The 115343-nt window shown below is 52.3% G+C and carries 112 protein-coding genes, 1 riboswitch and 1 other annotated feature (1 of these 114 only partly in view); of the genes, 23 read left to right on the forward strand and 89 right to left on the reverse strand.

All coding sequences use genetic code 11. The features are described 5' to 3' along the window. Positions 1-697: 697 nt before the first annotated feature. The 17 genes from ACFVSO_RS18945 to ACFVSO_RS19025 all read right to left on the reverse strand — a co-directional run bounded on the left by ACFVSO_RS18945 (position 698) and on the right by ACFVSO_RS19025 (position 17012). Entirely contained in the window at positions 698-1564 is an 867-nt protein-coding gene (locus ACFVSO_RS18945) for a 5'-3' exonuclease (protein ID WP_387476430.1), read from the reverse strand. 62 nt (positions 1565-1626) lie between these two features. Continuing rightward, entirely contained in the window at positions 1627-2850 is a 1224-nt protein-coding gene (locus tag ACFVSO_RS18950) for an aminotransferase class I/II-fold pyridoxal phosphate-dependent enzyme (protein WP_387476432.1), read from the reverse strand. Then, positions 2847-3218: an arsenate reductase family protein gene (locus ACFVSO_RS18955; protein ID WP_387476434.1), complete on the reverse strand. Its 372-nt coding sequence runs from the start codon at positions 3216-3218 to the stop codon at positions 2847-2849. Before ACFVSO_RS18955 ends, ACFVSO_RS18950 begins: the two co-directional genes overlap by 4 nt. Before the next feature lie 2 nt (positions 3219-3220). Further along, positions 3221-4225: an RluA family pseudouridine synthase gene (locus ACFVSO_RS18960; RefSeq protein WP_387476436.1), complete on the reverse strand. Its 1005-nt coding sequence runs from the start codon at positions 4223-4225 to the stop codon at positions 3221-3223. 7 nt (positions 4226-4232) lie between these two features. After that, positions 4233-4835: a cob(I)yrinic acid a,c-diamide adenosyltransferase gene (locus ACFVSO_RS18965; RefSeq protein ID WP_387476438.1), complete on the reverse strand. Its 603-nt coding sequence runs from the start codon at positions 4833-4835 to the stop codon at positions 4233-4235. A 110-nt stretch (positions 4836-4945) separates the two neighbouring features. Then, entirely contained in the window at positions 4946-6163 is a 1218-nt protein-coding gene (locus ACFVSO_RS18970) for an aminotransferase class I/II-fold pyridoxal phosphate-dependent enzyme (protein ID WP_387476440.1), read from the reverse strand. Between the two features lie 17 nt (positions 6164-6180). Next, the gene (locus ACFVSO_RS18975) at positions 6181-6672 is read right to left on the reverse strand and encodes an Lrp/AsnC family transcriptional regulator (RefSeq protein ID WP_387476442.1); all 492 of its coding nucleotides are present in this window, start codon (positions 6670-6672) and stop codon (positions 6181-6183) included. A 102-nt stretch (positions 6673-6774) separates the two neighbouring features. Continuing rightward, the gene (locus ACFVSO_RS18980; RefSeq protein ID WP_387476444.1) at positions 6775-7161 is read right to left on the reverse strand and encodes a spore coat protein; all 387 of its coding nucleotides are present in this window, start codon (positions 7159-7161) and stop codon (positions 6775-6777) included. A gap of 24 nt (positions 7162-7185) precedes the next feature. Further along, the gene (locus ACFVSO_RS18985; RefSeq protein ID WP_387476446.1) at positions 7186-7407 is read right to left on the reverse strand and encodes a hypothetical protein; all 222 of its coding nucleotides are present in this window, start codon (positions 7405-7407) and stop codon (positions 7186-7188) included. Between the two features lie 60 nt (positions 7408-7467). Further along, positions 7468-8643, reverse strand: a complete 1176-nt coding sequence (locus ACFVSO_RS18990; protein WP_387476448.1) for a Ger(x)C family spore germination protein — start codon at positions 8641-8643, stop codon at positions 7468-7470. Next, positions 8640-10112, reverse strand: a complete 1473-nt coding sequence (locus tag ACFVSO_RS18995; RefSeq protein WP_387476450.1) for a spore germination protein — start codon at positions 10110-10112, stop codon at positions 8640-8642. The genes ACFVSO_RS18990 and ACFVSO_RS18995 overlap by 4 nt, the downstream gene beginning before the upstream one ends. Next, on the reverse strand, positions 10109-11194 hold the full coding sequence (locus ACFVSO_RS19000; RefSeq protein WP_387476452.1) for a GerAB/ArcD/ProY family transporter: 1086 nt from the start codon (positions 11192-11194) through the stop codon (positions 10109-10111). The genes ACFVSO_RS18995 and ACFVSO_RS19000 overlap by 4 nt, the downstream gene beginning before the upstream one ends. A gap of 99 nt (positions 11195-11293) precedes the next feature. Then, complete coding sequence (gene cysK / locus ACFVSO_RS19005; protein ID WP_387476454.1) at positions 11294-12211, reverse strand: cysteine synthase A; 918 nt, start codon at positions 12209-12211, stop codon at positions 11294-11296. Between the two features lie 18 nt (positions 12212-12229). Beyond that, complete coding sequence (locus ACFVSO_RS19010; RefSeq protein WP_387476456.1) at positions 12230-13462, reverse strand: MFS transporter; 1233 nt, start codon at positions 13460-13462, stop codon at positions 12230-12232. A 101-nt stretch (positions 13463-13563) separates the two neighbouring features. Further along, positions 13564-14100: a hypothetical protein gene (locus ACFVSO_RS19015; protein ID WP_387476458.1), complete on the reverse strand. Its 537-nt coding sequence runs from the start codon at positions 14098-14100 to the stop codon at positions 13564-13566. A 113-nt stretch (positions 14101-14213) separates the two neighbouring features. Next, a complete protein-coding gene (locus tag ACFVSO_RS19020; RefSeq protein WP_119798728.1) occupies positions 14214-14636 on the reverse strand; it encodes a DUF350 domain-containing protein in 423 nt (140 codons plus the stop codon). Positions 14637-14648: 12 nt separating this feature from the next. Then, positions 14649-17012: an endonuclease MutS2 gene (locus ACFVSO_RS19025; protein WP_387476461.1), complete on the reverse strand. Its 2364-nt coding sequence runs from the start codon at positions 17010-17012 to the stop codon at positions 14649-14651. A gap of 188 nt (positions 17013-17200) precedes the next feature. Between ACFVSO_RS19025 and ACFVSO_RS19030 the strand changes: the two genes are divergently transcribed. From ACFVSO_RS19030 to ACFVSO_RS19040, 3 genes are all read left to right on the forward strand, one after another. Further along, entirely contained in the window at positions 17201-17560 is a 360-nt protein-coding gene (locus ACFVSO_RS19030) for a phage holin family protein (protein WP_387476463.1), read from the forward strand. Between the two features lie 209 nt (positions 17561-17769). Next, entirely contained in the window at positions 17770-18168 is a 399-nt protein-coding gene (locus tag ACFVSO_RS19035) for a cupredoxin domain-containing protein (protein ID WP_387476465.1), read from the forward strand. A 183-nt stretch (positions 18169-18351) separates the two neighbouring features. Further along, positions 18352-19032 (forward strand): SDR family NAD(P)-dependent oxidoreductase, encoded by a 681-nt coding sequence (locus ACFVSO_RS19040; RefSeq protein WP_387476466.1) that lies wholly within the window; start codon positions 18352-18354, stop codon positions 19030-19032. Positions 19033-19148: 116 nt separating this feature from the next. Here the strand turns inward: ACFVSO_RS19040 and zapA are convergent, their stop codons facing one another. From zapA to ACFVSO_RS19075, 7 genes are all read right to left on the reverse strand, one after another. Further along, on the reverse strand, positions 19149-22172 hold the full coding sequence (zapA, locus tag ACFVSO_RS19045) for a cell division protein ZapA (protein WP_387476468.1): 3024 nt from the start codon (positions 22170-22172) through the stop codon (positions 19149-19151). 145 nt (positions 22173-22317) lie between these two features. Next, positions 22318-24759, reverse strand: coding sequence for a phenylalanine--tRNA ligase subunit beta (gene pheT / locus ACFVSO_RS19050; RefSeq protein ID WP_387476470.1), 2442 nt, complete (start codon positions 24757-24759; stop codon positions 22318-22320). A gap of 26 nt (positions 24760-24785) precedes the next feature. Next, complete coding sequence (gene pheS / locus ACFVSO_RS19055) at positions 24786-25820, reverse strand: phenylalanine--tRNA ligase subunit alpha (protein WP_387476472.1); 1035 nt, start codon at positions 25818-25820, stop codon at positions 24786-24788. A 70-nt stretch (positions 25821-25890) separates the two neighbouring features. Further along, positions 25891-26142 (reverse strand) — a binding site (T-box leader). Between the two features lie 102 nt (positions 26143-26244). Beyond that, entirely contained in the window at positions 26245-26406 is a 162-nt protein-coding gene (locus ACFVSO_RS19060; RefSeq protein WP_387476474.1) for a hypothetical protein, read from the reverse strand. Between the two features lie 91 nt (positions 26407-26497). Further along, complete coding sequence (locus ACFVSO_RS19065; RefSeq protein ID WP_387476476.1) at positions 26498-27196, reverse strand: response regulator; 699 nt, start codon at positions 27194-27196, stop codon at positions 26498-26500. Next, positions 27193-28050 carry a sensor histidine kinase gene (locus ACFVSO_RS19070; protein WP_387476478.1) on the reverse strand — a complete coding sequence of 286 codons (858 nt, stop codon included), beginning with the start codon at positions 28048-28050 and terminating at the stop codon, positions 27193-27195. The genes ACFVSO_RS19065 and ACFVSO_RS19070 overlap by 4 nt, the downstream gene beginning before the upstream one ends. 29 nt (positions 28051-28079) lie before the next feature. Beyond that, on the reverse strand, positions 28080-29483 hold the full coding sequence (locus ACFVSO_RS19075) for a copper resistance D family protein (protein WP_387476480.1): 1404 nt from the start codon (positions 29481-29483) through the stop codon (positions 28080-28082). 161 nt (positions 29484-29644) lie between these two features. Between ACFVSO_RS19075 and ACFVSO_RS19080 the strand changes: the two genes are divergently transcribed. Further along, positions 29645-29797 carry a hypothetical protein gene (locus ACFVSO_RS19080; protein WP_387476482.1) on the forward strand — a complete coding sequence of 51 codons (153 nt, stop codon included), beginning with the start codon at positions 29645-29647 and terminating at the stop codon, positions 29795-29797. A gap of 101 nt (positions 29798-29898) precedes the next feature. On the opposite strand, the gene ACFVSO_RS19085 is transcribed toward ACFVSO_RS19080, so the two are convergent. Beyond that, positions 29899-30300, reverse strand: a complete 402-nt coding sequence (locus tag ACFVSO_RS19085; RefSeq protein ID WP_387476484.1) for a gamma-glutamylcyclotransferase family protein — start codon at positions 30298-30300, stop codon at positions 29899-29901. Positions 30301-30444: 144 nt separating this feature from the next. Here ACFVSO_RS19085 and ACFVSO_RS19090 point away from each other — a divergent pair, with 144 nt between their 5' ends. Both ACFVSO_RS19090 and ACFVSO_RS19095 read left to right on the forward strand, forming a co-directional pair. Then, positions 30445-31824 (forward strand): Glu/Leu/Phe/Val family dehydrogenase, encoded by a 1380-nt coding sequence (locus tag ACFVSO_RS19090; RefSeq protein WP_387476486.1) that lies wholly within the window; start codon positions 30445-30447, stop codon positions 31822-31824. A gap of 177 nt (positions 31825-32001) precedes the next feature. After that, on the forward strand, positions 32002-32313 hold the full coding sequence (locus ACFVSO_RS19095; protein ID WP_387476488.1) for a hypothetical protein: 312 nt from the start codon (positions 32002-32004) through the stop codon (positions 32311-32313). A gap of 108 nt (positions 32314-32421) precedes the next feature. Here ACFVSO_RS19095 and ACFVSO_RS19100 read toward each other — a convergent pair whose 3' ends face one another. Beyond that, positions 32422-33378 (reverse strand): aldolase catalytic domain-containing protein, encoded by a 957-nt coding sequence (locus tag ACFVSO_RS19100; RefSeq protein ID WP_387476490.1) that lies wholly within the window; start codon positions 33376-33378, stop codon positions 32422-32424. Positions 33379-33545: 167 nt separating this feature from the next. Beyond that, a riboswitch (cyclic di-AMP (ydaO/yuaA leader) is annotated at positions 33546-33726 on the forward strand. A gap of 4 nt (positions 33727-33730) precedes the next feature. Between ACFVSO_RS19100 and ACFVSO_RS19105 the strand changes: the two genes are divergently transcribed. Further along, positions 33731-34171 carry a 5-formyltetrahydrofolate cyclo-ligase gene (locus ACFVSO_RS19105; RefSeq protein ID WP_387476492.1) on the forward strand — a complete coding sequence of 147 codons (441 nt, stop codon included), beginning with the start codon at positions 33731-33733 and terminating at the stop codon, positions 34169-34171. 29 nt (positions 34172-34200) lie between these two features. Next, positions 34201-34482 (forward strand): hypothetical protein, encoded by a 282-nt coding sequence (locus ACFVSO_RS19110; protein ID WP_387476494.1) that lies wholly within the window; start codon positions 34201-34203, stop codon positions 34480-34482. Between the two features lie 476 nt (positions 34483-34958). Here the strand turns inward: ACFVSO_RS19110 and ACFVSO_RS19115 are convergent, their stop codons facing one another. The 3 genes from ACFVSO_RS19115 to ACFVSO_RS19125 are packed head-to-tail and all read right to left on the reverse strand — an operon-like array spanning position 34959 to position 37543. Continuing rightward, positions 34959-35741, reverse strand: coding sequence for an ABC transporter permease (locus ACFVSO_RS19115; RefSeq protein WP_387476496.1), 783 nt, complete (start codon positions 35739-35741; stop codon positions 34959-34961). 6 nt (positions 35742-35747) lie between these two features. Next, positions 35748-36551, reverse strand: a complete 804-nt coding sequence (locus tag ACFVSO_RS19120; protein WP_387476498.1) for an ABC transporter permease — start codon at positions 36549-36551, stop codon at positions 35748-35750. Continuing rightward, positions 36548-37543 (reverse strand): ABC transporter ATP-binding protein, encoded by a 996-nt coding sequence (locus ACFVSO_RS19125; protein ID WP_387476500.1) that lies wholly within the window; start codon positions 37541-37543, stop codon positions 36548-36550. The genes ACFVSO_RS19120 and ACFVSO_RS19125 overlap by 4 nt, the downstream gene beginning before the upstream one ends. A gap of 243 nt (positions 37544-37786) precedes the next feature. Here ACFVSO_RS19125 and ACFVSO_RS19130 point away from each other — a divergent pair, with 243 nt between their 5' ends. Next, positions 37787-39016 carry an aspartate aminotransferase family protein gene (locus tag ACFVSO_RS19130; protein ID WP_387476502.1) on the forward strand — a complete coding sequence of 410 codons (1230 nt, stop codon included), beginning with the start codon at positions 37787-37789 and terminating at the stop codon, positions 39014-39016. Between the two features lie 77 nt (positions 39017-39093). Continuing rightward, entirely contained in the window at positions 39094-39315 is a 222-nt protein-coding gene (locus ACFVSO_RS19135) for a hypothetical protein (protein WP_387476504.1), read from the forward strand. A gap of 152 nt (positions 39316-39467) precedes the next feature. Here ACFVSO_RS19135 and ACFVSO_RS19140 read toward each other — a convergent pair whose 3' ends face one another. The 11 genes from ACFVSO_RS19140 to leuB form a co-directional block, all read right to left on the reverse strand. Further along, entirely contained in the window at positions 39468-39932 is a 465-nt protein-coding gene (locus ACFVSO_RS19140) for a VOC family protein (protein ID WP_387476506.1), read from the reverse strand. 62 nt (positions 39933-39994) lie between these two features. Beyond that, positions 39995-41818 (reverse strand): PAS domain S-box protein, encoded by a 1824-nt coding sequence (locus ACFVSO_RS19145; protein ID WP_387476508.1) that lies wholly within the window; start codon positions 41816-41818, stop codon positions 39995-39997. 162 nt (positions 41819-41980) lie between these two features. Then, positions 41981-43231, reverse strand: coding sequence for a 2-oxoglutarate dehydrogenase complex dihydrolipoyllysine-residue succinyltransferase (odhB, locus tag ACFVSO_RS19150; RefSeq protein WP_387476510.1), 1251 nt, complete (start codon positions 43229-43231; stop codon positions 41981-41983). A gap of 6 nt (positions 43232-43237) precedes the next feature. Continuing rightward, on the reverse strand, positions 43238-46150 hold the full coding sequence (locus ACFVSO_RS19155) for a 2-oxoglutarate dehydrogenase E1 component (RefSeq protein WP_387476512.1): 2913 nt from the start codon (positions 46148-46150) through the stop codon (positions 43238-43240). A 249-nt stretch (positions 46151-46399) separates the two neighbouring features. Beyond that, positions 46400-47107 carry a DNA alkylation repair protein gene (locus ACFVSO_RS19160; RefSeq protein WP_387476514.1) on the reverse strand — a complete coding sequence of 236 codons (708 nt, stop codon included), beginning with the start codon at positions 47105-47107 and terminating at the stop codon, positions 46400-46402. 23 nt (positions 47108-47130) lie between these two features. Then, a complete protein-coding gene (locus ACFVSO_RS19165) occupies positions 47131-48651 on the reverse strand; it encodes a leucyl aminopeptidase (protein WP_387476516.1) in 1521 nt (506 codons plus the stop codon). Between the two features lie 69 nt (positions 48652-48720). Continuing rightward, positions 48721-50115, reverse strand: a complete 1395-nt coding sequence (locus ACFVSO_RS19170; RefSeq protein ID WP_387476518.1) for an ATP-binding protein — start codon at positions 50113-50115, stop codon at positions 48721-48723. A 216-nt stretch (positions 50116-50331) separates the two neighbouring features. Next, positions 50332-51861, reverse strand: a complete 1530-nt coding sequence (locus ACFVSO_RS19175) for an anti-sigma factor domain-containing protein (protein ID WP_387476520.1) — start codon at positions 51859-51861, stop codon at positions 50332-50334. Continuing rightward, complete coding sequence (sigI, locus tag ACFVSO_RS19180; RefSeq protein ID WP_387476522.1) at positions 51858-52682, reverse strand: RNA polymerase sigma factor SigI; 825 nt, start codon at positions 52680-52682, stop codon at positions 51858-51860. Before sigI ends, ACFVSO_RS19175 begins: the two co-directional genes overlap by 4 nt. Positions 52683-52810: 128 nt before the next feature. Further along, positions 52811-53227, reverse strand: coding sequence for a hypothetical protein (locus tag ACFVSO_RS19185; protein WP_387476524.1), 417 nt, complete (start codon positions 53225-53227; stop codon positions 52811-52813). A gap of 1085 nt (positions 53228-54312) precedes the next feature. Then, on the reverse strand, positions 54313-55392 hold the full coding sequence (leuB, locus tag ACFVSO_RS19190) for a 3-isopropylmalate dehydrogenase (protein ID WP_387476526.1): 1080 nt from the start codon (positions 55390-55392) through the stop codon (positions 54313-54315). A gap of 235 nt (positions 55393-55627) precedes the next feature. On the opposite strand from leuB, the gene ACFVSO_RS19195 reads away from it, so the two are divergent. After that, entirely contained in the window at positions 55628-56272 is a 645-nt protein-coding gene (locus ACFVSO_RS19195; RefSeq protein ID WP_387476528.1) for a DUF1361 domain-containing protein, read from the forward strand. After that, positions 56265-56573, forward strand: a complete 309-nt coding sequence (locus ACFVSO_RS19200; RefSeq protein WP_387476530.1) for a hypothetical protein — start codon at positions 56265-56267, stop codon at positions 56571-56573. The genes ACFVSO_RS19195 and ACFVSO_RS19200 overlap by 8 nt, the downstream gene beginning before the upstream one ends. Before the next feature lie 158 nt (positions 56574-56731). On the opposite strand, the gene ACFVSO_RS19205 is transcribed toward ACFVSO_RS19200, so the two are convergent. The 4 genes from ACFVSO_RS19205 to ilvB form a co-directional block, all read right to left on the reverse strand. Further along, positions 56732-58276, reverse strand: coding sequence for a 2-isopropylmalate synthase (locus tag ACFVSO_RS19205; protein ID WP_387476532.1), 1545 nt, complete (start codon positions 58274-58276; stop codon positions 56732-56734). A gap of 143 nt (positions 58277-58419) precedes the next feature. After that, positions 58420-59412 (reverse strand): ketol-acid reductoisomerase, encoded by a 993-nt coding sequence (gene ilvC / locus ACFVSO_RS19210; RefSeq protein WP_119798765.1) that lies wholly within the window; start codon positions 59410-59412, stop codon positions 58420-58422. 148 nt (positions 59413-59560) lie between these two features. Further along, positions 59561-60049, reverse strand: coding sequence for an acetolactate synthase small subunit (gene ilvN, locus ACFVSO_RS19215; RefSeq protein ID WP_387476534.1), 489 nt, complete (start codon positions 60047-60049; stop codon positions 59561-59563). Further along, positions 60046-61791, reverse strand: a complete 1746-nt coding sequence (gene ilvB, locus ACFVSO_RS19220; protein WP_387476536.1) for a biosynthetic-type acetolactate synthase large subunit — start codon at positions 61789-61791, stop codon at positions 60046-60048. Before ilvB ends, ilvN begins: the two co-directional genes overlap by 4 nt. A 526-nt stretch (positions 61792-62317) precedes the next feature. Between ilvB and ACFVSO_RS19225 the strand changes: the two genes are divergently transcribed. Then, complete coding sequence (locus tag ACFVSO_RS19225; protein ID WP_387476539.1) at positions 62318-62773, forward strand: GNAT family N-acetyltransferase; 456 nt, start codon at positions 62318-62320, stop codon at positions 62771-62773. Positions 62774-62786: 13 nt separating this feature from the next. Here the strand turns inward: ACFVSO_RS19225 and ACFVSO_RS19230 are convergent, their stop codons facing one another. From ACFVSO_RS19230 to ACFVSO_RS19255, 6 genes are all read right to left on the reverse strand, one after another. Further along, entirely contained in the window at positions 62787-63140 is a 354-nt protein-coding gene (locus ACFVSO_RS19230; RefSeq protein WP_387476541.1) for a hypothetical protein, read from the reverse strand. Positions 63141-63287: 147 nt separating this feature from the next. Beyond that, entirely contained in the window at positions 63288-63647 is a 360-nt protein-coding gene (rplT, locus tag ACFVSO_RS19235; RefSeq protein ID WP_387476543.1) for a 50S ribosomal protein L20, read from the reverse strand. Between the two features lie 44 nt (positions 63648-63691). Next, positions 63692-63892 (reverse strand): 50S ribosomal protein L35, encoded by a 201-nt coding sequence (rpmI, locus tag ACFVSO_RS19240; RefSeq protein ID WP_068682086.1) that lies wholly within the window; start codon positions 63890-63892, stop codon positions 63692-63694. Positions 63893-63925: 33 nt separating this feature from the next. Next, entirely contained in the window at positions 63926-64423 is a 498-nt protein-coding gene (gene infC / locus ACFVSO_RS19245; protein ID WP_387476911.1) for a translation initiation factor IF-3, read from the reverse strand. Between the two features lie 282 nt (positions 64424-64705). After that, positions 64706-65941 carry a glycosyltransferase family 2 protein gene (locus tag ACFVSO_RS19250; protein WP_387476546.1) on the reverse strand — a complete coding sequence of 412 codons (1236 nt, stop codon included), beginning with the start codon at positions 65939-65941 and terminating at the stop codon, positions 64706-64708. Between the two features lie 310 nt (positions 65942-66251). Beyond that, the gene (locus ACFVSO_RS19255; RefSeq protein ID WP_387476548.1) at positions 66252-67442 is read right to left on the reverse strand and encodes a glycosyltransferase family 4 protein; all 1191 of its coding nucleotides are present in this window, start codon (positions 67440-67442) and stop codon (positions 66252-66254) included. Between the two features lie 215 nt (positions 67443-67657). Between ACFVSO_RS19255 and ACFVSO_RS19260 the strand changes: the two genes are divergently transcribed. Then, positions 67658-68227: a phosphatase PAP2 family protein gene (locus tag ACFVSO_RS19260; protein ID WP_387476551.1), complete on the forward strand. Its 570-nt coding sequence runs from the start codon at positions 67658-67660 to the stop codon at positions 68225-68227. Between the two features lie 6 nt (positions 68228-68233). Here ACFVSO_RS19260 and trmB read toward each other — a convergent pair whose 3' ends face one another. Together trmB and ACFVSO_RS19270 are read right to left on the reverse strand one after the other, a co-directional pair. Next, entirely contained in the window at positions 68234-68995 is a 762-nt protein-coding gene (gene trmB, locus ACFVSO_RS19265) for a tRNA (guanosine(46)-N7)-methyltransferase TrmB (protein WP_387476554.1), read from the reverse strand. Positions 68996-69206: 211 nt separating this feature from the next. Further along, positions 69207-69413 (reverse strand): hypothetical protein, encoded by a 207-nt coding sequence (locus ACFVSO_RS19270; protein WP_120108160.1) that lies wholly within the window; start codon positions 69411-69413, stop codon positions 69207-69209. A 280-nt stretch (positions 69414-69693) separates the two neighbouring features. Between ACFVSO_RS19270 and mnmL the strand changes: the two genes are divergently transcribed. From mnmL to ACFVSO_RS19290, 4 genes are read left to right on the forward strand one after another with little or no spacing between them, the layout of a single operon-like run. Then, complete coding sequence (gene mnmL / locus ACFVSO_RS19275; protein WP_387476556.1) at positions 69694-70653, forward strand: tRNA modification radical SAM protein MnmL/YtqA; 960 nt, start codon at positions 69694-69696, stop codon at positions 70651-70653. A gap of 3 nt (positions 70654-70656) precedes the next feature. After that, positions 70657-71235: a tRNA 5-(aminomethyl)-2-thiouridylate-methyltransferase MnmM gene (mnmM, locus tag ACFVSO_RS19280; RefSeq protein ID WP_387476558.1), complete on the forward strand. Its 579-nt coding sequence runs from the start codon at positions 70657-70659 to the stop codon at positions 71233-71235. A 48-nt stretch (positions 71236-71283) separates the two neighbouring features. Continuing rightward, positions 71284-71679 carry a VOC family protein gene (locus tag ACFVSO_RS19285; protein ID WP_387476560.1) on the forward strand — a complete coding sequence of 132 codons (396 nt, stop codon included), beginning with the start codon at positions 71284-71286 and terminating at the stop codon, positions 71677-71679. Positions 71680-71715: 36 nt separating this feature from the next. Beyond that, the gene (locus tag ACFVSO_RS19290) at positions 71716-72693 is read left to right on the forward strand and encodes a type I phosphomannose isomerase catalytic subunit (protein ID WP_387476562.1); all 978 of its coding nucleotides are present in this window, start codon (positions 71716-71718) and stop codon (positions 72691-72693) included. A gap of 94 nt (positions 72694-72787) precedes the next feature. Here the strand turns inward: ACFVSO_RS19290 and ACFVSO_RS19295 are convergent, their stop codons facing one another. The 6 genes from ACFVSO_RS19295 to ACFVSO_RS19320 form a co-directional block, all read right to left on the reverse strand. Then, positions 72788-74614 carry a B12-binding domain-containing radical SAM protein gene (locus tag ACFVSO_RS19295; RefSeq protein WP_387476564.1) on the reverse strand — a complete coding sequence of 609 codons (1827 nt, stop codon included), beginning with the start codon at positions 74612-74614 and terminating at the stop codon, positions 72788-72790. Positions 74615-74763: 149 nt separating this feature from the next. Beyond that, positions 74764-76311 carry a trypsin-like peptidase domain-containing protein gene (locus ACFVSO_RS19300; protein WP_387476566.1) on the reverse strand — a complete coding sequence of 516 codons (1548 nt, stop codon included), beginning with the start codon at positions 76309-76311 and terminating at the stop codon, positions 74764-74766. 125 nt (positions 76312-76436) lie between these two features. Next, complete coding sequence (locus ACFVSO_RS19305) at positions 76437-76997, reverse strand: GNAT family N-acetyltransferase (protein WP_387476568.1); 561 nt, start codon at positions 76995-76997, stop codon at positions 76437-76439. An 85-nt stretch (positions 76998-77082) separates the two neighbouring features. Continuing rightward, positions 77083-77586 (reverse strand): ferritin, encoded by a 504-nt coding sequence (locus ACFVSO_RS19310; protein ID WP_387476570.1) that lies wholly within the window; start codon positions 77584-77586, stop codon positions 77083-77085. A gap of 95 nt (positions 77587-77681) precedes the next feature. After that, positions 77682-77903, reverse strand: coding sequence for a DUF1450 domain-containing protein (locus ACFVSO_RS19315; RefSeq protein ID WP_387476572.1), 222 nt, complete (start codon positions 77901-77903; stop codon positions 77682-77684). A gap of 290 nt (positions 77904-78193) precedes the next feature. Continuing rightward, positions 78194-79621, reverse strand: coding sequence for a S41 family peptidase (locus ACFVSO_RS19320; protein ID WP_387476574.1), 1428 nt, complete (start codon positions 79619-79621; stop codon positions 78194-78196). A 91-nt stretch (positions 79622-79712) separates the two neighbouring features. Here ACFVSO_RS19320 and ACFVSO_RS19325 point away from each other — a divergent pair, with 91 nt between their 5' ends. Then, positions 79713-80510 carry a Cof-type HAD-IIB family hydrolase gene (locus tag ACFVSO_RS19325; RefSeq protein ID WP_387476576.1) on the forward strand — a complete coding sequence of 266 codons (798 nt, stop codon included), beginning with the start codon at positions 79713-79715 and terminating at the stop codon, positions 80508-80510. A gap of 63 nt (positions 80511-80573) precedes the next feature. Continuing rightward, entirely contained in the window at positions 80574-80771 is a 198-nt protein-coding gene (locus tag ACFVSO_RS19330) for a cysteine-rich CWC family protein (protein ID WP_387476578.1), read from the forward strand. 158 nt (positions 80772-80929) lie between these two features. Here ACFVSO_RS19330 and fur read toward each other — a convergent pair whose 3' ends face one another. The 19 genes from fur to ACFVSO_RS19425 all read right to left on the reverse strand — a co-directional run bounded on the left by fur (position 80930) and on the right by ACFVSO_RS19425 (position 102053). Continuing rightward, positions 80930-81406 (reverse strand): ferric iron uptake transcriptional regulator, encoded by a 477-nt coding sequence (fur, locus tag ACFVSO_RS19335; protein ID WP_387476580.1) that lies wholly within the window; start codon positions 81404-81406, stop codon positions 80930-80932. A gap of 252 nt (positions 81407-81658) precedes the next feature. Then, positions 81659-82720 carry a sulfate ABC transporter substrate-binding protein gene (locus tag ACFVSO_RS19340; RefSeq protein ID WP_387476582.1) on the reverse strand — a complete coding sequence of 354 codons (1062 nt, stop codon included), beginning with the start codon at positions 82718-82720 and terminating at the stop codon, positions 81659-81661. A gap of 33 nt (positions 82721-82753) precedes the next feature. Continuing rightward, entirely contained in the window at positions 82754-83818 is a 1065-nt protein-coding gene (locus ACFVSO_RS19345; RefSeq protein ID WP_387476584.1) for a sulfate/molybdate ABC transporter ATP-binding protein, read from the reverse strand. Between the two features lie 3 nt (positions 83819-83821). Beyond that, the gene (locus tag ACFVSO_RS19350) at positions 83822-84619 is read right to left on the reverse strand and encodes a sulfate ABC transporter permease subunit (protein ID WP_387476913.1); all 798 of its coding nucleotides are present in this window, start codon (positions 84617-84619) and stop codon (positions 83822-83824) included. 2 nt (positions 84620-84621) lie between these two features. Next, entirely contained in the window at positions 84622-85428 is an 807-nt protein-coding gene (cysT, locus tag ACFVSO_RS19355; RefSeq protein WP_387476915.1) for a sulfate ABC transporter permease subunit CysT, read from the reverse strand. A gap of 247 nt (positions 85429-85675) precedes the next feature. After that, complete coding sequence (locus ACFVSO_RS19360) at positions 85676-86710, reverse strand: Gfo/Idh/MocA family protein (RefSeq protein WP_387476586.1); 1035 nt, start codon at positions 86708-86710, stop codon at positions 85676-85678. Between the two features lie 51 nt (positions 86711-86761). Next, positions 86762-87586: a carbohydrate ABC transporter permease gene (locus tag ACFVSO_RS19365; RefSeq protein ID WP_387476588.1), complete on the reverse strand. Its 825-nt coding sequence runs from the start codon at positions 87584-87586 to the stop codon at positions 86762-86764. Further along, complete coding sequence (locus tag ACFVSO_RS19370; RefSeq protein ID WP_387476590.1) at positions 87583-88467, reverse strand: carbohydrate ABC transporter permease; 885 nt, start codon at positions 88465-88467, stop codon at positions 87583-87585. The genes ACFVSO_RS19365 and ACFVSO_RS19370 overlap by 4 nt, the downstream gene beginning before the upstream one ends. Before the next feature lie 69 nt (positions 88468-88536). Next, positions 88537-89934: an extracellular solute-binding protein gene (locus ACFVSO_RS19375; RefSeq protein ID WP_387476592.1), complete on the reverse strand. Its 1398-nt coding sequence runs from the start codon at positions 89932-89934 to the stop codon at positions 88537-88539. A gap of 198 nt (positions 89935-90132) precedes the next feature. Then, positions 90133-91188, reverse strand: a complete 1056-nt coding sequence (locus ACFVSO_RS19380; protein WP_387476594.1) for a response regulator transcription factor — start codon at positions 91186-91188, stop codon at positions 90133-90135. Beyond that, positions 91169-92938 (reverse strand): sensor histidine kinase, encoded by a 1770-nt coding sequence (locus ACFVSO_RS19385; protein ID WP_387476596.1) that lies wholly within the window; start codon positions 92936-92938, stop codon positions 91169-91171. Before ACFVSO_RS19385 ends, ACFVSO_RS19380 begins: the two co-directional genes overlap by 20 nt. 159 nt (positions 92939-93097) lie before the next feature. Then, positions 93098-94072 (reverse strand): MraY family glycosyltransferase, encoded by a 975-nt coding sequence (locus ACFVSO_RS19390; RefSeq protein WP_387476917.1) that lies wholly within the window; start codon positions 94070-94072, stop codon positions 93098-93100. A gap of 442 nt (positions 94073-94514) precedes the next feature. After that, a complete protein-coding gene (locus tag ACFVSO_RS19395) occupies positions 94515-95147 on the reverse strand; it encodes a YigZ family protein (protein WP_387476598.1) in 633 nt (210 codons plus the stop codon). A 27-nt stretch (positions 95148-95174) separates the two neighbouring features. After that, complete coding sequence (locus ACFVSO_RS19400; RefSeq protein WP_387476600.1) at positions 95175-96524, reverse strand: glucose-6-phosphate isomerase; 1350 nt, start codon at positions 96522-96524, stop codon at positions 95175-95177. A gap of 147 nt (positions 96525-96671) precedes the next feature. Continuing rightward, positions 96672-97193 (reverse strand): DUF420 domain-containing protein, encoded by a 522-nt coding sequence (locus tag ACFVSO_RS19405; protein WP_387476602.1) that lies wholly within the window; start codon positions 97191-97193, stop codon positions 96672-96674. 195 nt (positions 97194-97388) lie between these two features. Then, a complete protein-coding gene (ppnP, locus tag ACFVSO_RS19410) occupies positions 97389-97706 on the reverse strand; it encodes a pyrimidine/purine nucleoside phosphorylase (RefSeq protein WP_120108218.1) in 318 nt (105 codons plus the stop codon). Positions 97707-97757: 51 nt separating this feature from the next. Then, complete coding sequence (gene tkt / locus ACFVSO_RS19415) at positions 97758-99776, reverse strand: transketolase (protein WP_387476605.1); 2019 nt, start codon at positions 99774-99776, stop codon at positions 97758-97760. A 196-nt stretch (positions 99777-99972) separates the two neighbouring features. Next, on the reverse strand, positions 99973-100875 hold the full coding sequence (purU, locus tag ACFVSO_RS19420) for a formyltetrahydrofolate deformylase (protein WP_387476607.1): 903 nt from the start codon (positions 100873-100875) through the stop codon (positions 99973-99975). Positions 100876-100922: 47 nt separating this feature from the next. Then, positions 100923-102053, reverse strand: a complete 1131-nt coding sequence (locus ACFVSO_RS19425; protein ID WP_387476609.1) for a deoxyribonuclease IV — start codon at positions 102051-102053, stop codon at positions 100923-100925. Between the two features lie 100 nt (positions 102054-102153). Between ACFVSO_RS19425 and ACFVSO_RS19430 the strand changes: the two genes are divergently transcribed. The 3 genes from ACFVSO_RS19430 to ACFVSO_RS19440 all read left to right on the forward strand — a co-directional run bounded on the left by ACFVSO_RS19430 (position 102154) and on the right by ACFVSO_RS19440 (position 104091). Next, complete coding sequence (locus tag ACFVSO_RS19430; protein WP_387476611.1) at positions 102154-102591, forward strand: DUF2621 domain-containing protein; 438 nt, start codon at positions 102154-102156, stop codon at positions 102589-102591. Positions 102592-102679: 88 nt separating this feature from the next. Beyond that, positions 102680-103162, forward strand: a complete 483-nt coding sequence (locus tag ACFVSO_RS19435) for a hypothetical protein (protein ID WP_387476613.1) — start codon at positions 102680-102682, stop codon at positions 103160-103162. 26 nt (positions 103163-103188) lie between these two features. Next, entirely contained in the window at positions 103189-104091 is a 903-nt protein-coding gene (locus tag ACFVSO_RS19440; protein ID WP_387476615.1) for a TIGR01777 family oxidoreductase, read from the forward strand. Here the strand turns inward: ACFVSO_RS19440 and ACFVSO_RS19445 are convergent, their stop codons facing one another. The 12 genes from ACFVSO_RS19445 to ACFVSO_RS19500 form a co-directional block, all read right to left on the reverse strand. Then, positions 104092-105726 carry a DUF6382 domain-containing protein gene (locus ACFVSO_RS19445; protein WP_387476617.1) on the reverse strand — a complete coding sequence of 545 codons (1635 nt, stop codon included), beginning with the start codon at positions 105724-105726 and terminating at the stop codon, positions 104092-104094. Between the two features lie 26 nt (positions 105727-105752). After that, a complete protein-coding gene (locus ACFVSO_RS19450; protein ID WP_387476619.1) occupies positions 105753-106259 on the reverse strand; it encodes an A24 family peptidase in 507 nt (168 codons plus the stop codon). 42 nt (positions 106260-106301) lie between these two features. Continuing rightward, positions 106302-107288 (reverse strand): TadE/TadG family type IV pilus assembly protein, encoded by a 987-nt coding sequence (locus ACFVSO_RS19455; RefSeq protein WP_387476621.1) that lies wholly within the window; start codon positions 107286-107288, stop codon positions 106302-106304. Then, complete coding sequence (locus ACFVSO_RS19460; RefSeq protein WP_387476623.1) at positions 107254-109473, reverse strand: hypothetical protein; 2220 nt, start codon at positions 109471-109473, stop codon at positions 107254-107256. Before ACFVSO_RS19460 ends, ACFVSO_RS19455 begins: the two co-directional genes overlap by 35 nt. Positions 109474-109492: 19 nt before the next feature. Next, complete coding sequence (locus ACFVSO_RS19465) at positions 109493-110230, reverse strand: TadE/TadG family type IV pilus assembly protein (protein ID WP_387476625.1); 738 nt, start codon at positions 110228-110230, stop codon at positions 109493-109495. Further along, the gene (locus ACFVSO_RS19470) at positions 110202-110390 is read right to left on the reverse strand and encodes a Flp1 family type IVb pilin (protein WP_387476627.1); all 189 of its coding nucleotides are present in this window, start codon (positions 110388-110390) and stop codon (positions 110202-110204) included. Before ACFVSO_RS19470 ends, ACFVSO_RS19465 begins: the two co-directional genes overlap by 29 nt. A 25-nt stretch (positions 110391-110415) precedes the next feature. Further along, a complete protein-coding gene (locus ACFVSO_RS19475) occupies positions 110416-111291 on the reverse strand; it encodes a type II secretion system protein (RefSeq protein ID WP_387476629.1) in 876 nt (291 codons plus the stop codon). A 168-nt stretch (positions 111292-111459) separates the two neighbouring features. Continuing rightward, the gene (locus ACFVSO_RS19480; RefSeq protein WP_387476631.1) at positions 111460-112314 is read right to left on the reverse strand and encodes a type II secretion system F family protein; all 855 of its coding nucleotides are present in this window, start codon (positions 112312-112314) and stop codon (positions 111460-111462) included. Then, entirely contained in the window at positions 112298-113533 is a 1236-nt protein-coding gene (locus ACFVSO_RS19485) for a TadA family conjugal transfer-associated ATPase (protein ID WP_387476633.1), read from the reverse strand. Before ACFVSO_RS19485 ends, ACFVSO_RS19480 begins: the two co-directional genes overlap by 17 nt. Continuing rightward, complete coding sequence (locus tag ACFVSO_RS19490) at positions 113520-114671, reverse strand: nucleotide-binding protein (RefSeq protein WP_387476635.1); 1152 nt, start codon at positions 114669-114671, stop codon at positions 113520-113522. The genes ACFVSO_RS19485 and ACFVSO_RS19490 overlap by 14 nt, the downstream gene beginning before the upstream one ends. A 175-nt stretch (positions 114672-114846) precedes the next feature. Further along, positions 114847-115245, reverse strand: coding sequence for a nucleoside-diphosphate kinase (ndk, locus tag ACFVSO_RS19495; protein WP_387476637.1), 399 nt, complete (start codon positions 115243-115245; stop codon positions 114847-114849). A gap of 35 nt (positions 115246-115280) precedes the next feature. Next, on the reverse strand, positions 115281-115343 hold the end of the coding sequence (locus tag ACFVSO_RS19500) for a pyruvate, water dikinase regulatory protein (RefSeq protein ID WP_387476639.1). 738 nt of this gene lie beyond the right edge of the window; only the last 63 of its 801 coding nucleotides appear in the window; its start codon lies beyond the right edge, outside the window — the gene reads right to left on this strand; it ends in the stop codon at positions 115281-115283.

Here is a 115343-nt window from a genome sequence, read left to right on the forward strand (position 1 = left end):
GAACAATGTGTATAGGTTGGAATCCGGATACAAAGGCGAACGCTTCGCTTCTCCAGAACATTTTCTTGCTCCGCTTGCTCTCAGCCATGGAGGGGTAAGGGAGGAAAACAACCCGAAAAAATCGTAACTAATCATTTTCGGCTACAAAATTTCAGATCGTGTGACTTATAGCTGAGGGCGCCCACTGCGCAAGAAAATATGCTTACGATCGCTGTTGTATCCAGATTCCTTGAACAATGTGTATAGGTTGGAATCCGGATACAAAGGCGAACGCTTCGCTTCTCCAGAACATTTTCTTGCTCCGCTTGCTCTCAGCCATGGAGGGGGTAAGGGAGGAAAACAACCCGAAAAAATCGTAACTAATCATTTTCGGCTGCAAAATTTCAGATCGTGTGACTTATAGCTGAGGGCGCCCACTGCGCAAGAAAATATGCTTACGATCGCTGTTGTATCCAGATTCCCAGAAGAACATATATCGGATGAAATCCGAATACAAAGGCGAACGCTCCGCTTCTCCAGAACATTTTCTTGCTCTGTTTACCTTAGCCACAAGGGATAATAAAAAAGAAACCGCTCCTTCTTCAAATGGAGGCACAACCTGCCATTTGGAAAAGGAACGGTTTTTGTGTACATGCGATTTGCTATGGAACAACAAGCTGGATAGCTTTCTGCCCTCCATATCATCATCGTTTTTTAACTAACTGATTAAAGCAACCAGACTCTTGAACTCCAGCTCTTCGAACTTGTTCAGCACCGTATTTCGGTCATAGCTCCAACCGCATAGGCTCATATCAGTGTCCAGCGGTGCGTTGCAATGAATCGTCGCAAGCTGGCGCGACAGATGCAACATCTCAAGATCAGCTTCAATCTTCGCCCGGACCGTCTTGGATACGGAATCCAGATTCGCGAGCAAGCCGTCAATCGATCCATGCTCCAGAATGAGCTTATGCGCCGTCTTCTCGCCGATACCGCGAACGCCAGGGTAATTGTCGCTCGTATCGCCCATTAACCCTTTCATATCAATGATTTGCTGCGGCGTTAGCTGTCTCTCCTCCAGCAATGTCGTTGGCGTATAAACCATGTAATTGCCAATGCCCTTCTTCATAATGGCAATGGATACACAGTCATCTACAAGCTGAAGCATATCGTGATCGCCCGTTACGACGATAACCTCGGCTTCATGCTTGAAACGGTTCGCCAGCGTGCCGATACAATCGTCTGCCTCGTAACCCACAATACCGACATTCGGCACATTAAAGCTCGCCACAACATCCTTCACTAAGTCGAATTGCGGAATCAAATCCTCCGGCGCGTCGGGCCGATTGGACTTGTAGCCGTCATATTGCTCCGTACGGAACGTCTTGCTCCCCATATCCCAGCAGCAGATCACATGGGTAGGATTGAATTTGTTCACCGCATCCATGAAATAACGGACGAAACCGTGTACGGCATTGACAGGCAAGCCGGAGCTTGTCCGTCTAATGCTGCCCGTAAACGATGTTGCAAAATAAGCTCTGAACAGAATCGCCATCCCGTCCACAAGCAGAAGTCTTTGTTCGCTCAAACCATTCAACCCCTAACTTCGTCATAAGCAAGCATTCGCTTCATACAAATGCTCCATTACGATCATTTTATCACAAGCTCTCCCCGGATAAATCGTCCAATTCGTGCCGCTGCTTCCAACAGCCTGCTTTCGTCCTCGACAAGCGCGATACGAACATAGCCCTCTCCCTCTGTGCCAAAAGCCTCGCCAGGCACGACGACAACACCCGTTGCCTTAAGCATTTCCTGGGAAATGGTTCTGGAGGTCCACGCCACTCCCGTGTCCCAAGCCATCTTCGGCAGCTGCGCCCATACGAACATTGTCGCTTTTGGCAGCTTCATGTCCCATCCTTCCGCACGCAGCGCGTCCAGGAACAGATCACGCCTGCGCTCGTATAGCTTGCCTACCTTCGGCTTGTCCGGCGCAGCCATCGCTTCTTGAAGCGCCACAACCGCCGCCTGCTGAACCGGATAGAAGGCACCATAATCGATATTCGCCTTCAGCTCACGCAACGCCCCCACCGCTTCCCGGTTGCCCGTAAGGAAGCCGATTCGGCAGCCCGCCATGTTGAAGCTTTTGGACATCGAATGGAATTCTACCGCTTGCTCTGATGCCCCAGGCAACTGCAGAATGCTCGGGGGTTCATTGCCATCAAAGCCCATCTCGGAATAAGCAAGGTCATGAACGACCAGCACCCCGTGCTCCTTCGCTTTCACCAGCACCTTCTCGTAGAACGCCAGATCGGCTACAGCGGACAGCGGGTTATTGGGATAATTAAGCAGGATGAATTTGGAACGCTGCCATTCTTCCACAGAGATGGCATCCAGATCGGGAAGATAACCGTTCTCCTCCCGCAGTGGCATCAGGATCGCTTCGACCCCTGCCAGCGCAAGCGAGCCTGCATAGATGGGATAACCCGGATTCGGCAGCAAGGCTGCATCACCAGGATCACAGATGGCCATCGCCAGATGGGCAAGCCCGTCCTGCGAGCCCAGCAGCGTGACCATTTCGCTTGCGGGATCTACGGTGACGCCGAAGCGATGCTTCATCCAGGCCGCTGCCGCTTCCTTGAAGGGCATGCCGTCCTTGGTTGCAGGATACGCATAGTTGCCGGCCTGAAGCGCGGCTTCCGCCAAGGCGCGTCTGACCTTCTCCGTAGGCGGCTGGTCCGGACTGCCGATGCCAAGGTCAATTATATCTTTACCCTCCCTGGCTGCTGCGGCCTTCCATGCCGCCACTTCCGAGAAGATGGACGAGCCGAGCGCCGACAGCCGCTCAGACCGCCAAGCTTTGCCTGTATCCATCATGACCGGCCCCAAACCTGTTCGTACTGGTCTTCCTTATAGCCCACCGTTACCTGCTTACCGTCCGTTACGATGGGACGCTTAATCAGCATGCCGTGCGAAGCGAGAAGCTCCAGCTTCTCATCATCCGTCATTCCCGGCAGCTTGTCCTTCAGTCCAAGCTCGCGATAAACCTCGCCGGACGTATTGAACAGCCTCTTTATGTCCATGCCGCTGATTTGCAGCAGCTCCTTCAGTTCCTTAGCCGTAGGCGTATCCTCTACGATATGACGAGTCGCGACCTCATTTCCTTTGGCCTTCAGCGATTTGATCGCCGCTTTGCATGTGCTGCATTTCGGATATTCGATAATCGTTACTTTACGTTCTGACATGATTACTCTAAGTTCTCCTTCCGATATGTACTAGTGGGACTGCTGGTTTCATCCGCTCCAAGCAGCTTCTCCAGCCTCGCCAGCTCCGCAGGCAGAGGCGCTTGCCATTCCATCGGCACTTTCTTGATCGGATGCACGAACCCCAGCATTTCCGCATGGAGGGCATGGCGTCCTGCGGCAAGCTCCCACTCTTCTATGCGGTTGTTATGCTCCGGTCCATAGAACTTGTCCCCAATAAGCGGACACCCGATATGACGCATATGTACACGAATTTGATGGGTTCGTCCCGTCTCCAGCTTCATCCTAACTGAAGCGGCCGTCGTCCCTTCCCTTCCAGGGTACGAGGCGATGACCTCATAATGCGTAATGGACGGATAACCGTCCGGCCTTACTACACGCAGATGCGGCTGCTCATCATCCCGGTCTATTGGTTCATTGATGGTACCGGTTGCAGGCACAGGCACGCCATATACATAAGCGCGGTATAGCTTCATAACAGTTCCCGCTTGCAACTGCTCCGAGAGCTGCTGATGCACATAGCTTGTTTTTGCAATGGCGACCAGCCCCGACGTCTCCTCATCCAACCGGTGAATCGGCCGGAAACGGACACGCTCTCCCCTCTCCTTCCAATGATGGACAACACCATTGGCTAGCGTGTTCGTATAATGGCCATGTGTCGGATGAACAATCATGCCCGCCGGCTTATTCACGATCAGCAAGCTATCATCTTCATAGACCACTTCTATCGGAATGGGCTGGGGCAAGATGTCCTCGGACTCTTCCTGCTCCATCCGAAGACGGATCGTATCGCCTGACTTCGCAATCGCCGTCGTATAAACCCGCTCCTCATTCAGTGTTAGCCCGTGTTCGGTCAGCTTCACCTGGGAGAGCAGCTTGCGGGAGACGCCAAGCCTCCGCTCCAGTATCGTTCGAATCTGCTTGCCGTCATCCGCATCCGTCACCTCGACGACAAGCGGGGCGTAGTAGCGCTCGTTCCCATGTTCCATTGCAGCTTCAGCCTTTCTCCTCGTTAACGCTCTTGGTCTTCGCCTTGCCCTTGCGGAATACTTCCGCACTTCTGATATACTCCGTGTCAGGCACCCCAAGCTTGTAGTTGGCGACGCGGGCTGCTGCAAAGAAATAATCGGACAGCCGGTTCAAGTAGATCAGTACATCCTGATTAATCGCATGCTCGCCCGATAGAGTAACAACCCGGCGCTCCGCTCTGCGGCATACCGTTCTGCACACATGGAGCATGGATGATAACGCGCTGCCGCCAGGCAGAATAAAGCGCGTGAGCTCAGGTGCTTCCACGATGTAACGATCAATCCACTCCTCCATCCGCAGGGCCGGCTCGCCATTCATCTTATACGGAACACCTTCTTTGGCATACGCCAAATCCGAACCGCAATCGAACAGCTCATGCTGAATATCGAGCAAATAGCCAGCCATTTCCTGGAGCGATTCATACTTCGCCGCTTCAGCTTGCGCCTGGCCTACAAAGCTGTTCAGCTCGTCAATTGTGCCGTACGCCTCTACGCGGATATCATCTTTGCCAACTCTGCCGCCAATAAGCGACGTTTGGCCTTTGTCTCCGGTCTTTGTATATAACCTCATCTGTTCCCTCCTAGTTCTTCGAACGGGCGTAAGCCCCAGTACCGCCCATTAACCTTGAAGCTCCGCTTATAGCAACAGCAGGCCGGAGAGACTCCTGACCTGCTGATCGGCTAGCCTTGCTTTAATTGATGCACGAAATTTCCGATGCGGTCTAGCGCTTCGGTCAACTGTGTAACGGATGTCGCATACGAGCATCTTAGATGCCCCTCGCCGCCTAGGCCGAATACATCACCCGGCACCGCCGCGACGCCAGCTTCTTCCAATAGCCGCTGGGCGAATGTCTCGCTCGACATTCCGGTTGATGCGATCGATGGGAAGGCATAGAAGGCGCCTTGCGGCTCATGGCATTCCAGCCCGATCTCCCGGAAGCCCTTCACGACAAGCCTGCGCCGCTGATTATAAGACTCGACCATGCGATCCTTTTCCTCCAAGCCATGCTGGAGCGCCTCAAGCGCCGCATATTGCGCCATAACCGGAGCACACATAACGGTGTATTGATGAATCTTAAGCATGGCAGCAATAATATCGGTATGCCCGCAAGCATAACCCATCCGCCAGCCCGTCATCGCGAACGCCTTGGAGAAGCCGCTAACCAGAATAGTCCGGTCCTTCATGCCCGGCATCGCCGCGAAGCTGACATGCTTGGAACCGTACGTCAGCTCAGCATAGATTTCGTCCGAGATGACGATCAGATCGTTCTCTTCCACAAGCTTCGCGATCGGCAGCCAGTCCTCATAGGTCATGATGCCGCCGGTCGGATTGCTTGGATAACATAAGATAAGTACTTTGGAGCGCGGCGTAATTACGGCTTGCAGCTGCTCCGCCCGCAGCTTGAAGTTATCAACAGCGAATGTCTCGATGCCAACCGGCACGCCGCCGCTCAGAGCCGTTATCGGTGAATAAGAAATATAACAAGGCTCGGGAATCAGAATCTCATCGCCCGGCGTAATGAGCGCGCGGAGCGCCAGATCAATCGCTTCACTGCCCCCTACCGTCACGATTACCTCACTTGCCGGATCATATTCGACCGAGAAAGAGTCATTCAAGTATTGCCCGATCGCCTCCCGAAGCGCGGGCATTCCCGCATTCGACGTATACTGGGTCTTGCCAGACTCCAGTGAATATACAGCCGCCTCCCGCACATGCCATGGCGTAACGAAGTCCGGTTCGCCAACACCAAGCGTTATGATATCCTTGCGCGTGCTGACCAAATCAAAAAACCGGCGGATTCCCGACGGTTTGATGTCTCGAACAAGAGGAGACAAATAGTCAGCCATCGATTGACGCTGCACAGGGATGGAGGTTCCTTGCGATTTCTCTCTAATCATCACCATCACCCTTTATGTTACGGCGAAACCATCAACCGATGGTCACCTTCGTTTTCCTCGAAGATGATGCCGTCCTGTTTATATTTTTTCAATATGAAAAAGGTCTTGGTCGAAAGCACCGCATCAATCGGCGACAGCTTGTTGGACACGAACGAAGCGACTTCCTTCAGCGTCTTCCCTTCAACCTCTACCAGCAAATCGTAGGCTCCTGACATCAGGTAGACCGATTTTACTTCCGGGTACAGATAGATTCGCTCGGCGATGCCTTCGAATCCGCGCCCCCGCTCAGGCGTAATTTGCACTTCGATCAAGGCCGTTACCTTCTCGTCGTCCACCTTGCTCCAGTTCACAACTGTCGCGTATTTGACGATAATATGGTCTTGCTCCATCGCGGCAATGGCTTCCTTCACTTCCGCTACCGGATGATCCAGCATGGTCGCGATCAGCTCCGCGTCCCTGCGGGCGTCTTCCTTCAGCAGTTCCAATACTTTTAACTGTAATTCGTTCATGCCAAAGCTCCTTCCAGCTCGCCTGCGGTTATAAAAAATATATTACACCTAATCCCCTTTTCCTGCAAAGAATTTGTGCAATAAAAAAGACCCCGAAGGGTCTTAGCTATAATATGGCTGTTGCTGCTGACCGGACTGCTGCTGCTGACTCGGATTGAAGAATGATCCTTGCTGCGATCCGTTAAGTGCTTGCTGAAGCTGCTGCTTTGTTTTTTGCGCCGTCTGCTTGTATTGCTGCGCCTGCTTGTCCAGCTCTTGTCTAAGCGCCGGGGATGCCGTATTGTACATATTGCTTTGCTGCATGGCTTGGAACAGCTGTCCCTGCGCCTTCAGCGTATTGTCGAGCAGCTTGGTGAACATTTGGCGAATATCCGGACAGGTAGACTCCGTAGCCGCTGTCGCGTATTCACGAACGACGCGCTTCAGATCCGACAACACCGTCGAAGCCAGATCTTCCTCCGTCAGTATGGATTGCGATTGCTGATTCATCTTATTCCCTCCAATACGATATAGTTATTGCGGCTGGGTAGGCGCCATCTGCTGATGGTGCTGAATCGCGTGCATAAGCGAATCATAATGCTGTTGATGCATCTGGATCATCTGGGAGCAGCAGTTCTTGATGGCTGGCGTTGTGGCGACCGAGACGACCGCCGCGCATTGCTTCATAAGCAGGTCCTCATTGGACATGGAATCTGCAATATACTCCAGTTCCTTCGCTGTCATAGGCTGCAGCATGGTAATCCCTCCTTTGCTCTTGAAATGCTGACTTCCGTATTATGAGCCAATTCCCTTATTTTATGTGCCGCTCGTCAATTGAAATTTGCCCGAATCCGTTAAATCTAGATTAACTTCGATTTCCGCCAGCTGATCCTTCTGCGGCGTCCAGTCCTTGCCCTTGACATGGTTCTTCCAATAACCGTGGTGATAACGGTACAAATAATGCTCCAGATGATAGATGTCCATTCCCCGCTCAAGGCCGAAGCGGTACGTGGCTTCGATCTCTTCCCTGACTCTCTTTTCGATCGAATCGACAATTTCGCGCTCGGTCATTTGTCCGTCTAATTCCACCACATGCCCCTTCAGTTGCACAGTCAAGCGAAAGATCGATTTGTCAGGAGCCGACGAATCGATGCGAAACCTATGGTCCGACTCCGTTATCGAGACTGTTGCTTCTTGCTCGCCGCCCCCCGCCTTCGCGAACACCTTGTCGAATGATTCGTCCAGCCAGCGGATGCCAGGCAGCTCCTTCTCCCGCGCATAGCCCTGATACTTGAAATTTTTGAACACGAATATGCCATCGATAAGTTGGGTATTCATTTTTTTGCTGCCGTGTTGCCAGTAAGCCTCCGTCGTATTCAGCGCAGGCAGCAGCGTTGTCATGGACGGTTCTCTAAGCTGCTGAACGGCATTCTGCATCTTAAGCGGTCTTGTGAACGTGTATTGCACGTCATGCGGTCCCGGCATGTACAGGATGCTGTTCAGCGGCGACTGGTCAAAGAAGTTCTCCGTCGTAAAAATAGATTCTAGCGGCTCTTTCGTGCCGTAGAGCAGCGATGTATAACGTGAGGCGCGCTGCCGGTTCAGCCCGTCCAGCACATCCGCAATTTTGCCAAGCGCCCGCTCATGCACCACGATTGTTTTGAGATGCTCCAGATTAAGCGTCGTATAACCGCCCCGGCTCAAATTGTAAAAGGCAAGCAGTACGGAATCTCCTTTGCCTTGACCGATCCATATCTTCTGGGATTGCGGCTGCGGCGACTCTGTCTTAGCTACAGCGCCAAAATTAATCATCTGAGTATAGATGGTGTACTGTCCGTCCTTGTAATCCACGCCCATTCCCGATATATAGCTGACATCCTGCAAATTCACCTCATCCCAGCAGCCGGTTAGCAGGATGCAGACGAGCGCAAGCGCCACTGTCGTGATCCTCCGTGTCCATGCAGACCTTCTTCTCAGCTTCCGTCCGCTCATGACCGCTTCCTCCGATTGGAATTCAGCTTCCACGGCTTCTGAACCAGCGAAGAAATGGCATCCTTGATGTGGAGCGGCGCAATCGGCTGCATATAGGGCTGTCCGAACGATTCAAGTGAGCACATATACAAAAGCAGTCCGAACATGCCTACAAAAAATCCGAACATGCCTAAAATAGAGGATAAAATGAGAATCACAACCCTGAACAGGCTGACAGAACCCGCCAGCGACTGGTTCACCAACGTGAATGTGGAGACGGCCGATACCGCCGCCACAACAAGCATGGTAGGTGAGGTCATGCCTGCTCGGATGGCCGCATCTCCGATAATAAGGCCGCCGACGACGGAGACAGTCTGACCGACCGGACGGGGCAACCTCACACCGGCTTCGCGGAATACCTCGAACAGCGTCAGCATCAGGAACATCTCCATCGTCGCGGACATCGGCAAGCCGATACGTGAAATCGTAACCGTCGCCAGCAGTGTAAAGGGCACCTGATCCGTATTATAAGACGACAATGCAACCCAGAAGCCGGGCAGGAAGAGAGACATCAGCAAGCCTAAAATCCGAAGCAGACGCTCCAGCGACACATAGTAATACGGCAGATGGGTGTCTTCTGGAGATTTGATCAGCAGCAAGAGATTTCCCGGGCCGATCAAGGCAGCCGGTGAGCCGTCGACCAGAATCGCGAATCGCCCCTTCATCAGGGATTGCACGACATAATCCGGCCTGCCTACGTAGTCAAGCAAAGGAAACAGCGCCAGCGGACGGTCGGATAACCGCTCCTCCAGCTCTCCCGCCCCGTTCACAGACGGAAGATGCAGAGACTGAACTCTCCGTCTGACCTCGTCCACAAGCCCGGGCGGCGCTTGATCCTCCATATGCATGATCGCAATCTCCGTCTGGGTATCGGTGCCGACCTTGTGGTATTCAATATGCAAGTTTGGTGTTCGGAGTCTCTTGCGCACGAGCGCAATATTGACCGACAACTGCTCGACAAAGCCATCTCTTGGCCCTTTAAGCGACAGTTCCATCGAGGATTCCTCGGGTGTTCGCGCAGGCTGGTTCGCAATGTTGCATTCGTAGAAGCCTTCCTCGTCCGAGAAGGTAACAATGACGCTTCCTGCGAACAGACGGGCGTAGATATGATCCGGGTCGTCAGGGTCAAGCGGAACGAAGATCCGGCTGGGATGGCTTTCCCCCGAGCTTTCCGGCGACACCGGCGCCTCGTGAATATGCTTCCACTTCTCCAGCGTCGGCAGCAGACCGAGATGATACATCTGGCTGTCAATTAGTCCATCACAATAATAGATATAAGCCAAATGCTCCCGGCTCCCCCCGATTTGCACCGTCTGCTCCATTACATCGTTGCACGGTTTGATCCGATCCCGAAACTTTGCCAAGGTAAGCCGTTCTTTATGCCGCCTGTTATCTCCTGTCGGTTCTTCCATCTGCATAGTGCCGCTCATTGTCTCACCCGCCTTTTCTTCAGAAAGCTGATGGCATAGATCGCGATGATTAAACTCATCGTTACAACGCCGAAATACCGGAATCCAAAACCGATCATCACCCGATACTCGATCATATGATTCGTCCAGTAAGCCGCCATGCCTCCTAGCAAGACGGCAAGAATAGAAGGAGCAATCCACTTGTGTCTCAATCGGCTAAGCGGATTAAACTCCAGGATGAGGTATATCGCCAGCGACACCCGAATGAGAGCACCGGACAGCCACTGAAAGATAGCAAAGAAATCGACATGCTCGAAATAACGGCCGATCGACACCAGCCTCCACTGCGAGAATGCAGGATAACGCATCTTCTCCGCTTCAATCGGACCAAACTCGGCTATAGCGCCAGTCAAAGGACCGATAGCCAGCAAGCCCAAGAAAAAGATGAGAACCACCAGATGCCACCGTTTATAGCTTTTCTTCAAGTGATGCTGCATGAACAAAAGCATAAACAGCTCGCTGAATGCCGTCAGGCAGTTGATGGAAGCCCTCACAACAGGCGAAAAGCCGAATTCCAGCATCGGCAGCATATAACGGTAATCCTTATGAGGCATGTTCGTGGACATGACGAAATCGCCAAGCAACACGACCAAAGGCACAAGCAGACAGCTCATGAAGGCGATTGTTCGGAGCCCCATGCAGGCAGCATACAGACAAAGGGCAAGAAACACGAATGCAACAACATACGTAGGCGTGTTAGGCAGATAAGTCGTTCCCGTCCATGACGACGTGACGATTAAGGTCTCCGAACCAACCAGGAACAGCACCAGCAGAAAATAACCGATAATGATCCATGCGATAACAGGATGCACACGGTCCTTCAGCCACTTGTCAAACCTTTGGTGATTAAGTTTTTTGAGCAGGTTGAAAAAAGGGATGGCTGTCCAGGGCAAAATGACGATAAAGGCGAAAATAACAGCCATCCAGGCGTCGCGCTTTGCATAGCTCAGCAGAATGGGGACAATCAGCACGTGGTTGACCAGGCCGACCGTTAAAATCAATATGGCGATAGACGGAATTATTCCGAAGGGTTTTACTTTCATGGCATTCACTTCCTCACAACCAAAAGGTTGCCCAGAAGCGAATGCCAAAATGCATATAGAGAGGTAAAAAATGATAACTAAGAGGATAAAAGAGAGGGATTAAAACACATCCATGCTTAAGTAACGCTCGCCTGTATCAGGCGCAATACAAACAACGCGCTTGCCCTTGCCAAGACGTTTCGCTATCTGCATGGCCGCCCATACGGAAGCACCGGAAGACGGTCCTACCAGAATGCCTTCCTTGCGGGCAAGATCGCGCATCGTGCGTAAAGCATCCTCGTCGGAAGCTTGAATAATTTCATCATAGACGGACGTGTTCAGAATGGCTGGCACGAAGCCTGGGCTCGTGCCTACCAGCTTATGCGGACCCGGCTGGCCGCCCGACAAGACAGGAGAGCCCATCGGCTCAACGACCGCTACATAAAGACCGGGGACAAGCGCCTTCAGCGTTTCTCCGGTTCCTGTTATCGTACCGCCGGTACCGGCAGTTGCGACGAAGGCATCCAGACGCCCTTCGCATTGATCCATAATCTCCAGTGCAGTTGTGGTACGGTGAATATCCGGATTAGCCCTGTTCTCGAATTGATTCGGAATGAAGCTGCCGGGAATGCCCGCACGAAGCTCTTCCGCCTTACGGATTGCGCCCGGCATCCGTTCGGCTGCCGGAGTCAGCACGACTTCCGCGCCGTATGCCTGCAGCAGCTTGATTCGCTCCGCTGACATATTGTCCGGCATAATCAGGATCATCTTATAGCCTCTTGCGGCGGCGGTCATCGCAAGTCCAATCCCCGTATTGCCGCTAGTCGGCTCGATCACCGTATCACCGGGCTTGATCAAGCCCTCCCGCTCCGCTGCCTGAATCAGCGAGAAAGCGGCTCGGTCCTTGACGCTGCCGCTTGGATTGAAGCGCTCCAGCTTCACGCACACATCTGCGCTTCCTTCTTCCGCCATCCGGTTTAATTGCACAATCGGCGTATGACCGATCAATTGAGTCACATCAGACACTGCTTTAGCCAATAGTCATCCTGCCTCCGTTCATCTTCCTATTCGATCTGCGGCCGTCCGCCGCCGAGTTACTCCCTGCTGCAAAAAAGGTCTCATCCACCACCAACCGGCAATCGGCACGAGACCAACTGCGAGCATAAGCCATGTAATCGCCCTCGGCGAATGATAGTGAGGTATAACGATCAAATATGCGGTCAATCCAAGCAATCGACCTGACGTTAGCGCCATCTCCCGCAACACGATAAATTCTTCCCGGTGAGCGGCGCTCTCTTGATTGCGGCCGATCACATCGAACACTTTGGTCGTCATCGGGATCATATAGAAGGGAAGGAAAAGCGAAGTGCCAATGCCGAACAACAACAAAGTAGAATACGACACTTCCCAAAACAACGGCAATATAACGGCGGCAATCATGACCACGCCTGCCAGCATCGACCATGTCAGCCGCAGCTTGCCCATCCACCTGCCCGCCAGGCCGAAGCTAAACAACGCGACCAACGACGTGATAAGAGAATAGAGGCCCAGTTTGCTCTCGGTACGCGTCGCGATATAGACGGTCAAACCGACAAGAAACATAAAGACGCCTTCCCTGACTCCTTGCGCCGCAATCGCCGGAAACAATCTCCGCCATGGATTTCCCTTCTCCATTAATTGCTTCAGGCCAAGCGTCCATTCATACTGGCCTTCCCCATGCCGCTTCTTAAGCCAGAAGCTGAGCACGACGCCCAGCCCGAATATAGCCAGCGACAGCATGAAAATAATGCGGTAACCCTTCTCGCCTTGCATGGACGTAATGATCAAGCCAGATACCCACGGAGCTATAATACCTGCCGCAGAACCGAGAAGGCCCGCCCAGCCGTTATACCGGTTGCGCGTGTCGGGATCTGTTACCTCGAAGTATACGACATTAAAGGCAAGCCAGAACAGGCCCATGGCAACCCCGCTCAGCACGCCAAGCGGGACAGCCCAATCCTTGGCTCCATTGCCGAGCAGCAGAACGACGCAATAAAAAATACCGGACAAGGCAATGCCCGTCCGCAGGCTGTGCATCTTGTTATGCTCCTTCACCCATTTACCCGCAAGCCAGAACGTCAAGCCTCCCAGCGCGAATTGGGCGAACGTGAACCAGCCGATAATCATATACGAGCCGCTCGACTTCCATAGATAGACGGGAACGAATGTACCGGATAATGCACTTGAAAATCCGTACAGGGCTTGTACAACAAGGAGCAGAATTGCTTGCTTCTCCAATGCTTTTGCCAAAACGACACCTCCAGAACACGATCATTTCCGTGCTTAGACATTCGTTTTGTAACATGCCCTGATGCCGGTACACCCATGCCCGTCCAATATTGGCAGCAGTTCTAGGAATGGGCCTCCAGTCGGCTCACCATCTCTTCTCGGTCACGCAGACTTAAGAAGGACGCTGTGTGATAGCATGATGGACAGACATACAGATGGATCGTATGCGGATTAGGCAATACGGAAATACCGATCGCCCCATTTTCCGAAGGCTTGTACCCCTCTCCACCTACCTTTTGCGTGCCTGTCTCGAGCATATACTCCCGGCATGCCGGACATTCCGGCACTTCAAGCTGCTCGTCGATCATACGCTGAATAACGCCTTCGGCCGCCAACATGCTGCGGTTGCCCCCGCGGAATCCATTTTCATCATTCATCCAGCTTGTATCTGGCTCGTCCTCTTCGTCCTGCCAATCCTCTTCGTCACTGTCATCCTCGCTATTCCCTTGCTCTTCGTCGCGTGCAAGTCCGACCTGCACGGAGCGGTAGGCGCTCAGTTCGTTTTCACAATGCGGGCAATGCGTCTCCGGGCCAACCTCTTCATCCCAAATAATCTCCGACAGGCACCATTGGCATACCTGACTTTCTTGTTCTTGCATAGGGGTACATCCTCTCTAAATGTTAATCCAATAAATAATACCTACAATAAAAAACAGAATAGACACGACCAGCAGCGTCACCCACAAATATTTCATGCTTAAGGCCTCCAGCTCTACACGATAATCGTCGCCCCGATGACATAAGAAAGCGATACGGAAATAATCATAGCGATAAAACCGACTGCCCGGTTGTCTTTCTGAATTTCCTCATCAATACGGAATACGGGCGTCAAAAATTCAAACAAGAAGTAGGCGACCAGCAAGATAATGAAGCCGAATGCTCCCCACAGCAAAGAATGATAAATAGAATCATTGGATTCAATCGAGAAGCGGAAGATGTTGCATATACCGAAGATTTTGCCTCCGGTCGCCATGGCCACTGCCATGTTTCCCTTCTTGATCTCTCCCCAGCACTTGTATTTGGTTACCAGCTCAAAGCAAGATAAAAATACGATAAGCGATAAAACCGTAACCGATACAAAGGCGAGCGTCGCCGCATACGGGTTGTCGAGCAGCTTATCGATCTCCGTTCCCATGAACGTTCCCCCCTAATTCAATTCAGCAACGGTTACGCCAATACCGCCTTCGCCGTAGTTGCCGTTGCGGAAGCTCTTCACATGCGAGTGCCTGCGCAAATATTGCTGGATGCCCGTTCGAAGCACGCCTGTGCCCTTCCCATGAATAATATACACTTGACCGAAGCCCGAAAGGAAGGACTCATCGAGGAATCGGTCCACTTCCATAATAGCCTCTTCCAGATTCTCGCCTCTGAGATCCAGCTCCATGCGGACATGATCGTCTCTTGTACGCGTTAGGCTAGCCGCTGCTTTCGGCTGAACCGCCTTCTCCGGCGCCTTCGTCTTCACAAGCTCCATATCGTTCAAGGCTACCTTCATTTTCATGATGCCAAGCTGAACGGTAGCGTCTGTACCATGTATATCGACCACAAGACCTTTCTGATTCAGGCTATAGACCATAACTTCATCGCCGGCTTCGATTTTTTGCGGCTTGCCCGCCGCATTGCCTTTGCGTTTCGCGCTTGGCTGCTCCGGCATCGCCTCGTCCAGCTTGCGGCGCGCTTCAATGAGCTTATGCTCCTTGACGGATGCGCCTTCCTCCATCGCCAGCTTGCGGAGCTCGGCAATGATCTCCTCTGCCTCTCGCTTCGCTTTGGCGACAGCTTCCCTCGCTTCTTCCTTGGCTTTCAGAAGCAGCTTCTCCTTCTGCTCCTCGAATCGCTGGCGCTCCTCTTCATGCTTGGCGCGCAGCTTCTCCATCTGCAAGCGCAGAGATTCCGCCGATTGACGCTCCGATTCGGCGCTAAGCCGATTCTCTTCCAGCGACGCAATCATATTTTCGACCCGCAGATCCTCTTCGCTTACCTCACCGCGCGCATGGTCGATGATGGGGCGCTGCAGCCCCAGCCTCTCCGCAATTGCGAATGCATTGCTTCGACCCGGGACGCCGACAAGCAGCCGATAAGTCGGACTAAGCGAGGCGATATCGAATTCCATACTGGCATTAATAACGCCCTTTCGGTTGTAAGCGTACGCCTTCAGCTCGCTGTAATGTGTGGTCGCCACAATACGGCTTCCCAGCGCATGAATATGCTCCAGTATAGCGATTGCAAGAGCAGAACCCTCCGCCGGATCTGTACCCGCTCCAAGCTCGTCAAGAAGCACCAGGCTCTTCGACGTCATGGCGTTCAGAATGCGAATAATATTAGTCAAATGGCTGGAGAATGTACTGAGGCTCTGCTCAATGCTCTGCTCGTCGCCGATATCGGCATAGATGGCATCGAAGACGCATAGCTGGCTGCCATCCTCCGCCGGGACGAACAGCCCCGACATCGCCATCAGGCTGAGCAAGCCGATCGTCTTCAGCGAGACGGTCTTGCCTCCTGTATTCGGCCCTGTCACGATAATAGCCGTGAACTGATTGCCCAGCTCTACATCCAGCGGAACAACCTTGTCCCGATCGATCAGCGGATGCCGGCCCCGTTTCAGCTTCAGGAAGCCACGGTCATTCATGCGCGGCTGTGTCGCCTTCATCACATGGGCGAGCCGCGCCTTCGCAAAAGCAAAGTCAAGCTGTCCCAACAGATCGAGGTTCACGAGCAAGTCCTCCACATATTCCGCGGCATGCGCCGTCAGCTTCTGGAGAATTTTTTCGATTTCGCGCTGCTCTGCCGCCTTCATCTCGCGAAGACGGTTATTCATCGCCACAATCGCTTCCGGTTCAATAAACAAAGTAGCGCCGGAACCAGACTGATCATGGACCAGTCCGCCAAAGCTGGAGCGGTACTCCTGCTTCACAGGAATGACATACCGGTCGTTGCGCAACGTAATAATGGCATCCTGCAGCATCTTCTGCACAGAAGAGGAGCGGATCATCGCCTCCAGCTTCTCGCGGATGCGGGATTCCCCCGTTCGCAGTTCCCGGCGAATCGCACCAAGCTCGGAGCTGGCGCTGTCCAGCACTTCCGCCTGCTCGTCAATGCAAGCGAATATAGCATCCTCCAACGATTTGTGCTCGCTGATTCCCTCCGACAGCGCCTTCAGCATCGGGATGGGATGCTCCTCGTCGATTATCTCGATATGCTTCTTCACCCTGCGCCCGCCGCGCGAAGTGGAAGCAATGTCCAGCAGCTCCTGCGGATTCAGTGTGCCGCCGATACGCGCTCGGTGAAGCGGAGCGCTAATGTCGGCCACGCCCCCGAAGGGAGCGCTTCCCTTCAATCGGTCTGCGGCATAGGCTTCTTCGGTCGCTTGCAGCAGCAGCTTCACGTCTTCCAGCTCTGTCACAGGCTGCAGACTCTCCGTGACTGCTTTCCCCAGCGACGTGCTGGCGTGAGCGGTCAATCTATTTATAATTTTTGGATATTCCAATGTCATCAATATTTTGGCGTCCAACTTTTAACACTCCTCTCGCCCTTATATTATAGCCGAAGCTGTATGCCGATGCACGAGGAGAGGATGGTTTAGATTAATTCGTACCATACATAATCCCGGCACCCTTGGCAACACTAAAGATTGAACCCACAAGAACCATTATCGGCTATTCCAGCTTCCCACACACATTTGATTAGGAGGAATTAGATATGACCTTTCTTGGACATGTGGTCCGTTTTATCGTCTCGGCGCTCGTCTTGATGGTGGTAGGCTTTATCGTGCCGCAATTCAGCGTCGGCGGATTCTGGAGCGCATTCTTCCTGGCTCTGGTTATCGCTGCTCTAGGTTGGATCATTGAAGGCATATTCGGCAAAAAAGTGACACCGTTCGGACGCGGCATCGTTGGCTTCATAGCTAGCGCAGCGGTCATCTGGATCGCTCAATTCATTGTCGGAGGCGTGACTGTAACTTGGCTTGGAGCGATCCTGGCGGCGCTGGTCATCGGGATTATCGACCTGTTCATTCCCGTCAGCACTCCTTATGAAGCTGGCAGACGGCGTAACGATTAATCAGTCAAACCGCTATACCATATGCAAGCCCCGCCTGTTGCGCCAAGCAGGCAGGGGCTTTTTTCATGAAACCATACTTTGTTCAACACAAGTTCATCACTTTGTCATAGTGTTGTCACGACAACGGCTTTATACGTCCAACATTTAGGTTAAAATGAAAGGGAATCTGATTAAAACAAAACCTGAAAAAGCGTTGGAAGGGGAACTTAATGATGAAAAAATGGCTTGTATTCGCATCTATGCTCGCACTCGCCCTCGTTATTGCGGCTTGCGGCGCCAACTCCGATAATAGTAAAGAAACGACGGGTTCGGCGAATAATGGCGCTGGCAACGAAGCATCAGCTTCCGATTCCGAAGTCGTGATTACGGCGAAAAACTATGAGTTCGATCAAAAGGAATATCGAATCAAAGCTGGCGAAACTGTCGATCTGACCGTCAAATCGGCTGGCGGTATACATGGCGTGAGCATTCTAAAAACCGATTACAATATCGGTAACAAAAAGACTGTAGCTGTTAAATTTGACGCTCCAGGCACCTACGATATGATCTGCAACGTTCCTTGCGGTAGCGGACATGGCCAGATGAAAGCCAAGCTTATTGTAGAATAAGATAGAATACAGGGAAGGTCCGAATTCTGTTTTTATGAACAGAATACGCGGCCTTCTTTTTATATTCAATCTCAATTACCGCCAATCCCCGCTTCCAATCATCCGTAGATGAAGGAGCCCTTCCAATGCCAAGCCTGCTCTGATAAGATAAGTTCACAACACCTCGCGAATGGAGGAATGCAAATGGGCGTATTGGATGGACGTGTCGCATTAGTCAGCGGAGCTGGAAGCGGCCTTGGCCGGGCATCCGCAATTGCTTTCGCTGACGCAGGGGCGAGAGTCGTGCTTCTGGGCAGACGAATCGATAAGCTGGAAGAAACCTCCTCGGCTCTGGCCGAGCGAACCGGAAGACCTGCGCTGGTCCTTGGCGCCGACGTAACTGACGAGCAGCAGGTGGAAAAAGCGGTTAACGCTGTCCTGCAGCATTGGGAGCGTATTGATGTTCTGCTTAATAATGCCGCAGTGCTGGAGCAAGGCTCCGTACTCGAGCTAACCTCCGAAGAATGGCAAAATCAAATCGCCACCAATTTAACCGGTCCCTTCCTGCTGACCAAGGCTGTGCTGCCTGCCATGAGGAAACAGAAATATGGTCGTATCATTAATATTACATCCAGCCTGTCTCGTAACGGCGCGGGAGGCTTCGTCGCCTACAGTGCAGCCAAAGCTGGACTGGAATCGCTGACCCGCACGGTAGCAGACGAGGAGCATGAGCATGGCATTCTCGTCAATCTCTACAACCCGGGCACGCTTCGCACGGAAATGCATGCCACAGGCAAAGACCCCGCAATCGTCACGCCGGATATCGTACGATTGGCCAGCCTGTCATTCGGCGGCCCTACCGGCACGATACATTCTTACGGATAATGGACGAAGATACAACAAGCCTCCGAGCCCTCATTAATTGAGGAACCGGAGGCTTTTAATTTCATAGGGCTGTGTGCCTTTGTCCATTAGGAATTTGATAAAGCCGGTTACGATAGCTAGCTCTGCTCGATCAGTTCGATCCATTCATTAAATTCCGTCTGCAGCTTGGAGTATTCAATCTTCAGCTTATGATGCTCATTCTTCAGCGCCTCATATTCCTTGGCAGTCTGGGATGTCTGTCTCGCCGCTTCATCACGCTCAAGCTGCAAATCGGCGATTTGATCCTCCCACTGATCCTGGCTGCTTGATGCGGAAGCCGCCTCACGAATGGCCAGCTCCATCTGCTCTCGCAAGCTCTCTTCCTTCAGCTCCAGCTCTTCTTTCAAGCGTTTGGCTTGTTTGACTTCTCGTTCGAGTTCATCCATTCGCTCCTGCTGCTCCTCCAGTTGACGGCTCAGTTGCTCCTGCTGTTCAATCGACGATTCCAGCTGGCTGGAGGCGATACGCTCGCGTGCTGCCGTAAACTCCAACTGCTGAAGCAGTTCCTGTTCTGTGGCAAGCTGGTCATCCAGCTTCACCTGCAGCTTCTGCAGGGCTGAGAGCTGATCCGCTTCCAGCTTCGCTTTAAGCGATGCCTCGTCTTGCTTGTGTTGATCAAGCTGCTTCAACAGCTCTTGCTCGGCAGCTTCCAGCCGCTCGGCCTTCACAGCTTGCTCTTGCAAAGCCGCTTCCTGCGACTGAAGCTTAGCCGACAGCTCGCTGATTGCACTCTCCCGCTCCCCGAGCTTCACAGTCAGCTCGCTTGCCTGCTTCTTCTGCTCCTCATCACGGGCAGACAGTTCTTCCGTTTGCTCCTCTTGTCGGGCAAGCTTAGCGGACAACTCGGCTTCCGCCTTCTCCTTCTCCGCGAGCTTAGCAGCCAGCTCTCTGGCTGCGCTTTCCTTCTCGGACAGCTTGGCAGACAATTCATCTTCGACCAGTTGAAGCAGCTCCAACTGCTCCTGCAGCTCGCGAATAACGGCCTGATGCTGCGTCTCCAGCTTCTCGTTCATTTCATCCTGTTCCTGCTGTTGAAGCTCAAGCTGCCTCTTCAGCTTGCCTTCCGAAGCTTCCCGCTCTTCCAGCATGGCGGCAAGCAGTTGCGTTTCATCCTGTTCCGCTTTTAGCTGCGCTGCTAGTTCATGTGCTTCCTTCTCCACCGAATCCAGCTTCGATGCCAGCTCTTGCGCTTCCTCCTGCGTCGAATCCAGCTTCGATACTAGCTCCTGCGACTCCTTCTCCGCCGAATCCAGCTTCGCTGCCAGCTCCTGCGCTTCTTTCTGCGTCGAATCCAGCTTCGATGCCAGCTCTTGCGCTTCCTTCTGCGTCGAATCCAGCTTCGATGCCAGCTCTTGCGCTTCCTGCTGAGACAGCTCCAGCTTGGACCTCAGTTCCTGCGCTTCGTTCTGCTCCAGCTCCAGCATAGCAACGAACTCCTCGGTTTCCTTCCGCTGCTGCTCCAGCTTGGATGCCAGCGTCTGTGCCTCGCCTCGTTTAGCCTCCAACTCGCTTTGAAGCTCGGCTTCGGCAGCCTGCCACTGTGTCCATTTTGCTTGCCACTCGCGCTCAGCCGCTTCGCTATCCGCAAGCCTTGCCTGCCATTCCTGCTCCGAAGCCCGATATCGCTCCAACTGCTCGGCAAGCTCCAGCTCTTTGTAACCCAATTGATCCAGTTGCTCCTGCAAAGCCCGCTCTGCTTCCTCAGCCGCCACGAGACGCTTCCGAAGGGCATCCAACTGCTGCTCGAGCTCAACTGCGCGAGCTTGATAATCATTCGCCAGCTGCTGCTTCAGCTCTTCCTGGCTTGCAGCCCACCGCTTGCGTTCTTCCGCGAATTCGCTTGCTTGGTCCGCCGCTTCGTCCAATTGCTCGGTGTATGCCTGCTGCTCCTGCTCCAGCTGAGCCATGTTGGACCGCAGTGCCTCCTCTTGCTCCATTGCTTGCGAGAGCTGCTCGTCCGCTACCGCGATTCGATTCTCGTAAGCCGCTTTCTCCGCTTCCGCGGCCTGCTGCAATTCCGCCACTTGGGCCTCCAGCCTGCCTCGCTCCTCCAGCCAGCCGTTTCTGCGGCGCTCCAATTCTTCCTTCGCAGCTTGCTCCTGCTTCGAGAGCTCTGCCTGATGGAAAGCTAGAAGTCCATCTTTCTCCGCCATATGTCCTGCTGCAAGCTTCTCCTTCTCCGTCCGCTGGGTCGCCGCGAGCTGCTGCTTGTCCTTCTCCAAGTCGTCCTGCAGCTTCCGTTTGGCAGCTTCATGCTCCGCCTCCAGCTTCGCTCTCTCGGCCTGAAGCTCTTCCAGCTGCCTCCCCTTCAAAGCCTGAAGCTCCTCTTGCAGCAGCTCCTTCTCGATCCGGTACTCTTCCAGTAGCTTGGCGTTCTCCGACTGGAGTTCCTCGCGCAGCTTCTCCTGCTCAGACTTATGCGCCGCAAGCAGCGCTTCTCGCTCCGCGTCGCCGGCTTCCAACAGCCGGTCGCGTTCGCCGGTCAGCTCTGCGACTACTCGCTCCTTTTCCTGGCCAAGCTTGGCTAGCTCTGTCTCCAGTCTGCCCTTCAGCTGTACCAGCTCGGTTTTCTTCTCCACCGCGAGCGCTTCCTTCATCCGCTCGACCTCTTCCTCATGCTCTCGCTTCAACCGTAACGCACGCTCTTCACCGGCTTTGATGGATTCTTCTGCCGACGCCTGCGCTGCCAGCTTCTGCTCCTCAGCCATGGCCAACAGCTCTTCAAGCTGCTTATCGGCATCCGCTTTCAGCTCCCGGATCTGCTCTTCATTCGCTTGCTTCGTTTTCTCCAGCGTCGCTTCCAGTTCCCCGTTGCGATGCTTCTCCCACTCCAGCTGCTGGCGAGTCTCGATCGCGCGGCTTTCCTCCTCCTGTAAGCGAGCATTGTCGCGCCGGAGCCGGAATACGTCCTCCGTCGTCTGCATTGCAACTAATACCGCGAGCTTCTGCATGTCGAGTCGAGGGTTCGTCTTCGCCAGCTTCTTCATGTTCTCATCGATTGAACTGGCTACTCTTTTCATATATTCGATATTGGAGTGACCCTTAATTTTGTATTGAATACCATATATGTCAACGGTTACAACAGTTTGTTCTCCATCCATGAAGTCGTATCCCCCTATCATCCAAATCACGTTGTTGCCACGTCGCCTGCTTCTAAAAAACGTCCGGAATTCACCTCTACCGGTATAAAAAGCCGCATCGACGTTCACTAGGAACTAATTCGATGCGGCTTTGGATGTTTCCTGCCTACTTACGCAATTCTGCTCCAAAAGATTGTTCCAAATTCTGGACGACCTGACTATGCAGCGAAGTCACCTCTTCATCTGTCAATGTGCGTTCCGCATGGCGGTAAACCAGCGACAGCGCAACGCTTTTCTTGCCTGCTCCGAGGCGCTCGCCCGTATAGACGTCGAACACGCGAACGGACTCCAGCAGCTCTCCTGCCGTGCTCCAGGCTTTCGCCGTCAAGCTGCCCGCCGCTACTTCCGTATCGACGACAACGGCGATATCCCGCTCAATCGCCGGATACTTCGGCAGCGTCTTGTATTCGATCTCGAAGCTTGCTTCCTCATAAAGCACATCAAGCCCAAGCTCGATCAAGTACGTATCCGCCAGATCCCACTCGACTTGCAGCGCGGGATGCAACTGGCCAACATAGCCGATTACGGCCGGTCCTGCTGCTGTCTCTAGCGTAATGGAAGCCGTTCTGCCCGGATGGAAGTGGGCTGGCTGCGCCGGAGCATAGCTGATCTTATCCGTTAGGCCAAGGGTTTCCACGATCGTCTCGACGATGCCCTTCGCATCATAGAAGTCATACGCGACGGCCTTGCTGTTCCATGCAGACGCCGTCCGGTTGCCCGTAAGCAGCGCAGCGAAGCGATGCTTCTCCTGCGGCAGTCTGGTCAGCTGTTCTTCATCGGTATGGAAGACGCTGCCGATCTCGAACAGCGCGGCAGACTCGTTTTTGCGATTGCGGTTGTACACGGCTGTCTCTGCCAGCTGGGTTAGCAGCGCTGTGCGAAGCACACTACGCTCCTCGCTCATAGGCATCGCCAAGCGGACGGGCTTCGCTTCCTCCGTCAGCGACGGGAACAGCTCCGTTCTTGCCGGGCTTGTGAAGGAGTAATTGATCACCTCATGCAAGCCGGAGTCCGTCAGACGCTTGCGCAGCTCGCGGCGGATCGCCTGCGGCTTCGTCAGGGAGCCTTGAATAACGTCTCCATAAATAAGCGTAGTCGGAATATTATCATAGCCATGCAGACGGGCTACTTCTTCGATTAAGTCTACATCACGCGTAATTTCGGCGCGGCGCGTAGGCACTTCAACTTGGAATTCATCCTGGGCACCCACCTCATAAGGGAATTGAAGGCGTCCGAAGATCGTGCGAACCTCCAGGCTCGACAGCTCCGTCCCCAGGTAACCGTTAATCTTTTGCAGCGATACGGATATTTTGCTAGGCGCAACAGGCTGGGAGACGGACTCCACGATCCCATCGGTCACTAAACCGTCAGCCAGCTCGGCAATGAGCGCAGCAGCACGGTTAAGCGCAGGAATAACGCGTGACGGATCCACTTCCTTCTCGAAGCGTACGCTCGATTCCGAACGAAGGCCAAGCTGGCGGGACGTCTTGCGTACAGTGCCTCCATCGAAGCGTGCGGACTCCAGAATAATATTGACCGTGCTCTCCGTTACTTCGGAATTCGCACCGCCCATCACGCCGGCAAGAGCGATCGGCTCGCTGCCGTCCGTAATGACCAGCATATGCGGCTCCAGACGGCGCTCCTGGTCATCCAACGTCAGCATCGTCTCACCTTCCTTCGCCATACGGACCACGATTCGTCCGCCTGCAACACGGTCAGCGTCGAATGCGTGCAGCGGCTGTCCGTATTCCAGCATTACGAAGTTCGTTACGTCAACGACGTTGCTGATCGGACGAATGCCTGCCGCCATCAGGCGATTTTGCAGCCATTGGGGAGACGGACCAATCTTCACGTCCTTAATATAGCGCGCGGAGTAATGAGGACATTGCTCCGTTGCAGTCACTTCAACACTTACAAGACCTTCCGTCTTCAGAGAAGCATCATGCACGGACCCGCTTGGCAGCTTCACCTCGCGCCCGGTCAGCGCGCCCACTTCATAAGCTACGCCCAGCATGCTTAGGCAATCGGAGCGGTTCGGCGTCAAATCCAGCTCAAGCACCTCATCGTCAATGCCCAGCACCGCGCTGATTGGCGTTCCAACCGCCGTAGCCGCCGGCAGCACAAGAATGCCCTCCTGCTGATCCTTCGGCAGAAGCTTGTCATTCAGACCCAGCTCCTTGGCGGAGCAGATCATGCCTTGCGACTCAACGCCGCGCAGCTTCGCACGCTTGATCTTGAAGTCGCCAGGCAGCACGGCGCCGATCACCGCTACCGGAACCTTTTGTCCCGCATCCACATTTTTGGCGCCGCATACGATTTGCAGCTCTTCGCCTGTACCGACATCCACCTTACAGACATTCAGCTTGTCGGCATCGGGATGTTTTTCTTTCGATTTGACATACCCGACTACGACGCCGGATACGCCTTTGTTGCGGGATTCCACTACGTCGATCTCAATGCCGCCGCGCGTCATACGCTCCGCGAGCTCCTCCGCTGTCAATCCGTCGAGCTCGATATATTCATTCAACCATTGATAGGATACATTCATCTTCTCTCGTCCCTTCTATTCTATCGTCACATTCTGGCGAACTGGCCCAGGAATCGCAGATCGTTGGTGTAGAAATGGCGAATATCGTCAATGCCGTATTTCAGCAGCGCGATACGCTCAATGCCCATTCCGAACGCAAAGCCTGTCACTTCCTCCGGATCATATCCGCCCTTCTCCAGAACATAAGGGTGAACCATTCCGCAGCCCAGAATCTCCAGCCAGCCCGTGCCTTTGCACATCCGGCAGCCGTGGCCGCCGCATTGCACGCAAGTCACGTCAACCTCGGCGCTAGGCTCTGTGAACGGGAAGAAGCTTGGACGCAGACGGATTTGAACCTGCGGGCCGAACATCTGCTGAACGAATTGCAGCAGCGTGCCCTTCAGATCGCTCATCCGTATGCCTTTGCCAACGACAAGACCTTCCACTTGATTGAATTGGAACGAATGCGTCGCATCGTCATCGTCTCTGCGGTATACTTTGCCGGGGCAAATCACCTTCACAGGCGTCATGCCTTCCTTCGCCTCCATCGCCCGAATCTGTACTGGGGATGTCTGCGTGCGCATCAGAATGTCATCTGTAATGTAGAAGGAATCCTGCATATCGCGGGCAGGATGGTTCTTGGGCAAATTAAGCGCTTCGAAGTTGTAATAGTCCATCTCCACTTCCGGTCCTTCCGCAACGGAATAACCAAGGCCGATGAAGATATCCTCGATCTCTTGTGCTACCTTATTCAGCGGATGCACCGAGCCTGTAGGCAGCGGCTTGCCCGGAAGCGTCACATCGATCGTCTCCGCCATCAGACGGTTGTTCGTCTCTGCTTCCTGGAATGCCGCAGCCTTCTCTTCAATGACGCTCTCGATGGCTGAGCGCACGTCATTCGCCACTTGTCCAATAACAGGGCGTTCCTCTGCGCTTAATCCGCCCATGCCGCGCAATATTTCCGTCAATGCGCCTTTTTTGCCCAAATATTTGACCCTCAGGTCATTCAGCGCCGCCGGCGTCTCCACGCCCTGCAGCTCCTGCAGCGCCTCAGCACGCAGCTCCTCCAGTCTTGCCTTCACATTCATCGCCCCCTAATAGTGTCGCCCGGCTGATAGCTGCCGGAATCCATAAAAAAAGGCCCTTCCTCCCCGAAGGGACGGAAGAACCGTGGTACCACCCTAATTCGAACGGCGCAGCCAGAACGGCGCGCTATTCCTCTAGACCCTGTAACGGCGGGACCCGTGCGTTCCTACTATGGGCGCGGCTGCTTAGACCGGTCCGGTTCAGACGCATGCTCAGGAGCGAACTTCGGCAGCCTGGATTTCGCAAGAACGCTCTCAATCTCCGGCGTTCTCTCCCTGTACGAAGGCACTGCGTACTTTTCTCCGTCATCGCTTGTTCCTATGCAAAACATTACTATTTATTATATTCAAAGTCAGGGTCTGATGCAACCGATGTTGCCAAGTATTCATGCAATTGTCCGGCGCCCTAAGAGCTGCACCCTTATTTATTGCTTTTCTTCGAGGCAATCCAAAAGGCGAATAGGACAAGCGGAATCAAAATAAACCAAGGAATGCGAATCGTGCCTCCAAAGATAAACGCAAGCACGAAGAGTATGATGATCCCGACAATGATGTACAGGCAACCCCGCCCGAACGTTTCCATGCGATCCTCTCCTTCCCCTATTTGACCGTCGTCGTCCTTCATACAGATTTTATAACCAAAACCATAACATGTAAATCCTTAAGGGAATGGACTATCCCCGAAGCAAGCCTTGCTCCATGGCATATCTGGTTAGTTGAACCCGGTTCTCCAGATGCAGCTTCTGCAAAATGTTTTTCAGATGGTTTTTGACCGTATGTTCCGATAAATTCAGTACAGCCGCTATCTCCTTGTTGGAGGCGCCTGTCGCCACCCGCTGCAGCACTTCCTGCTCCCGCCCGGATAACGGGGTAAGCGGGAATGCGCTGTTAAGTTGAGAAGCGGAAGTTTCGGTACCTGCTGTACTGCCGGAAGCGCCGGCTGAGAATTCCTGGAGAAGACGAAATGCCAGCTCCTTCGACATAGGGGCCTCATCCACCGCAATCTCGCGCAAATATTGCAGCCATGCGGAAGGGTCGAGGTTTTTGAGCAAATAGCCCTGCGCACCCCGCTTGATCGCTTCGAACAGATGGGTAATGTCATCGGATACCGTGACCATAATGATCTTCAATGAGGGCAGCAGCAGCTTGAGCCTATAGGTCGCCTCCAGCCCGCCCATGCCCGGCATCCGAATATCCATCAACACAAGATCAGGCAACAGATCGGAGGCGAGCGCAATCGCCTCTTCCCCGCTGGACGCCTCGCCCACCGCTTCGAACAGATCGTCTCCCGACAAAATTTCGCGAATGCCCTCCCTGCCATGGGGATGGTCATCCACGATCAACACTCTCACTTTTCCCAGTCGCCCGCTCATCCTTTTGCGCCTCCTCCCGTAATTGCGATTCGAATGCCGCCAAGTGCGCTCGGACCTATATCAAGCCGCCAGCCCATTGCCTTCGCCCGCTCCCGCATCATTCGGATGCCGTATTTGCCCAGCTCCTGAAGTTCCTCTTCCAACGCGCCCTTGCCGTCATCCTCAATTACGCAGCTGAACGCCGGAACAGGCACATTAAGCGCGCCATGATGCTCAGCCTGGATGCTGACAGCCGAAGCGCCCGCATGCTTCTGCACATTCATCAGCGCTTCCCGGAGAATGGCCAGCAGCTCCACCTTCTGCCTGTTCGTCAGAAGCCCGTCATAGAGCTTGGAATCCACCTTCACGGTAATGCCTTGACCTTGCTCCAGCTCTGCGGCCAACTGATGAATGCCTTGCAGCCATGTGGAGTCCGTTGGCTGCGGCATGTTTTGCAGATTGGATATCGATTGCCTGACATCCTCGTAGACGTGGCGGACCGTATGACGCACACCCTCCATTGCTTTTGAGGCATCCGCTTCCGACTGCGCGCGATCGAGCTTGTCCAGCTTCACCGACAGCATAAACAGCGACTGCGAGATTCCGTCATGCAGTTCTCTGGCGAGCTGCTCTCTTTCTTCAAATGCGGCTTTCACTACCTGCTGCCGCTTCAGCGAATCCTGCATCGCCTCCAGCTTGGCGAATAAGCGGCGGACGAGCGTCAGCGTAATCAGAAATACGAAGATAGGGGCCAGCCAGTTCCCTAATTCCATCGAAACGTACGGCAGGAGAAAAGCGTGCCGGACATATTCCCATAACCCGATGACAACGGTAGGGATCCATAGAATGAGCCATTTTAACCATCTATAGGACAATGCGGCTCCTCCTCTTCCTATGTAATGCATTAATTGCTGTCAAAGGCGAATTCCCGCTCCAGTGTCTCCCCGGAGGCTTGTGTTACCGTAATAACCGCCGTCCAAATGCCCGGACGCGGCAGCACAACATCTTCTGCCTTATACCGGAATTCATGGAATCCGGGGAATGCGATGCCTCCCTCTGAATCGGACCGCTCAAGCGCTACGTCTATGACTCGCTTGCTCTCATTACGAAGAGATAACATCACCGCTTGAGGCTCCCCCGTATCCTCCGGCAGCCATATCGTAAGCGACGCATCGTTCGGTCCCGGCGCATTCGGCGATACTTTCAGCGTGTAGTGAAGATCCTCGCCCATCTGGTGATAATTAAGCGACTTCCCGTCCGGCATCGGGCTGATGACAGTAAAGATCGCTGCAATCCCGACAATAAGGGCCATCAGCAGCCCGTCCATCTTGAGCCATATTCCGCGCGGCAGCTCTCTGCGCCTGGCGCGGTATCGCAGCACAGCCCCGACTCCGGTCACTCCAATAACCAGGCCTGTTTTGGCAAGCAGCCATAGTCCCCAATCGGTATAGATCAGGTACAGCCAGCTTGGAATGAGCGTCCATGTCATCAGTACGCCGCTCACAACCAAGATTACGATTGTCATCCATGCCACAGAGGAGAAGCGCTCTGCGAATCTTCCCGCTTCCTTCCGGTCCGCTCTCCAGAACAACAGCAGCAGCATCACGCCGCCCGCCCAAAGCGCCGCGCATACGAGATGCACGAAGTCGGACAGAACGGACATCACCATCTGCTCGGAGGCGGCTGGATGCCCGCCGAAGCTCTCTGTTAGAAGTAGCAGAACCGCCCATACGGCCTTGCCGATATCAGGAAGCTTCAGCGCCGCGAATCCAAGCGCCGCTAATGCGATTAACGCTAGCCACAGCTGGCCCGACGCCGTCTCCGTGAACACCCGCAGCCAGAGATCCCCGCCGCCGCCAAGATTTCCAACGACACGGGCTGCATGAATGAAGACGTAGAGAATAGAGGCGACAAGCAGCGTCTTGATGGCTGCTCCGCTCCACTTATCCAGCCAGCTGCGCTGCTCGGCGCCATTGCCGCCCTTGGGAATTAAGAACCTAAGCAGCATCAGTCCGGAGGTGAACAACAATGCCAGGTAATAAACGATTCTTGCCGCATACATCACGCCATCTTCTACTTTTTCTTTTAGCAATGCGCCCTCCGGGCCTGAAGCCCCCGACTGCGCATGGTCATGCGAGGCTGCCCACATGTCTTGCCCCTCCGCATATACGGACGGACTGGCATACACTAACAGGCAGGCCAACACCGCAAGCAAGAGTATGGTACCGGCTCCTCTTCTCACCGCTATTCCTGTTATGCGATTATAAAAACCTTTACGGGTATGAGATGAATTCGACGAAAACGACATGGTTCCACATCCTTCTTTCCTCTTTCGACTCCAGTTTACTAGACGCCGGGCAAAAGAACAATTGATCCAAGCCTATGCTTAAAAACGCAATAAAGCGTATAAGGACAGGCTTCTTCGCTCATTCTGTTAAAAGAAGACCTGTGAAAAGGATGTGAACATTGATGATGGACCGGCACTTTCGCTTGGCCCAATTGGACAATTTCCCTGATGCGCTTGACGCGATCAGACAATTGGAGGAGCATCTAAGCGATCAAAGCGGGGAAGATATTGCCCTCGTTGCATTTGCATCGGAAGACGAACAAGCCTCACAGTAATACGGAAAGACACGACCTTACAACCGCTTATTCCCGGCAAAAAGGCATCCCGCCTGCGACTTTCAGTTTTCGCCGGCCTGGATGCCTTTATGTTGTTCATGCTATCCGCTCTTGCGCGCGGCATAATCCGGCCAGTATCCATCCGGTATGGCAGGATAGCCCCGATCGTTATCCCATACGTATACCCATCCCGCCAGACCGCGGGATTCCAGGTCGGATACCCATATACGGTCGTATTCATTACTCTCCTCTATGCCGTAAAAGTCCTCCAGCACATCCATGGCCGCAAGACCTTGACGGTCTACCGTTATCCATTGCCCCCGTATTACAGCTTCGCTATCCTTCGCCGCGCGGTCGCGTACAGCAGCTGGATATAGGCCAAAATCGACGAGTCTCCCCGCAATAACGCCCGGCATATCGCTTTTCACGTAATTAGATACGACATGATGATTGCTTTGACCCGGCAGCAAAGAGCCGTAAATAAAAACGCGAATGACGGACATGGCGATCGCCTGCTTTCTGTACTAAAATGGATTTTTCCGCGTTAGCTTTTCTAACATTATGCCGCATTTTATTCACATGCGCAATATATGGTACAATCAGGCAGAGCACACATCATAAGCTTATTACAAGGAGGTCGTATCCCTATGGCAAGTCAGACTGGAGCCATTGTACAACTATCCCTGAACGCGTTAATGGGAGATTCTTCTTTCCTTCCCCTCGTCCAAGGACAACGCCGGGAGCAAGCCTTTCAATCGTTGGCGGCAATTCTGTCGACACCTAACAAAGTACATAAGGCTTTCCTGCGCATTGCGCTGGAAGACGGCAATGTCGTACGCATTCCCGCCTTCCGCATTCAGCACAATGACGCGCTTGGTCCTTACAAAGGCGGCATTCGGTTCCATGAATCCGTCAATGAAGACGAGGTCACCAATCTGGCGGCGCTCATGACGCTGAAAAACGCGCTGCACGAAGTTCCGTTCGGCGGCGGCAAAGGCGGCGTCGTCATCAATCCGCGCAGCTTCTCGGAGAAGGAGCTGTATCAGATCTGCAAAAAGTACGTCCAGTATTTCAGCGATATACTGGGACCCGATAAAGATATACCGGCGCCGGATATGGGCACGGGCGAGCGGGAAATGGACTGGATGATGGCGGAATACAAGAGCATTCATCCCGGCTCTCCTTACCTGGGCAGCTTTACCGGCAAAAGCCTGGTCAGCGGCGGCTCGCTTGGCCGCAGGGAAGCGACAGGCAAAGGCGTCTACTTCACCTTCCGCTATATGATGCATGACTTCATTCGTGACAATATCGGCTGGCTGGCCGGCAGCTCGAACCCTTTTGCCGCGACTGCGCTTGCTTATGCGAACAAGCCAATGTCCATTGCCGTGCAAGGATTCGGCAATGTCGGCTCCGTCACAGCGATGGAAGCCTACAAGTGCTCCGATATTCGCGGCAAGGTTGTAGCGGTCAGCGACCGCAACGTGACCTTGTATAACGAGAGCGGCCTTGATATTCCCGCGCTCGTAGAGTACGCATCAGGGAACCGGGGCGATCTGCCGTCGACGGAGGACGCGCTGAAGGAAAGCGGCATTGCAGGGGAATTGCTGGACCGCGAAGCGGTGCTGTACTTGAACGTCGATGTCCTGTTCCTGGCGGCGCTGGAGGATCAGATTCACAGCGGCAACGTGAATGAAGTAAAAGCCCGCATTATCGTAGAAGGGGCGAACGCTCCGATTACGGGAGAAGCGGACGAGACCTTAACCTCCCAAGGCATCATTATCGTGCCTGACATTCTGGCCAATGCCGGGGGCGTTATCGTCTCGTACTTCGAATGGCTGCAAGGCAGAGAGACACAATTCTATTCGGAGGCGGAAGTATACAGACAGCTGTTCGCCAAGATGCAGAAGACGATGAACAGCATTCTGCCGGCTTACTTCGGAGACCCGCTCTCCCTCCGTCAGAATTGCTTCGTCCATGCCGTGACCAAGCTGTCTTCCGTCCTATACCGGCAGGGCAAGCTGTATTAATACAGTTGCAGGCGTGTATCTTACTGTGTAGGGGCAGCCTGTTCGGCTGAAGCTGTGACAGCTTGTGAACTCGCGAGACCTCAGCTGCCCCACGCCCGCTGGAAGCTGAGCGCGGTGCGGAATACAAGAAGCCCTGTGCCAGGCGTTAAATTGAAACAACAGGAAGAGGCATGACATATGGAAACAATCGAACTAACAGCAATAACCATCGGATACGCGCAGCATTCGTCCTACAAGGTCGCCTTCGAGAAGGCGGTGCTTGTTATCGTCACCGACTACGGAGACAAGCTATGGTACATTGATGCGGATGGTGTAAAGGACAAGGCGCTTCTGGCCTGGTTCGGCCAAAATGAGGATATTCGCGTCCAGCTTACGGCCAAAGCCATAACGGGCGAAGAATATCATGGCACCGCCTACTTCCACCCCAACGAGCCAAGCTTCGCCGCGGCCATCCGCGGTGATGGCGAGCTGCTTCGTACAGAGATTTAAACGTTAGAGAATAATTCAACCCTAAAAAGGCGCTTGCCGTACGCGAATGAACGCGTAATCGGCAAGCGCCTTTTTTATCCGAACGATTAGTATTCCATCAGCTTGATGTTACTTGGAGATTTCCGGAGTTGTCAGTTGATCGTAGAAGTCAACGGCCTTATCCTTGTTCTCGGAAACGCGAAGCGCCATTGCGGATCTCGGATGCTCATCCAGAATACCTGTGATCATGTAAGGGATGATGTAGCCCCACTCTTCCTTCTCACGAAGCGGTACCATGTATTTCTCGATCATATCGAGAACAGGACGAACATTGTATTTCGTATTTTGCAATTCCGATACGAGCAGTTCTGTGTTGCAGTTGCCTGCCGCGCGTCCCATGCCGTATACGGATGCGTCAAGCAGCTCAACGCCTTTGTTCGCCGCGATCAGCGTGTTCGCGAATGCAAGCTGCAAGTTGTTATGCGCGTGAACGCCAAGACGCTTGTTCGGCAAATGCTGCTGGAATTTATCCACCAGGTAGCCTACATCATCCGGCTTCAGGCTGCCGTAGGAATCCACGATGTATACAACGTCTACAACGCTGTCGTTAATTTGCTTGAATGCTTCGACCAATTGGTTCTCCATCACGTTGGAAAGCGCCATAATGTTCAGCGTCGTCTCATATCCGCGGTCGTGGAAAATTTGCACCAGCTCAAGAGCCTTGTCTACATCTTGAATGTAGCAAGCTACGCGGATCAGGTCGAGCAGGCTCTCGCTGCGCGGCAAAATGTCATTCTCGTCAACGCGGCCGATATCAACCAGCGCAGACAGCTTGGTGTTGCCTTTGTTCGGAATGACCTTGCGAAGGAAATCGTCGTTCAGGAAGCGCCATGGGCCTGCGCTATCTGCACCTTTCAACAGCTTCGGCGAGTTTTTGTAGCCGATCTCCATGTAGTCGACACCAGCTTCGTTCAAGCTATTATAAAGGTGCTGTACAAACTCGACGCTGAAATCCCAGTTATTGACGAGTCCGCCGTCACGAATTGTACAATCGACAATTTTACAATGACTAGTTTTCGAATGCATGCTTGCTGCTCCTTTGATTTGAACATGAGTTCACTTTTTATCTACCATCATACTTGAAATATGACGGGAACGCAAAGTAATTATGTCGGTATTTGGATATTTTGGACGATTGGTTGTCCCGATAAGATATCATTTACAAATTGATATTTTAAAGTTAAAATATTATGTAAACATCAACGCTTAATTTTTCCGACCTGGAAAAAGCGGGGGAACCAACGTAAGTGCGACGTGGGCCGACAGCCGGCCGCAGCCTTGCAAGGGGTGAGTCCGGGGATTTGTACCCCCGGTAGGGTCTACTCTCTAGCCCGAATCCGACAGCTAACCTCGTAAGCGGACAAAGGAGAGGTGTCTTATGCTTTCTTTATCTTTGCAAGATTCCCCATTCCCTTCGGAACAACCCCTGCAGCTTAGCATTAGCCGCGTGGAAGTATTCGTCATACCGGCGCTCGCGATTGACTCGGCAGGGTATCGCGTTTGTCTTCGCATTAGCAGCGACCTCGGTTATGGCTGGAACGAGCAATTCGTCAGTGACAGCGAGCCAAGTCTGCAACTCGACCGTTGGGGTCCGCTATTCCGCAGCTTCATCGGCCGTTTCTCGATCGTTTCCTTGACCGAACGGCTCACCGAACGAATCGCGCAGACTCTTAATCCCGATAATCGGGCTTACCGTTTATTTTCCGCCGCAATTACACAGCTGCAGAACCCGGGCTCCGGACGCCCGATTTCATCGGCTGAGCCTGCCGAAGAATCCGTTCTTCAGCAGCGCGCCGTCGCTTATTTATCCGTAGATTAGCAGCATACGCTTGGATATGGGGATATCCTATGTCGGCCAGCCTATCAAGGCAAGCCGCAACCTGCATCAAGCCCGAAGCCTTCCAACCCGGAAAGCCCGGGCTTGTTTGCGTTTTGGGGGAGCTGTCCGGCGGCGCTCAGTCAGGCTGCAGCTTTTCGTTCTCTAAGCCGAGTTTTTCGGTCTGCAGCTCGCTCGGCATCGACGTTCTGCTCTCTAAGCCGAGTATCTCGGCTTACAGCTCGCTCGGCGGCGGCTTTCTGCTCTCTAAGCCGAGTTTTTCGGCTTGCAGCCTGATCATCATCTATAGATAAATAAAAAGATGCCTCCACCATCAATTTTCAATGGTAAAGGCACCTCGTTTTTGCATATTCGCAACCTTTCGACTTCAACACCTCCAGAATGGTTTAGCGAGTTATTGATTAGTTAAAACAAACTTCCGCTCACATTCCCACTATCAGCCTATAACAGCTAGTACGCACAATGTTCATCAGACTGGTATATATGAACTATGCATGACTAGCGGCAGCGCAATGATATTGCGGTGCTGCACAGCCGCCGCCGCGCCTGCAACCCCTTTGACCGATTCATGTGCTCATTCGTCTAAACTCCTTACTTGAATACAGAAGGCTGCACCGCCTAACGAGCTCGTTTATCTGGTACAAACACACATCGAACCGCCTAAGTAGAATAGTCCGTTTAAGGAACCATTCACCACCGATGCCCCATTGCCCCACACCCCATCCTTCCATTCAGAAGACATTGAATGTGCACACTCGCAACCAATCACTCACGACCCCGTCGACCGGTAATGCCGTACGCCGAATCGCCAGATTAGCAGGCATGGGATGAGGAATAGCAAACCGCCGAACGTGATCATCATAGGAAGAAACATACTGCCCTCCCGCTTATCGAGCAGGTACATGAGCGGCAAGTAGCTGACGCAGCCGAACGGAATAATGAACGTAAAGAAACGGGTAACCCACTTTTCATAAATATTGAGCGGATACTGCGCCATCTCGCGCCCTCCGTCTGTGAAGACATTAGCTACTTCAATCGCCTGGATCGTCCAAAAGCAGAATGTCGCAGCCAAAATAAAGATGCCTGTAAAAATAATCGTGCCATTGGCGATCATAAGCAGCAGCGTCAACAGCTTCGGAAAACTCCAAATCTGCGGCAAATGGGACACCGACCAGATCAGCACGATCACACTTTGCAGCAGCCTTCCTATTCTCGTAAACTCAAACTTCGAGCCCAATACTTGCAGCGCTGTGCTTCTGGGCCTAACCAGCAGCCGGTCGAAGTCTCCCCTGCCAACCAGCGACGAGAAGGAATCGAAACCACGCGCGAAACATTCACTCAGCGAAAACGACATATGAATGACCGAAAAGCAAAGAGCTACCTCAAAGAAACTCCACCCCTGCAGCTCTCCGAAACGCTGAAACATAAAATACAAGCCCCCGAACACCATAAAGGGGATAAAAAACTGCCCTATGCTCATCAGCAAAAATGATGTCCGATATTCCATCTGAGATTTGAGGTGAATGCTTAAATATTTGAAATACAGTCGCATGTTCGTCTACCCTCCCTGCACGACGACGGCTCGCAGCGCTTTTTTCATTAAAGCTTTTCCAGCTAAAACAAGCACCGACAGCCACGCGATTTGAATCAGGATTCCCCATGCCGCCTCCGCGACAGGAATATGTCCGGAATAGACGCGAAACGGAAAGTCGGTCGTCCAGCGGAACGGCAGCGCGTACACGATCGGCTGCAGCCACGACGGCATAAGCGGCACCGGGATAACCATGCCCGCCAAAAACTCACCCGCAACCGCAATCATCAGAATGGAGCCGACCGGCGACATCGTCCAAAACACCGATATGTAGATCAGCATCGAGATGGCCACGACAACCAGCAAGCCCAGCGTCAGCGCAACCAGAAACAGGCCAAATGAACCCCAATTCGGCGGGAGCCCCATCCGGTAAGGCTCAGGGATGACAAATACGATCGCCAGCAGCGGAAAACAACGCAGCGTAGCGCTCGCAAATCGTTGTGCCAGAAGCTTCGAATACCAATGCGGGTACAGATCCATCGGCCTGCATAGCTCATAGGCAATGTTGCCGTTCGTAATCAAATCAAACAATTCCTGATCGCGAAACCATAACATGATGAAGGACAAGAAGATTTGCTGAAGCCAAACATACGTAATCAAATCATCCAGGGAAATGGGCTGTGAGCCCGTGCTGTTGCTGTAGAATGCAGCGAAGATCATGATGAAGACAAATCCGAAGAATAGCTGGGTCGCCATACCGGCAAGCGCCGCCGAGCGGTATTGCATCCCGTTAATAAACCGAAGGCGCCAGATCGAAGTATAAGCTTTCATATCTGGTGCTCCTCATAAAGCTGAACAATAATCTCGTCGATGTCCTTAGCCGAAACAGAGAGATCGACCACCTCGACTGCCTCCGACAAGCGGGTGACCATCTCCGCAAGCGTCACCTTCTCCGAATCAAAGCTGTATACCGCTCGTTCGTCCGCCCACTCGATCAGCGTTGCCCCTTCAATCGTTACCGGTCCAGAACGTCCCCTGTAATCGACCGTCACCGTCTTGCCTGTCCCAAACCGTTCCTTCAGCTCACCAAGTGTGCCGTCATACAAAAGGGTACCTTTGCCGATCATCAGAATCCGATCCGCCAGCGCTTCGATATCGCTCATATCGTGAGTGGTCAGAATGACCGTCACACCCTGCTCCCGATTCAGCTTTTTAATAAAATTGCGTACTGCCAGCTTGCTAACCGCATCCAGCCCGATCGTAGGCTCGTCCAGGAACAGCAGCTTGGGACTGTGCAGCAACGATGCTGCAATCTCGCAGCGCATCCGCTGCCCCAGGCTCAGCTGCCTGACCGGCATCCTCAGAATCGCCTCCAGATCAAGCATCTCGGTCAGCATCGCCAGATTGTCCCGGTACATGCCGTCCGGTATCGCATAGATGTCCCTCAGCAGCTCGAACGAATCCATGACCGGCACATCCCACCATAGCTGCGACCGTTGTCCGAATACGACGCCGATATGCTTGACGTATTCCGTGCGGTCCTTCCACGGCGTATAGCCCATAATGGAGCACTGACCCTCATCCGGCACCAGAATGCCGCTCATCACTTTGATCGTGGTTGACTTGCCCGCTCCGTTCGGTCCGATATAACCTACAATTTCTCCTTCCCCGATGGAGAAGGTAATGTCCTTCAACGCCTCCACGACGGTGTGCTTGCGCGCGAACAAGGCTTTAGTCGCTTCCTTGAGCCCAGCCGTCCTTGTCGCGACTTTAAATCTCTTCTCAATGCCGTCCAGCCGAATCCATGCCTCATTCCGGTTCATGCTCTCTTAATCCTCCTGTATGTATTGCGCCGAAGCCGCTCGGACGGAGAGCCAATTCCGTTCCCTCTCCTGCCCTGCGTGAAACAGCGGGATAAAGATAGTACCCTATATTCCCATAAAAGTATAGCTTTATTTTTCAAAACAACGGGCGATCTACAAAGCATAAATCCTTCAATTGTTTATTGAATATTAATTCGTTATGATGTATATTTATACAGTATTAAGTTTGAACGGAGGGAAAGCATGTCCAATCTCATGCATGTTTCATCTTTGGAAAAAGACACTCACACCATTACCCATATACCAGCTCCCATTGACCTGGCCAAAAAGCATGTGCTGAATACAGCCATTCGTCCGGATATCGTCATGGCGCGCGGCGAAGGCATGATGCTATACGATACGGAGGGCAATAGCTATCTGGACTTTATCGGCGGCTGGGCTGTCAACAGCCTTGGCCACTCTCCTGTCGTCCTGCAACAAGCGCTTGCCGAGCAGGCATCCAAGCTGGTTCATGCCAGCCCTGCCTTTTATAATGAGCCGCAGATCCAATTCGCCGAGCAGCTTACTAGCGTCAGCGGCATGGATAAAGTGTTTTTCACCAGCACGGGTGCGGAAGCGAACGAAAGCGCGGTTAAGCTTGCCCGCAAGCATGGAGCACTGAACCTCAACGGCGCTTATGAGGTCATCACGTTAACGAACAGCTTCCACGGCCGCACGCTGGCCATGATGTCTGCAACTGGCAAAGCGCAATGGAAGCCTCTCTTCGCACCGAAAGTGGACGGATTCGTACATGTGCCTATAAATGATCTGGACGCTTGCTTCGCCGCAGTCACGAACCAGACTTGCGCCATTATGGTTGAGCTTGTGCAAGGAGAAGGCGGAGTTCATGCGGTTAGTGAAGCCTACCTGTACGGACTTCGCAAAATATGCGACATGTACGGCATTCTGCTTATTTTTGACGAAATCCAGACCGGCCTAGGCCGTACGGGCAAAATGTTCGCCTACCAGCATTATGGCATTCAACCGGATATTCTCACGCTGGGCAAAGGAATCGGCGGCGGCTTCCCATTGTCGGCCATGCTGACGAAAGAGCAATACGACTTGTTCCAGCCCGGCGATCAAGGCGGCACTTATATCGGCCAACCTCTTGCTATGGCGGCAGGGTTGGCGGTATTAGGCGAGCTGCTCCGTCTTGACCTTGCCGATCAAGCGTATAAGCAAGGCCACTACTTGATGGAAGGGCTGAAGCGCTTGTCCGCTACCATGCCGATTACGAATGTTCGGGGCTTGGGCCTTCTGCTCGCCTTTGATGTGCCGGACGCTCCTTCACTGGTTGAGAAGTGCAGAGAGAAGGGACTTCTGGTGAATGCACCTAATGCCCATACCATTCGCCTCATGCCGGCGCTCATTGTAGAGCACTCTCATATCGATGCCATGCTGGACATATTGCAAGAAGCTCTGCAAACAAGTTGATGCGAATGTTGGAAAAGCTGCCGCGCATACGCTAATGAGTATGGAACTCTGTAGGATTGCGGCAGGAGGGTTAACGGTTGAAGGGACGCTTTGGGGCTGGAAGTAAAGACGTATTTATCGTCTATGTTGTTCCTGCGTGGAAGTGGAAGGAATTCCTCGCCTTTGAATTGATCGGCGGGATCGCTTTTTATCTAATTGGCAAAATCTTAACGCATTCCGAGTGGTTTTCTGTAGCTGCCAACATGGCAGGCCCTCAAATGCTAAAAAATACGTATGCTGCTTTGCGGACATTAGCATAATGAGAGCATGAATACGGCCACTTCCGATTGAGCTGTATAGCGAACATTCGTCTGCCATGTCAGACTGAAGCCATCATAAAAAACGCCATTTCCTCGATGATCGACTCATCCTGGAATGGCGTTTCTGTATGAGCAAATTAGAAATTCAGATCTTACGAAGGGTCATTCTCCAGCAGCTCCAGCATCACCTTTAGCTGCGGGAACGTATCCATATAGGCATACCTTCCGCCTGTATATTCACCCCTCTGGACCAGCTTCATTCCCTGTCCCTCCATGAGCGTTACTTTCTCCTTCATGCCTTCGATGATCAACGCAATATGATGGACGCCTTCCCCATGCGCGTCGAGATGCTCGCGCCATGTGCTGGGATGCCGATCCGGTTCAATCAATTCCAGCTGAAGCGAGCCCATATCGAAAAAAGCCAGCTTCGCCCGCGCCTCGCTTGGTTTCCCGCTATACTCCGTCTGCGCTTTATCTACGGTATCCGTCCAAAACCATTCGGGCTTCTCCAATCCGAAGAAATCGGCATAGGCTTGCGACACAGCCTCAATATCATGAACCAGCAAGCCAATCTGCGTAATCGTGCTTGTCCCCAGCTTTCCCTTTTGCGTTGTCATCGTCGTTCACGCTCCTCCATCATTTTTTGCTCTACTATAATCATCGGTAGATGAATTCAGGATCAAAGAACAGGCAGCGAAATATCTACAGTCGTTCCTTTATTCGGCGCGCTCTGGATATGCAATGTGCCATGATGCGCTTCAATAATGCGTGTACTCACCATAAGGCCAAGACCCGTTCCCTTCTCCTTGGTCGTGACAAAGGGTTCACCCAGCCGTCTGATCAGCTCCTGCGGAATCCCCTGCCCCTCATCCTTGACCTGAATATGGATGCTTTGTCCTTTATGCGTCTCCACCGTGCGAGCTGTAATCTCCACCTTGCCGCCATTTGGCATCGATTCAACCGCATTTTTGATCACATTGACAAACACCTGCTTTAATTGATTCTCATTGCAGTTCATAAGCGGCAGCTCCCCCAGAGGTCGATAGATGATCTCTACGTTCATCAGGATAGCCTGCGTATCCAGAATCGAGACGACACTCTGTAGAATATCGTCCATATAGCCTGGCTGGAAAGGAGAAAGATGGGGCTTCGACAGCGTCATGAACTCGTTAACGATCAAATTAATACGGTCTAATTCGCCTTCCATGATCCCAAAATACGTCGTTTCATCCCGGTATTTGGACCGCAGCAACTGGGTGAAGCCCTTCAGCGCGGTTAACGGATTGCGAATTTCATGGGCTACGCCTGCTGCTAGCTGTCCGATCACCGACAGCTTCTCCGAGCGGAGCATCCGCTCCTCTGACCGCTTGCGCTCAGTCAAATCGCGAATTACGCTCAGCACAACCCTTTTGCCCATATAATTATCTATGCTAATATTGGATGCCTCAACCTCCAATACACGTCCGCTGGTCAATACGATTTTGGCTTCCGCGAACGAGGTCGGCTCATCTACGGAGATGGTCCAAGACAGCTTTTCTTTCACATTCTCACGATCATTCTCGTGAATGTATTCAAATAGATTTCGGCCTACAATACAGGAATCATCTGTAACGCCGACTAGCTCCATCGCATGGCGGTTCACATAGAGCACTCTCTCACTATGCGTAATGACGATCGGCTCCGGCATGCACATCATAATTCGCTGATACAGCTTGGCGTTTTGCAGGAGCATCTGCTCCCGCTCGTGCTTCATCGTAACATCCTGTACCGTACCGAGCAGCGCTTCCTGGCCGTCAAATGTAATCATCGAGCTGTTGCCCTCCAGGTAGATCGTGCTGCCGTCCTTATGCTTGCCTTTGATTCGAAACGGAAACTGCTTCTGTCCATGATCATGGACAGAAAAATCGCTGTTTCTGAGCGTATGTAGCTCCCCTTCGTCTACGAACTCCTCCAGCTTGCGGCCAATCATCTCCTCGGATTGGTAGCCCAGCATCTTAACCAAATACGGATTCAAATAAACAAATACGCCGTTCTGCTCAACAAACACACCGGCGACCACATGCTCCACCAGCGTCTTGTATAGATCATCCTTCTCGTGCAGCGTCTCCTCCATCCGAATCCACTCGGACATATCACGTATGATGAGCTGCACAGCCGGCTTGCCGTCGAATGTTATCGGTACAGCATGAACCTCAGTCTTGACGATTTCGCCATCTAAGCGCACAAACTTCCTGAATGCTGATCGATGAGGGCGACCTGCCTTCAGAAATTGTTCAATCCTCTCCTCTAGCTGATGCGCATAATCGGGATGAATGAACAAAAAAATCGGTTGTCCCAAAAGCTCATCAACGACGGTTGCGCCTAGCAGCCTTACAGCGGCATCATTCGCGAATACAATTCGGCAATCGGAATGGACCAGGATTCCATCCGGCAAATATTGAACGAGAGCATCATATCTTTCTTTGCTTTCACGCAGCAAATTTTCGTTGCTTCTCTTCGTCATGTCCGTAACACCCCTTGAAGGAATCATCCGATATCATCCATGGTAGTTTATGTTCCACGAACCCCCGCTTCCTTCCTGCTTCACTCTCTATAAAATGACAAAAAAAGCTATTGGTTATCGTCGTACGATAACCAATAGCTTTGTAGTAGAGATCGTTAAAGCTTAGCCTTGCAGCAGAAGCTGCTCCGGATCTTCCAGCATTTCCTTCACCGCTACAAGGAAGCGGACAGCTTCGCTGCCGTCAACGATACGGTGGTCGTAGGAAAGTGCGATATACATCATCGGACGGTTTTCCATACGCTCATTGTCGATAGCAACCGGACGAATTTGGATTTTGTGCATGCCCAGGATACCAACCTGAGGTGTGTTCAAGATTGGCGTCGACAGCAAGGAGCCGAATACGCCGCCATTCGTGATCGTAAAGCTGCCGCCTTGCAGATCGCCAATGGATAGTGTATTAGCACGTGCTTTCTTAGCCAATTCAATGATGTTTCTTTCGATCTCAGCAAAGCCCAGACGATCCGCATCGCGAACGACAGGAACGACAAGACCTTCTTTGGCCGATACGGCAATACCGATATCGTAGAATTTCTTCACAACGATATCTTCGCCGTCAATCTCCGCGTTAAGCAGCGGGAACTGCTTCAGCGCGCCGACAACCGCCTTCGTGAAGAAGGACATAAAGCCCAGGTTAACCTCGTTCTTATCGAAGAAGGATTGCTTGCGGCGCTTGCGAAGATCAAGGATCGCCGTCATATCCACTTCGTTGAATGTTGTCAGCATAGCTGCAGTGCGCTGTGCTTCCACGAGACGATTCGCAATTGTCGCGCGGCGGCGGGACATGCGCTTGCGCTCTACCGGCTTGCCGCCGGCAGTTGCTGCCGCAGCTGGCGCTGGAGCCGGAGCTGCAGGCGCAGGTGCCGCTGCAGGAGCTTGTCCGTTATGCGAGCGAACATCATCCGGATAGATACGGCCGATGCTGTCTTTGCCTTGCACTTGCGTCAGGTCGACGCCTTGTTCGCGAGCCAGCTTGCGAGCTGCAGGCGATGCATTCACCGATGCAGCTGTCGACACAGCTGTTGCTGCAGGTGCAGCTGCTGGAGCTGCGGCAGCCGCTGGAGCTGGCGCTTCTGCCGCTTTAGGAGCCACTGGTGCAGGTGTTGCAGCCGGTGCGCCCGTGGACGCGCCGATCGAACCGATCGCTTCGCCAACAAGGACAACATCGCCTTCTTGTTTCGCGATGCTCGATACAACACCGCTGCTATCCGCGCTAATTTCAATGTTGACTTTATCCGTCTCAAGTTCCAGAAGGACATCGCCTTGATTGACGTTGTCACCTTCCTTCACGAACCATTTTGTAATCGTTCCTTCGGAAATCGATTCTCCCAGTTCAGGTACAATAATATCTGCCATTTGTTGCTACCCCCTTACCAAACTCGATTCGAATGGTTGACCATTCAAAGCGGAAGAAATAATCATGTTCTGTTCTGCAACGTGGATTTCCTGATGACCGGTTGCTGTACTTGCACGATCCGGACGTCCAATATAGCGGACCTGCACCTTGCCCGGCGCCAGATCGCGCAGGCGAGGCTCCATGTAGGACCAGGAACCTTGGTTCTTAGGCTCTTCTTGAACCCATACGATCTCTTCAAGCTTGCTGAATTGACCAAAGATGCGCTCAAGCTCGGCTTGCGGCAATGGATACAGCTGTTCGACGCGTGCTACACGCAGCCAAGCATAATCGCCTTCGCTGCCGGAGGACATCGCTTCCTCCAGATCAACCATCACTTTGCCCGTTCCAAGAATCAGGCGTTTTACTTTATCTTTGGCCGCTTTTGTTTCCGTCAGGCTGAACTGCGGAAGCACCGGCTTGAAGGAGCCCTCGCTGAATTCAACGCCATGCGACGCAACGCGCGGGTTGCGCAGCAAGCTCTTCGGTGCCATCAATACGAGCGGACGCACACTGTCGCTGCCCAGCATCGCTGCTTGCTTGCGCAGCAGGTGGAAGTATTGCGCCGAAGTCGTCAGGTTCGCAACAGTCCAGTTGTTGTCAGCAGACAATTGCAGGAAGCGCTCCAGACGTGCACTGGAATGCTCAGGGCCTTGGCCTTCATAGCCATGCGGCAGCAAGATTGCAAGACCGGATTTCTGCGACCACTTCGCACGGCCGGCAGCCATGAATTGGTCGAATATGACTTGGGCAACGTTCGCGAAGTCGCCGAATTGTGCTTCCCAGATAACGAATGATTCCGGTGCAAATACATTGTAGCCATATTCAAATGCCAGTACAGCCGTCTCAGAGAGCGGGCTGTTATGAACTGCGAACGAAGCTTTCGCCTGCGGGAACATATGCAGCGGCGTGAACTTCTGAGCCGTTGCATTGTCGTTCAGCATGATGTGACGATGAGCGAACGTTCCGCGCTCGGAATCCTGACCGCTCAGACGGATTGGCGTACCATCCGCCAGAATAGTAGCGAAAGCCAATGCTTCGGCATGCGCCCAATCCAGCTTCTCGCCATCATTCAGACTGGTCGCGCGGCGTTGCAGAATACGCTGCAACTTGGAATACTCCGTGAAGCCTTCCGGACGGTTCAGCAGCTCCAGGTTGATTTCCTTAAGCGTCTCCATCGGTACAGCCGTACGGACGTCCTCCGGTACAACTACGCCGTTCTCTTGTGTAACTTGTACATGCGCCTTGCCTTCATTCGCCTTCATGGCGTCATAACCGGCTTGAAGGGCGCTTAGCGTCTTCTCGCGAAGCTGAGTCGCCAGCTCTTCGGAAATCGTTTTCTCCGACTTCAGCAATTCTGCGTACAGCGTTGCTACTGTCGGATGTTTGCGAACCTTGGAGTAAACCAGCGGTTGAGTTGCTTCCGGATCGTCCATCTCGTTATGGCCGAAACGACGGTAGCCGATCAAGTCAATAACGAAGCCTTTCTGGAAGCGCAGGCGATATTCGCATGCCAGACGCACAGCCGCAAGACATGCCTCAGGATCGTCTGCGTTCACGTGCATGATCGGCAGATCGAAGCCTTTCGCAAGGTCGCTTGCGTAATGAGTGGAACGGGAGTCCACGCTGTTCGTCGTAAAGCCCAGACGGTTGTTTGCAATAATATGAAGCGTACCGCCATTGCGGTAGCCTTGAAGATTGTTGAAGTTAAGCGTCTCGGCTACGATGCCCTCGCCGATGAACGCTGCGTCGCCGTGTACGCATACGGTTACGGCGCTATGCAAATCCTGTTCAGGGAAGCCAGGCTTGCTGCGGTCTTCCTGTGCAGCACGCGTGTAGCCCTCTACAACAGGGTTGACGAATTCCAAGTGACTCGGGTTGTTCGCAAGTGTCACTTTGGCGCGAACCGTCTCGCCTTCTGTGAAGGCGCGGTCTGCTCCCAAATGATATTTCACGTCGCCGGACCATCCGTAGTTAATGCCCATCGATCCCTCGGAAGGAACCAGTTCCTTGTTCGGGGAGTGATGGAACTCGGAGAAGATCTTCTCATACGGCTTGCCAAGCACATGCGTCAGCACGTTCAGACGGCCGCGATGCGCCATGCCGATCAGGATATGCTGAGCTCCGTCATGCGCCGTAGCGCGAACGATTTCGTCCAGCACCGGAACGAGCATGTCGACGCCCTCGATAGAGAAGCGCTTCTGGCCGACGAACGTTTTGTGGATGAAGCTCTCGAATTGCTCCACTTGCATGAGGCGCTCAAGCAGCGCTTCCTTCTCCCTTGTAGACAAAGGAGCAGGGAATGAACCGGACTCCGCTTGCTTGTGAAGCCAGGAGCGTTCAGTCTCATCGTGGATATGTGTAAATTCATACGCAGCCGAACGGGTGTAAATTTCTCTGAGCCGCACGATGGCATCCCAACCATTGCCAATGGACTCCGGCGCGTTGTCCCAGATCAGGGACGCAGGAATGGATAGCAGATCCTCTTTCGTCAATCCGAAGGTCTCAGGGTCTAGCAGCTTCGTGTCAGCCGATTGGCTAATGCCCAGCGGGTTAATATCCGCACCTAAATGGCCGTACCTGCGAATATTCAGCATTAGCTGATGCGCGGCAACGACCTTCTTGAGCATATTGCTGTCAAGCGGACCGCCTGCTAGCGGTGTCCCCGACTGTACGGTTCCAGTAGCGGAAACCGGCGCAGCCGACGAAATCGCAGCTGCTGTGGAAGGCGGCGCCCCCCATACGAGAAACATTTCGCGAACCGATGCTTCAACGGCATTCGGATCGGCCAGGAACAGTTCGTATTGCTCCTGAACATAACCAAGATTGGGACCATAGTAGCTTTTCCAAGGCGAAGAGTTGCGCTCATCATGGATGCTCATTGCAGAAAATTCCACCCTCTCTATTCATAACCATCCTATTATTTTCTATGGCGAACCATTCCATACATGGCCGCCTGACCCTTCCTTGCCGAGACATAGGAAGAGAAGCCTACCCGCTGCATCACTTGCAGTTTTGTGGCCTCTTCATATTTTAGTACAATAACCGCTTGCCTTCCATAACCATATTGGCATCGGTTTCATGCATTTAAAGCATCAATGCCCAGTCGATGCATCATAAGACGTGATTGGTTAGCAAATGCAGGTTTTTTTCTTCACGCCAATCTTGCCTCTGCTGGATGATTTAGCAATGTATTCCTCAGCCAAAGGCACTTTGCAAGCGGTATTGCCAACGTCCACATGAACCTTTCCGATGGCCCTGCCTGTGTCGATCGCCTCTTCATGAAGCTCCCAGACATAGGTGCCGACAGCGATTACGAAGCCATTCATCGTATAACGCGCTCTATTCTTCTCACTATGAATATCTCTGCGCACTCTAGCCAGCAATTCGCGGATTTCTCCGATCGGCAGCTCGCTGTCAGGCGTAATAGACACATATCCGGCATAGGTGTTCCACCCGCAAGCCGCCTTCATCTCTTCCGGCGAATCGATCCACTCCAGCGCAAGCTCCCTAGCATAGGCGCTTTCCGCTGCAACTCCGGCAACCGTATATTCCGCCAGCATGGACCAATACGCTTCGTTCGCCCATTGCTGCAGCAATTCCTTTGATACCTGCTTAGGATCAATGGACAACCCCGCGAGATACATCGCATCCGAAATGCCCGAAGCGTACAATTGCTCCGCAAGCTTCTGGTCCTTCTTCACGTACTTAACCAGCTTCTTCAAATCGCCGACCTTGACGCCGAAGAACGGCTCCATGGCGCCGTGCCTGAGAAAGGTCCCCTTCGTCTGCTCGCTGCCCAGCTTCTCCAGTTGTTGCATCAATTCATCGTACGTCATAGAACCTCCGATTCAACTATGCCTTAGGTTTGCTCTCCTGCCGTTAATTCCACAAGCGTACGCACCATAACTCCGGTGCCGCCCTTCGGTTCCCAGCCTCTAGCTGCTTCCAGCCATGCGGTGCCGCCGATGTCCAGATGCACCCAAGGCAGTCCTTCCGCGAAGTAACCGATGAACATGCCGCCTTTGCTCGCCCCGCCGTACTGGGAACCGCTATTTTTCAGGTCAGCCGCATCGCTCTTCAATCCTTTCAAAAATTCCGGATACGCAGGCAGCTGCCATACGCGCTCTCCCGCGCGCTCCGAAGCGCGAAGCACATTCGTCATTAACGCGTCATTGTTCGTTACAGCCCCTGTCGCTTCATAACCTAAAGTAACCATAACGGCTCCCGTAAGCGTCGCAACGTCCACAAGCTTCGTAGCCCCTCGGCGAATAGCCGTAGTGAGGGCGTCGGCCAGGACAAGCCTGCCCTCCGCATCCGTATTCACGACCTCCACCGTATGTCCGCTCATCATTCGAATAACATCACCCGGCTTCAAAGCGCGATCGGAAGGCATGTTTTCAGCCGTCGGAACAACCACCAGCGCATTCACTTCCGCCTTCAGCTCCGCCAAGGCGCGCAGCGCACCCAGCACTGCCGCAGCGCCTCCCATATCGGAGATCATCTCTTCCATACCCGCAGCCTTCTTCAAGGAAATGCCACCTGTATCGAACGTAATGCCTTTGCCGATCAAGCCCCATACCTCAGAGGAATCCGGCGCTCCTTTGTAGTGGATGACGATCATTCTTGGCGGATTGACGCTGCCTTGACCGACTCCCAGCAAGCCGCCCATCCCTTGCTCAGCTGCCGTCCACTCGTCGATAACCTCAATCTCCAGACCGTACTGCGAGGCAAGCTCCTCCGCATGGAACGCCAGGCGCTCCGGAGTCAAATCATTGCCCGGAAGATTGGTCAAATCGCGGGCATACGCGACGCTGCCAGCAAGAACCTGTCCTTTGTCCGCGCCTTTCTTCCATACGCCGCTGTCAGCCTGCGATCCGGCAAAGCCGTCCTCGAAGCGATACGCAATCTCTCCTAGACCAAAGCGGACCTGCTCTTCCTTCTTCAGCGGCTGTCTGTCATGCAGAGCCAGCTGAATACCTTCCGTCAACGCCTGTGCAGCGGCTTCCGCGCCGATAGCGCCTAGCTCCTGTTCCAGAGCTAAAGAGGTTAGCAGGAATTCTGCACTGGAGGCACGAACTTTCTTCAGCGCTTTGGCCGCCGCAGCGCCGGCATGACGCAAGCCGTCAGCGCCGGAGCCCGGCTCATAACCGACAAACAGAATATGCGATGACTCTACCAATCCAAGTGAAGGCATGCATTCTACTTGCTCCGGCTTCGCCTGGAACAATCCCTTTGCATAACCGCCGCGAAGCTGTCCGTCGATCTGGGGATGAACAAGCTCGGAAGTTCCTTTCAATTCATCTTCTATGATAAAACGCACGAGAGCATCAGGCGCCGCTTCGCCCGCCTGTCTGTTTCCTACTCTAATTGAAATCGCCATTGTTCCATCCCTCGTTTCTCGAATATAGCAAAAAATCGGGGTATGAAACCCCGATTCGATTCTAAACCTTTATTCCGCTAATGGCAAATATACGATAAATTCAGTTCCGCTTCCCACTTGACTGTCTACCCGGATCGTGCCGCCGTGATTGCGAATGATCCGGTAGCTGACCGACAAGCCAAGCCCGGTCCCTGCTTGTTTGGTCGTAAAGAAAGGATCGAATAGCCTGTTCATTGTAGCCTTGTCCATTCCTTTGCCGTTATCTCTGATTAATACCTTCACATATTGCCCGTCGCTGCTGAGTGAGATATCGATCTTCCCTCTACGCTCCGATTGCATTTCTTCCACAGCATCGAGCGCGTTTTTCACGATGTTCAGTACCACTTGCTTCACTTGCTTGATATCAATCGAAACGTAAGCCTCGGCATGATAGGATTCTACGGAGATTTCACAATTACGAAGTAAAGATTCGCTTTCGGTCAGCATAACAACTTCACGGATGAGATGATCAATGGATGCGGCTTGTTTCATAGGAGCGGAGGGCTTGGAGGAATTGAGAAATTCATAGATGATGTCATTGGCGCGGTCGATTTCCGTCAAAATAATGCGCGCATATTCTTCCTTTCCCACCTCTAGCAAGTAAGGCCGAAGCAACTGGATGAATCCTCTTATGCTGGTTAGCGGATTGCGGATTTCATGGGCGATGGCGGCTGCGATCTTGCCTAACATGGCAAGCTTGTCGTTCTGCAGCGCGCTTTGTTCGATTTGCTTGTATTCCGACACGTCTTTCACACTGAACAGGAAGTCCCCGTCGAGCTGGTCTCCGTAAGTGACGGTAGCAAGCAGATGCTTGCCGTCCTTATGCTGGAACTCGTAATAGCGGCTTCGCTTCAGGAACATCTCCCGGTATAGCCGAAGGATCGTCCGTTTGGAGGTAATCGCAAGCTTGGGATGCAGCAGAATCTCTCTAATGTTGCAGCCGACCAGCGTCTTTCTGGGAATGTCCAGCAGCTTGGCCATCTGGACGTTGATAAAAGACAGGATACCGTCGCTGTCAAATAGCGCAATACCACTGTCCATATGCTGCAGCACGTTTTCGTATTTATTTTTAACCCTCTCGAACGAACGGTCCGAATGGAGCATGAGCGCCCGCATGTCCATAAACTTTTGTGCCGATGACGGCTCGTGCAATTCACCGTCGGCGCTTACTTCCATCTTGAATCGGCATGCCACCATCAGCTCCATCAAAAACACAAAGGAACGATGATAGAGTTGAATGGCATCTTTGGATTCCACATTGGCTGCGAGTTCTTGTATGCATTCCTCATGTACGGCTATAATTTCTTCCTGATTGTACCCCTGAAGTTGTTTGCCCAGCTCGTATGCATGATGAAGCGATGCTTCCTTACCACCCCGGATATACTCGGCAAGCGCCGGGAAATAACGCTTTCGAATGGCTTGCATCTACTACTCCTCCCCGGCAAAGCTATGGATTTGGACGAATGAACTTACCACTAATCATAGGTTTACTTTACAAAGGCTGTCAATCGGAAATCCTGTCGAAACCAGGAGACTATATAGTCGTAAAGACTCGTTTTTTGTTAGATGCAAAACAGGCGGAGCTGCCTCCGCTTCTAACTTAGTGCTCAAGCAACAGTCTGTCCGCTTGCCAGCATTCGGCTAGTCGCGACTGCTATGCTGGCGGCCGTCACGGGAAGAAGCCTTTCGATCATCAGCCTTGTCCCGGTCACGATCCGAGTTGCCTGGGTTTCTGCCGCTCCGGTCATCATCGTCATCCTTGTCTTGCTCGTTCCGGCTCCCTTTTTTAGAGGAATCTTTATCACGCTCGTTCTGTTTATTCCCTTTTTGATCGGTTTTACTGCTGTTTTTGCCATTATTTTTAGTGCTGTTTTTGTCGCTTTCTCCCTTATTTTTGTTGCCATTTTTGCTCTCGTCAGTCCCGGTTTTGCCGGTTTTCCCGTTAATACTACTGTTTTTATTGTCCTTATCGCTCTTCTTGTCCTTGCTATTCTTATTATCATTGGAGTTATACCAGCCGTTGTGCTTGCTGTTATTCCATTGGTTATTCCAATCCTTATTCCAATTGTGATTCTTCCATTTATCATGATTTTTGCCGTTGTTCCATTTGCCTGAGGTCGGGCGATAATCGTCGTCATCGTCATCATCACGGTCATCCTCGTCCCGATCATGCCACCAGCCATGCCGATTAGGCTTGCTCGACTCGGATGGCTTGACGGATGGTTTAACGGTCGGCTTGGAAGACGGCTTAGCTGAAGGCTTAGGCGTAGCCGTCGAAGCAGGCTTCGTCGTTTTGTCAGCTCCGGAAGACCCGCCTTTCGCCTGCTGAGCCTTTTTCTCCTTGGCCAAAAGCTTCTCCAGCTTTTTCTTGGTTTCAGCTTCATCTTCCGTAGCCACGATGCTCTTCATGCCGCCGATTGGCTCCGACCAGGAATCGATAGACTCTTCCTTCAGCTTGCTAAGCTCTACCTGATACCCTTCATATTTTGCCATCAAATAGACCGCCATCTTGCCTGATGAGATGCCGTTAGCATCCGCTTCGACGCGCAGCGATTCAGGCACGGACAATGTTGTAATGGTCACCGCCTGGTTCGTACCTGTATGCTCGGCCAGCCACTTTTGCAATTTCTCATCCAGCTTGCTTGTAAGCAAAGACTCGAACTCCAAACCCGGCTGCTTCTTCCCATTCAGCAGAACGCTTGTAATCAAAATATCCTTATGCGGCGCGTCCAAATAATGCGCATTGCTGGCTTGCTCCAGAATAGCAGCCGCAACCGTCTCTACATCGACGCCCTTGTAGGCTATGCCTGCAATAATTTGTTCGCCGTCTTCATTCAATGCGCGAAGCTTGCGAACCTTCTCGCCGCCGTCAACCCCGATCTCAACGCTCGGGTTGATATCCATCGTCAAATACGCCACGACAGGATGTGTCGCGGAGAACGCGTAAGCGAGCCCTGCGATCAGCATAATGCCAAGCATCGCCGCTATAGCTGTATAGCGCATCGATATCCGGTTCCACTTCATTCGCCTAGGTTCCGATTGCTCTTCCTCAAATACAATTTCTTCGCCAATCTGAGGCGAGCCTTGCAGAGGAGCGCGGATAAACTGGCCTTCCACAGTCATGACAACAGCATGTTTGGCATGCACGCTCATTACGATCCCGCGCTTCATCTGCTCACCTCCTTGCCTGCTGCTGTGTCATTCATTCGTATGTCCAAATAGTCATTCATATAGGGATAAGATCCCGACATGATCGTGGCTATTGCAATAATATATTTACGGTTGCGCTCCAGGGTTTTGCGAGAGACACCGCTTTGCTCCATCAATTCCTTGATCGGCATACGCTGTGTCAGCCTTAGAGCAGCCATCAGCGGCCCATTCTGTGCCAACATAGCTGCGATACCAATGAGCATTTGCCGTGAATCGGCATGTTTAGGCGATATCTCTACAAGTTCAGGGAACGTAATGCCGAACTGCTCAAGCTCCTGACTAAGTTCCTCGATCTCCTCGCGCCTCTCCTTAATATTTCTATTATTCTCATGTTCGTCCAGCGCCTGCTTCGTGTCAAGCACGTTGTATACGGCTCCGTCGTCGCCTTCCGAATCATAGGTGCTGTAAGGAATAGCTTTCAAATGCCTTTGTTCTTTCCGCGCATGGTCAATAAGCCGACGTTGGATGACGGTTTTTGCAAATCCGAGGAACGATGCTCCCGCTTCGGCATCATACTGATTGATCGCTTCATTGAATGCAAGCAATGCCACGCTGAACTCATCATCTCTATTCGGATCAACATACCGTTTGCAAAATCTGCTTGTTAGCTTCGCTATATATGGATAATACTCAGCAATGAATTGATCTCTAAGCCCTTCATCACCTTGTCGGATTTTCTCTACGTACTGCTCCGGTCCCAGCTTCTGCTCGGATGTTACAGCTTGGGAGGGAACCGATTTGCGCAAAAAGCGCTTGAACAGGATCAGCAACAACCGCTCCACCTCGCTACTACATCATTTCGTGACTGCCACCGCACTTTGCGGGGGTATCATTAAAAAAAGTTAATTTTTTTCCCGTTTCAAAAAGAGAGATGCCTCCGCAAGGGAGGCATCTGAATATTTCCCGTATCCTATACCGAAGATTGGCGCTTCAGCAGACGGTTCCGTCTGTTGTTCAGCACGATCAAACGCTTCTTGAGCTCCATTTGCCATGGCTTATCGTCGATCGCTTTGGCAAAGCTGAGCAAGTCAAGCGACATATCAATCTGACTTCGTACAACATCAATTGGCTCTTCACTTTCGTGGTTCACGCAATTTTCCAGCAAAGCGCGCTCGTCACGGTCGACGTAATCGTCGTAGTCCACCTCTGCGCTGCCATCGCCATGCGCATATTCAGCCAATATATCAAACTCCTGTTGCGCCAAATAATGAACGTCGACGCGATGGCACACCGGACAAAATGTAATCGGCACATTATGAATATGCGTATGAAAATGCTTCAGTGTTCCTTTGGTTCCAATCATGCTGGCTCCGCAGCAAAAGCTCATCTCGTCACGCTCCTTACCTTATGGACAACGTATATGGATGATTGAGGGGCGACGATGCTTAGGTCGCTTAAGATATTATGTATTCGCTATACGACGTCGAAATTCCTGCATGCGGCGCTTTCATTAGGAATTCCTCATTGTGTGTGGCGTTTCAAAATCCATAGTTACAAATCGTAGCTTACAAACGCAACTGAGCAAGAGAGTACCCCTTATCTCTCATCCGCCACTGCGCGAAAGGTAACCCTTAGCTCTCAACCGCCACTGCGCAAGAAACATTCTTCCGATCGCTGTTGTATCCTGATTCCCTCAACTATACCTCGGCGGTTGGAATCCGGATACAAAGGCGAACGCTTTCGCTTCTCCAGAATATTTCTTGCTCCGTTTGCTCTTGCTTGCGTCAATTTAACCCCAGTACCAAACCACATTTCAATCCAGTCTACAGCTATCATTCGCAGCCTGAATTTCAGATCATGCTGACAGCCGCCACTGCGCAAGAAACATTCTTCCGATCGCTGTTGTATCCTGATTCCCTCAACTATACCTCAGCGGTTGGAATCCGGATACATAGGCGAACGCTTTCGCTTCTCCAGAATATTTCTTGCTCCGTTTGCTCTTGCTTGCTCCAATTTAACCCCAGTACCAAACCACATTTCATTCCAGTCTACAGCTATCATTCACAACCTGAATTTCAAATCATGCTGACAACCGCCACTGCGCAAGAAACATTCTTCCGATCGCTGTTGTATCCAAATTCCCTCAACTAACCTCGGCGGTTGGAATCCGGATACAAAGGCGAACGCTAGCGCTTCTCCAGAATATTTCTTGCTCCGCTGACGCTGTCCGTTATAAGTCTATAAACATAAACATAACTACTTAAACAAAAATACGAAAATATAAACAGCTCTATCATTCACAGCCTGCATTTGAGATCATTGCATATAACCGCCACTGCTATATCATCTACTAACGGGATTACCTAACTAATTGTTGCAACTCCTAATGAGCATTGCACAAAGCAAAACAAAAAAGCGATGCCAGGAGTCGCCTCCTTAGCACCGCAATATTTTGCTCTATCGGTGAAGCTATTACTTCGTCATTGCTGCAACGATCAGATCGCCCATTGCCGTCGTGCCAATTGCTTGGCTCTTGTCGACAGCAATGTCACCTGTACGGTGGCCAGCGTCAAGGACGTTTTTGACTGCGTCTTCAATCGATTTCGCTGCATCATGGTAGCCAAACGTCAGGCGGAACATCAATGCAACGGACAGAATCGTTGCGATCGGGTTGGAGATGCCTTGGCCTGCGATGTCAGGAGCAGAACCGTGTACCGGCTCGTACAAGCCGAAGCTGCCTTCGCCCAGGGAAGCAGAGGACAACATGCCGATGGAACCCGTCAGCATTGCCGCTTCGTCGCTCAGGATGTCGCCGAACATGTTCTCCGTTACGATAACGTCAAAGCTGGATGGACGGCGAAGCAATTGCATTGCACAGTTGTCGACCAGTACATGCTCCAGCTCAACCTCAGGATATTCAACCGCAACCCGGTTAACTACTTCACGCCACAGGCGGGATGTCTCAAGCACGTTTGCCTTGTCGACAGAAGCCAGGCGCTTGCCGCGAGTCATCGCGATATCGAACGCTTGGCGTACGATACGCTCAACTTCTTGTACGTTGTATACGCAAGTGTCAACGGCTTCTTCGCCGTTCGCGCCTTCGCGGCGGAACTTCTCGCCGAAGTAGATGCCGCCTGTCAGCTCGCGCACGACGATCAGGTCAGTGCCTTCCAGTACTTCAGGCTTAAGCGTAGACGCATCCTTCAAGCAATCGAATACCGTTGCTGGACGGATATTGGAGAATAGGCCAAGCGCCTTGCGAATGCCAAGCAGGCCAGTCTCTGGACGCAGCTCCTTGGAGTTGTTATCCCATTTCGGACCGCCTACCGCGCCAAGCAGAACCGCGTCTGCCTTCTGGCAAAGCTCAAGCGTATCCTGCGGAAGCGGAGTGCCTTTTTCATCGATCGCGATACCGCCGAACAAAGCATGCTCCGTTTCGAATTGATAGCCGAACAATTCCTCTGTTTTTTTCAAAACTTTCAACGCTTCGCCAACAACCTCAGGGCCGATGCCGTCGCCGCCTAGAACCGCAATTTTTTTAACGTCTGCCATTTTCACGAACACTCCTCTATATCATTCTCAGTCTATTATCATTTGTACCACAAAAGAGAGTATAACACAAAGATATAAAATCTATGAACTTTATAGTCATTAACTATAAGCTAATTGCCTATTGCATATTCCAGAAACAGATTACATGCAACCCCTGCGGCTTTTGGTTCGTTTAAGCTCTAAGAATATGAGAAATAAAAAGTACCATGGAAGCTATAGTAGAGGATTGAAACCAATGACTACCAAATGGAACCTGAACGACCGCAATAAAGCGAGAATCTTGTTTTTCTCGTTTCTGGCTGTGCTGCTGGCAACGGATCATGCATACTCCTTTTTGCTTTTTAATTCTTTTCTCGCGTATGCAGCGCTGGAAATCTCTTATCTACTGCCCTTATTCCGTCCCAAGAGCAAAGGCGAATGGCCTACAAGCCTGCTGGTGTACCTGCTGTTTCTGCTTATGTCGCCCAATATATTCTATATGGTCACGGACCTCATCCATCTCAATCTGTTCCCGTTCCGTTATATGGCCGGGCTGGTTGTGAGGGAATGGTGGAACTTCTTCCTGCTCGTTACAGGCGTGCTGCTAGCCATATTTTATTATGTCACGATGATTAAGGGCATTCGCAGCCTGCTCGCTGGCAACAGATGGAGCGGAGTCATCCTGCTCTTGTTCATTATCCTCCAAGCTGTAGGGATCTTTATCGGGCGATTCCTTCGTTTTCACTCGGTGCATCTGTTCACCGAACCGCTCTCGTTGCTGAGAGAATTCCTGAATGCAATCACAAGAGATGCCCTGATGTTTATCGGATGGATCACCATCCTCCAACTAATAATCATTTGGATGTTTTCATCTTCGCCAAAGGAGCAGACCCATGAGTGACTGGAGTATTTATACGATTATGACCGGTTTGTTGGTTTTAACAGCCGCATTCCAAATCTATGTATCTGTCGTTTTGTACCGGCTGGAACGTTCAGCAATATGGACACTAATCGGCTTGCTGCTCCCGTTCGGGCTCAATGTACTGCTCTATCAAGCCGTCAAATTGGAACCTGCCGCACGCTACGATCTGGGTGAGCTTCCCGCAGACCGACGCAAGCTGTGGAGAAGGACGCATCTTCTATTGCTGCTGCAATACATGATTCTATTCGGAGTGGTCGGCTGGTTCCTGTCTCCAGCCTGAGCTGGACGAACTATGCCTGGATTCAATGTAGTATCCGCTAAGGTCGATCAGAGCGACACACCCTCGCATACAAAAAAAGCACGATGGATCAATGCGCGGAACGCGGCCGATAAGGCAGCGTAACGTGCATGGTCCTTCGTGCTTTTTGCTATAACGCTTTAGATCAGGCTCATCTTGTCGCGGCGGCCCGGCGACTTGCGCTTGTCAATCAGACGATTGACCGCATCCAGGTACGCTCGTGCGCTCGCTTCCAGAATATCCGTGCTGAGACCGCGGCCTTGCGCCGTTACTTCGTCCTGCTTGAGAACGACATGAACTTCGCCAAGCGCGTCCTTGCCTTGGGAGACGGACTTGATGGAGTAGTCCTCCAGCTCGACCACTTCCTTTGTCGCTGCGTCAATTGCATTGTAGATCGCATCGACGGAGCCGTTGCCTTCAGCAGTCTCTTCACGCACTTCGCCTTCAGCCGTACGAACGCGTACAGTCGCATTCGGCGTAGATTGATTGCCGTAGTGAACCTGAATCGTCTCCAGTGTGAACACTTCCGGCGTATCGGTCAGCTTCTCTTCGAGAAGAGCGCGAATATCCTCGTCATTAACGGCCTTCTTGCGGTCAGCCAAATCCTTGAACTTGGCGAACGCCGCATTCACCGCTTCATCCGCAAGCTCGTAGCCAAGGTCGATCAGCTTCTCGCGGAATGCATGGCGGCCGGAATGCTTGCCAAGCACGAGCTTGGATTCCTTCAGACCGATTGCGTCCGGGGAGATAATCTCGTACGTCGTCTTCTCCTTCAGCATACCATCCTGATGAATACCGGACTCATGTGCGAAGGCGTTGGCGCCGACGATTGCCTTGTTGCCCGGAACAGGCATCCCTGTCAGCTTGCTGACAAGACGGCTGGTCTTCGCAATTTCCTTCAGGTTCAGCGTCGTCTGGGCTCCGAAGAAGTCTGGACGAGTCGCCAGCGCCATAGCCACTTCTTCAAGCGCTGTGTTGCCCGCGCGCTCGCCGATGCCGTTAATGGTGCCTTCGATTTGATCCGCTCCGTTCATAATCGCTGCCAGCGAATTCGCTGTCGCCATACCGAGATCGTCATGGCAATGGGCGCTTAGCTGAATTTTCTCGATATTCGGCACCTGCTCCTTGAGCGTCTTGAAGATGTTGCCGAATTCCAGAGGATTCAAATAACCGACCGTATCCGGAATGTTGACGACAGTAGCGCCAGCCTTGATCGCCATATCCGTTACCTGGCAGAGGAAATCAAGCTCCGTACGGCCCGCGTCTTCCGGGGAAAACTCGACTTTGTCAAAGTATTGCTTCGCATACCGAATAGCGCGATCCGCCGCTTCCAGCACCTGCTCCTTCTCCATCCGAAGCTTATGCTTCCGGTGGATCGGGCTTGTCGCCAGGAACAAGTGGATGCACGGATCCTGCGCGCCTTTCAGCGCTTCACGCACGGCATCGATATCCTGCTCGCGCGAGCGGGACAAACCGATAACGGTAGCGTTCTTCACCGCGCGCGCAACCGCGTTAACGGCTGCCAGGTCGCCCGGGGATGCCGCAGGAAAGCCGGCTTCCATACGATCCACACCCAGCTTCTCCAGCTGCAGTGCGATCTCCACCTTCTCCTTCGTATTCAGGTTAACGCCAGGAGATTGCTCGCCGTCACGAAGCGTTGTATCGAAAATATAAATTTTCCGCATTATGTCCTCTACCTCCGTGAACAGAATGATCCCGGTCGCACACAGAGCGGACATGCAAGGACGCAAGAAGCGGGCCTTGCATACGCTCCGGTGAACCGGGATTGATTATTCTTATTACATCAAGTATATGACTTAATGCGTAATTATTTCTTGATCCAGTGCATCAGTTCGCGAAGTTGCGCGCCTGTTTGCTCGATTGGATGAGCAGCTTCGTTGCGGCGAGTAGCCGTCAGCATAGCGCGGCCGGATTGGTTCTCCAAGATGAAGTCGCGAGCGAAACGGCCGGATTGGATATCTTCCAGAACGCGTTTCATTTCTTTTTTCGTTTCTTCAGTCACGATACGAGGACCTGTTACATAGTCGCCGTATTCAGCCGTATTGGAGATGGAGTCGCGCATTGTAGCCAGACCGCCTTCGTACATCAGGTCAACGATCAGCTTCAGCTCGTGCAAGCACTCGAAGTAAGCCATCTCAGGCGCGTAGCCAGCTTCAACCAACGTCTCGAAGCCTGCTTTAACAAGCGCGGAAGCGCCGCCGCAAAGTACTGCTTGCTCGCCGAACAGATCTGTTTCTGTCTCTTCTTTGAACGAAGTTTCGATAACGCCCGCACGCGTACAGCCGATGCCTTTTGCATAAGCCAGTCCGATTGCTTTTGCGTTGCCAGTAGCGTCTTGATGAATCGCGATCAGACCAGGAACGCCGAAGCCTTCTTGATACGTACGACGAACCATGTGGCCTGGGGACTTAGGAGCAACCAGGAATACGTCTTTGTCCGCGCTTGGCACGATTTGTCCGTAGTGGATGTTGAAGCCGTGAGAGAACATCAGAGCCGCGCCTTGCTTCAGGTTTGGTTCGATTTCTTCCTTGTATACTTTCGCTTGCGTCTCATCCGGAAGCAAGATTTGAACCACGTCAGCCACTTTAGTCGCTTCTGCAACTGTCAATACTTCAAAGCCGTCTTTCTTGGCAACGTCTGCGGATTTGCCCGGACGAAGACCGATTACAACTTTCAAGCCGCTGTCGCGAAGGTTTTGTGCTTGTGCGTGGCCTTGGCTTCCGTAACCGATAACTGCGATTGTTTTACCTTGCAGTACGCCTTGATCGGCGTCTTTTTCATAATACAATGTAACTGCCATGAGAATAATTGCCTCCTTTAATTTAACCCTTTTGAGCGGGTGTTTAAGCGGAGAGCCGAGAAACCAAGGTCTCCGTGCTTCCCCTCTTAAACTCCCGCTCAAAGCGGGATTTGACGATGATTGTTTTTGATAGAAACAAGCTAGATTATTATTGCTTCACATTACCGCGGTTAAGCGCGGTTACACCAGTGCGTGAAAGCTCGCGGATGCCATAAGGCTTCATCAGCTCGATCATGGCATCTATCTTCTCGGTGTCGCCTACGACCTGCACCATTAGCGAGTGCGTGCCGATATCGACAACTGCGGCGCGGAACGTCTCGACGACGCCCAGAATTTCCGGACGGGATGACGGCTCCGCATGCACCTTGATCAGCGCCAGCTCGCGCGCTACCATCGCATTGGCGCTCAGATCGATAACTTTGATCACATCAATCAGCTTATAGAGCTGCTTCGTAATTTGCTCAAGCGTATGATCGTCGCCAGAGGTCACAATGACCATGCGCGAGAGACCTTGCTCTTCGCTTGTGCCTACTGTGATGCTTTCAATATTGAAGCCGCGGCGTCCGAACAAGCCGGATACGCGCTGCAGAACGCCGGGCTGGTCATTGACGATAACTGCAATCGTATGCTTCTTCATTCCGCATCCCCCATGATCATTTGATCGATGGTGCTGCCTTGGGCTACCATCGGATACACGTTTTCGTCTCTGCGTACGACGAACTCGACAACCGCCGGACCCGGATGACGAAGCGCTTCCTCCCATGCCGTGCGTGCTTCTTCCTTGTTCGAAGCGCGGAAGCCTTTTACGCCGTATGCCTCAGCCAGCTTGACGAAGTCAGGGCTGCCTGCCAGATCAATATGACTGAACCGGTTCTCATGGATCAGCTCCTGCCACTGTCTTACCATGCCTAGAACCTGATTGTTCAGAATAACGACTTTAACCGGAATATTGTTGATCGCGCAGATCGCAAGCTCTTGCGCACACATCTGCATGCCGCCGTCGCCGTTGATCGATACGACTGTGCGGTCCGGATTCGCCATCTGCGCGCCGATCGCCGACGGGAAGCCGAAGCCCATCGTGCCAAGGCCGCCGGAAGTTACCCAGGAACGCGGCTTGTTGAACGGATAATATTGCGCGGCCCACATCTGATGCTGGCCTACGTCAGTCGTAACGATAGCATCACCGTTCGTCGTCTGATGAATCATCTCCACTACCCATTGCGGCTTCAATTCCGTCTCGGAATCGATGTAACGGAATGGATATTGCTTCTTCGAAACCTGAATGTCCGCTCTCCATGCGTCAGCTTTGTCAGCGCGTACGGCTAGCTTGTTGGCTTGTGCCAGTACTGTCTTGACGTCGCCTACGATCGGAATGTCCGTCGGAACATTCTTGCCGATCTCCGCCGGATCGATATCGATGTGGACGATTTTTGCATTTGGCGCGAAGCCCGAAAGCTTGCCAGTTACACGGTCATCGAAGCGAGCTCCGATATTAATGAGCAAATCCGCCGATTGAATCGACATATTCGCGGTATACGTGCCATGCATGCCCGGCATCCCGATCCATAGATCGTTGCCGCTCGGGAATCCGCCAAGACCAAGCAAGGTCGTCGTAATCGGAATTTCCGTCTTTGTTGCGAATTCCAGCAATTCCTCATGCGCCCCGGAGTAGACTACGCCGCCGCCAGCCAGAATAAGCGGTTTTTTCGCTTCCTGGATCGCTTTGATCATTTTGTCCACTTGCAACTTGTTCGGCGAGATGGTCGGATTGTAGCCGCGGATGCTGACTTCATTCACCGGCTTGAACAGCGTCTTCGCTGCCGATACATCCTTCGGAATATCAATCAATACCGGGCCTTTGCGTCCTGTGTTGGCAATATGGAATGCCTCATGGATCGTGCGCGGCAGATCTTCAACATTGCGAACAAGGTAGCTGTGCTTTGTAATCGGCATGGTAATGCCGGTAATATCCGCTTCCTGGAAGGCGTCTGTGCCGATCAAGGTCGACATGACGTTACCCGTAATGACGACAAGCGGTACAGAATCCATGTAAGCTGTTGCGATACCGGTCACGAGGTTCGTCGCCCCCGGTCCCGAAGTAGCGATACATACGCCTACTTTGCCGCTGGCCCGGGCGTAGCCGTCCGCAGCGTGGATCGCGCCTTGCTCATGTCTGGTGAGCAAGTGATTGAAGTCGGGATTTCCGTGCATGGCGTCATAGATGTAGAGAACCGCGCCGCCCGGATAACCAAATACGCAATCTACGCCTTCCAGCAGAAGACTGCGAAGCAGAATTTCCGAACCCGAAATCACTTCAGGCTTGGAGAGCTTCTCGATTAATTCCTCTTTCGACTTTAATGTTGCACCTTGCGTTGCCATCAGTCTTCCTCCTCTCAAGAAAAAACAAAAAAACCTTTCGTCCTCAGCCTCAAAGCTGAAGGGACGAAAGGTTGATCTTCCGTGGTACCACCCAAATTCGTTATATATCTCCCGATATATAACCTCCACAGGTTAGAACGCTGTGCACATATCGACGTTCTACCGTTGGCACTGTAACGCTTGCCCTGCGATACTCCCTAATACGCAACCCGGGTTGCTTTTCAGGAGGATAGCTCCGAGGTGAGCTCGTAGAAAAGGGGTTTTGGCGTCGGTTGCAGCTGATCCGATCGCTCTCTGAGCAAAAGAGCCCTTAACACTTCGTCCTCATCATTGCCGATTGATATGACTTTTCATTATTATATGCCGATTCTGACAGTTCGTCAAGAACAAGGCTCCCGTTATTTTACCGCATCCTTTAGCGACTGCACACAACCTTGCGCGAATGCTCATATACTAGTGTAGCCCTAGAGCGGCAATCCCATGCAACTGCGCCCTATAATAGCGCAGCGTAGAATGGAAGGATACCATGATTCGCGCACGCAAAGCAAGAACCGATGATGCCGAGCTTGTCCGGCTCATCCGTACAGAGCTGATTCCGATGTCCCATACCGCGAGGCCGCTGGATGCCCGTATGATACGCGAGCTGCCGAAGCGCTTCCGCAGGGGCATGACGTATGTCGCGACTAGATCCAAATTCGGGCCTCCGGTCGCCTTTGTTCATTTCTATGTGCATCAACAGCAGTTAATCGTCAACATGCTCGTTACGCATCCGGAGCATCGCGGACGGCATTATGGTACTGCCTTGATGGCGCATGCCGAGGCCTACGGCAAAGCGCGTCATTGCCATATGGCCCGACTGTTCGTCGACCGGATCAATGGCAGAGCCCATCATTTCTACAACAAGCTCGGCTATCACACCGTCCGGTATGTTCCGGAGCTTCAATGTTATGAACTGCTTAAACCGCTGGCCTCGCCATCCTAGTAATTAAACCTTATCAGTACCCGTTGAAATATCCGCCTCCGCCATAACCGCAGCCGCCGCAAGACGGCACGCCGCAGCCACAGCCGCCGTATCCTCCGCCAAAGCCGCCTCCAAATCCGAAGCCGCCGCCCCAGAACGGAAGTGTTCCGATGGCTAGCAGATCAAACAGAAGCAGCGGCCATAAGAAGAAAGCCTTTGTTCTTGCTTTCTTGCCCTTCGAACCTTTTCCTTTGCCCTTAGACATAATGAGCCGGTTGCCCCGAAGCGCGACCAGCTTGCCCGAGACAACGGAACCGTCCTTGCGCATTGCATAGATGGATTTGCCGACCAGTTTCCGCACTTGTGCCCTGGAAACATTATTACGCATGCCAAATCCCTCCTTTCCCGTTATTCTTCAATGTATTCAGAATGGCTTCGGCATGCCTGTATGTTTGTCCGCGGGCAAGCGCAAAGAGGCCTCGCCTCCGTCACGTTTGTGACGAAAGGCGAGGCCTCTTGAAACGCTCAGTATCGACTAAGCGTTGATTTTTTGTTTGGCAACGCCAGCCAGGGAGTTGAACGATGTAATATCGTTAACAGCCAGGTCAGCAAGCATCTTGCGGTTAACTTCTACGCCCGCAAGCTTCAAACCATGCATGAATTTGCTGTAGGACAGGCCGTTCACGCGAGCTGCTGCGTTGATACGAACGATCCACAGTCTGCGAATGTCGCGTTTTTTGTTACGACGGTCGCGGTAAGCGTACATAAGGGACTTGCCTACTTGCTCCTTCGCTGTTTTAAACAGACGATGTTTCGAACCGAAATAACCTTTAGCCAGCTTTAGAATTCTTTTACGACGACGAGCGCGGACAAAGCCGCCTTTAACTCTTGCCATGAGTGGAAACCTCCTGTGGGTTGAATTTGTATCTTAAACGATGATTATTTCAGGTTGGAAAGGCCTTGCTGCAAACGGCGAACGTCGCCAGCGGCCATAAGCGGTTGACCCGCAAGAACGCGTTTTTGACGTCCCGATTTGTGCGAAAGCAAGTGGTTTCTGTAAGCTTTGTAGCGTTTCACTTTACCAGTACCGGTAATTTTGAAGCGGTCCTTCAGACTGCTGTGCGTTTTCATCTTTGGCATGTCAGTTTATCCTCCTTAATGTTGGTCCAGCCGTTAGCTGTTGGTTTTTGGTGCCAAAATCATAATCATGCTCCGGCCTTCCAGCTTGGGAGCGCGCTCGACATTGCATATTTCGGCAACCTCTTTGGACAGACGTTCCAGAATCTTCTGGCCGATCGACGCATGCGTGATCTCGCGGCCGCGGAAGCGTACGGAAGCCTTCACCTTGTCGCCTTCATTCAGAAACTTGACGACGTTGCGGAATTTCACTTGATAGTCATGTTCCTCAATATTGGCGCGGAACCAGACTTCCTTCACGTCAACGATTTTCTGATTCTTGCGCGCTTCTTTGTCTTTCTTCTGTTGCTCGTAACGGAATTTGCCGTAGTCCATGATGCGGCATACCGGCGGTTTGGCCGTCGGCGCAACGTTCACCAGATCCAGACCAGCGTCAGCAGCAAGCTGCAACGCGTCGCGAGTCGATTTAATGCCGATCTGCTCTCCATCCGCTCCTACCAAACGAACTTCTCTGGCCCGGATTTCATCGTTGATTTGATGTTCTCTGCTAATAACGTGCCACCTCCAAAATGGTATACGATCTTATTGATCCAAATAAAAAAATGCGGATTCGCTAGAACCCGCATCTCATAACCGTTCATTGATTCTGCTAGTGCCGCTCCCGAAGGAACGTCAGCATACCCATCCGATTATCGCGAACCAGTCAGCCAAGCCGAAAGGTGAGAAGCGGGCGCTTCTGCTTGTGCGAATATGTCATAACACAATACTGAATTACTATAGCATACCGCCTATTGCATGTCAACAGCGGCGATTACTTTATTTGCTCTGCACTTCTTCGATACGGACAACGCGCGTATGCTGCGTGTGGCTCCATGTCTTGTTGTTTTGCGTGAAGAATGCGTAGAACGTAATGGGCCACCAGGAGATCAGGAAGAACGGCAGCGTCAGCAAGTGCGCGTACATCTTCTTGCTTCTCACCTTCTCCATCATCATCGCTGCCGGGAATTGCAGGACTGTAGCGGCAATCACTATTCCGATCAGCCACCATGGCAGGTAGCCATAGAGCGAATGGATGACGTTAGGAGCCGGAAGCGCCATATCGATCCACATCACGGCTGTCAGCAGGAAGCCGAGCAGCGTATTGTAGACGGAGATCGTATAGATTGCGGCGTCGAACTTGACCAGGTTGCGTTCCTTAATGCTCGCCCACAGAAGCGGGAAGAAGTAATTGCGGGCCACGTTGAAGTGTCCCTGCATCCAGCGCAGTCGCTGTCTGGCAGAAGCGCGGAACGATACCGGCTTCTCGTCGTACACCTTGGCGTCGTAGTTCAGAATCGGATAGATATTGCGCTTCACGCAGCGCATGGAGAACTCCAGATCCTCCACAAGGCTCGTTGCGCCCCATCCCATTTCCTTCAGCAGATTGGATTCGAAGCACATGCCCGTTCCGCCCAGGAAGTTACTCATTTTCAAGTTGGTTCTCGACAGCTGCCACAAGCGGTTACAGTACCAGTAAGTAATGGCGTAAGCTGCCGTGATCCAGGAGTCGCCCGGATTTTTGGTATCGAGGTAGCCTTGAATGACTTGATGGCCCTCGCACAGATCGTCGTTCATCAGCTGCAGGAAATCGCGGTTGACCAGGTTGTCGGCGTCGAACATGACGATTGCGTCATATTGGCGCGGCATCGCCCATAGCTCCTTGAGCATCCATTCGATCGCGTAGCCTTTGCCCCGCAGATGGTAGTTCGTCCGCTCGCAGGCGTGCACGCCCATGCTTCTGGCAATATCGGCTGTGCCGTCTGTGCAGTTATCACAGATGACGAAGATGTCGAACAATTCTTCCGGATAATCAAGCTTCTTCAAATTTTCGATTAGGGCGCCAACTACCTTTTCTTCGTTGTGCGCAGCTACGAGCACGGCGAACGATTTGTTTGGCGCATGGCGCTTCCTGCTCTTATTTTTCATGAATCCGAACAGGGAGAGCGAGAATTGGTACACCGCGATACAGGCCAGTACAACCTGAAAAATAATAAACACTACGGTAAAAATCATACGGTATTGCCCCCTTAAAACCCCATTTTGTGTGTGCCCGCTCCTTATCTCTATACGAGTCGGGCTTTCTTTTTGTTTTCAGTCAGCCGATGTGAATTTTTAACTTTCTTATGACTTCCTGATTTTCCACGGAAACCTCCCACTTTGTCAAAATGGGAATTTGACTTATTTACGCTTAATTCCGTCAGAAAAACGCTTGCATTCAATCGGAGGAGACTGTTCCCCTCGCTTTTCGTCGCTTCCGTCTTATTCTCAACCAAATGCTTCGTTTTTAGCACAAATGTCCTTGATTGTTTCGATCTTATTAAAATTAATTAATCTGCCTTTCCCGAACAGCTGGGATCTCATGCCAGGATGCCGCGGCAATCGTCATACAACTCGCAAGAAGGGTGTCGAATATCGCGTCCCAGGATTGCGAAAGGCTATAGGCATGAGCATTCCGCCCCAGCCTCTCCCTCAGTTCCTCGTCGGCAAATAGCAGCCCAAGCGCTTCAGCGAAGTTTTCCGCGTCGCCAGGATGCCTGAGCAAGCCATTCTCCCCATCTCTTACCGTATCCCGCACACCGCCTGCATCCGCCGCGATAACCGGCGTTCCGCAGGCCATTGCTTCTAGAGCGACATTGCCGAAGGTTTCAGTTGGCGAAGGAAAAAGCAGCACGTCAGCGGAGGCGTACCAGCGCTGCAGCTCCCCGGCGTCGGCGAAACCGATAAACGTAGCATTCACGCCAGCACGTTCACATCTGTCCATCAAAGCAGCGGCGGATGGTCCATCGCCCGCAATAACGAACATCGCATCCGGAGCCGACGCTCTCTGGAACATGGCAAAGGCATCAATCGCGGTCTCCATGTCCTTCTCCGGCGCCAATCTCCCGGCATAAAAGGCTAGAAAAACGTTCACGCCGATGCCGTTTCTCTCCCGATGCTCATGCCTGTTCACCATGGGATGGAATGTCCCATGATCCACACCCCTGCTCCACAGCTTCAGCCTCGAGGGCTCCCAGCCACGGTCGATTAAGGCCAGACGAGTCGTCTCAGAAGGCGCAAATATAGCCTTACAGTCCCGATGAAACCAATTCATATACCTCCATAGCAGCTTTTCCATCCATTGTAGATTGTAAAACGATAAATATTGATCGAAGTTGGTGTGGTAGGAAGCGATGAGCGGAATGTTGTATTTGCGGGCGTAGTGAATGCCGAACAGGCCTAGGTTGAACGGGGTGGCGACATGAATGAGATCAGGCTGGAAGCGGGCAAGCTCTCTTCGGATATGAGCCGGATTAGGAAGGGCAAGCCTGCATTCGGGGTAGAGGAAAAACGGCAAGCTCGCGAATCGTTCCACGGCATGTGATGGGGCAAGGGGATGAAAAGACGCAGAGGGCTCCGGCGCAAATACTTTGCTGCACACTCCCTTTGTCTCCAGGTAACAGGTCCACCTGCTTAGCGTCCGGGCTACACCATTCACATCGGGATCGTACGTATCGGTAAATATCGCGATTTTCAAATTCGCCTCTCCTCCTTGTTGTCCCGCAACCTACAGCTGCTCGCGGGCGTACTTACTTATAAGGATAGAGCGCGTATGTTTGAAACGGATTAAGAGGGTATGAAGGTAGAGTTAATTCAGAATTATTATTTCGTTAACGCTCCGGCAATAATCTTTTGTTACAATAGAAACAAGAGATGGAGTTCAGCCTGCCTACGGGAGAGAGGATGACAGCGATGCAGAGAATGATAGGTTGGATGAGAGCTAGAGAGCGAAGAATGCTGATGTGGGCGAATCGGAGGACTTCTGGCGGCAGGATGTACCAGGCGGTCGACAGATGGCTGAGCACGGTCACGCATATGGGCGGCGCTACGTTCACGCTCGTCTCCGCCCTGCTGCTTGCCTTGCTTGCGCCCGCTCCCTGGAGCACGGCAGGATGGCAATGCCTTGCGGCGGTTGCCATCAGCCATCTACCGGTTGCCATTGTGAAACGTAAATTCAAGAGGCTTCGTCCATACCAGGCGATGCCCGAGGTCCAGACTTGCCCGAAGCCGCTGCAGGATTCCTCATTCCCGTCCGGACATACGACGGCGATCTTCGCATGGATTGTGCCGTTGCTGCTGACCGGAGGAATCTGGACGCTGGCGTTCACGCCGGCGGCCATGATCATCGCCCTGTCCGTCGCCTGGTCGCGGATGCATCTGGGCCTGCATTATCCTTCAGACGTCGCCGCCGGAGCGATCATCGGTACGGTAACGGCTTACACCGTCTATTACTTCTGGATCTATCCGGCGGCTATCATATAGCCATCATTATGATTCATCTGTACCATCTTCATTGGAATCAGAGCTTGCGGCCGCTTCATCCCGCAGGCTTTTTTGTTTATTCTCGCGATGTTCGCGCAGCGCCTCCGAACCGATAACCACCTCTACCCGATGGATCGGTTGGCCCTTCTGCATAAATTTCATTTCGTATTCGGTAAATACGAGATCCTCACGAGGCTCGTCCTTATGCAGATGCAGCGAGATATTACGCATAACCAGCTCCATGTCGGCGAAGCTGTTAAGCGAAAATTCGAACAGCGACTGGGAATCCGTCTTGAAATGAATTTCGCCGCGCTCGTTCAGAATCTCGATATATTTGGATACAAAACGCTGATGCGTCAATCTGCGGCGCGCATGCTTGCTCTTTGGCCACGGATCGCTGAAGTTCAGATAGACACGTTCCAGTTCGCCCGGAGCGAACATATTTTCGATGTCTTCAATGTTGGCGCGCAGCAGAGCCAGGTTCGGAGGCGTCTCCTCGCCCTTCTCTTCCCATGCGATACGCGCTTTCTCGCTTGCTCTTCTAAGCAGCTCGTCGTACATGTCCACCCCAACGAAGTTGATATGGGGATTGCGTACGCTCATCTGGCTGATGAAACGCCCCTTGCCCATGCCTAGCTCCACATAAATGGGATTATCGTTGCCGAAAAACTCGCGCCACTTGCCGCGATGCGGCGTTGCGTCCAGCACAACCAGCTCCGGCTGTCCTTCCAAATTCTCTCGGATGCCTTTTCTACCTCTTAAACGCATATCGTTATTCTCCTCTTTTGTAGGCTAATCACATAACGTGCTTGATAAATGGTCAGTCCTTATTGTGACCAACTCTGCCCCCGTTGTAAAGCGTTTTTCTCCTAATCTCCCAACAGGAAAATGCTGCACAAAAAAGAGGCGTCTTCGCGAAGCCCTTCGTTGGCTCCTCGCGAGAAACGCCTCTTGCGATTCAGACATGTATCTCCTGCAATCAGTTCAGGAACTGGTACGAGATCGGCGCGTTGTCCTTGCCGTCCTTCTCCCATGCGTCTTCCAGCACCATATTCAGCTTCCGGCGCGCAGATACCTTCACGTCATGGTTGGCGTGGAAGTGTACGCCTGCCAGCGCCATCAGTTCCTTCACTGTCAGTTCTACGGTTACTTTCTCATCGCCATTCGGAATTTTTGTCAAATTCATCTCACATCACCTCATCGATTTATATAATCCCGTTTCCAATTAATCGACTTTTCATGTGTGCGGTTACATTTAGACTATGTCAGGTATTTTCATTGATTTGTCGCACTTTTAATATAACACATCATGTTAGGTTTTTCAAGCCTAAATTACGGTTTTCTCGCGTTAGCTTCCAGTTTTCCCGATATCCGAACGATTATTCTGTTGGCGTTGTGCAAGCATGGCTTTTCGGTCCGTTTTTCGTTAAAATGAAGGGTGAACGTTGTGGAAGAAGGGGAAATTCATGATTGATATAGGGGCGCCCGGACAACCGATGCTCTGGGCTGATAAAAGATTTCATACGTGGAATTACGAAATGAGGGAGCAATTCGGCGGGAAAGTATTCAAGGTGATGCTGGACGCCGGATTCACTTGCCCCAACCGGGACGGCAGCATCGCCAAAGGCGGCTGCACATTCTGCAGCGCACGCGGCTCGGGAGACTTCGCCGGCAGACGGCGCGACGATCTGGTGACCCAGTTCAATACGATTCGGGACCGGCAGCATCAGAAGTGGCCGGAGGCGGGTTATATCGGCTACTTCCAGGCCTATACGAATACGTATGCTCCGGTAGAGGAGCTTCGCGAGTATTATGAGGTCATTCTGCAGCAGCCCGGCGTAGTGGGCTTGTCCATTGCGACTCGTCCGGACTGTCTGCCTGAAGATGTCGTCGACTACTTGGCCGAGCTGAATGAGCGTACTTACCTTTGGATCGAGATGGGACTGCAGTCCGTCCATGAATCGACCTCTCAACTTATTAACCGCGCCCATGATACGAAATGTTATTTCGACGCCGTAAGGCGTCTGCGCGAGCGGGGCATACGGGTATGCGCGCATATTATTTACGGCTTGCCGCAGGAGACTCATCAGATGATGATCGATACCTGCCGGGCGGTCGCGCGGATGGACGTGCAAGGAATCAAGATCCACCTGCTCCACTTGATGCGCAAGACGCCGATGGTAAAGCAATACGAAGCGGGACTGCTGCAATTCCTGGAGCAGGACGAATATATTAAGCTGATCATAGATTCGTTAGAGCTGCTGCCGCCGGAGATGATTGTTCATCGCCTGACAGGAGATGCGCCAAGAGATTTGCTGATTGGCCCGATGTGGAGCTTGAAGAAATGGGAAGTGCTGAACGGGATCGACGCCGAGCTGCGCCGCCGCAATACGTGGCAAGGCCGGCTGTGGCAGCGGGAGGTGTAAGCGGTGGGATTCTTGTCCGTGCTAAGCATGGCCCATAAGTGGACTTCGGAGCGCGCCGGCAGCGGAGACGCCGTCATCGACGCGACAGCAGGCGGCGGCGTCGATACGCTAGCATTGGCTGAACTGGTCGGCTCCAAAGGAATCGTCTATGCCTTCGACATCCAGCAGTCCGCCCTTGATCGGACCCGCGAGCGGCTTGAAGCAGCAGGAGGACTTCCTCAGGTACAGCTTCTGCTGCAGGACCATGCGGGGATGGCGAATGCGGTCGCGCCGGAACACGTCGGCCAAATAGCCGCCATAATGTTTAATTTGGGATACCTTCCGGGCAGCGATCAAAGTATCGTCACCCAGCCAGAGTCCACGATTGAGGCGCTGCAAGCCGCGATGGGCCTGCTTCGTCCCGGAGGCATTCTGACATGCGTGCTCTACCCCGGCCATCCCGGCGGCGACCTAGAAGCCGCTGCTGTGGATGAGTGGACTGCAGGCTTGCCGCAGTCGCTCGGACAAGCCGTGCTGTACCGCCAGCCGCAGCGAAGCGCCGCTCCCTATCTGATTGCGGTAGAGAAACGAAAAACCGTCTAGAACAATCATTCATTTCATTATTCTGATAAACGAGAGGAGAATGTCCCCGTGGCAGTCAAAAAGCTTGAGCATATTGGCATTATGGTTAAAAATATTGAAGCATCCGTCTCCTTCTATACGGAAGTGCTTGGACTCGTCCATAAATATACGATGAAACATACGAACGGCATCATTCGGCTGGCTTTTCTTGCTTTCCCCGGTCATGAAGAAACCGAGATTGAATTAATTGAAGGCTATAATGATTCGCTGCCTGCGGAAGGCAAGGTTCACCATATCGCCTTTACCGTAGATGATCTTGACGCGGAGGTCGAGCGCATCAAGGGATTGCCGGTAGAGCTGCGTGATACCGACATCACGACGTTGCCGAACGGTGCGAGGTATTTCTTCTTCTATGGTCCAGACGGCGAAATTCTGGAATTGTTCCAGCCTGGCCAACCTCTATAATTACTTAAAATACGCAGTCATAGGAGGCTTTGCCATATGAGCATTAAAGCATACCCGCTTCAATTCAAAGCGGAGATGAAGGAACGGATATGGGGCGGCCGCGCCCTGGAAGGCTTCGGCCTGGAGCTGCCTCCGGGCGCTATCGGCGAAGGCTGGATGATCAGCGATCACCCGAACGGCATTACCCGTGTCGAGAACGGTCCGTTAAAGGGACTTGGCCTGGATCAGATACGGGAGAAGTACGGCTGCGAGTGGTTCGGCACACGGGGCTCAGCTGCTGGCAACGGTAGATTTCCATTATTGATCAAGCTGCTGGACTGCAATGACGATCTGTCCGTGCAGGTTCATCCCGTCGATGATTACGAAGGCTTGCCCAAAGGTGAGTCGGGGAAGACGGAGATGTGGTATATACTCGAGGCCAAGCCTGGAGCGAAAATCATATACGGGCTGAAGGAACATATCGATGCGCAGGCCATGGCGACAGCCATTGAAGAAGACCGGATTATGGATACGCTTCATGAAGTATCCGTCAAAGCCGGAGATGCCTTCTACATCCCTGCCGGTACGGTGCATGCACTCTGCTCTGGCGTAGTAGTAGCCGAGATTCAGCAAAACTCCGATACCACCTATCGCTTGTATGATTACGACCGTCCGGGACTGGATGGCAAGCCGCGAGAGCTGCACATCAAGGATTCGCTGCAGGTCATTGCTTATCACGATGTCGGCGCCAGCCGGATGGACACATCGGATCTCCAGGCAGGGCATTGGCTGACGATAGCCGAATCGCCTTATTTTCACGTCGAGAAGGGCCTGATTAGGGACAGCGAAGCAGCCAATACCTCCATAGAGAGCTTCATTATCCTGATGATTGCGGAAGGTGAGGGTCACCTGCGCTGGGGGGACGGTGAGCTGCCTGCGCGGACAGGTGACTGCTTCCTGCTCCCGGCAACATTGGGGCGTTATGAATTGTCCGGATCATTGACGGTGCTGCGATGCTCCGTTCCTGCTTCTTAAGACACACTGAAGCAACACATACCGAAGAAAAAGGACCATCCCGGCAGATTAATCTGCCGGGATGGTCCTTTTTTTTCGCCGTTATCAATCTTTGTTACGGTCGGGCTGCAGCCGGTTCCAACGCCATCATGAACGGACGCGGCTTTGGCTTGCTTCCCTCTTGTCCAAGCGCATAGATCACCACAAGCAGCGTATGCCGGTCCCTGCGCAGCTCTCCCGTCTCCAGGAATACAGCCAGATCGAATGGCATAATCTCCAGAACGGCGTGCTTGTGAAGCTCCCGCTCGTGAAGCCCCAATGCTGCGAAGTTCCCGGAGACGATCTCCGGCGATTCGCCCAGCTTCTTCATCCAGCCGGACCATTCCTGCTTCTCCATCGTAAAGTCCCACCAGATCTTGCGCGGCTTGTAGTTATGGTTCAGGAAATAATCATATTTCATGAGACCGAGCACCGCATCCAGATCCAGCCTATCCTTATACTCCTCCGCCAGTCCGGCCGTTTCCCCTTGGCTGACAGTTGTAAGGAAAGACCATAGCCGCGAGAACAGGTCCTCCAGCTGATGGCCGATCTTCTGCCAGCCGCGCTGCTCCCAATAATCACCGAACAGCTGGAAGAAATCGAATGGAGACGGGAAAACGCGATCGACCAAATAAAGCAGAGTATGATCCATCCGGTGCGCATTCCAATATTTCTCCAGCACATCCTCTACCCGCTTAATGCGGACGATATCGCCGAACGGCATCAGATCGTTGCCCAGCATCTCATATGGCGCTCTGTCCATATAGATATAGCCCCACTTCTCGGCATCCAGACGCAATCCCGTTCCGCGCAGCATCTTCAGGAAGCCAAGCTGCAGCTCCTCTGGCCGCAAGGCGAATACATCATTGAACGTTCCTCTGAACGTATCGTAGTTTTCCAGCGGCAAGCCTGCAATTAAATCCAGATGCTGATCGATTTTGCCGGAATCCTTCACCTTCGTCACCGTACGGACCAGCTTGGACCAGTTCTGGCGGCGCTGAACCGCAAGATTAGTCGGATCATTGGTCGATTGGACGCCAATCTCGAAGCGGAAGATGCCGGGAGGCGCATGCTCGGCCAAATAATCGAGCACCTCCGGCCGCATAATGTCGGCCGTAATCTCGAATTGGAACACGCAGCCCTGATGGTTCTCAATGAGAAATTGGAACATCTCCAGCGCATAATCCCGCTTAATGTTAAAGGTCCGGTCCACGAACTTGATCAGCTTGGCGCCATTCTCGATCAGATATAGAATATCGGATTTCGTCCGGTCCATATCAAAGTACCGCACCCCCACCTCGATGCTGGACAAGCAAAACTGGCAGCTGAACGGACAGCCTCTGCTCGTCTCAAAATAAACAACGCGGCTGCCCAGATGAGGAATATCCTCCTTGAACCGGTGCGGAGAAGGTAGCTCATTCAGGTTAAGCTTCGGACGGCCGGGAGTAATCACAATCTCCGACTCTTCGCCTTTACACTTGCGGTAAGCCAGCCCGAATACCATATGGAATTTTCCGTCGCCTTCAAGCTCCGTCAGCAAGTGATGGAAGGTCTCTTCCCCTTCCCCCATTACGATGAAATCGATATCCTGCAGACGCTCCATCCATTGCTCGGTATCATAGCTCACTTCCGGGCCGCCAAGGACGATACGGATGTCTGGCTTAATCTTGCGCAGCATATTGACGACGGTAATCGTCTCTTCAATATTCCAGATATAACAGGAGAAGCCGATGACATCGGGATTTCTGGAGAATAAGTCAGACACGATGTTCATCGCCGGGTCTTTAATGGTGTATTCCGCAATATCAATATCGAATTGATGCTCGCTGTATGCCTTCAGACAGCGCAGAGCGAGCGACGTATGAATAAACTTGGCGTTAAGGGTAGATAGCACGACTTTCATATGGGGATAAACCTCTCTAACTTTAGTCAGTGTGCATACGTCGCTATCTATGTGACAGCGACAAGCTGCCTTCTATTGTACCGAACTTCACGCCAAAAAAGAAGAGGCGTCCCTATTCGCCGCATTCGGCGAGGACGTCCTCTTTTAAACTAGAATCTGGTTTCTATATAGAGCTGATCCTTCAGTTGCAAATCCATGACCGGATATTGAACACGCCATTTGCCTTCACCAAGCGGAGTCACTTCGTCAGAAGCGAGCCCTCTTGGTTGGAAGCTGTAATCGCGCTGGAACGAAATCCTCACTTGAATCTGCTCATCAGGAAGCATGCGATGAAGCTCATGCGCCAGATTTACCGACCACAATCTCAGCTCTCCTGCCGTTGCCGCTCCATAATAGAGATAGAAGACGGGATCGATATTAGCCGTAAATAAGAGCCAGCCGTCCGCATCGCGGCGCACTTGCCAGTTCGTTATCTCCGCATCACCTTCCAGCGTTTGCACAACGGAAAATTCCTTTTTCATCAGCTTCTGAATATCTTCATTCGCTACGCCTTTCAGTGTGTCTGGAAGCGGAGGCGTGAGGAATCCCGCCTTATTCACCATATCCTCTGTCACTGACTCAACCAATTCAGCCGCGTGGAAGGCTGATACCGCAATACCGATGTTGGCCAAGGAGTTATCCATACCGGCAGTCGTAATTCCTACGAGCTCACCGTATTCATTGAACAAGGCGCCGCCAGAGCTGCCATGGTCCGTCTGAGCATTCGTTTGAAGATAGGAAACGCCGTTCTCGAAATGATAATTGCTGATAAGTCCCGTAGAGACCGTATTCATAAAGCCTAGCGGGCTTCCGATTGCATATACGCGATCACCCTTGCGGGCAAGATAATCGTAGCTCAGACCAACCGGAACCAATTCCATAGGTTCTTCTGTACGCAAGATCGCCAGATCGGCTTCCTCGTCATAGGCGACAACGCCCTTCACCTTGAACTCGTCATAATAGATCGAATTCGCAATAGCGGAAGTGGCGTCGAAGATGACATGATAATTGGTCAAAATCAAATCCTCGCCAATAACCACGCCGCTGCCAAGTCCTTTGTTCGTCATGATCATCAAGACGCTTTCGTCGAACAGATCAACAATTTGGGTGGAGGACAGCTTGTCTTCTTCGCGATAGACTGCTTCCGTTTCTTCTTCCTCCTCATACTTCTCCAATTGCTGATAATACCAGCTTTTCACCTTAATGGCGTTGGCAGCCTTATCCCACTCCACCTTAGCTTCCAGCTTCTCGGCGATGAAGCGGAGCGGAACATAGACAACGTTGTTTTGGGTTGTTGCCGCTGCATCCATCTTCACCGTCTTGCCGTTCACAATCGCTTCCTTCTGCCCGATTGCCAGTGTAATCGTGAGCGTACTGCTGCGGATAATGACCGTCTGCGACTTCTTCTCATAGACCGAAGAAGCCTCAAGTGCATTCAGCAAATCCGTCATGGGAGCAAGCGTTACGCCGTTTTCTTTGTAGATAGGCGCCGACAGCTTAAGCTGCTTTCCGTCCACCCATAGTTGAATCGATGCCGTCGTCTCCTTGGCGGAGCTGGCAGCCGCCGCAACGTCCGTCGTTACAGCAGAAACGGGTGCCAGCAGCAAGCCTGCAACCAGCAGAGAGCTGGCTACAGCCTTATATCCTAGTTTCTTCATCTAGTTCTCCACGTCCTCCCATATTCACCTAGAAACATATACCAGATCATCCTATCATGTTGATCGGCAAGTGTCTATGAAATGATAATAGAGTCCATAGAGAAAAAACCGGGCTTGCCCCGGCTTCAAATATCCTTAATCATGCGGGTATATGAACTGCCGCCAACGTCCAGCAAACCGTCCTCCCGATACCCAAGCTTCTTGTACAACGCACGGGCACGATCATTGTATTGCTCGACAATCAAGGACAGTCTGGCACAACCGGCTTCAGCACCTCTTTGCTCGAACGCTCCGATCAATGCTTTTGCAATGCCCTGGCCCTGATAGCGCTCATCTACCGCGACTGCATCGAGATAGAAGTCACCTGGCCGGCACTCAGGTACGAGCGCTTTCGCCGCTTCCGGTCCGTGATCGCGCGCAAGCCTGTCGCGTATCGGTTGATCCAGCCGATGAGCCTCATCCCCAGCGTAACAAATCAGCATGCCTGCTATAGCGCCATCACGCTGGTCTACAATAATATTGCGATAGCTGAGCCGGTTATTCTCTTGCCGGATAGCATCGGCTAGTATGCGCCACGTCTCCTCATCATTGCGCGTGCCTGACAGTGTGTAGGCAATGGAGTCGATGGCTGACAGCATTAAAGGCATAATCCTATCCGCATCTTGCGGTGTCGCTTGGTCAATCATGTGTGAACCCCTTCCTTCTGGCATAGGTTGCCTAAAACTAAAAAAAAGCCCGGAGACGCTTCGTCCGTCTCCAAGCCTGTTCTTGTTATTCAGCCGGCGCCGTAAACGAACGGCCTGCGAATTCCGTATCCAGCATATAAAACGCGTTGCTGTCCTTATCAATCCGCTTAAGCTTGTTAATAATGCTGTCGAACAATGCTTCCTCTTCCACCTGCTCGTCGATAAACCACTTCAGGAAGTTGATCGTCGCATGCTCGCGATCATTCATCGCAAGATCGGATAAGTGATAGAAGCGCTCCGTATTCTGTTGTTCGTGCTTATAGCCTTGCTCGAAGGCATGCAGCACGGAATCGTAATCGTTGTTTGGCTCAGGCAGCGCCTCAAGCGTCGCGCGGCGTCCCCGGTCATTCAGGAACTTGTATATTTTCATGGCGTGGAACCGTTCTTCTTCAGCTTGTACAATAAAGAAATTAGCGAAACCATCCAGGCTATCACCGGAGCAATAAGCTGCCATGGCAAGATACACATGAGCGGAGTAGAACTCGAAGTTCATTTGTTCGTTAAGCGCTTTGGCTAGAGAATCTTTCATAAATGTGCACCTCTTCTTTTCTTATTTATACTTATTCTAACATAAAAGAAAGAGGCGGCATATGGCCGCCCTTTCTAAATCCACCACTATTATGGCTAACCGATCATTTTTTTCAATCGCTTATAAAGCATATCCGGTGTTGGCGCGCTTATCGTTTTGGATTTCACTACAACGAAGCATTCCATCTTGCAGGTTTTGCAATTGCCCAGACAATCGCTTTTCTTGCGCTTAATGTCTGGATAGTTCTCCTTCATCGCCTTGTACAGAGACTTGGAGCCGTTTTTCAAATTACGCCTGCAATACTTGATCTTCTTCATAGGTCACCCCGCGCCGCTTTGTCCTTACTGATCGTCGTTCTCATAGTTATGATAATCATTATCAATGAGAATGTCAAGAAACAAGCCTTGAAATTGGCGATGACTTTAGTTTATGTCCGGTGGTTCAAGCAAAACATCCTATACGCTCTTCCTTAAGTTGTACTCCTTCTGCATGGTTCATTCATTTTCCTTTGCCCTTGCATCCTCATCAGCCAATGAACAACAAAAGTCCGAACCGGCGCTCACTGCCGAATTCGGACTTCTGATTGTTCGAGACTTGCGCTCTCCCCTTACTTGGAGAGGCCTTGCAGCACCTCAATGCCTTTATCCAGCTGCGTATCTTCCTTCGCCAGCTTCTCGCGGAGCAGCTCAACAAGCCTGTAGCCTGTCTTGTCGTTGAACACGCCGGTTGCTTCCAGCCCTTCAGCGCTCTGGAAAGCCTTGAGCGCCGCTTCGGTCTGCTCGTCGAAGACGCCTTCCTTGCCAAGCGGACCATAGCCCAGCTCACGCAACATTATTTGAAGTGTGATGACATTGTCCCCGTAGCTTCCCTTCTGCATCTTCGATCCTGTGGCGAGCGGTCTGACCTTCGCATATTCAGGCAGCGATACCTCATAATCCGGAGCGACGCCTTGCTTGTTAATCCATGTCCCGCCCGGTGTCTTCCATTGCGCTTCTGTCAGGCTCAGCACAGATCCGTCAGGAAATTCCCTGAACGCTTGAACGACGCCTTTGCCGTAGGTCGTCTCTCCTACAACTTGCGCTCCGGCAGATTCCTTCAATGCTGCCGCCATCACTTCGCTGGCGCTTGCGGATTGTCCGTTCACCAGCACCGTGATTGGAACCTTCCACTCTTTCTCCTGATGGGACAAAAAGCTGACCGTCTGGCGCTCATTTTTGTAGACGACATCCAATATTTTCTTATCCTTCGGGATAAGGACGCTGGCGATCTCGATTGTAGACGTCAACAGCCCGCCCGGATTGGAGCGCATATCAAGTAAGAGCCCCTTCAGTGGTCCTTCCTCTTCCAGCTTGGCAAGCTCCTCCTTGAATTCCTTCGCCGTATTCTCGGCAAACCGGCTAATCGTAATATGACCGACACCGTCATCCAGCCGCTCCGCTGACACCGTATGAACTGGAATAGGGGCACGCTTCAGCGTAATATCTAGCGGCCCTTCTTCGCTTGGGCGCTGGATCTTGAGCGTCACGGAGCTGCCCTCCTCGCCGCGCACGAGACCAAGCAGCTCCTGGAACGACAAGCCCTTGACCTCCTTTCCGTCAACCGCAAGAATGACATCGCCTGCCAGGACGCCACCGCGCTCCGCAGGCGTATCCTTAATGACCGAAGTAATGACGTACTGCTCTTCTTCCTTCCTCATGTTGGCGCCGATGCCATAAAACTCGCCTTCATAAGACTGGGTATAGGCCTCTCCCTGCTCTCCAACCAAATATTGTGAGAACGGGTCCTCAAGCGAAGCGACCATACCGCGGGCAGCGCCGTTGATCAAATCCTCCGGCTCCGCTCCTTCCAGATAGTCGTTCAATATTTTCGTATAGGAAGCATTAAATTGCTTAAATGTAGGCTCCTTCAAAATCGGGTAGCGCATCGAAACCGACAGCGATCCGAAAATGTATCCGATAATAAGCAGTGCAAATACGCCGATGACGTATATGAATCCCGATTTCTTTTTGACTGGTGCTTCGCTGTAATGATCCATTCGATTATCTCCTTGTATGTAAGCTGGATTTTCGCTACAATCAACTTTATTGTGAATGCTGTGACGGCAACAGAGAGGAGCTACCGCTAGTATGTATAAGCTGATTGCTATTGATGTGGACGACACGCTGTTAAGCGATAATTTGACGGTATCGGAAGGCACACGCTTGGCGATGGCCTCCGCAATCGAGATGGGCGTGACGGTAACGCTGGCTACCGGCCGCATGTTCGCTTCCGCTCAGAAGATTGCGAAAGGCATTAATCTTAATGTACCTATTATCACGTATCAAGGTGCTCTCGTCAAAACGCTGCTGGATGGACAAGTTCTGTATGAGCGTTCCGTGCCGGCGGATGCGGCGAAGGAACTGTACGGCTACTGCAAGGAGCATGGCCTTCATCTTCAGTCCTATGTGAATGACGAGTTGTACGGCACTGAGGACAATGACCGGATCAAAGCCTATTCCAAACTATCCAATATCCCGTATTTGATTGAACCGGATTTTGCCAAGCTCATCGATCAACCAACGAACAAGATGCTGATGATTGACGAGCCCGACCGTCTGGACGAAATTGCAATCGAACTTCAAGCGCTGATCGGCGATCGGGTTCATATTACGAAGTCGAAAGCCCACTATCTGGAGTTCATGCACAAAGAGGGCACGAAAGGCCATGCGCTGAAGCATATGGCCGAGCATATCGGCTGCACAATGGAGGAGACGATTGCAATCGGCGACGCATGGAACGACCGTGAAATGATCCAGGCTGCCGGTCTTGGTGTCGCGATGGGCAATGCTGTTCCCATGTTGAAGGAGATCGCCGATTATGTGACGTTGTCCAACAATGAAGATGGCGTCAAGCATGTCATCGAGAAATTTATATTCAATCGCTGACGAACATCACAATCAGCCCTGCGGCTTTGGACCGCAGGGCTGATTGTGCAAGGAGGGATGAACATGAGCGACCAATGTCCGCTCTGTGGAAGCGGCAACCGCTGCGCGGCCCTGTTGGACGAGAATCCACGGGATTGCTGGTGCTTTCATGCCGCTATCCCGAAGGAGCTTCTTGCTCGTATACCCGTAGAGGCAAGGGGCAAGTCATGTGTATGCGAAAGCTGCGTCCGCGCTTACCGGATGGAAGAAGCTAAAACCTGACCTATTGACTCTTCCTGTCCGCTTAGAGACGGTAATTACATGAACAAAAAGGACTTCCAGCAGCAGATCAATCCTGCTTGAAGTCCTTACGTTCATCTCGTTAATAGGCAGTCCGAAACGTCTAGCATCGCACAGATAACAATCTGTCCGCAGTTACCCTACGACACAGCCTTGCGATCGCGTTTGCACTCGGTGCCTTGGCATTCCTTGTAATTGCCCGTGAAGTCAAGCCGGTGATCCAATACTTTGAAGCCGTATTCGCGCTCCAGCCGCTCCTCCAGCTCCGTCAGCCAGTCTTCCTTGATTTCCTCAAGCGCACCGCACTTCTGGCAAATCAGGTGATGATGCATATGCTCATGATCTTCGCCGCGCAGGTCAAAGCGGGCAACGCCGTCCCCGAAGTTCATCTTCGCCACAATCTGCAGCTCCGCAAGCAGCTCCAATGTACGATAGACCGTTGCAAGTCCGATCTCCGGGAATTTTTCCTTTACAAGCATATAGACATCCTCTGCGCTTAGATGCTCCTGCTCGTTCTCCAGAAGAACCCGCACTATAATTTCACGCTGGGTCGTCAGCTTATAGCCATTTTCCATTAAGCTTCGTTTGATTTTATCTATCTCAGCCGAGACGTTCATCTTATCGCACCTCCATTGTTGGTATCGCAAGCGATCTATAGAAGGCCCGCCGCAATACGGCAGGCGCCAGAAATTTAGAATTATTCTAATCTAATGGTATTCGATTTTGCCCAAGAATGCAATAACCGATTGATTGCCTTCTTTTCATTCGCTTTCCTATTATTCGAGTTTATCCATCAAATTCCCTTCTTTCGCCAGAAAAAAAAGAAGCAGCCGCCCCTATGGCGACATGCTCCCCTCATGATTAACGCATCAAATATCAGCCAGCACTTGGTACCAAACACCTTTCTTGGCATACAGCAGCTGGCGAACCTCGCTCCATCCGCCCAAATATTCAATATCGAACAAGCCTTCCGGCGTGACGAACTTTTCCTTGGATTCTTCGGCTATTGCCTCATGGCTAGGACGGAATCCATGCCTGACGAACAGGCGCTGCGCCTCTTCGCTATGCAGATAGTCGACGAAAGCCTCCGCCACCTGGCGGGTGCCGTGGCGATCCACGTTTTTATCCACGACTGCGGCGGGATTTTCAATCAGGATCGTATCCCTCGGAATCACGATATCATAGGACACGCCCTTCTGAATGCGGGCAATCAGCTCATTCTCGTAGGTCACAATCACATCGCCGACGCCATATTCGAAGGCAGCCATGGAGGCTCTGCCGCTCTTATCCAGCGACTCCACGTTGCGATGGACCGACTTTAGGAACGTCTTGGCATACTCCGCGGATTTCTCTCCCGTCTCCGCTTCCGCACGCTTGAGTCCGGCTCCGTAGATGGCATTGATGTCCCACTGGGCGCCGCCGGACGTCTTCGGATTGGGATAGAGCACCTTCACCCCGTCGCGGGCGAGATCCGACCAGTCCCGTATGCCCAGCGGATTGCCCGGACGCGTGCCAAGCACGACGATGGAGCGGGTAATCATACCTCTGTTGCTATGTTCACGCCAATCATGCGTCAGAAGTCCCGCATCCGATATTTTATCCAGATCGCCCTCCATCGCAAGCACAGCTACATCCGCTTCGAATCCGCCTGCGATCGCTCTGGCCTGCGTGCCGGACGCCTCATACGATTCCTGGAATGTCACACGCTGGCCGGTCTCCTGCTCCCATTGCTTCTGAAATTCCGGCAGCAGCTCTGCGAAGGCATCCTTCACGACCGAATAGGCTCCTATTACGAGTGTGACATCGCCTTCAACAGCAGGCTGAACGGCTCCGGGCTCATCATTCTTCGCACATCCGGCAGCCGCGATCAAGGTTATGAAAGCCAGAAGCACAAGCAACAGATATTTTATGGGAATCGGATTACGTATCATAAGGGCAACACTCTTTTCTGCAACTAGGCTTGATTAGATATGAATCGGCATCGGATCGACTTTGAGCGGGTTCTCCAAGATCCAGCTCGCTTGATCATTGAACAGATAGGCACGGTGGACAAGCACATTCACCTCATCGCCGGGATGCAGCACTTCCTTCTCCAGCGACCGGTAAGTGATCAGCTTCGTATCGCCGACCGCAAGCTCAACCATCCATTCACTGCCGCGGAAGTGAAGATGCTTCACGACAGCGGGCATCGAAGCGGATGCCAGCTTAATCTCGCCTGCCTTGCCAATCTCGATATATTCAGGACGAATGAGTGCCTTCGTGCCGGGCACATTCGACGCATCCTCGAAGCCTCGAAGCTCGGACAGATCATCGACAATGGATGATTCGCCGATAAAGCTGGCGACAAAAGGCGTCTCCGGATTTTTGTAAATATCCCACGGACTTCCCTTCTGCTCCAGGCGGCCTTTGCTAATGATCATAATTTCATCAGCGACTTCAATTGCCTCGTCCTGGTCATGCGTAACGAAGATCGAGGTAATGCCTAAACGCTCGATCATATCCTTCAGCCATGTCCGCAGCTCCGTACGAATCTTGGCGTCGATCGCTGCGAACGGCTCGTCGAGCAGCAGCAGCTGCGGCTCCGGAGCAAGCGCCCTGGCAAAGGCTACACGCTGTCGCTGACCGCCAGAGAGCTGGTGGGGATAACGATGCTCGAAGCCCTTAAGTCCCGTCAGCTCGACCAAATACATCACTCGCTCGCGAATTTGTTCTTTGGTCTGCTTCTTTACTTTCAATCCAAATGCTATGTTGTCATATACCGTCATATGCTTGAACAGCGCATAGTTCTGAAAGACAAAGCCGATCCCCCGCTCCTGCGGAGGCAAGTCGTTAACCCGCTGCCCGTGGAATACGATATCGCCGGAGGTTGGCGTCTCAAGCCCCGCAAGCATGCGCAGTATCGATGTCTTGCCGCCTCCGCTCGGACCGAGCAGGCCGATCAGCTTGCCTTTCTCAATATCGAAGCTTACATCCTTGACCGCATGGAAATCGCCGAAGCTTTTGTTTAAGTCACGAACCTCGATATGCATCTCCTAATGCACTTCCTTTCGTTTTTTGGCCCATTCCATCAGAAGCAGCAGCCCTACGGAGAATGCCGCAAGCACGAGCGCGATTCCATTGGCGGCCACTACGTTGAAATTCTCGACATCCTGATAGACGAGCGTCGTGGCGGTCTGCGTCTTGTTCATGATATTGCCCGAGACGACCAACACCGCTCCGAATTCCCCCAGCGACCTTGCCACCGTCAGCACGACGCCGTAGACGACGCCCCAGCGAATGGACGGCCATGTCACTTTCCAGAACGTATACCACGAATAAGCGCCAAGCGTCGACGCCGCTTCTTCCTGCTGGGCGCCAATCTCCTGCAGCACCGGCATCACTTCCCGCACCATGATCGGGAACGTCACGAATAAGGTCGCCAGAATCATGCCGGGCAGCGCATAGACAATCTTGAAGCCGGCATCCTCGAATAATGCGCCAATCACGGTCTGAGGACCCAGCAATAACACAATCATTAATCCGCCGATAACCGGCGACACCGCGAACGGCAAGTCAACTATACTGTTAAGCAGCCGCTTCATCCTTGGGCCGATCCATTGCGCCCGTACCAAGTACAGCGCGAGCATGACACCAAAGCCCGTATTGATCGCCGTAACCACAACCACAATGATTCCCGTCATCATCAGCGCATGCAGCGCTTCGGGACGCGTAAGTCCGTCAATCAGGCCTTGCATGCCATTCTCCCAAGCGCCTAGCACAATCTTCACCAAAGGCGCGATGAGCAGCAAGGCAAATACAAGATACGTAAGCCAAATCCAGGTTCTTCTTATCGTCATGCGCCGCTCCTCCTAGCTTGCAGGAGATTGACCAGCCATAGAATGAGGAATGACAGTGTCAGCAGCATAACCGACACGGCAGCAGCACCTTGCGGATTATTGCTTTCGATTTCTCCAAATATAAAGACCGATGCCACAAGCGTCTTCCCCGGAATGTTGCCAGCGACGAGCACGACTGCACCGAACTCCGCCAATCCTCTGGAGAATGCCAGCATGGCCCCGCTCAGAATGCCAGGCAGCATCGTGGGCAGAATGACGCTGAAAAACGTCTTCGCCTTGGATGCTCCAAGCGTATAGGAAGCCTCCTCCTCGGACTTGTCGAGCTCTTCCAGCAGAGGCTGGATAGCGCGAATCACAAAGGGAAATGTTACAAAAAGCATGGCAATCACAATTGCCGGTTCATGAAATACGATTTCGATGCCAACCGATGCCGCTAATGAACCTACCAGACTATTTGGCCCGAGCAGCAGAAGAATCAACAGCCCTCCGACTGCGGTAGGCAAAGCAAACGGCAAGTCGACCAGGCTGTTCAAAAAACTTCTCCCGGGAAAACGATACCGAATAAGCACCCAGCCGATCATCGTACCGAGAGCTATGTTAATCAAGGTCGCAATGACTGCCAGCTTCACCGTGAGAAGCACGGCCTTCCATGCAAGCGGATCGGAGACACTGTCCCAGAACGGCGTCCAGCCGAGCGAAAAGGACTGCGTATAAATGCCGAAGATGGGCAATACAATGAGACAGATGAAATAAAGAATAATGGCAGATCGAAATCCGAAGCTCCATCCTCTTCCACGAAACATGGCATTCACGATAACTAAACCTCCAAACCATCGGCTCGAGCCGCAGGTGTTAAACCGCCTAATTACACAATTCCTATTAACTTACTAGGTATTAATAATGTAGCATTCACCGGAGAAGGAAGTCAATGGTTATTTAAGAAAAAATGATAAATTCGATAGCCTTTCTTTATACCAATATATGCAAGCGACAAAAAGCCATGACCACTGCTATGATGTGCAGCGGCCATGGCTTTTCCTTCATGCCTTCTTACATATATTGTACGTTTACCGGCGTTCTCGTTTTGGCCGATTCCATAATGGCCAGAATGACCATTGTCGTATTGAACGCATCTTCCATTGTGACGAAGAACGGCTCGCCCGTAATCAGCTGATCGATGAAGTGACGAATGCTCTCATAAGCGAAGCCTTTCGGCTTGCCGTGAATGAAGTGGCGCACGAGCATATCCGGCCGATCGGCCTTCGTCTCGGTGAACCGCTCCATCATTTGGCTATGCGTAGGGTCGATGTTGAACATCCCTTTTGTGCCGGTAATATTCAGCTTCATATCGTTGACGTTCGGATTCGTATTCGGGGTAATCCAGCCATTCTCCATCGTAGCGATGCCGCCGCCGCGGAACTCCAGTATCGTCTGGTAGATATCAACGGTATCTACGCCCTCTTGCTTCAGCACACCTTCTCTGGATACGGCATATACCCGCTCCACCTCATCGTTGAACAGCCAGCGAAGCACATCGACGCTATGATAGCCGAGGAACCAGAGGATGGAGGACTTCGCAGCCCAAGGGAGCAGATCAGTAGCAACCCACTTAATATCGTTTAACCGATAGTATGCGCTGTATGGCTCACCGATCTCACCGTCCACGATTGATTGCTTCGGAATGGCGAATAGCGGGCTCCATCGGCTATGCAGGTCTACCATCATGCGCACGCCGCTTTTCTCCACCGCATCCACAATCTCCAGCGCTTCCTCACGCGATGTCGTCAGCGGCTTCTCGATAATGAAATGCTTGCCTGCATTGGCGCAATCCACAGCGATGCGGGTATGGGCAAAGTCCGGCGTTACAATGGCAACGGCATCGATATCGCCGTGCTCCAGCATGTCTCTGTGGTCCGTGAAGATGCCGGATTCAGGAATATTGAACTTGGCCGCAAGCGCCGCGGCGCGCTCCTTGTTCATATCGCAGATGGCCGCTACCTCGGCTCCCGGATGATCATTATAAATGTAAGCATGCGTCTCTCCCCAGGTTCCTGCTCCAACAATACCCATTCTGATTTTTGTCATCCATGTCATCGCCTTTCATCATCTGTTGTGTCGCTAGTATAGTAGAAGCTATTATTTCACGCCGCCGAAGGTAAGGCCGCGAATCATATATTTCTGCACAATCATCGCAAAGAGCAGTACCGGCAAGATCGTTACGATGCCGATTGCGGACATCTCGCCCCATACGACGCCGCTTACAGACAGGAACAGAGTTACCGTCGTCGGCAAGGTGCTCGCATCGGAGCTCGTCAGGAAGAGCGCAAATACGAACTCATTCCAGGAGTTGATAATACAGAAGATCGAGGTTGCAATCAGTCCCGGGGTAGCCAGCGGCAAGATAATGCGAATGAACACCTGGAACCTTGATGCCCCGTCGACAAAGGCCGCTTCCTCCAGCGCAACCGGAATTTCCTCGAAGAAGCTGCGCATCATCCAGATCGTGAACGGAATGTTGAACAGCATGTAGCAGATGATCAACACCAGATGCGTATCCAGAATGCCGAGCAAACTGGCCATAACGAAGATCGGAATGACCGATGCCATCGGCGGCAGCATCCGCAGGCTCAGCACCCAGAATGCGCGGTTCTCCTTCTTCTTAAATTCGAATCTCGCAAATCCGTACGCCGCCATCCCGCCGATGAAGATCGAGATGAACGTCGTCAGCAGCACCACAATCGAGCTGTTCTTCAAATAATCAAGCGCATGCCGATTTTCAAAAATGTTTTTGTAATTCTCGAAGGTCGGCGAAAAAATCCATATGCTTGGATCATACGTCTGCGTCCCCGTCTTGAGGCTAATAATAAGCATCCAGATGAACGGGAAGATGCAGAACACGGATACGATAAGGAGAAGAACGGCCGTCACCACCGTCAGTTTTTTATTCCCTAGCGGATTCATCCCTTATTCTCCACTCCTTTCCGATAAAGCCTGATCAGAATCATGCTGATCACCGTCGTTAATATAAGCAGGACGACCGATACGGCAGCCGAACGTCCGATCCAGCCCGTTCCCGCAAAGCCGAGCCTGTAGATATGGAGACTCAGGAACTCTGTAGAGCTGCCCGGACCGCCTTGTGTGAGCGAGTATGGAATATCGAACATCTTAAGCGAGTCAATCGCCCGGAAAATAACCGCCAGCAAAATCATCGGCCACAGCATCGGCAGCGTAATATGACGGAATGTCTGCAACTTGCCCGCGCCGTCTATGGCAGCGGCCTCATACGGATCGGTCGGCAGCGAGCGCATACCCGCATAGATGATCAGCGCCACGAACGGCGTGTTCTGCCAGATGTCGACGAACAGCGTCGACCAGAATGCATTTTCCCCCGAGAGCCATATCACTTTGCCGCCAAAAAACTGCAGGAAGTAGTTGAGCACGCCGTACTCCGCATTCATCATCAGCTTCCATACCTGACCGGTAATACTCGGTGTCATCGCCACCGGCACGATCATGCAGGCAAAGACGAGAAATTTCAGCTTGAACTCCCGGTCGAGGAGCACGGCCAGCCAGAAACCAAGCGCAAGCTGGGTGACCGTCGCCAGCACCATGAAGCCGAGGCTGATGCCGACCGAATACCAGAATTCGGCATCCTTACCGGTGAACAGCCGGATATAATTTTCAAGACCGACGAAATCGAAGGTCGGATAGCCAAGCTCGTAATTCGTTACACTTAACCCATACAAGAATATCGTTGGTATAATCGTGAGCGCGCCAAGTATGAGGATGGCGGGCATAATATAAATCAGATGAGGCCGTTTCTCAAAGTAAGAGCGAATCATGGATGCCACCTTCCTTGCTGATGAACTGGCCGGACCGCCCCCACTTGCGCAGCCCGGCCGCCAGTTCCGTTATTGCGTTATATCTTCAAGCTCTGTCTGTGCTTTCGCCGCTGCATCTTGTACCGTCATCTCTCCGAACATCGCTGCGCTCACATAGTAGCCGACACGGTCCAAAATTTGGCCCAGCTTCTCATGCGGCGGAATCCAGGAGATCCCCTTCTCTACCAGCACGTTCGCATCGCTCAACGCTGCCAATTGTACCGGGTAGGACGGATCAGCCGCTACCAGCTCTTCGTTTTCGTAGATCGACGTTCGGACTGGTACGCCGCCGCCGTCAACATAGGCTTTTGCGTTTTGCTTGCTGTTCATATAGACGATGAATGCCCATGCCGCATCTTTGTTTTTTGATTGCGATGAGATCGACATGTTCCAGCCTGCAAGCGCACTTGCTTTGCCTTCAGGACCTTCCGGCGTTGGTGCAAAACCAACTTTGTCGTACACCTGCGAGCTTGCAGGGTCCAGAATCCGCTTCGCCAGCGCTGTGGCATCCAGCCACATGGCCGTTCTGCCTGTCATGAAAGCCGACAATGCTTCTTCATGCGTGTAGGACACAACGTCCTTCGGAGCATTTTTCAACAAATCTACGTAGAACTGAAGCGCTTCAACCGTCTTCGGATCGGTCATCGTTACGTCACCTGTCTGTTGGTTCAGGAAGCCGCCGCCGAAGTTGTACATCACCGTCATCAAACCCGATGCTGCATGAACGCCGCGCTGCGCTCTCATGGACACGCCGTACAGGCCGTCTTCCTTGCTGTTGAAAAATTGAGCCAGCTCCAGGAACTCATCCATCGTTGCCGGCGGCTGCTTGCCGTACTTGTCGAACAAGTCCTTCCGGTACGCGATGAACCGCGTCTCGCCAGCGGTCGGAATGCCGTATACGCTGCCGTCGTACTTGCTGATGCCATTGCGGTAAGCCGGTACGATATCCTCGTAGTCGAACCAAGCTGGCGTCTTGTTCTCATTGGAGAGATAAGCGTCCAGCGGCTCTATAACCTTCTTCGCGCCGTATTCGCTCATCCAGAAACCATCGACCATCAGCACATCGTAGCTGCCTGTTTTTCCTGTGTAGTCAAGCAACTGCTTGTTCTTCAGGTAGGTCTCCTCCATCACTTCCCACTTCACTTTGATCCCGGTCAGCTTCTCGAAGTCGCTGGTCAGCTTCTGGAAGGATTCTGTAGACGGATGACTCGCAAATGCAAGATTGAGCGTATCTCCGCCGTATTGGCTCTTAATGGTCTCGCCCCAAGCCTCCAGCGTATCCGTCGCGCCGCTTGGCGCTCCTCCGTTCCCGCTGCCTTCATTGCCGTTCCCCTTGCTCGTTCCGTTGCCCCCATTGCCTGCTCCGCATGCGGAGATCATCGCGACCAGCAATACTACCGCCACGATTTGTGTCCATCTTTTCAACATTGCCTGACACTCCTCTGTCTTTGATTTGTGTAAGCTAACTTGACGCTCTCTACCGTATTTTTCTTTGTGCCCGGTAGGGATAGTTCAAATAATAGACCGATAAAGCGGTTTCAACAATGTATTGGAACGTCCGCTCTTGTCTTCTGAAAACTAAACTAAGCTTTTTAAACAAAAAACAAACCTTCATGTGAAGGTTCGTTACACTTGGCTGCTATTTTTTTCTTTATATTCCAGCGGCGATACACCGTAATATTTTTTGAAAATTTTCGAGAAATAGGGATAGTCGTTGAAGCCGCAGTTCTCTGCGATCAGATTGATTTTGGCAGCTTCCTCCCGCAACAGCATTTCCCTCGCCTTCTCCAAACGATATTCGCTTATATATTGGGTAATGGGCTTTTTCATAACCTCACGGAATATTTTGCTCAAATAGGCGGTGCTTAAACCGCCATGTTCTGCGAGCACGGATAAATTCAATGCCGCATCGCCGTACTGACGGTCGATCATGGCAATGGCATCCTCTACAACGCGTTTGTTGCGCGGCGCACGGCTGTCCGCTACGATGCTGATGATCTCGGAAAGATAATCCTTCCAGTTACGCAGCAGCTCCTCCAGCGTAGCGGCAGGTCTGGAAGCGGGGTTGCTCTCGTCTCCGGCCGATCGCTTATGCACAAGCAGCAGCTCCGCCCGGAAGGCCAGCCCAAAGTGACCCATAATCCGCTTCATCTCCAGCAGTGAATAATCCCCCTCTTGCAGATGAACGCCCCACGCGTCGATCAGCGCGTCGCATTCCGTCCTATTTTCGGCCATGAGGCTTTTGATGAGCATCGCTATAGTATCCTTCATCAGGCGGATGCTAGCCGCGTCCATGCTTGCCATCCACTTCGAGGGATCGTTCAGCAAGACGCGCGAGATCACCTCCTGCAGCATCTCCGCCGTCACTGGCTTAAGCAAGTAGTCGGATACTTGATGGCGCAGCGCCTGCTGCACGTATTGGAACTCCGCATACCCGCTCAGCACGACAATCGCCATGTCTGGATGCCGCTCCCGGACTCTGGCGATCAACTGCAGCCCGTCCATGACAGGCATCTGGATATCGGTCAAGATCATGTCGGGCTTGCTGAGGCCGATGCACATCAACGCTTCCTCGCCATTGCGCGCCTCGTCGATCTCGATCATGCTGCCGCCGGACTGCTCCAGCAGCTTAATAATGCCCCTCCGAATGACGACCTCATCGTCAACGATTAAGATTTTCATAGTCCTTGCCCTCCTTCGGCAGCTTGATCCGCACCGTCACTCCGCCTGTCATGGATTCCTCCAGCAGCAGCCCATAACCATTGCCGTAACGCAATCTGATTCTCTGCTGCACATTCAATAGCCCGATGCCCCGTCTGCGGCTGTCATCCTGCTCAGGCACCTCTTCAGCCTCGCTTTCGAAAAGCTGATTCATCGCTTCCATCGCCTGCTCATCCATTCCCTGTCCGTTATCCTCGATGTAGAGAGCATACGTCTGCTCGTCGCAGTCTTCCGCATAGATTTTTAGATAGTAGTCCCGTTCCCCGGCGAATGCATACAGGAAAGCGTTCTCTACAATCGGCTGCAGCGTCAGCTTCACAATCGGATAGCCCCCGAACGGCTCCAGACCGTCCATATCAATCTCAATGTCAGGATAGCGCTCCCGCTGGATGTCCAAATACGTCCGCACATGCTCAATCTCCGTCCGCAACTCCACCTCCGCCTTCGGATTATCAATGGTGTAGCGGAAGAAATCCGCCATCGCCCGGCTCATCCGACTGATCGGCGGCGCTTCATGAAGAATCGCCTGGCAATTGATGACCTCTAGCGTATTGTACAGAAAGTGAGGATTGATCTGATGCTGCATCGCCAGCAGCATGGCGTCCTTCTGCTTGACCTCCGCATTGATTTTCTCCATCTCCACCACATACACTCTGTCGATCATCTCGGACAGATTGGCGAGCATCTTGTTGAAATTCCGGCCGAGCAGTCCGATCTCATCCGTATATTTGCTAGTGAAGCGCACATCAAGGTCACCGATTTCGACCTTCTTCATGAGCTGGAGCAGCTTCTTGATCGGCTGCGTCAGCATCCAGGTGAGCAGAAACGACATCACAAGCGTAATGAGCAGAATGACGATAATCACGAGCGGATGGACGATCTGAATTTGCCTTACTTTGTCCAGGATCGCCTTCTTATTCGTATACGCCTGAACCTCGAAGCCGCTGTAGTTCAGCTTGGATTCCGTCTTCAAGTACATCGCGTCGCCAGCGCCCGAGCCGTCCGGGAAGGACGAATAGACGATATGCCCCTTCGCGTCCTTCAGTTCAAGCATAAGGTCGTTGGTCGCAAGCAAGCGGAACGCATCGCTGAACATCTTGCCGTTCAGCCTGACGACGAGCATGCCGTCGCGCCCGTCCATATCGTATTTGCCCATCATCAGATAGATCGACGTATAGGAGCGGTCCTGGTAGAAGAGATGCTCCTTTGTCGGCTTTGACCAGATATCTGTCTCTTGGACGAGAAAATGCTTGTACCATGTCTGATTGCGGTAATCGATATCAGGCACTCGATCCAGCCCTGTATCATGGATGATCGTCTCCTGCCCTTCCTCCCTATCCTCCTTGATGAACAGGAAGACCGATTCCAGCTCGCTGGAGTATTGCGTCCGGAACGCCTCCAGCTTATGCTGCAGCCGCTCGACGTCTGACGCGTCATCGATCTCCACGCTATTCTCCGAATAATAAAAGAAATACTGAACGTTCTGCACAACCCGTCGAAGCTGATTGTCCAGATTATAGCCGGCCTGATTAATCGATCTCTGCGTCCGGTCCAGCTCGTTATCCGTAATCATGCCCTGATAATACTGCTGATAAATATAGACCAGGCTGAACACTCCGATGAACGAAACGATCAAGATCGAAATGAATATTTTCGTAAAAAATCGGCGGTCCATCAGTCTTTTCACAAGCATCTGCACTAGCCGCTTCATGTAAGCCCCTCCAATTCTGAGGTAGATGACAAGCTGTCGGAGCAATAATGCAGTATTATAGCATGTTCCTCGGGGGAAATGTCACGCCCTCATGCAATAGGGCTGTCCTTAGGTCTTTGGAATCGACCTTGGACAGCCCTTTTCAGGTATTCAATTTGTTTAAATTTGCACCAGCATTAGAATGATCGATGACAGCCCAAAGCATGTACTCACCAGGCATAGCACCATTAGCGCCTGCTTATTGTTCAGGCCTGCGCGCAGCAGCCGGTAATGAACCTGGCTAGCGTCGGCTTCATAGATCGCTTTGCCTTGCAGGAAGCGCTTGATCACAACAAAGATATTGTCGAAGATCGGCACGCCGATCGCCAATATCGGAATGAACAACGACAGAATCGTCGCTTGCTTGAACGCTCCGTCCAGCGCGATAACCGCTAGCAAGAAGCCCAGGAACGTCGCGCCCGCGTCGCCCATAAACACTTTGGCAGGAGGTTTGTTGAAGCGAAGATACGCAAGCGTTACCCCGACCAGAATGATCGCCATCATCGCAGAGTTCGACTGCCCCATTGTCAGGGCTACAACAAACAGCGTAATGCCGGAGATCGCGGACAAGCCTCCTGCGAGACCGTCCAGACCGTCAGAGAAGTTAATAACCGTCGTTACGCCGAAAATCCATAGAATCGTCAGCACAAACTGCAGAATAACCGGAAGCACCACATATTCACCGGAGAAAGGGTTGAAGAAGCCAGTGAATACGTTGCCCGACAGATAGACCAATACGGCGGCTGATACTTGCACCAGCATTTTCGGAAGCGCCGGGAAGTCCTTGCCCTTCGTCTTGTACCAGTCGTCGATCGTGCCGATCGTAAGCAGCAGGACGCCGCCCAGGAACAAGGCGCCGGTCTCCCAATTTATCTCTCTCGCAATCGCGATATAGGTAATGAAAAAGCCAATGAAGATGGCAAAGCTGGCCGTTAGTGGAATAGGCTCCCGATGAAGCTTGCGCTCCACGTCCTTCCGGGGCTTGTCCACAAAATCAAGCTTGAACGCCAGCCGACTGAACGGCGGTATCAACACATATACGATAAGAAACGACATGACAAAAGCAAGTACGTAAAAAATACAAGTCACCACCATTAATCGATATAGATCACGATAATTATACAACCCCTCTAGTAAAATGTCGACTTTTGGTAGAGTGGAATGAAGGGGGTGGTAGATTAATATTTTTTAAGCATTAGGGAGTAATCATGTGATAGGAGGAGTTGCAGTGAGTTATTTGGGGATTTTTTGCTTCTAGCAGCATGATTCCGGGTCTTGCGACGCTAAGGCAGATTAAGATTTTCTAGTAATGCTATTTCGGGATTTACGACGATCGAGGCGATTTAAGCGTTTCTGGCAACATTATTTCAGTCTCATTCTACTCCTCTTCCCCTCCTCTCATAAAAAAGAGCTGTCCCTTCCAAATGAACCTCCCCCTTCAACAGAGCAGCTTAACCCTCAGCTGCAGCTGTCGTAAGAGAATTGTTCGATTGAAAGGACAACTCCTTGTATGCACCTATCCTGAAAAGAAGGCTGCTTACTCACCTTCGATATAATACCGTTCCTCACCCGTGCGAATAGCAGCCTGGCCTTGCGTGAGATCGGTCATCCACGCGATAAAGGCGTCCGCTTCCGGCACCTCCGGCAAGCATAGTACGATGACCTTGTCGGTGAACTCCGTCCCGCCAAGGCGCGTGCCGCGGCCGTGAAGCTCATTCTCAAGCTTCCCGTACCACGTATAGTCTACCTCAACGAACACTTCCCGGTGCAAAACAAGCTCAATTTCGCCTGCTGCCTCAATGCCCGCTACCGCTCCATCCGTATAGGCACGGACGAGGCCGCCAGCCCCCAGCATGATGCCGCCAAAGTAACGGGTAACGACGACTGCGACGTTTTTGAGGCCTTTGTTCTTGATTACCTCAAGGATAGGCTTGCCCGCCGTGCCGCTTGGCTCCCCGTCATCGGAAGCCTTCTGGTGCTGGTCGCGCTCGCCGACCATATAAGCAGAGCAGTTATGAGTGGCGGAGCGGTGCAGTCGCTTAATCTCATCGATAAAAGCGACTGCCTCCTCCTCCGTCTCTACAGGCTTCGCATGGCCGATAAAGCGGGATCGCTTAATTACGACCTCCGCATTCGCTTCCGCTCTAACCGTCCTGTATCTGTTCAGCATACGCCGAATGCTCCCGGCTGGCGCCGATTACAGGCGCGCTTCAAGCTCGGCTTTTTCCTTCTCGAAGCCAGGCTTGCCCAGCAGAGCAAACATGTTCTTCTTGTAAGCTTCAACGCCCGGTTGGTCGAACGGATTCACACCCAACAGGTAGCCGCTGATGCCGCAAGCCTTCTCGAAGAAGTATACCAGGTAGCCGAACGTGTACGGCGTCATGTCAGCAATGTTCACGATCAGGTTTGGAACTTGGCCGTCTGTATGTGCAAGAAGCGTGCCTTCGAACGCTTTTTTGTTAACAAAATCCATTGTTTTGCCCGTCAGGAAGTTCAGTCCGTCCAGGTCATCCGCATCATGCTGAATCTCAATGTGCTCCGCAACTTCACCCACTTGAATAACGGTTTCGAAGATGTTGCGGTTGCCCTCTTGGATGAATTGGCCCATGGAATGCAGGTCAGTCGAGAAGTCGACGGAAGCCGGGTAGATGCCCTTGTAATCCTTGCCTTCGCTCTCGCCGTACAGCTGCTTCCACCACTCCGATACAAAATGCAGGGAAGGCTCGTAGTTGACAAGGATTTCTGTTTCTTTACCTTTGCGATACAATGCATTGCGAACTGCCGCATATTGGTAAGCTTCATTCTCAGCCAGGTTCGGGTTGGCATACACCTCGGAAGCGTCAGCCGCGCCCTTCATCATAGCGTCGACATCGATGCCCGCTACTGCGATTGGCAACAAGCCAACAGCCGTCAGAACGGAATAACGTCCGCCTACGTCGTCAGGAATGATAAAGGACTCGTAGCCTTCTTCGCTCGAAAGTTTTTTCAAAGCGCCCTTCTCTTTGTCCGTAGTAGCGTAGATGCGCTTGCGGGCCTCTTCCTTGCCGTATTTCTTCTCCAGCTCAGCGCGGAAAATACGGAATGCGATCGCAGGCTCTGTCGTTGTGCCGGATTTGGAGATGACGTTGATCGACCAATCTCTGCCTTCAAGCAACTGCAACAGATGCGTCACATATGTAGAGCTGATGTTGTTGCCCGCGAACAGCACTTGAGGCGTCTTGCGCTGTTCCTTCGACTGCACGTTGTAGAACGAATGCGACAGCATCTCGATCGCTGCGCGCGCGCCCAGGTAAGAACCGCCAATGCCGATAACGATCAGCACTTCGGAATCATTTTGAATTTTCTCCGCCGCTTTCTTAATGCGCGCGAACTCTTCTTTATCGTAATTCGCAGGCAGGTCAATCCAGCCCAGGTAATCCGAGCCTGCGCCCGTACCGTTATGAAGCTGGTCATGTGCCACGCGAACTTGATCCGTCAAATAATCGATTTCATGCTGTCCAACGAAGGACAACGCTTTGCTGTAATCGAACTTCACCGTATTGCTCATCGTTATAACTACCTCCCAAAATGTACGAAGCTGCCGCGCCCATACGAAACAGAGCGTTCAACTTTTCATTAAGAATAGCGAATATTCATCCCAAAAACAAGCTTATCGTACGTGAAATCTAGATGAAGACCACGCATTTTCACAGGCTTAATAGTACGGGGATATCATCAGATAGACGATAACGCCCGTCAAGCTGACATAGAGCCAGATCGGCATCGTCCAACGCGCAATCTTGCGGTGCTTCTCTACCTGGCCCGAAATTCCTCTTGCCAGCGAGAGCAGCGCAAGCGGCACTACAACAATCGCCAGTACAATATGCGTCAGCAGAATGAACAGATAGATCGTCTTCAGAATGCCTTCGCCGCCGTAAGGCGTCGATTCCGTCAAGTAATGATACGTGACGTAGGACACCAGGAACAGTGTTGTCGTTCCGAAGGCCAGTCCGATAAACGTGCGGTGCATACGTACGTTTTTTCTCAAAATCGCAATCAAGGCAACCACTAGCGCCAGGAACGTAAAGCTGTTGAAAATCGCGTTCAGCAGAGGCAGAATCTTCACGTCGAATCCTACTTCGCCGTGATACGCCGGCAGGAAGAACAGAATGGCCACCAGCGCGACAATGACGACTGTTAGCACAGCGACAATCGGGGTATAGTTTCTTTCTTTCATCGTGGATGTAATCCTCCTTCATGGGTACACAAGAGACTATTGTGCATGCTACTACTTTAGCCCATTTGACCCATACGGCACAACGCGAATACAGCCCCGAATGTCACAAAAAAACGACTCTTTCCGGGGTTGGCTCCTTACAAATGGAGAGGGCCGCATCGCATATGCGACACGGCCCTGTTCCCGATTTCCGGCTTATTCGTAAATATACGAGCAGCAGTAGTCCGTTACTTCGGCAACTTGAAGCTTGAATTTCGTGTTGGCCGGAACCGTGAACTCACCTTCGCCTTGAATATGGCGCCATTCTGTCTCGCCTGGCAGAAGCACTTTCAGATCACCTGCGAGAATTTCCATAATCTCCACGCAATCCGTACCGAACTCATAATCTCCCGGCAGCATAATGCCCAGCGTTTTTTTGGTGCCGTCTGCGAACAGAACCGCACGGCTTGTGACTTTGCCGTCAAAGTAGACATTGGCTTTTTTGACGACTGTTACATTTTCGAATTGCGACATAATGAAGATGCTCCTTTATGATATAGAATCAAGATCCAAGAAAGCCGCGGCTTACAGCAAAGCTTTTACTTTGCTTACGACGTTCTCGACCGTAAAACCGTATTCCTTGATTACGCGGTCGCCAGGAGCGGATGCGCCGAAACGGTCGATGGCGAGGATATCGCCTTGGTCGCCCGTGTAGCGTTCCCAACCGAACGGATGCGCCATCTCGATAGCAAGGCGAGCTTTCACGTCCGGCAGAATAACGGAGTCGCGGTATTCCTTCGATTGTTTCTCGAACAGATCCCAGCTCGGCATGCTGACGACGCGAACTTGAATGCCTTCATCAGCCAGCGCTTTTTGAGCGGCTACTGCCAGTTGAACCTCGGAGCCTGTCGCCAGAATTTGTGCTTGAGGCTTGCCACCCGCCGCATCGGACACGACATAAGCGCCTTTGCGCAAGTTATCACGTACTCCGCTTACTGTGCCTTCAAGAATCGGCAGGTTTTGACGAGTCAGTACAAGCGCGACCGGATTCGATTGGTTCTCAACTGTATATGCCCATGCCGCGGATGTTTCGTTTGCATCGGCAGGACGGATAACTGTAAGGCCTGGAATGATACGGATCGAAGCAAGCTGCTCGATCGGCTCATGCGTTGGGCCGTCTTCGCCGACAGCGATACTGTCATGCGTAAGCACGTAAGTTACCGGCAGGTTCATCAAAGCCGCCAGGCGGATAGCTGGGCGCAGGTAGTCTGTGAATACGAAGAACGTACCGCCGAACACTTTGATGCCGCTATGCAGGCTGATACCGTTCATTGCCGCAGCCATACCAAATTCACGAACGCCGTAGTAGATATTGCGGCCGTCGTAGCTGCCTGGCTTGAATTGCTCGATGCCCTTCAGATGAGTCATCGTGGAGCTCTCCAGGTCAGCGGAGCCGCCTGCCAGATTCGGTACGCGTTTCGCCAGAGCGTTCAGCGCATTGCCGGAAGCAACACGTGTGGACACAGGCTTGTCCTCTGTCGTGTAAGCTGGAAGCTCAGCATCCCAGCCTTCTGGAAGCTCGCCTGCGATCGCCAGTTCGAATTGCTTCGCAAGCTCAGGATGAGCTTCTTTGTACGAATCAAGCAGCGCGTTCCACTCGGAGTTGGCTTGCTCGCCTGCGCTCTTCACTTCTGAGAAGTGAGCGCGCACTTCATCCGGCACATGGAACTGATGATCTTCGGACCAGCCGTAATATTGCTTCGTCAGCTTCGTTTCTTCCGCACCAAGCGGCGAGCCGTGAGTTCCTCCATGACCGCCTTTGCCGCCTTTGTTCGGGCTGCCGTATCCGATCATCGTCTTCACTTCGATCAGCGTTGGCTTAGAAAGCTCGCCTTGCGCTTCTGCTACTGCAGCGGACAGTGCATTCAGATCATTGCCGTCCTCTACGCGAAGCACTTGCCAGCCGTAGCCTTCAAAACGCTTCTGAACCGACTCGGAGTAAGACAGGTTCAGGGCGCCGTCCAGGGAGATGTCGTTGGAATCATACATCACGACAAGCTTGCCCAGTTGCAAGTGGCCCGCCATGGAAGCCGCTTCATGCGAAATGCCTTCCATCAGGTCGCCGTCGCCGCAGATGGAATAAGTAAAGTGATTGATGAGATTGAATCCTTCTTTGTTGTAGACAGCTGCCAGATGCGCTTCTGCCATCGCCATGCCTACAGCCATCGCTACGCCTTGTCCCAGCGGTCCAGTCGTCGCGTCTACGCCTGCAGTGTGGCCGAATTCAGGGTGACCCGGAGTCAGGGAACCCCATTGACGGAAGTTTTTCAGCTCTTCCATCGGCAGGTCATAGCCGGAGAGGTGAAGCAAGCTGTAGAGCAGCATGGATCCGTGTCCTGCGGACAGGACGAAACGGTCGCGGTTCACCCAAGTCGGGTTCGACGGGTTATGCTTCATATTTTTCGCGAACAATTGGTAGCCCATCGGAGCTGCGCCCATCGGCATGCCCGGATGTCCGGAGTTAGCCTTTTCGATTGCATCAATTGCAAGCGTGCGGATTGTATCGATAGAGAGTTGGTCGATTGATTTTTGAGTAACGGTCATTTTGAATCCTCCTAAAAGTTTTGTAAAGCAAAACTTGCTTCGTAAGCAGTCGCTTAAGTTTTGTATAGCAAAACTTGCCTCGTAAGCAGTAGCTTAAGTTTTTGTGAAGCAAAACTTGTTTCATAAGCTACATTTTAGTTCCGCTAATCTAGTGGGTCAATGAGGTTAAAAGTTTTGAATATTGTATCACTCGCGATTAATTGAATACAACTGTCTTGTTCTGGTGAACCAGGACGCGGTCTTCAATATGCCACTTGACGGCTCGCGCAAGAACGACACGCTCGATCGTGCGGCCAATCCGCTTCAGATCCTCGACATTGTCGCGGTGGCTGACGCGCTGTACGTCCTGCTCGATGATCGGACCGCCATCCAGCTCCTCCGTCACGTAGTGAGCAGTCGCTCCGATAATTTTCACGCCGCGTTTATAGGCTTGCGCATAAGGCTTGCCGCCTACGAACGCAGGCAGGAAGGAGTGATGAATATTGATGATGCGGTTCGGGAAATGCTCGATAAATTTTGGCGATACAATCTGCATATAGCGGGCCAGCACGATAATATCTGCTTTGTCCGCAACCAGCTCCATCTGCTTGCGCTCGGCTTCCGCCTTCGTATCCGGCGTAACCGGCACATGATGGAACGGAATGCCGAATGATTCGACAAGGCTGCGCATATCGGGATGGTTGCTGATAACCATGGCGATATCGGCATCCAGATCGCCCGCCTGCCACTGCCACAGCAGCTCCAGCAAGCAATGTTCTTCCTTGGAGACCAGAATCGCAAGGCGCTTCTTGCGGCTTGCGCGGAACGTGTGCCACTTCATCTCGAAGCGGTCGGCAACACGCGCAAAATCTTCTACAAGAACCGGCAGCTCCTTCTCCAAATCGTTCAGATCGAACTCAAAACGAATGAAGAACATGCCGCCCTCCGGGTCCATGGTATATTGGTCGGATTGCACGATATTCGCACCATGCTCATACAGAAAATGAGACACAGCGGCTACGATGCCGGGACGGTCCGGACAAGAAATCAGCATGCGTGCGCGTCCGCTCTTATCTTGCGCTCCGTTCGTACGCTGCACTTGATTGGATGGAGATGACATACGATAATCTTCCTTTTCTAAAATATTTTTGTATCTGCTTGGATGAGTTAAGCCTGTGCCAGGAACGCCTTGCCTGCGAACCATGCCGTCAGGCGCTGGTTCACCTGCTCTTCTGCAAGATCTCTGGACAATACGCCTTCGGCAATAATCATATCGTACAGACGCTCCATCGGCTCGCGCGGATCGGCTTTTTTCGCCTTGGCATCGTTCTTCAGCAGCGTCCAGACATCAATCACAAATTGACGGGAATCAATCTCTTGCTTCCCGAAGAAATGATGCAGACGTTCCACATCCTCCAGGAATTCTTCACCGAAGCGATTTCTCACTTCACCGCGCAGAAGCGCGATCTCAACCTCGTACATCGGACGTACCGTTTTGTCCTCTTTGCCGATCCACGGCGTCTCCAGGATGAACGGTCTGCCCTTTAGCGCTTCATGATGAACAATATTCGAAATCGCGGATTGTCCAAGCCATCCCGCACCGATCGGCGCATGACGGTCTTTGCCCGCTCCTCTTGGGTTTTTGCTGTCATTGATATGGACAACTGCGACGCGGTCCAATCCGACGGTGCGGTCGAATTGCTCCAGCACGCCGTCCAGATCGTTAATGAGGTCATACCCGGCGTCATGCATATGGCATGTATCCATGCAGACTGTCAGGCGCTCGTTATACGTCACTTTGTCCATGATGGCTGCGATTTCGTCGAAGCTGCGGCCAATCTCTGTGCCTTTGCCCGCCATGGTCTCCAGTGCGATATTCACGTTTGTGTTGCTCGTGCCCGCCAGCACTTCATTCAAGCCTTCTGCGATTCTTGCGATGCCGAACTCCGCATCCTTATCGGTATATGCGCCGGGATGCAAGACGATGTTGCGCACGCCGATATAATCGGTACGGCGAATTTCCTCCTGCAGGAAATTGACAGCAAGCTCGAACGTGTTCTCCTTGTAGGAGCCCAGGTTAATGATATAAGGCGCATGGACAACGATTTCCTCGATGCCGGCTTTGTTCATAAGCGCCTTGCCTTCTTCGATATATAGCGATTCAATCGGTTTGCGCCGTGTATTCTGCGGTGCCCCGGTATAGATCATGAACGTGCCGGAGCCGTAAGTCATGGCTTCCTTCGCAGCAGTCTGAAGACCCTTGTCCGAAAATGATACGTGGGAACCTATTTTCAACATGTTACTTTCGCCCCTTTCGGTTGATCAAACCTTATTTTACAAGGAATGTCGAAATAAATCTAGGAATACGCTATAATTCATTATTGAGGTGACAGTTACAATGGGCACAGCGCCGAATTGGTTCATGTATTTCATCGTTTTTTGGGCCGTAGTCATGGTTATTGCCATGTCCATAGGCGGTTTTTTCATGTTCCGTAAATTTCTGAAGGTTCTTCCGATGAGAGACGGGAAGTCCAAGCTGGATTGGCAGAACTATTGGGTTGAACGCAGCCGCAGCATGTGGGGCGAGGAAGCCAAGCAGTTTCTAGATGAGCTGGTGTCTCCAGTGCCGCAGGCATTCCGGGATATCGCCAAACATTCTATAGCCGCAAAAATCGGTCAGGTCGCTATCGAGCAAGGCGCCAAAACCGTTACGAAAGAGCATTGCATCGAGGGCTACATACGGGCTACACCGAAGCGGGATTACCGCAGCCTCGTCCACTTTTTGGACAAAAAAGGGATCGATTATATGCCATATCAGCATCTGCTGAACAAATAGACAGAGCTGCCAAGTGGCAGCTCTGTCTGACATTTATGCAACCTCAGAGCGCTTTATTTCGTTTTAGTATACAGGAGGTGCTTCATCTATGAACTTAACAAACAAGAAACGCAAGAAAGCCGCAACTGCCGGAGCGCTGCTGCTGGCTGTCATGCTGACCATGTCCGCATGCGGTGCAAATGCCAACAATCCGAGCAGCAGCGGGAGCCCAAATAACAGCGAATCCGGTTCCCCAGTCGACCAGCTCCCGGACAACAATGGCGTACAGGAGCCAGGCGCTCCGTCCAATGACGATGACGACAATTCCTCAACAGATAATAACAATGGCACTCCTGCCGAGTCTGCTCCAATTAGCGCGGAGGGCACTTATACAGGCCTTATCGATTCCAACTCGTTGGAAATCACAACCGATAGCGGAGCAGGCGCTTACCGCATTCCGGAGGAGCTTCGAGATGTCGTTGATGAATTGCCTGCAGATGCCAAAGTGAAATTCGAATATACCGAAAAAGCAGTTGAAGGCGATACAAGCGTCAAGCAGCTGTGGCTGACGAAGCTTGAAGCAGTACAGTAACTTCTCAATGTTAAGGAGAGTGCGGTATGCGGGTAGCCATTGCCGGAGGCAGCGGATTTATCGGAAAGGCGCTGACGAAAGCCCTGCTGGAGCGGGGAAATGAAGTATGGATCATCACGAGAGGCGGCCGCGGCAGATCGTCTGATCTTGCGCCGCGAGTCACACCCGTGTCGTGGGATCAACTGCAACGGGAGCCCGGCAAGCTGGAGGGGATCGATGCGATCATCAATCTGGCCGGCGAGAGCATTAATCAAAGATGGAATGCCGCAGCCAAGGAACGAGTTCTCCGCTCCAGACAATGGGCGGCGGCTCAGGTTGCCGAGCTGGTGAATGCTCTTGTACGCAAGCCTGCCGTTGTCATCAATGCTTCCGGCATATCCGCATATGGCATTTCGGCTACGGAAGTCTTCGATGAAGACAGCCCGACAGCCGTCACCGATTTTCTATCCGAAGTTGTTCGCGAATGGGAAGCTGCTGCAGATGCCATACCGGCAGAGCGGCTAGTAAAGCTGCGTATCGGCGTCGTCCTGGATCGCAAAGGCGGTGCATTCCCGCTTATGGCCCTTCCCTACCGGCTATTCGCCGGAGGCAGAGTTGGCAGCGGCAAGCAAGGCTTGTCCTGGATACATATCGAAGATATGGTCGGCCTGATCCTGCATTGCCTGGATAACAATGAAGTTCACGGCCCAGTCAACGGGTCCGCTCCGGATCCCGTTACAAACGACGAGTTCGGCAGAGCCGTCGGCCGGGCTTTCGGACGGCCTCATTGGTTTCCCGTACCGGCACCTATGATGCGGCTTCTATTCGGAGAAATGTCCACCTTGCTATTGGATGGCCAGCTCGCCAAGCCCAAGAAGGCGCTTCAAACTGGCTACTCGTTCCGCTATCCAACGGTTGACAGCGCCATGCGTCAACTCGCAGGCCGCTAATTAACCAGTTTTCAATTCGTACAAGGGTCCCTTATCACCTGCAAGATGGATTCGGTCTCCGAACTCCAGCTTGTAGGCTTTGTAAGGGACCATTAATTTGCCATTTAACAGGCTCCCGTTTCTGGAACCTAGATCCTTTGCATGATGCGTCCCGTCGATTCGCTCAATCTCCAGATGAAGGCGCGAAATACCATCCGCATGATCGGCATAGCCAACCCCATCGCCGGATCTTCCGATTTTGAACAGATCCGCCACCAGCGCAATTTGTTCTTCCTTGCCGTTCCACGTCCGCGAAAGCCATGCGCTGCGCGCGCCAGTACCGAGCATAACGGTCTTTTGCGACGGATCATGATCATTAGCACCCAGCAGTGTCGTCGGAGGGAGAGAAGCCCTCGCTTCAGCGTTAGCGGTCGGCTTTGGATTAGACACGGAATAGCTTCCCATCGATTCCGTCGTGGCCGGCGGTAGTTCGAGTGCAACGGCATCTGACGGCTTGCTCCATGAAAAACGGGACGGAAGCACGCTGGAATGCGGCTCGAAATCCTCTTCCATATCGGACTGCTCCTTCTTTGTCATGAGCAAGTCCTTCCCTTTTTTTCTTATCATGATAAATCCCGCCAATGCAAACAAAGTCAGCCCGGAGCTGATCAGCAGGTTTTGCTGCGTCGGCTGATCCATATAGAGGAACCCCCAGATGCAAGCTGTGACGAGTAAAAATGCAGCCCCTGCAATCCACTTCCCTCTCCCCTTGCCAACGTCGTTTTCATCGTCCTCATCCGCCTCATAAGACCATGAAGGTTCTTCTGGCTTATGGTAGGAATTCATAACCTCATCCTTATTCCTATTGTGCATGGAATGAGACTCTTGCTGCTGCATTGGCAAAATATCAGGGGCTGATGATGGCGTTACTGATTGAAGAAACGACTCTTTCGCAACTTGCTTGCTCTGCTCCCTGGATATTTGGGCTGTAGCATTAGCCGAATAAGGCGGCAATCCTGCGCTCCGCTCCACTGAATATTTTGGCGGTTGAGCATAATCTACCGCTGGTCTATGGATAACCGGCGACTCCCTCGCAATCAAATCCAGCAGCGTCTCTCTGAGCTCTGTCAGAGAAGCCCGGTTATGCTGAAGCAATTGCAAAATCCGTTTTAATCCCGCACCATCGAGAGGTTCTACGTACGAAGTCCACCGAACAGCGAGCGACAATAGTTCCTCCCCGTAATACCGTTCCTCACCCCGGTCTTTCAGCGGCACATATACAAGCTTCATATCACCGAATCTCTCGCCCATAAACATAAACTGCTCACCCAGCAGGCAGCCTTCCGGTCTAAGCATATACTCTTTGCATTCCAGGAGGGCATCCGTCAAAGCGAGAATCAACGAGTAGTACTGCTCCATAGTCAGCATGTCCTGCTGTAGCCGGTGAATCATCATTTTGCTGCCCGTCAATTCGTAACGAAACGTGATGGTTCCGTCAATCTCATACCAGTCCATCGGAAGCAAATAAGGAATGCGCTGCGAGCGAAGCATCTGCAGCTCCAATTCATCCAGCTCGCTTCTGCTGATGCCGTCCTCTCTGTCAATCGTCATCTCATGTCCCCGGTTCATGGCAAAATCCATGCGCAGCCTTCGCATCTTAAGTCCTCCTTTCATGATCACATTTAACCCATCATCCACACTGTAATCGCCGCTGGCGCCACAGCTAACATAAACGGAAAGCTCTTGCCAGATCTGGCCCATTCGAACCAATTGAACGTTCGGGCTGCGCCTGGATACGCGATGATCATCAGAGCTGCCATGCGCTTGGCAAACGCACGGTTAAAGGCCAGCATTAGCACACCGAATGCACCCGCATACAGAATCGAATACATCATGAGCTGCGCAATCATGGCAGCGCCTATCCAAGCTCCCAAAGCGCCAAACAGCTTCACGTCCCCTGCGCCAATTCCCCCGAACGCATACAGAATAAGCAATGGGATAAATCCCGCTGCCGCTCCAGCTGCTGCATACAGCCATCCCTGTGCCTCAATGCCGCCAGCTAAGACATGATAAAGCATGCCAAGCACAAATGATGTTCCGGTCAGCCAATTTGAAATCATCTGGTGCCTCATATCCGTAATGAACGCAATTAATAATTGTCCGGCCGCAGCCCAAAGAACCATTGTCATCTCCGTGCTTCTCCTTTCCCGGACCGCAGCGACGGTTTTCGGTTACTTTTGTTTTTTCTCAACGGAGAAATGCTTGGCGACGCTGCCGGGCTTGCTAACCCCTTCAACAGCCAGCTCCCAAATGCCCGGAGTCGTATTGCCCGATACATGCCAGGTCCACTCCACATAGCCGTTTTCATCCGCAGTCGCATCCCCCAGATGCTTCGCCTTGCTCGCTCCGCTTTTATAATTCACGCCAAGCGAAACCACCGCTCCCGGTTCTGTCTTCACGATGACGGTCGCTTTATTGCCGGGACGTACCGGCGTAGGCTCAATCGAAACAATATGCAATGGAAGCGTGTCCCCATCTTCTTCATCCATGCCGTACGTCGCGGCTGTCGCATCGCTTATCCACACCCGTTCATAAGCTTGCTCCCTCAGAATGATCGGCTTGCTGTAGAATGGCAGCCTGACCGGATATTCGTATTTGAGAGCGATAGCGATATAAGGCTCTTCTTTCTCTTTAAGATCCGGCAGCGCTATGTAATCCAATGAAATTTTGTCCGCCCGAAGCAGATAGGGATAGGCATATTGTCGTACAAAAGGTTCTATTACCGCTCGGCCAAGCTCTGTCGCGGCTACATTTTGCAGCGGACGCCAGTCTCCCCGCAGAGCGGATGATACCAGCTTGCCAGCCGGGTCAGGAAGCCATTCTGCTATCTCGGCGGCAGTCTCGCTCCACTCGGGCAAGGGCTGCCGCTCTGAGGCCGCCTCTGTTGCCCCACTCCTATCCAATTGCGCTCTAGCGAGTTCAATGGGATAGATGTGAGCGGCAATTTGACGCACGCTTTGCGAAGCTGTCATATGCAAGGCCATCTGTGCAGCGCACATGGAAATAAAAAGGGAAAGGATGACCAGCAAAAACAAAATGAACGGCATTACAAGAGCAGCTTCCAACACGATCGAGCCGCGCCGCTCATGCAACCAGACCTTTGGCAGCCGTTTGCCGGTTGAATTAATAGGACCAGCCCACGGTTTGCGTCGTTTCATAGCGGTTGCCCACAACCTTTCCCTGAAGCAAATCAAGCCGCCCCAGCATCCCCATCACGCCCGGAAGAAACCACAGCTTCATCGACACCTTCGCTTCTCCCGTAACGCCTGACGGAACCCGGGCAAGCGTAAGCCCGGTATTGTGTTCAATAACCGCAATCATACGGCCAAGCCTCTTCTCTTTGCTCCCGCCGTGAAGCAGCATGAATATCCTTAAATAATCCAGATAAGAAAGTTCAGTCTTTATGTACTTGGATAAAGGCGCGGTCCCTTTCGTCGCGAACGAAATCATATCCTCCATCGTTTTCTCCAGCCCGTAAATAATGGCGGCTGACAAAATAAGCAGCGGATGCCCCAATGAACGGCTGGCAACCAAACCTTCCATCGTACGGATGGCAAGCCGCACAGAAAACAATTCGCCGTAGGCGGCAATCAGATTGCCCATCGGATCATGAAATCCGTAGAGCACATATTCCATCTCCTGATTACCGAAAGAAGCCATCTGCGCCAGCCCGTCCGTGTCTCCGCTCTCTAGCAGCATACGCAGCTGCTGGGGGGCAAAATAGGAAAAGCGATTGGCGGCATATTCGCCATAATAGAAGGAATCACGGCCATTCAGCAGCATGTCCGACATCCCCGAAAAAAGACTGTCCATCAAGCCGGACGATTCCTTGGCGGCATCTTCTGCATCTGCAGCTAGCATCTCTTTGCGAGAACCTGCCGTCTCTCCTCCCTGCTCATTAAAAAGCAGATTTTGCTGGTAGCGCTCCTTCACCTTGGCGAACTCTTCCTGGTGTTCGGGCATGGCTGACGTTCCAGACAATCCGCCTAACATGTTTTTAGCTTGCTTCCATAATGATTTTGTTTTTGCCTTTTGCTCTGCCAATTTTCCCTTGACTGAGCTGTCAAGCACGCTATCCCGCCGCTGCTTCATCAACGTTCCTTGCGGTCCGTAGTGCTGCTCATAGGTTGAGACGACAGAGACGGCTTTGGCTGAACCGTTCTGCAAGGAGCTTTGCCGCGAAGAAGAGAGCGGCCATGACATAGCTGAGCTCCAAAGACTGATCAATTGATCGATCTCGCTTGCTGCGGCATAGCCGCGCGAGCTTTGCGTCAGCAGCTCCTGCTTGTAGCCGTTAAACCATTCAGGTGAACGAAGCAGCTTTTCACCGCTTTTCCTCATCTCCTCCAAATCCCGGACCGTATCATCCGGAAGCGTATAGTCTCCTGAGCCGGTCACATCCGCGCCTGCAACCTCATCATAGGCACCAACTGTCGCATGCTTGGACTCTTCAACAATACGCTCCATCTGGGCGTTCACTTCCCTTGCTTGCTCAATCTTGCGAAGTGACTCTTCCAGAAGGCTGTCATGCTTCTCTCTCTTGCCTCCTCCCGTGCGAAGCTTGCTCTGCATCTGGGATACGCTGTGCCGATAGGACGCAATCGAATAGGAGTAGACCGGTTCTTCGTCTTTTGAAAACGATGCGTCATGCTCTACTTGCCGAACAAAACTTGCATAACGGTCCGCCAATCTCAAAGAAGTTACCGCGGAATTGCCTGTGGGACCGCTCCCTGCCGGAATAGCGGCTACAGCCTCATTGTCCATTAAGGTCGACACCGCCTGTTCCTGCGAGCTTAATGCCTTCTCCAGCAGCCCTTCCCGCTTCTCATACAGTTTTCGGAGATCCTCCAGCGTCTGAACGGCACCAGAGCTTTCCTTTAGCGCCTTCGAGAGTGAAGTGAATTTTGATAGAACCTCCAGCGTAAAATCAACCGGAGCTTTGTACTTCATCTCCTCGAGCACCTGCCTCACGAATACGTCATGCTGACCTAGCGTATAGGCTGTCTGCACATTAGCTTCATCTAGTTGGCTAGCAATAAAATCGAGATGCGACCTGGTATCGAGGCCAGTATACTTGGCTCCGCTTCCTCCAAGCACCTCACTAAAAATTGTCTTGCCGTCCGTTCCTCCGCGCCCAAATAACCCATACCTCTCGTAGAGTGAATGGTCATAGGCTGACAATACGGAACGAATCCCCGCGCGGGCTTCATTCTCCGTCTTTAACTGGAAAGCTGCAATTCGCGCATAGTCGATCAACACGGAAAAGAAGAGAAGCAGCGAAGCCAAAATGATAACGGATAAGACCGTTACGACGCCGTTTTCTTTGATCAGCATCTTTTTCATCGGACAGAATTAAGCCTCCTCATGCTCCGCCCTTTCCTTTGCCGCCATATGAATTTAATAGGTCGCCCGCTCTGCTCTCCGCAGTAGATTTGCCCATAAAATGCGTCTTCAGCTTAGCGCCATAGTATCTTGCAAGATCAACGCTCCGAATAAATTCTACCGGATCAACGATTCCGCTTTTGGCTTTCCCGTCGGGTTCTCCCCTCGTCCAGCTGCTCTCAAAAGGGAGCAATTGAATCGGCTTGCGGAGGGCAGTCTCCACAAACCGGCTTAGCCCATCTCCCGTATATTGAACGGTGCCGCTATAGCTTAATCCTGCTGCCGAAAGCCATCGGGCTGAATTGACCAGCTTGCGTATGGTTAGATCTCCGCTGTCGAAGTCACTTGATTCTTGGATCTCCTCAGGCAAAGAGACGCTTCTGCGGCTTTCATCCCCTGTCATGCCGAACAGGCTCGCCAAGGCGCCATCGGAGCCTAAACGGCGGTACAAGCCATCATACACAGGCTCGGTCAGGATACCGGTTCTGGCATCCCGATGGCTGTTGTCCCAACTGAAAGCGGCCCTCTCCGATATCGCAGAGACCGCATAATAGACAATGACTTTTTGATAGAGATACATACCCAGCAACAGAAAAGCTAGGACCATAGCGAGCAAAATCGGGAGTACCACCGACGCTTCAAGCGTAAAGCTGCCCTTCTCGTCGTAGTGCCACTGGCGGAAGCGGGATTTAACGGTCAAAGATTTGTTGGGCTTCACTGTCTGCCTTCTTTAAGAGGGAATTAACCAGTTTAATAATCCAATCTTTGAAGATAAAAGCGATAATAATGACGACTGCGATAATCAAAATAATTTCCAGTGTGCCGATTCCGTCCTCATTGCTCCAAAAGCCCTTCATACGATCTGCTATTGCTTTCATTCTCAACATCTCCCTTTTCAAATGGTTAAGACATCACTAACACGGCTGGCGCTGCCACAATGATCATCATAATAAACATCACGCCGACTAGCGGAAAAACAAGCTTGGACGAAGCTTCCTCCCCGCTAATGCGGGCCAGTCCCTTCCGCTTTTCCCATAGAGAATAGGACAATTCTCTTACCGCGAGTACAAAATGCTCGCCGCCTTTCCGATAATTGAGCAGCATCACCGTTGTGAAAAGCGAGGCTTCCTGAACCGCGCAGCTGCGGTTAAATCTCTCCAGCACAATACTGAAGGATTGTCCGTTGTTCATCGCAGCCACAGCCGCTCCCCATTCCTTATCCAACGGATGACTCAGGTTCTCTATGCCTTCCAAACAACGTACGAATGCCCGTTGTACCGTCTCTCCAGCGCTCACTAGCAGCATCAGCTTGCTCATCCGGTCCGGCAATCCTGTAATAATCGCTTTTTTGCGCCGCTCCAGCCTCTTCCCGGCTTCAGCAAAGTTGCGAAAGGCCAGCGCGACAAATGCGAGCACACCCGCAAACATAATAAACCGCTCACCGATCATCCACGCGATCCAGCAGCTTCCCGCGAGCGCTGCATAGCCCGCTCCAGCCGCACCCGCAGCTTCGGCTTTTGTTCTCTCAATCGTCCAGGAAGCTCCATTCAAGATCATCAGCTTGGCATGATAGCTGTTAAGCATATGCTGCAAGGCTTCCCACTGGCATGCTTTCTCCCAGGCGCGCAGGAACGGCTCCTGAATCAATAGGGCGTTGAGAGCTCTGCTCCCTTTTTCCCCTCGCTTCTGCCTTAGCAATTGCGGGATGCGTCTGAGCGCAGACCTGCCGATCAGAAAAGCCCAACCCGATGTAAGCAACAAAGCCGAAATGAGTGCCATAGTGTTCCTCCTAAAAGTTTTGCGGAGCAAAACTTACTTCGTAAGCATAAGCTTAGTTTTGCGGAGCAAAACTTACTTCGTAAGCATAAGCTTAGTTTTGCGGAGCAAAACTTACTTCGTAAGCATGAGCTTAGTTTTGCAAAGCAAAACTTACTTCGTAAGCATCTGCTAAATATCGATTCGCATGATGCGATCCATGAACCAAAAGCACACGAGCAGCAGAAGCAAAAGCACCGTCATAATGATGTATCCCAAGCCGCTATACAGGGGCAACATATAGTCCGATGCCGCCAGTCCAAGAAAAGCCAGGAAAACAAAAGGCACTGCCATCATGATGCGAGACTCGAATCGCTTCTGGGCAAGGAGGATCTTTATGTCGCCTTCCACGGTTAGCTTGTCGCCAATAATGGTCGACGTGCGCCGCATTACCTCAAGCAGATCGCCCCCCGAACGTTTGCAAGTCGTCAAAGCATCTACGAATTGGGTTATCTCATCTATTCGCGCCCTGTGCGCCAAATCTCGCAGCGCACCCTCAAGCGGTTCGAAATTGTCCAGCCGATGAATCAAAATCTGGATCTCCTTCAACATATCCGTCCCTTCATCGGAATAAAGCAGCTTCATATCTTCCAATACGCCGCGAAACGAATTCTCCAAGGAACGTCCGGCCGCAAGCGATGAAGTTAATGAAAACAAGGCTTCCTTGAACTGCAGCTTCAGGCGATTCCTGCGCCCCTCAAGCAATGATCTGCGCCTCCATCTAGGAGCCGCGGCTCCTAATAAGGACAAGATGAGCGACAGTAGAACGGATTGATAGAATAGATACGTCACGCCAAATAAGACTGCATAACCAACCGTGACGGAAAATATCAGTTCATTGCGGCTCAAATGATATTCCGTATACCGTGTGAGGCGCGACTGCTCAGGCGAAGCGTTCCAAACGCCTTGCCATCCCGTCCATTCTGCCAGACGGTGAATGGTGCCTTTGCTTTTACGCGCGTGAAGCGGCTTAACGGTCCCGCCCATTCGTCTTCTCCTTTCCAGCCATACGAAGCTTATCTGTTCGGCTCAGCTCGCCCACACGCTCCAGTGCGCCAATGATCCGGCCATTGCTTTCCCCATCGTCTCGAAACCGGAACAAAGGATTCAGCTTCACTTCACCATCCTGGATTCCTGTCACTTCGGATATTTCGGCAACTCTCCGGGACCGGTCACGGTAACGAGACAGATGAATCATAATGTCGATAGCCGATGCGATCTGACCTCTAATCACGCTCAAAGGCAGCTCTGCCGCACTAAGTACCATCGTCTCCAGACGACTGATCATATCCCTGCAATTATTCGAGTGGCCTGTGGAGACGGAACCTTCATGCCCCGTGTTCATGGCTTGCAGCATATCCAGCGCCTCCCCTCCCCGAACTTCGCCAACTATGATTCGATTAGGACGCATCCGGAGGGAGGATCGGATTAAATCGCGTATTGAAATTTCCCCTTTCCCCTCCGTATTTGCATTCCTGGTCTCCAGTGATACCAGATTGGGTACGGTGCGAATTTGCAGCTCTGCGGAATCCTCGATTGTAATAATGCGTTCATCTGAAGGGATGTACTGGGACAGCGCATTTAGGAATGTCGTTTTTCCCGTACCCGTGCCGCCGCTAATGAACATATTGTATTTGGCCTCTACCAGCTCTCTCAGAAATTCCGCCGCTTCCGCCGTCAACGATTGAAGCTCGATCAACTTGTCCATCGTCATAGGCTTATCCGGGAATTTCCGTATGGTCATGCAAGGTCCCTTCAAGGCAATCGGAGGCAGGACAATATTGACGCGCGAGCCGTCCTTCAGCCTTGCATCAACAATGGGCGAGGATTCATTAACGACCCGATTCACTCCGGCAACAACCGACTGGATGAGATCCTCAAGCCTCTCCTTGCTCTCGAACGCTCCCGGCATTAGCGTCAAGACGCCATGCCGCTCCACGTATACCTCCGTATGGCTGTTTATCATAATTTCGCTTACAGTAGGATCATCCATTAGCGGCTGCAGGACATCCATGCCTCTGAAGGAGTGATAGAGTCTTCTGACAAGCTTGACCTTCTCGGCCGCCGTCATAGGATTGTGTTCGCACCACTTGAATACGGCCGCTTCCGTCTTGCCCATTAATTCCTCATCCGACATGGCGCCGCGAAAATCAATCTCATCCCGTATCTTGCCGCGCAATGTATAGATCAGTTCATCCGACAGCATGTATACGGAATTCCTCGCTTCCGCCAAGCAGATGTGCGCATAGCCGGTCAGCCGCGGCGCGATACGAAGAGGAAGACCATACCGGATGAAGCTCGCCCTGTCTCCATTCCCTCACAAGCGGCAACGCTACAGGCGCAAGGGCCGCTTCCACAGCAGGCATCGGGTTGCCAAGCTCCGCATTCATGCCGTTATATACGACCTCTGAACGTGCCGCAATTCTCCCAAATGCCTCACCGAACTTCTGCCTGCCGTACTGCAGCATAAGCGATTGTTTCGCTAGCGCGGACCGCTCTTCCGATACGACCCATAAATTCCGGTCTGCGCGCATAAGCAATTCATAATGAAGCTCATCCAATCCATCATCCATATCCACAATGACTCCGTTATAATGGCCGCTCTGTGCGATCGATTCGACCATTGCCGCCGCATCTGCAGGAAGCAGGGTTGCCCGGTCCTCCTGATTGCGGAAGCCTCGGAGGTAGTCGCATTTCAGCTGTGGATGAAACTTCCGATGCTGCGCAAGCCAAGCCGCATGAGACGTTGATCCTGACTTGATCGCATACAGCAGCTCAGACAGCCCCTCTCCGTCCCAAGCGGCGTCCCCGCCTGACTGAAGCCAGAGCTCGGAAGTATTCCATCTCTCCAAATTAAGATAAAGCATTCGCAGCCCGCGAGCGCTCGCAGCTCCTGCCAGATGAAGAGCAAGCGTCGTCTTGCCCACGCCGCCCGAAGCGGAATGAACGCTTAGCACCAGCGCTCCCTTGCTAGTCGAATTCGGCGTAAAACCTCGCATAGGCTTATGCCCCATCGCCTCGAATTGATCCGTTATGCCTTGCAGCAGCAACGGCAGCGCTTGATATTGCAGCAGCTCCGGCTCGCCATCCGTCTCCCCCAATCTCGCAACCAGCGTAATTGAAGGAATATGAGACAGCTCCGGCTGCAGCTCCCGGAGAAGATCCGACTCTGCCGCGATAAGATCGATGGCATAGCCTTGTTTGACGAATTGCTTACACGCATTCGGATGCGTAAAGGCAGACACCTGCCAGCGCTCACCGAAGGAATTGCCGCGAATGTAATCGGCAATTCTTCTCGTATACTCCTTCTCCTTGACCACAATTGCGAGCTGATATCTCTTCAATGCTCTTCCTCCTTCCAATCGAAATCCACGGCAATACAAGACACCGCACAGCATCAATGCACGCAAAAAAGCACCGCAAAGGGCGCAGTAAACTGCAGCCTTATACGGTGCTTCCGTGGTTTCTTATTGACTTGCTATAGAATTTACCATAACTTGTCTGAACCGTCAACCATTCTTAGTGAAAATAGAGACCGATCTCTCTCTCCGCATTTTCACAGGAATCCGAGCCGTGGATAATGTTGCTTGCAACATCAGTCGCATAATCGCCTCTTATCGTTCCTGCAATCGCATCCGTCGGATTTGTCGCTCCGATAATGGAGCGGGCATTCTGAACGGCATCCTTGCCCTCCAGCACCATAGCGAATACCGGACCCGACGTGATGAAATCAACAAGCTCTCCAAAAAACGGCTTCGTATTGAGGTGCACATAGTGAGATTCTGCCAACTGGCGATCCAGTTGCGTCAGCTTCGCATCTTTAATCGTGAAGCCCTTCTCTTCAAATCTGGCAACAATCCGGCCGACCAAGCCACGCGATACCCCATCAGGTTTTACCATTACAAATGTTTTTTCCATGTTTGAACCCTCCGTCTATATATAGGTATAGCCAATTATTTGTTCAACCATTCCATAATGATACCCGCTGTTTCTTCGATTGCGCGATTCGTCACGTC

This window comes from Paenibacillus sp. NPDC057967, assembly GCF_042887015.1.
Lineage (GTDB): Bacteria > Bacillota > Bacilli > Paenibacillales > Paenibacillaceae > Pristimantibacillus.

Bases quoted from the DNA above. Each gene is read 5' to 3' on its own strand.
- ACFVSO_RS19160 (WP_387476514.1), bottom strand. From the start codon at position 47,107: ATGACGTACGATGAATTGATGCAACAACTGGAGAAGCTGGGCAGCGAG.
- leuB (WP_387476526.1), bottom strand. From the start codon at position 55,392: ATGGCAGACGTTAAAAAAATTGCGGTTCTAGGCGGCGACGGCATCGGC.
- pheT (WP_387476470.1), bottom strand. From the start codon at position 24,759: ATGAATGTATCCTATCAATGGTTGAATGAATATATCGAGCTCGACGGA.
- ACFVSO_RS19395 (WP_387476598.1), bottom strand. From the start codon at position 95,147: ATGCTGAACAGATACAGGACGGTTAGAGCGGAAGCGAATGCGGAGGTC.
- ACFVSO_RS19310 (WP_387476570.1), bottom strand. From the start codon at position 77,586: ATGAAAGATTCTCTAGCCAAAGCGCTTAACGAACAAATGAACTTCGAG.
- ACFVSO_RS19475 (WP_387476629.1), bottom strand. From the start codon at position 111,291: ATGGCACTCATTTCGGCTTTGTTGCTTACATCGGGTTGGGCTTTTCTG.
- ACFVSO_RS19185 (WP_387476524.1), bottom strand. From the start codon at position 53,227: ATGAGCTTTTGCTGCGGAGCCAGCATGATTGGAACCAAAGGAACACTG.
- ACFVSO_RS19250 (WP_387476546.1), bottom strand. From the start codon at position 65,941: ATGATTTTTACCGTAGTGTTTATTATTTTTCAGGTTGTACTGGCCTGT.
- ACFVSO_RS19375 (WP_387476592.1), bottom strand. From the start codon at position 89,934: ATGTTGAAAAGATGGACACAAATCGTGGCGGTAGTATTGCTGGTCGCG.
- ACFVSO_RS19340 (WP_387476582.1), bottom strand. From the start codon at position 82,720: ATGATACGTAATCCGATTCCCATAAAATATCTGTTGCTTGTGCTTCTG.
- ACFVSO_RS19000 (WP_387476452.1), bottom strand. From the start codon at position 11,194: ATGAAAGTAAAACCCTTCGGAATAATTCCGTCTATCGCCATATTGATT.
- ACFVSO_RS19175 (WP_387476520.1), bottom strand. From the start codon at position 51,861: ATGAAGCGCGGGATCGTAATGAGCGTGCATGCCAAACATGCTGTTGTC.
- ACFVSO_RS19320 (WP_387476574.1), bottom strand. From the start codon at position 79,621: ATGGATCATTACAGCGAAGCACCAGTCAAAAAGAAATCGGGATTCATA.
- ACFVSO_RS19400 (WP_387476600.1), bottom strand. From the start codon at position 96,524: ATGAGCAATACGGTGAAGTTCGATTACAGCAAAGCGTTGTCCTTCGTT.
- ACFVSO_RS19385 (WP_387476596.1), bottom strand. From the start codon at position 92,938: ATGAAGCGGCTAGTGCAGATGCTTGTGAAAAGACTGATGGACCGCCGA.
- odhB (WP_387476510.1), bottom strand. From the start codon at position 43,231: ATGGCAGATATTATTGTACCTGAACTGGGAGAATCGATTTCCGAAGGA.
- ACFVSO_RS18965 (WP_387476438.1), bottom strand. From the start codon at position 4,835: ATGAGGTTATATACAAAGACCGGAGACAAAGGCCAAACGTCGCTTATT.
- cysT (WP_387476915.1), bottom strand. From the start codon at position 85,428: ATGTTTCGTGGAAGAGGATGGAGCTTCGGATTTCGATCTGCCATTATT.
- ACFVSO_RS19325 (WP_387476576.1), top strand. From the start codon at position 79,713: ATGTATAAGCTGATTGCTATTGATGTGGACGACACGCTGTTAAGCGAT.
- ACFVSO_RS19380 (WP_387476594.1), bottom strand. From the start codon at position 91,188: ATGAAAATCTTAATCGTTGACGATGAGGTCGTCATTCGGAGGGGCATT.
- ACFVSO_RS19290 (WP_387476562.1), top strand. From the start codon at position 71,716: ATGAGCATTAAAGCATACCCGCTTCAATTCAAAGCGGAGATGAAGGAA.
- ACFVSO_RS19230 (WP_387476541.1), bottom strand. From the start codon at position 63,140: ATGCGTAATAATGTTTCCAGGGCACAAGTGCGGAAACTGGTCGGCAAA.
- ACFVSO_RS18985 (WP_387476446.1), bottom strand. From the start codon at position 7,407: ATGCTGCAGCCTATGACAGCGAAGGAACTGGAGTATATTGCAGATTCC.
- tkt (WP_387476605.1), bottom strand. From the start codon at position 99,776: ATGACCGTTACTCAAAAATCAATCGACCAACTCTCTATCGATACAATC.
- ACFVSO_RS18970 (WP_387476440.1), bottom strand. From the start codon at position 6,163: ATGATTAGAGAGAAATCGCAAGGAACCTCCATCCCTGTGCAGCGTCAA.
- ACFVSO_RS19260 (WP_387476551.1), top strand. From the start codon at position 67,658: ATGCAGAGAATGATAGGTTGGATGAGAGCTAGAGAGCGAAGAATGCTG.
- zapA (WP_387476468.1), bottom strand. From the start codon at position 22,172: ATGGATGGAGAACAAACTGTTGTAACCGTTGACATATATGGTATTCAA.
- ACFVSO_RS19330 (WP_387476578.1), top strand. From the start codon at position 80,574: ATGAGCGACCAATGTCCGCTCTGTGGAAGCGGCAACCGCTGCGCGGCC.
- ACFVSO_RS19270 (WP_120108160.1), bottom strand. From the start codon at position 69,413: ATGAATTTGACAAAAATTCCGAATGGCGATGAGAAAGTAACCGTAGAA.
- ACFVSO_RS19120 (WP_387476498.1), bottom strand. From the start codon at position 36,551: ATGAAAGCTTATACTTCGATCTGGCGCCTTCGGTTTATTAACGGGATG.
- ACFVSO_RS19425 (WP_387476609.1), bottom strand. From the start codon at position 102,053: ATGTTGAAAATAGGTTCCCACGTATCATTTTCGGACAAGGGTCTTCAG.
- ACFVSO_RS19165 (WP_387476516.1), bottom strand. From the start codon at position 48,651: ATGGCGATTTCAATTAGAGTAGGAAACAGACAGGCGGGCGAAGCGGCG.
- ACFVSO_RS19295 (WP_387476564.1), bottom strand. From the start codon at position 74,614: ATGAAAGTCGTGCTATCTACCCTTAACGCCAAGTTTATTCATACGTCG.
- ACFVSO_RS19405 (WP_387476602.1), bottom strand. From the start codon at position 97,193: ATGAAAGAAAGAAACTATACCCCGATTGTCGCTGTGCTAACAGTCGTC.
- ACFVSO_RS18950 (WP_387476432.1), bottom strand. From the start codon at position 2,850: ATGATGGATACAGGCAAAGCTTGGCGGTCTGAGCGGCTGTCGGCGCTC.
- ACFVSO_RS19445 (WP_387476617.1), bottom strand. From the start codon at position 105,726: ATGCGAAGGCTGCGCATGGATTTTGCCATGAACCGGGGACATGAGATG.
- ACFVSO_RS19125 (WP_387476500.1), bottom strand. From the start codon at position 37,543: ATGAACCGGAATGAGGCATGGATTCGGCTGGACGGCATTGAGAAGAGA.
- ACFVSO_RS18995 (WP_387476450.1), bottom strand. From the start codon at position 10,112: ATGAGCGGCACTATGCAGATGGAAGAACCGACAGGAGATAACAGGCGG.
- ACFVSO_RS19140 (WP_387476506.1), bottom strand. From the start codon at position 39,932: ATGACAACGCAAAAGGGAAAGCTGGGGACAAGCACGATTACGCAGATT.
- ACFVSO_RS19115 (WP_387476496.1), bottom strand. From the start codon at position 35,741: ATGCGACTGTATTTCAAATATTTAAGCATTCACCTCAAATCTCAGATG.
- ACFVSO_RS19305 (WP_387476568.1), bottom strand. From the start codon at position 76,997: ATGATTGACCAAGCGACACCGCAAGATGCGGATAGGATTATGCCTTTA.
- ACFVSO_RS19440 (WP_387476615.1), top strand. From the start codon at position 103,189: ATGCGGGTAGCCATTGCCGGAGGCAGCGGATTTATCGGAAAGGCGCTG.
- ACFVSO_RS18990 (WP_387476448.1), bottom strand. From the start codon at position 8,643: ATGAGCGGACGGAAGCTGAGAAGAAGGTCTGCATGGACACGGAGGATC.
- ppnP (WP_120108218.1), bottom strand. From the start codon at position 97,706: ATGTCGCAATTCGAAAATGTAACAGTCGTCAAAAAAGCCAATGTCTAC.
- ACFVSO_RS19130 (WP_387476502.1), top strand. From the start codon at position 37,787: ATGTCCAATCTCATGCATGTTTCATCTTTGGAAAAAGACACTCACACC.
- ACFVSO_RS19170 (WP_387476518.1), bottom strand. From the start codon at position 50,115: ATGCAAGCCATTCGAAAGCGTTATTTCCCGGCGCTTGCCGAGTATATC.
- ACFVSO_RS19100 (WP_387476490.1), bottom strand. From the start codon at position 33,378: ATGCATTCGAAAACTAGTCATTGTAAAATTGTCGATTGTACAATTCGT.
- ACFVSO_RS19195 (WP_387476528.1), top strand. From the start codon at position 55,628: ATGACTACCAAATGGAACCTGAACGACCGCAATAAAGCGAGAATCTTG.
- ACFVSO_RS19065 (WP_387476476.1), bottom strand. From the start codon at position 27,196: ATGAGCGGGCGACTGGGAAAAGTGAGAGTGTTGATCGTGGATGACCAT.
- ACFVSO_RS19435 (WP_387476613.1), top strand. From the start codon at position 102,680: ATGAACTTAACAAACAAGAAACGCAAGAAAGCCGCAACTGCCGGAGCG.
- ACFVSO_RS19095 (WP_387476488.1), top strand. From the start codon at position 32,002: ATGGAAACAATCGAACTAACAGCAATAACCATCGGATACGCGCAGCAT.
- ACFVSO_RS19205 (WP_387476532.1), bottom strand. From the start codon at position 58,276: ATGCGGAAAATTTATATTTTCGATACAACGCTTCGTGACGGCGAGCAA.
- ACFVSO_RS19470 (WP_387476627.1), bottom strand. From the start codon at position 110,390: ATGAAAGCAATAGCAGATCGTATGAAGGGCTTTTGGAGCAATGAGGAC.
- ACFVSO_RS19090 (WP_387476486.1), top strand. From the start codon at position 30,445: ATGGCAAGTCAGACTGGAGCCATTGTACAACTATCCCTGAACGCGTTA.
- ACFVSO_RS19225 (WP_387476539.1), top strand. From the start codon at position 62,318: ATGATTCGCGCACGCAAAGCAAGAACCGATGATGCCGAGCTTGTCCGG.
- rplT (WP_387476543.1), bottom strand. From the start codon at position 63,647: ATGGCAAGAGTTAAAGGCGGCTTTGTCCGCGCTCGTCGTCGTAAAAGA.
- ACFVSO_RS19485 (WP_387476633.1), bottom strand. From the start codon at position 113,533: ATGCTGTCGGATGAACTGATCTATACATTGCGCGGCAAGATACGGGAT.
- mnmL (WP_387476556.1), top strand. From the start codon at position 69,694: ATGATTGATATAGGGGCGCCCGGACAACCGATGCTCTGGGCTGATAAA.
- trmB (WP_387476554.1), bottom strand. From the start codon at position 68,995: ATGCGTTTAAGAGGTAGAAAAGGCATCCGAGAGAATTTGGAAGGACAG.
- ACFVSO_RS19020 (WP_119798728.1), bottom strand. From the start codon at position 14,636: ATGGGAACGGAGATCGATAAGCTGCTCGACAACCCGTATGCGGCGACG.
- ACFVSO_RS19450 (WP_387476619.1), bottom strand. From the start codon at position 106,259: ATGACAATGGTTCTTTGGGCTGCGGCCGGACAATTATTAATTGCGTTC.
- ilvN (WP_387476534.1), bottom strand. From the start codon at position 60,049: ATGAAGAAGCATACGATTGCAGTTATCGTCAATGACCAGCCCGGCGTT.
- ACFVSO_RS19455 (WP_387476621.1), bottom strand. From the start codon at position 107,288: ATGAAACGACGCAAACCGTGGGCTGGTCCTATTAATTCAACCGGCAAA.
- ACFVSO_RS18980 (WP_387476444.1), bottom strand. From the start codon at position 7,161: ATGAATCAGCAATCGCAATCCATACTGACGGAGGAAGATCTGGCTTCG.
- ACFVSO_RS19015 (WP_387476458.1), bottom strand. From the start codon at position 14,100: ATGCAAGAACAAGAAAGTCAGGTATGCCAATGGTGCCTGTCGGAGATT.
- ACFVSO_RS19080 (WP_387476482.1), top strand. From the start codon at position 29,645: ATGATGGACCGGCACTTTCGCTTGGCCCAATTGGACAATTTCCCTGAT.
- ACFVSO_RS19040 (WP_387476466.1), top strand. From the start codon at position 18,352: ATGGGCGTATTGGATGGACGTGTCGCATTAGTCAGCGGAGCTGGAAGC.
- ACFVSO_RS18955 (WP_387476434.1), bottom strand. From the start codon at position 3,218: ATGTCAGAACGTAAAGTAACGATTATCGAATATCCGAAATGCAGCACA.
- fur (WP_387476580.1), bottom strand. From the start codon at position 81,406: ATGAACGTCTCGGCTGAGATAGATAAAATCAAACGAAGCTTAATGGAA.
- ndk (WP_387476637.1), bottom strand. From the start codon at position 115,245: ATGGAAAAAACATTTGTAATGGTAAAACCTGATGGGGTATCGCGTGGC.
- ACFVSO_RS19300 (WP_387476566.1), bottom strand. From the start codon at position 76,311: ATGAAGAAACTAGGATATAAGGCTGTAGCCAGCTCTCTGCTGGTTGCA.
- ACFVSO_RS19315 (WP_387476572.1), bottom strand. From the start codon at position 77,903: ATGAAGAAGATCAAGTATTGCAGGCGTAATTTGAAAAACGGCTCCAAG.
- ACFVSO_RS19370 (WP_387476590.1), bottom strand. From the start codon at position 88,467: ATGATTCGCTCTTACTTTGAGAAACGGCCTCATCTGATTTATATTATG.
- ACFVSO_RS19390 (WP_387476917.1), bottom strand. From the start codon at position 94,072: ATGGTGGTGACTTGTATTTTTTACGTACTTGCTTTTGTCATGTCGTTT.
- ACFVSO_RS19430 (WP_387476611.1), top strand. From the start codon at position 102,154: ATGGGCACAGCGCCGAATTGGTTCATGTATTTCATCGTTTTTTGGGCC.
- ACFVSO_RS19110 (WP_387476494.1), top strand. From the start codon at position 34,201: ATGTCGGCCAGCCTATCAAGGCAAGCCGCAACCTGCATCAAGCCCGAA.
- ACFVSO_RS19060 (WP_387476474.1), bottom strand. From the start codon at position 26,406: ATGGAAACGTTCGGGCGGGGTTGCCTGTACATCATTGTCGGGATCATC.
- ACFVSO_RS19345 (WP_387476584.1), bottom strand. From the start codon at position 83,818: ATGCATATCGAGGTTCGTGACTTAAACAAAAGCTTCGGCGATTTCCAT.
- ACFVSO_RS19460 (WP_387476623.1), bottom strand. From the start codon at position 109,473: ATGAAAAAGATGCTGATCAAAGAAAACGGCGTCGTAACGGTCTTATCC.
- purU (WP_387476607.1), bottom strand. From the start codon at position 100,875: ATGTCATCTCCATCCAATCAAGTGCAGCGTACGAACGGAGCGCAAGAT.
- ACFVSO_RS19035 (WP_387476465.1), top strand. From the start codon at position 17,770: ATGATGAAAAAATGGCTTGTATTCGCATCTATGCTCGCACTCGCCCTC.
- ACFVSO_RS19360 (WP_387476586.1), bottom strand. From the start codon at position 86,710: ATGACAAAAATCAGAATGGGTATTGTTGGAGCAGGAACCTGGGGAGAG.
- ilvC (WP_119798765.1), bottom strand. From the start codon at position 59,412: ATGGCAGTTACATTGTATTATGAAAAAGACGCCGATCAAGGCGTACTG.
- ACFVSO_RS19200 (WP_387476530.1), top strand. From the start codon at position 56,265: ATGAGTGACTGGAGTATTTATACGATTATGACCGGTTTGTTGGTTTTA.
- ACFVSO_RS19155 (WP_387476512.1), bottom strand. From the start codon at position 46,150: ATGAGCATCCATGATGAGCGCAACTCTTCGCCTTGGAAAAGCTACTAT.
- ACFVSO_RS18975 (WP_387476442.1), bottom strand. From the start codon at position 6,672: ATGAACGAATTACAGTTAAAAGTATTGGAACTGCTGAAGGAAGACGCC.
- ACFVSO_RS19480 (WP_387476631.1), bottom strand. From the start codon at position 112,314: ATGGGCGGGACCGTTAAGCCGCTTCACGCGCGTAAAAGCAAAGGCACC.
- ACFVSO_RS19365 (WP_387476588.1), bottom strand. From the start codon at position 87,586: ATGAATCCGCTAGGGAATAAAAAACTGACGGTGGTGACGGCCGTTCTT.
- ACFVSO_RS19145 (WP_387476508.1), bottom strand. From the start codon at position 41,818: ATGACGAAGAGAAGCAACGAAAATTTGCTGCGTGAAAGCAAAGAAAGA.
- ACFVSO_RS18960 (WP_387476436.1), bottom strand. From the start codon at position 4,225: ATGGAACATGGGAACGAGCGCTACTACGCCCCGCTTGTCGTCGAGGTG.
- ACFVSO_RS19030 (WP_387476463.1), top strand. From the start codon at position 17,201: ATGACCTTTCTTGGACATGTGGTCCGTTTTATCGTCTCGGCGCTCGTC.
- ilvB (WP_387476536.1), bottom strand. From the start codon at position 61,791: ATGGCAACGCAAGGTGCAACATTAAAGTCGAAAGAGGAATTAATCGAG.
- rpmI (WP_068682086.1), bottom strand. From the start codon at position 63,892: ATGCCAAAGATGAAAACGCACAGCAGTCTGAAGGACCGCTTCAAAATT.
- ACFVSO_RS19085 (WP_387476484.1), bottom strand. From the start codon at position 30,300: ATGTCCGTCATTCGCGTTTTTATTTACGGCTCTTTGCTGCCGGGTCAA.
- ACFVSO_RS19075 (WP_387476480.1), bottom strand. From the start codon at position 29,483: ATGTCGTTTTCGTCGAATTCATCTCATACCCGTAAAGGTTTTTATAAT.
- ACFVSO_RS19105 (WP_387476492.1), top strand. From the start codon at position 33,731: ATGCTTTCTTTATCTTTGCAAGATTCCCCATTCCCTTCGGAACAACCC.